Below are 115343 nucleotides of genomic sequence, written 5' to 3'. Positions count from 1 at the left end.
CCGCTTTTAAGCGGCGTTTTGTTATCAGAAAATTCTGAAATTTTCCGCTTGTCCCCTTACATTCTTTTTTTAATTAGCTGATCTAAAAAGAGTTACAGAATTGCTGTTTTGTAATAGTCACGTATTTTTAACTTTTTATTCTAAAGTGTAATTGTAATAGTGTTATTTTTAACCTGATTATGAGAAAATTGCGCGATTATCATCCAATGCGTAAATGGACTTTATAATAATGAAAAAGAAGCCTTCGCAGTTGTCTACTGAAGCTAATAAAAGCGAGCACCAGCGTGAAGCGTTTTATCGTGCGTGTATTGCTGAATTTCAACAATTGGGTTATCAAGATCAATATCTCGCAGAAATGACTGATGAGCTAATTCCTTTAACAGGCTTAGATATATTGACTAATAAGGAAAAACCAGCGAAAGACTGAGCAAAAAATTGTCTGTTTTTTGTTGTTATGACCATTCTGTGACCATCTACACTATTTTCCTTGAAAAGTGTTTGACATATTGCCTGAAATCTTTATTATACGCCCCACAAGATGGAGAGGTGGCCGAGTGGCCGAAGGCGCTCCCCTGCTAAGGGAGTATAGGGTTTGTAGCTCTATCGAGGGTTCGAATCCCTCCTTCTCCACCATTTTTTAAATGGTCTTCTTGTAAAGTAAAGAATGGGCGCATAGCTCAGCTGGATAGAGTACCTGGCTACGAACCAGGCGGTCGGAGGTTCGAATCCTCCTGCGCCCACCATCCTTTACTAAAATCAAAAAGTGGGCGCATAGCTCAGCTGGATAGAGTACCTGGCTACGAACCAGGCGGTCGGAGGTTCGAATCCTCCTGCGCCCACCAATTTTGAAAAATCACTGCAAGATTATAAAATGCAATTTGCGGACGCGTAGCTCAGCTGGATAGAGTACCTGGCTACGAACCAGGCGGTCGGAGGTTCGAATCCTCCCGCGTCCGCCACTTTCTCTTAGAAAGTGACATAAGCCGACAAGCAGTCGGTTTTTTTGTGTCTTTAAGATACAGTCAATGCAAGACTCAAACATGCATCACTACACTGCGGACGCGTAGCTCAGCTGGATAGAGTACCTGGCTACGAACCAGGCGGTCGGAGGTTCGAATCCTCCCGCGTCCGCCACTTTCTAATAGAAAGTGAACAAACCGACGAAAGTCGGTTTTTTTGTGTCTGCAATTCGCAAACCACACACTTTCCACACCACAAATTAAATTCCCAACTCAAAATACAAAAAATGTACCCCCGTAGGCGTGAAACTTGTTTCGCGCACATTAAGGATAGTTTCGCCATAAATGACGACCTCACACGGTAGGGCTCTATACGTAGGTTTTAAAACGTATAGAGCGATTATTAAAACAATAAACTTAGATTAAGTCTCACTGTACGAGGTTCAATAGGGTGAAAGTGGTTATCCTCTATGCCTTCTGCGGGCTCTCCCGCTAAGCGTGAAGCATAGTAATAATCGATATCATGGTCGTTACTATCGAACAGATTGAGTAGCTCTAAGCCTACTTTCCAATGAGTTTGTTGGTAGCTAACAAGACCATTTACGACTGTAAGCGGCTCTGAGTGCTTGTCGCCATCATCACTTAACATGCGTTTACCAATATGACGTAAGCGTAATGAGGTTTGCCATTTTTCAGTTATTTGCCAGTTTATACCGGCGCTTGCAACGATAGGAACCGCTCCTTCAATACGGTCATTGTTACTATCAATATCCAAACGAGAGTGAGTGAATGATGCCTCAGCATCTAGGCTTAGTGTATCGGCTAGCCAATAGTATGCACTGAGCTCTAAGCCGTAACGTTTTGAAGCATCACTGGCTTCTGTATTACCAGCATCGCCAACAAACAATAATTCAGAATCAAGCTCTAGCCACCAAAGTGCGGCAGAAAAGTTGAATTGCTTTTCATCAAAGTAGCGTATACCCACTTCTGCACCATTACTTTTAACAAGTAAGTCCACAGTGTCAGCAGCTTCAAGCGTGACGGGGTCTAGGCTAATTGTCGCGCCACGAGCATCATTTGAGTGGAAGGATTGCCCCCAGTTTGCATAACCTGCCAAGTTATCGCTGAATAAGTAGGTTAGGCTCGCTTTAAAACCAAGCAAGTCGTCATCAGCTTCTCCTGAGTTAGCCGTATTGTTGCTATCTACACTGGCATCTAAATAGTCATAACGAACACCGATAGTCGCCTCAAGCTGCTCGCTTAATGTTAATTGAGTTTGCCAAAATGCGGCATAACTTGTTTCATCTACACTGTCTTCACGAACAGTAGATAAAAACTTACGGGCCTTCGTATTATAAAGCCCCACATTATCGATATTATCATTACGAAGCTCTATACCAACACTATGATTTACAGGTATAGCGTTTAATTTATCGGAAAATTGATAGCTCAGAGCTCCGCCTGTAATTGTGCGCTTATCTTGTTGGTTGAATTGGTCACCATTAATAGGGTCATTTAGCAAATAAGAGAAGTTAGAAAATAAATTTAGCTCATAATCAACAATATAAGCGTTAGCTGCAAAGTGTTCGTTTTGCCAGTTCGTCGATAAACTATAACGACTCGATTCACCACCTAGCGTGGTGTCCAGCGACCCTAGTTCAGAGATAATACCTTGAGCAATAGCTCTTTGAGGGATTTGATCAGCAGAGTTCCAGCTGTTGTCGTAAGCCATAGCTGTAATTGATAAGTTGCCACTTTTTGATTCGTTCACATAGCGAAGTAGGGCGTTCTTTTTATTTACGTCTTCATCAATGTCTTGCCAAGGGCCATCATAACCTTGCCACTCTGTTGCAGCTATTAATTTTCCGTTGCCAACTTTTATATGGCCTATGGCAACTGCTCTTAAGTAGTTATCTTCACCAACAGTAAAGTCGAGTTGCTGGTGTTTTGGATTATCTGTAAGGTGAAAATAGGCACTGCCGGCTGTAGAAAAGTCACCTTGTCGAGCATCATAACTTCCTTTTTGGTAGCTAACGGTGGCAACCGTTTCAGGAATGATGAAGTTTAAATCTGTATAACCTTGACCATGGCCATGGCTACGCATATTAATGGGCATACCATCTATATTGGTCGCAAAATCAGTCCCATGATCTAAGTTAAAACCACGAATAAAGTATTGATTTGCTTTACCTGAGCCACTATGTTGCGTTACCGCCATACCTGGAATGAGTTCAAGCATTTCAGTACTTCTCAGCATGGGACGGTTTTCAATTTCACCTTGACCAATAACACCGCTAGAGGCACTAATTGATTCACCTATCAATCCCGTGCGATGCCCATACACAGTGATTTTTTCTATATTTGCTAACGCGTCTCCTGAGCAGCTAATGCAGCCCAGCAATAGGTATAACTTGTTCATTTTTATAAATTCCTTTTCAAGGGAGGTTTACACTATAAACGTAGTTGCTAACACCTTGGATGCAAATAAGTTAATAAGTATGAAAATTAAGTTACCTTGCTTCATAATAAATTTGTGGTAAATTTAATAAAATATTCCAAAAAAAATAATAATTGTGAATTTTATTTGTGCGGAACAGCTTATTGGCACTGCAAGTAAGGGGCAGCATGTATTTGCTAAATTATTAAATTCACGCATTTACTAAGAATTAAGGAACAGCTATGCGTCGTTCAATTATCGCTTTATCAATTACTTTAGGTGTTGCTTTTAGTGCACCTATGCATGCTGAGGGTTGGCAATCAGATGTTATCGGGGTTACGCAGTCACAGCTTTCACCAAGTTACTGGTTAGCGAAAGGTGCATCAGCAAAAATGATCATGACGGAGGCGCAAATTGCAGCCTTCAACGAGAAATTAATTAAAGATAATAAATACATTGTTGATCCACTGTCATTTCAAAAATCGCTCACTAAAGACGAGCTAACACGCGCCATTCATTCGGCAAGCTCAATTCCAAAAAGCCCGCGCTTTTTTACCGATGGCCGACAACTCACCGCGAAAGATTTTGCAAAATACCAGGCTAACTTAAACCTTAATAAGCTCGCAGATAGCAATGAGGTACGCTTTGCTGTGGTCGTTAAGCGCACTGCATTACGTACTTTTCCAACTTGGGATCGGGTTTTAAATAGCGGCCTTGATCAAGACTTAGATCGCTTTCAAGAAAGCGGTATGTTCCCAGGGGAAGCGGTTGCTGTATTGCATCAAAGCGCAGATAAAAAGTGGCTGTTAGTACGTGCTTACAACTACTTAGCGTGGACGCCTGCCGAAGATCTTGCCTTTGCTGATGTAGATAAAATAAAAGCTTATCGCGAACAAGATAACTTCTTGGTGGTAACTGGTGCAAAAGTAAATACTGCTTATGTGCCAAGCGATGAAAGCCTTTCAGAAGTACAGCTCGATATGGGAGTACGCTTACCTTTAGTTGATAATGAGCAAGTACCGTATTTGCTCAACGGCCAAAACAGCTATGCTAGCCATGTTGTACAGCTACCTACCCGCGATGAGCAAGGCAAACTTGTTATTAAAGCCGCGATGATCAGCAAAACTGCCGATGTAAATTTAGGCTACCTAGACTACAACGAGCAGAATCTGATTAAACAAGGCTTTAAGTTTTTAGGCGAGCGTTATGGTTGGGGGCACGATTACAATGGCCGCGACTGTACTGGGTTTGTTGGTGAGATTTATAAAAGCTTTGGTCTATTAATGCCACGTAATTCAGGCCAGCAAGGCAGCAGCGAATACGGACAAAATAGTCGTTTTGATAAAAATACCGCGGCGGATGCTAAGTTGCCGACGGTTAAAAACATGGCGATTGGCGATCTAATTTATATTCCGGGTCATGTGATGATGTACTTAGGGGAGCATCACGGCGAGCCTTATGTTATTCATGACGTTAAAGGCTTAGGCTATAACAAAGGCGATGGTAGCTTTTATAGTAGTGCCTTGAATGGGGTGTCGGTCACGCCCTTATTGCCACTTAGATTATCTCAAGAAACCAGCTATTTAGACCGTGTTTATAACATTAAGCGTATTCGCTAGAGGCCAATATGAAAATTAAAGCTGTTCGCTTTGCAAAGCTCAAAGTGCCATTAGTTACCCCATTTAAAACTGCACTGAGAGAAGTGAGTTTTATCGAAGATTTAGTGGTTTTAATCGACACCGAATGTGGCCAAATCGGCTATGGCTCTGCGGCCTCAACACCGGTTATTACAGGTGATACCCATCAAGGGATGATAGCGGTCATTCAGCAATTTATTGCCCCTAAACTAGTCGGGCAAGAAATCGAAAACATCAATCAGCTTACTCACATTATTCAATCAACGGTGATTGGTAACAACAGTGCAAAAGCGGCCTTAGAGCTGGCGGTTTATGACTTATGGGGTAAGCTCTACCAAGCGCCTTTATATAAGTTACTAGGTGGTGGTAAGTCAGCGCTGAAAACTGATATCACCATTAGTGTCGACAACATAGATAAAATGCTCAGTGACTGTCAGCGCGCGGTTGAGCAAGGCTTTGATGTATTAAAAATAAAAATCGGCAATAACCTTAATCAAGACATTGAACGTGTAAAAGCAATCCATGCAGGCTTTGCCGCTAAGGTGCAGTTACGTTTAGATGTAAACCAAGGCTGGGATGCCAAACAAACTGTGTTTGCACTGCTACAACTAGAGCAAGCAGGCGTGGTATTAGAGTTGGTTGAGCAGCCAGTAAAAAGCAGTGATATTCAAGGTCTCAAATATATTACTGAGCGAGTGAACACCCCGATTATGGCCGATGAAAGCGCCTTTTCACCTAAGCAAGTGATCCAACTTTTAGAACTTGGGGCAGTTGATATTATCAATATTAAATTAATGAAAACGGGCGGTTTAAGCCGAGCAATTGAGATTGCTAATATTACAGCCCAATACCAAGCGGAATGTATGATTGGCTGTATGCTAGAGGGCAGTATTGCCGTTGCTGGTGCTGCACATTTAGCCTCAGCCAAAGCGCAGCAAATCAGTAAAATCGATTTAGATGGCCCTGCCCTTGGTCAGTATGACCCTGTGCAAGGGGGCGTTGAATTTAGCGGCCCACAAATACGCTTATCCGATGCCCCAGGTCTTGGCATTGAATCAATAGCGGGACTTGAACCAATTACAAACGGAGTATGGCCAGCATGAAAAAACTAGTCAGTCTTATTGCAGCTATGAGTTTATCGGCTTGTGCCAGCAAAGAGTTACCTAAACCTGTTATTGATAACAGTCATCAGCAGCTCGTGGTGGTGGTCGCTAATGATAGTGATGCTATTGATGCCACACTGTATCGTTTTGAAAAAAGCGCCGGTAGCTGGCAACAACAAGGCGAGCAACATGCGGTGGTGCTTGGCCGTACAGGTCTTGCGTGGGGAGTGGGGCTGCATCCTGCACAACCTGGCCTGCAAAAACAAGAAGGGGATGGTAAAGCCCCAGCAGGTGTTTTTGAACTAGGTACTGCCTTTGGCTATTTAGATTCACTGCAAACGAACCTCAGTTATCAAGCAATGACCGCCAATGATTATTGTATTGATGTGAAAGGCTCACCGTTTTACAACCAATTGGTTGATAAAGCACAAGTAGGTGAAGATGCCGTAAAAGACTCTTCAGAATGGATGCGTCGTGATATTTACAGCCAAGATAACCTTTATAAAAAAGGCATTGTAGTTAAGCATAACCCAAGCAATATTAATGGTGCGGGCAGTTGTATCTTTATGCATTTATGGCGAGCGCCAAGTAAGCCTACAGCAGGTTGTACAGCAATGACAGAAAGCGATATGGATGCTCTACTTGCTTGGTTAGATGAGCGTAAAAAGCCGCTATTAGTCAGCTTGACCAAGGCGCAATATCAACAAAAGCAAAGTCAGTGGCAATTACCTAGCTTAGCTGAATAAAAATAATAAAATAAAACTATTTTAATTTTGTCATAATGATGGAATAATATATTCCAACAAGGTTTGAGTTAGGATAATAAATGAGTGCAAATTACGCTTTTCTCGATTGGCTCGTATTCGCAAGTTACGGTGCAATTTTATTGCTAAGTGGCTGGTGGTTTAATCGCAAACGCGCTAACTCAAGCCAAGATTTTTTTCTAGGCGGAAATAGTATGCCAACTTGGATGGTGGCTATTTCTGTTTTAGCTACCTCACAATCTGCAGCAACCTTTATCGGTGGGCCAGATCAAGGCTATCAAGGGGACTTCTCTTACATTGCAACCAATATAGGTGCGTTTATTGCCGCCTTTGTCGTATCGGCATTTTTAATTCCAAAGTTCTATCAGCAAAAAGTATTTACTGTTTATGAGCTACTAGAAAAACGCATCGGTCCAAAGGCAAAGCGTCGCAGTGGCTTGATGTATTTATTTGGCCGAGTGTTTGCCAGTGGTGCGCGTTTGTACATGGCGGCCATTGCCGTGGCGATGATTTTATACGGAAATATAGATGCAGACAGTGTGGTTATAGCTACTCTGGTGTTAGCACTTGCTGGCTTGCTTTATACCTTTTTGGGGGGGATTCGCAGTGTTATTTACTCAGACGTGTTGCAAAGTATTGTTTACGTGAGTGCGGCTATAGCGGTTATTTGGTGCCTGCTGAGTGTAATTCCGGCTGATTTTTCAACCATTATTGCAACGCTGAATGAGCCAAGCCCAGGTGCAGATTCAAAACTTGCGCTGTTTAAATTTGACTTAGATTTTGGCCCGTCAGGGGTGTTTAACATGGCCTCTGTATTAACAGGTTTTGTGCTTTTAAACATCGCGGCTTTTGGTTTAGACCAAGATATGACGCAGCGTTTATTAACCTGTAAAAGCCCAAAAGAAGGCAGTAAAGCATTATTACTATCGGTGGTGATGGTGATCCCAGTTATGGCTATTTTTATCTTTATTGGTTTGCTGCTTTATATTGTTTATCAGCAACCTGCATTAATGAATAGCGAGGCAGGGAAAACGGTTGTACAAGAATTTAATGGCGAAAAAATCACAATCTTTATGTACTACGTATTAAACGAAGTACCAGCTGGGGTTAAAGGTTTAGTCAGCGTTGGTATTATTGCTGCCGCTATTTCTACGTTGAACTCTGGGCTTAGTTCGATGTCTTCAGTCATCGTACAAGATATCTATCGCCCGTGCTTAGAAAAACAAAACAAACAAGTAAGCGACCATCACTTTGTAAAAGCGGGTCGTGTAGGGATGGCACTGGTGAGCCTTGCCCTAGCGCTAATGGCTATTCTTTGTTATTTCTGGCAGCAATACAGTGATATGCCATTATTAAAATTTGCGCTAAGTGTAATGGTGTTTTCGTACAGTGGCTTACTAGGTGTGTATTTTACGACCTTATTCACCAAACGAGGCAGTGAAGGTTCAGTGTTAGCAGCGCTAATAGCGGGCTTTATGGTGACCTTATTAATGCAGCCGTACATGATTGACTGGTTACTACCTGAGTCAATGCGTTTTTACTTAGGCTTTACTTGGCAGCTATGCATTGGCACTTTGCTTGCGACATTGGTGTGTTGCCTAGGTAAAGCGGCGCACGAGAAGAGCGCATAAATGGCCTTACGCTATATTTTAGCCATCGATGGTGGCGGCACTAAAGTGTTAGCTGAGCTAAAAGAGCAGGCAAGTGGTGCTACATTTCATGCTCAAGCTGGTTCAGCATCAATCTCGAATGATCTTGATTTAGCGTTAGAAAACATTGTTAAAGTGACCCGTGATGTTTGCCAGCAAAGTGGCGCAGAGCCAAGTGAAATCGTCACCGTTATGGGGGTTGCCGGTGGTTCATCGCAGAGCCTTGCTGAGCAATTTAAAGTGATGCTGAAACTGGTGTATGAAATAGAGTTTGCCAGTTTACAAATCACCAGCGATGCCATTACGTCATTATATGGTGCTAATCTTGGTGAGCCATGTGTGGTTATTGCCCTCGGCACCGGTGCTGTTGGGGCACGATTAAACGCGCAAAAGCAAACTAAGTTGGTGAGCGGCTGGGGTTTTACCGTTGATGATTTTGGCGGTGGTGCACGTATCGGCCTGATGGCTGTGCAGCAATTATTAAATGATATAGATATTTACAATTTACCAAAAAGCCGATTAACGATTCGTTTGAGTGAACAGCTAGGATGCACTCGTCAAACAATTAGTAGTTGGCTTAAACAAGCAAAACCCGCGGATTATGCAGCATTTAGTCCGTTGGTGTTTAGCTTACAAAACGACTGTGAGGCGGCAAAAACGGTATTAACAGAGCATACCCAATCGGTAGTTGGGTTAATCAATAAAAGCCGAGGCAACTCGCCATTACCGGTGATTTTAATTGGTGGTTTGGCGAAAGTTAGCCAGCCGTTATTGCCACTCGCTTTACAAAACGAATTATCTCCTTGTAAAGGAGATTCATTAACTGGTGCCGCCATTTTAGCGGTAAAGCATTACCATGACATTATTGAAAAAGGACAACCCAATGAGCCCTGAGCACGTCTTTAAGCAACAACGTGAGTTACTCGAAGAGTTAAACGGTATTGTCTCTGAAGGACAAAACCCAGACACTTTGGATATCGATCTGCTCAGCTCCACTGAGATCCTCACTAAAATCAATAATGAAGATCACAAAGTAGCGGGTGCCGTGAAACTAGTGATCCCGCAAATCAGTGAAGCTGTCGATCATGTAGTTGAAGCATTTCAACAAGGTGGCAGGTTAATCTACATTGGTGCTGGCACCAGTGGCCGCTTAGGTATTTTGGATGCGGTTGAATGTGCGCCTACTTATAGCGTGAGCGATCAGCAAGTGCTCGGCATTATTGCTGGTGGTGACACTGCGGTTAAAAAAGCCGTAGAAGGCGCTGAAGATAGTACAACACTTGCTATTGAAGACTTAAAAAATGCCAATTTAACCAGTAAAGATGTCGTGGTTGGTATTGCTGCCAGTGGCCGTACTCCTTATGTTTGCTCGGCAATTGAATACGCTAAATCACTTGGTTGTGTCACTGTGGGTGTCACTTGTAACCCTGATTCAGCAGTGATGCGTTTACCACAAATCGGCATTTGCCCCGTGGTGGGGGCAGAAGCTGTGACTGGTTCTACACGTATGAAATCGGGCACCGCGCAGAAGCTCGTACTTAACATGCTTAGTACAGCCAGCATGATCCGCACCGGTAAAGTCTATAAAAACCTCATGGTTGATGTGAATGCCAGTAACGAAAAGCTACATGCTCGTGCTATTCGTATTGTTATGCAAGCAACAGATTGCTCTCAGCAGCAAGCCGTGGATGCATTAAAGCAAGCTGAGCAAAGCGCAAAACTGGCTATTTTAATCGTATTAACCGGAAAACCTGCACCTGAAGCAAAACAACTACTTTCAAAAGCGGGTGGCTTTTTACGTAAGGCGGTTGAAGAATAATGCGTTTATTAGCTGCTTTACTCGTTAGTTTTTTTGCGCTTTTAGGTTGCCAAGAAACGCCTGTACAAGCGCCTAAAAATGCACTGCCTCTACAGGTGGGGGCAGCCAATTTTCAAGCCTATGTACCAGCATTAAAAGGAAAACGTGTTGGCTTAGTGGTTAACCAAACATCAGTGGTCAATGGCCAACATTTAGTTGATGCATTACTAGATAAAGGCGTTGTCGTTAGCAAAATATTTGCCCCAGAGCATGGTTTTCGCGGCGATCATGACGCTGGCGCTCACGTTAAAAGCACAGTAGATGCTAAAACAGGTATCGATGTTGTATCTATTTATGGCAGCAACAAGAAGCCAAGCCCTGAGATGCTCGCTGATTTAGACGTTATTATTTTTGATATTCAAGATGTTGGTGTGCGTTTTTATACCTATATAAGCTCAATGCATTACGTGATGGAAGCCGCCGCTGAAAATAATAAAGAGGTTGTGGTACTAGACAGGCCAAACCCGAATATTGCCTATGTTGATGGGCCTATCCTTGAAGCAAAATTTCGCTCGTTTGTTGGCATGCACGAAATTCCTGTTTTACACGGTATGACAGTGGCTGAACTTGCCCAAATGATCAAAGGTGAAGGTTGGATAAATGACGCAGGTAAGCTTGAGCTAAGCGTCGTGCATGTTGTGAATTATGATCGCACTATGGCTTATGAGTTACCAATAAAACCAAGCCCTAACTTGCCAAATGCCCAGTCAATTGCGCTTTACCCATCATTGTGCTTCTTTGAAGCAACCCCTGTGACTATTGGCCGTGGCACTGACTTTCCGTTTCAAGTTGTCGGTTACTCGCCAGTTAAACTCGGCGAGTTTAGTTTTACGCCAAGGGCGATTAAAGGTGCTTCAATGCACCCTAAATTCAAAGGAGTCGAAGTATTTGGTCAAGATTTACGTGACTCAACAATACATGGTCTAGATTTAAGTGTATTTATATCGGCCTACCACACGTTGCGAGAGACCAAACAGACTTTTTTTGAACGTCCTGACTTTATGGATAAGCTCGCAGGCACTGATAAATTACGTTTAGCCATTGAAGCAGGCCAAACTGAGCAGCAAATTAGGCAAAGCTGGCAGGAGGATTTAGCTACCTTTAAACGACAGCGACAACCTTATTTACTTTATCAGTAATAATTACTAAACGAGGCAGAGGCCTCGTTTTTAGTTTTAGCCAAACCTGACGATTCAATTAAATCTTAAAATAGATACACAACAGCTATGAAACGCCTTGGCTTTGGTTATATGTCTTGACAGGCATCAGAATACTCCTCGCTTAAAGCTACCTTTAGGGGCTGCTTTTCTGCTTTCTATAATTCTATCTCTACATTTTAATATGCAGGCTCTATCCGTTAAAAAATAGAGCAGCGAGAGCGTAATCAAGGTAGGTATGTTACTCAGTTTATTGAGTATAAAAAAGGGCCGCATATGCGGCCCCCAACAGGATTTAACTGGTTTTTAGAACTTAAAGTTAACTGATAACTGTAAGCTGCGAGGGTTATAGTAGCTGCGTGATTCACCGTAGTTTTCATCAAATACATATGGGTTTTTGTTATAGCCCGTTTGACGATTAAACACATTGAATAAGTCAGCACGCAATTGTAATTCCATATCACCTGAGAACTTAAAGTCTTGCGTGTAGTTTAAGTCAAGTTGCCAATGACTTGCTGTTCTGCGAGAACCAGCTGGTTCTGCATAGCGGCTAACGTGGCTAGATATTGTGGTTGATGAGTAACCATATCGAGTACCATCCCAGTTCTCCCATGCACTACCAGATTGGAATACGAAATAAGCACCTAAGTTGGCTTCCCAAGGCAATGTGTAATAACCATACACTTTTAATAGATGTGGTTTATCGCCTGAGAGCTTACCGTAGCGGTTATCCCATGAATAACGGCCGCGACCATCACCATAGTACGACGAGCCGATGAAGTTGTTGGCATCGTTGGTTGTGGTGGTGTTGTCTTGGTCAAAGTTGCCGTAGTAATGGCTCCATACATAAGAGGCATTGATATAGCTATTTTCACCCATGTACTCAGCTTCGATGCTTGCTTCCCAGTACTTGGTTTCACCACCATCAACCTCGGCGATTACATACGAAGAACCACCGATTTCATCGCGAATCGCATCTAGGTTATCAATATATAAACCTTTGTCTGCAATATGCTGTGGTACGCCGTCAGCATCAACGCCAGAGTAGTCTGTTAAGCGTGCTGTATTTGGCATATCTTCCCAAAAGTGCATACCTTTACGGTGACGTACGTGAGCACGCAATACCAAGTCTGAGCCAATATACTTGGTTGTACCCAATGTAAACTCGTTAATACGACGAGGTTTCATATCTTCTTGAAATGCTTTACCCGATGAACCACGGCGCGGAGATGCCGAAAGAATATTACCCGATTCATCTAAAAGCAGTTCGATTTCGGCGCGGGTATTACGGTCCCAAGATGCTGCCCGTGAAAGTGAGCTTGCTTCTGGGTTATAGATTGCAAAGTTGGCAAATATTGAGTCTTCACCTGAGTAGGTCCATGTTGCACCTAATCGCGGTTGCAGCATATCTTTCCAATCTGTTTGATACATTTCATATTTGTGGCCAGGAGCGACTTCGTAGCCAGAGATTGTGCCAGATTTCTTTTTCAAGCCTTGGCCATACCAAGTGTCTTGGCTAACAAGTAAACCTAAGTTATAGGTCCAATCCCCATGCTCAATGGTATCGTTAATTTCAAAGTTGAGGCTTCGCGTTTCTGATTTAATCCCCGAAACTGTTGTGCCGCCATCGGTTGCTAAGCTCATTTGCTGTACATGGGCACGGTAAACCGCATCAGCAGGGTCAAAGCCTTCAGTATCGGCATCAGGATCAACTAAGCCACCAATGTATGCAATACGTCCCCAACCATTTGATAAGCGTGTAAGTTGCTCTTCACCTTCTTCCCACTTCGCACCAAAATGAAGTGTGTGATATGTATCGCCCCAGTCAAATTCATGCTCTAGGTTTATTTCAAAAGAGTCACGATAGAAGTTTTGATTATCATAAGTTGCAAATGCACCTACACCGCCACTGCCTTTCATCACGCCATCTTCTAGATAACCATAGGTGTTGATGAGTGCTGAGGCTCCAGCGTTGTGTATCGCAATTTGCTCTTCGGTGAACCCGTCAGCGGGATCATAGTCTATTAAGCTAGGTACTGAAAAATAACCCATTTCCGTTAGATTATTGACATCAAGTTGGCCGTTTAATGAAGGAACAACACTAAGCGGGTTATCAGGCTGTGAACCCGTTTCTAAATCAAATTTACTGTACTGGAATGATAGGGTGGTTGCAGAGCCTAAAATCCATGAACCATCTAGTGTAAAGATATCTTGATCAGCTTTATCACCTGCAGAGACGCTATCTGTTTCGTAAGCACCAATTGAGCGACCTTTAAGTGTTTTATCCGAGGTTCGTTGTGAAATATTAATTAAAATATCGTCGGTCGGTGCCCAAGTTAATTTACCAAAGTATTCATCTCGAACACTTTCATAGTCTTTAACATCACCGTAGGCCGTGCCTTTATTAGAGCGTGTTTCTTCAGGGCGATAATATGAGGTATAAAAATAGAGGGTATCTTCGATAAGTGGGCCGCCTAAACTTGCTGTTAGCCAGCTTTTATCCATCTCATAGCTTTCTTCTCCCACTGGCGTTGCAACAAAGCTTTTTGGCTGTGCTTTGTATTCGATGTTACCGTGGAATTCATCAGTACCAGACTTAGACACGGTATTAACAGAAAAACCACCAGAGCGGTTAAAACCAACCGCTTTCGCGCCACCGCGGTCCATGGTTACATAAGCAACATCGTGGGTTGAAGGTTCAGACGCCAAGTTACCATACATAGGCAGCGATACATTTACCCCATCAAAGCCATACGAATTGTCTACACCAGAGCCACCTGCTGAGGGGCCTAATGTTGTATTTGCTGAAAGCTCTACCCCTGGCACAAGTTTTAATAAATCACGGTAATCTTGGCCTACAGGTACATTATTAATACCTTCTTGACCAAGAGAGTTTGTTAGTGCTGACTTACCTTGGCGGTATAATTTACTACCGGTTACGGTGATAACTTCAACATTTTCGTCTGCGCCACCTAACGTAATATTGAGGCTCGATGTTTGCTCAAGCAAAACATCAACCGTCATGGTTTGTGAAACGCCGTTTTTGTCGGTGAAGGTTAGTTCATAAGTACCAGGTTTTAACTGTGGTAAGTCGTAGCTGCCATCTTCACGTGTAGTAACGGTTCGTGCTTTAGGCATGACATTACTTTTGGCTGTAACTGTGATCCCTGCCAATGATTGTTGTGCCGCTGGTGTTGATACTTTACCTTTGATCCCACCCGTTAGATTAGCTAAGGCTGGTGCGCTTGTTAAAGCTGCGGCCATAACGACACCTGTTAAGGCTGTTTTTTTTGCGCGAAGTGCATGATTGGTCGCTTTTGCTATGTAGCTTAGCGCGAGAGAGGATGCATGTTGTTTCATTGTTTCCCGTCCTTATATTTATATGCTTTGGTGGACTACTTACCCAGTTGAGACATGAACTTTAAAATTATGTTGCCCACATATTAAACAGGTGTTATTAGTGTTGGTCAAGAATATTTTTTCATTTAAATGTTGTTTGTTGGGAATAAAATATATAAGTAGTTTTAGGTAAAAAATAGGCAGTTTGTATACTATGCAAAGGCGCTATGCTGTTTGTGCACTCTGTAATACATTCTCACTGCTTTATAGTGTATAAATTTGGGGCTTGGAGTTGTATGGGGGTGGGGAGCGTATTTAAAACAAAAATTATTAAAAAAGCAGCCTAAGCTGCTTTGTTATTCAAATAAGCGTAAAAAACTAAATTAGTTATTCTTAAACTCGCCAACAACTTCGTTAGAATGTTCCAGCAATTTACGGCCTTGGCGGCTCGATTGTGTAAGGGCGATAAAAAGAATATCAATTACAAAGTCCTGAGCTGTTCGCGCTAAAATAGATGATAAGCGAACAGATTCTCCTTCAGCGACAGAGTAGAGTTTTACATCTGCTGAGTCGGCGACTAGGCTGCTACCAAATTTTGTTACTGAGATCACTGAGCTTGCGTTTTTCTTGGCCTGTTTAACTACTTCGGCAATTTCGCGGGTCATGCCTGACTCACTAATAGCAATAACTAAGTCGCCCTTAGAAAAGGTGGCCACATAGGCAAGTTGCGCATGTCCATCTGGCTCAGCGATTGCTGGCATACCGAGCTTTTGTAATTTATATGAAAAGTCTTTTGCAACCAGTGCTGAACCACCCACGCCACAAATAAGAATGCGTTTTGCTGATTTTAATAGCTCGACAGCTTTTTCAATTGCAGCAGCTTCGTTAAGGTTTTTTGTTTCAGTTAAAACAGCAAGCTTGCTGCTCAGTAATTTTTCAGCGATTTGCTCAAGCGAATCATTTAAAGTAATTTTGCCATGGAGTTTGGGTTCGCTACTTTCATCATTAAGGGCATCAATCACTGCAAGTTTAAAAGCAGGAAAACCTTTATAACCTAATTTTTGTGAAAACTTCACCACGCTTGATTGACTCACACCAACCACTTTAGCTAATTCAACCGATGACAAATTACGAATAGCGTTAGCCGAATTTAATGTGAAATCAGCCAGCTTAGCTTCGCTGCTCGATAAAGATTGGCGTAAGGCTTTAATTTTTACAAAAGTAGACATAGGGCTCACTTTGTTTATTTAACTTAGTCTTGCTTATTGCATGCTTCAAATATGAATATGGCACATTGGCTGTTTAACATGACGACTTATTTTTGTTTTAGCTGACTTAAGTTTGGAATATTTTTCTTAATTTAGATGGAATAATATAGTTTTATTCCATAATAGATACAACACTAATTATTGAGTGTACTCAATATTTACCATGAGAAAGATAAAATATGCTTTTTATTCCATTTATGTAAAATAAAATATTTTACATGTTACATGGGTGTTGCTACTGTATTGCTGAGAATCGTCAACGCTTAAATCATCAGGTATGAATCGGTTATGAGTTTTATCTCTTTGAAAACATTACTTAAACAGCTGTGCTATCTTTGTAGTGCGGCATTATTAGTTAGCTGTGCCAGTAATCAATATACCTATACGCAATCAGCCAACTACAGTCATCGGGTAAAGTTTTTAGTGATGCATTACACCGCCATTGATTACGAAAAATCGATGCGTGCATTAGTCGATGAAGGAGGCCTAAGCTCTCATTACTTATTACCTGAGTCGGGCGATTCAAGTTACCCAAAAGACGATTTAGAAATTATTCAGCTCGTTGATGAAAAAGACAGAGCATGGCACGCAGGACGTAGTTTTTGGCAAGGCAGAGAAGACTTAAACGATCACTCAATTGGTATTGAAATCGTTAACGTACCTACCTGTCACACACCTGAACAAAGTAAACCTGCGATGCAAAATGATGCAAGTAAACTATGTATCTACCCTGATTACGATGCCAAGCAAATTGAGTTACTTATCAAATTAAGTAAAGATATTCTTGCTCGAAACCCTGATATTGGTCCAACTCAAGTGGTTGGTCATTCTGATATTGCCCCAAGCCGGAAGAACGACCCTGGCCCGCGCTTTCCTTGGTATCAACTTTATAAAGCGGGTATCGGTGCGTGGTACGACAGTGACACCGTTGATAAATATTGGCAGTTATTTAGTGCATCAAAGCCTTCAACAGAGCTTGTGCAAAAAGCGCTGCGCAGCTACGGCTATGAGGTGATTGCAACAGGGCAGCTAGATTTTCAAACCCTAGATGCTTTGAGTGCCTTTCAAATGCACTTTTTACCTTGGCATGTAAGTGGTAATAATGATGCTAGAACTGCATCCGTCCTTTTTGCATTATTAGAAAAGTACTTTCCTAAAAAACTTGAACGGTTATTTACAGAATATCAGCAGCAACAGCAAGCGGTTGAGCCAGAGCCAAAAACACTGGCTAATGCACAAGTGATAGCACGTATTCCTGCACTTGATCCGAGTAGTCGCGCGCTAGTAAACGACCGAGGCACATTTACAGCTTTTAAAGGTCGTGGTGAAATAATTATTGAAAATCACGATGCGATTAGCGCAGACATTTATATTAATGGTGAAAAAATTAATATTGCCTCGCCACTTACCGCAGAGCAAACCTACCAATACAGCTTGTATAAACGTACTCATGATGGCATCAATACGTTTAAAGTTGAAAATATCCAGCCTGCGGATGCAAGCTTAACCTTACGTTTCCCTTTTCCTAAACTTGTTAAGAGTAGCAGTCAACATAGCTTTAGCGCCGTTGATGAATTAATTAATCAAGAAATTAAAGAGGGCTTTCCAGGGGCTGTGCTTGCAATTGTTAAAGATGGCAAACTGATTAAATTAAGCCATTATGGCGCAGCTAAAAAGTACCATGCTGATGGCAGTGAGCTTAAAACCCCACAAGCCATGCAAAACGATACTTTGTTTGATATTGCCTCGAACTCAAAAATGTTTGCCACCAACTTTGCGCTGATGAAACTTGCCAGCGAAGGTAAACTCGACGTAGAAAAACCGCTGTTTTATTACCTACCAGAATTTAGGGGCAGCGGTCGTGAGCAGCGTTTAGTGAAAGACTTACTTACCCACAGCGCAGGTTACCCCGCTGTGGTTGATTTTCACCGTAAAGACAATAAATTTGGTGAGCGCTTTTTTTCACAGAATAGCCTGCGTACCAAAAACCTACTATTAACCGGTGTCCCCTTTGTGGCGGGTCGTAACGTAAAGCACTTATATTCTGATATCGACTATATGTTGTTAGGTGTGCTGGTTGAACGCATCAGCGGTATGCCCCTAGATGCTTATGTTGAAAGCCAAATTTATCAGCCACTTGGTTTAACGCACACGGTTTATAACCCATTACAAAAAGGCTTTTTAACCTCGCAAATTGCCGCCACTGAAATAAAGGGTAACACTCGCGGCGGACGTATTGAATTTGAAAATATTCGTACCGATGTACTGCAAGGTGAAGTACATGATGAAAAAGCGTTTTATGCCTTAGATGGCGTAGCCGGACATGCGGGGCTTTTTAGTACCGCAGGAGATTTATCTGTATTAATGCAAGTTTTGCTAAACGGCGGTGGCTACGATAATAAACAATTATTTACCCCACAAGTGCTTGCGCAGTTCACTCAGCCGCAAGCGAGTGATGAAACGTATGGCTTAGGGTGGCGAAGAGCAGGACACCAAGCGCGTAAATGGCATTTTGGCCCTTATGCCAGCCCCCGCGCCTTTGGTCATACAGGTTGGACTGGCACAGTAACTGTGATTGATCCCGAATATGACCTAGCAATTGTACTTTTAACCAATGCACGGCATACACCCATTGAAGGCTCACTAGAAAATTACGAATTTGTCGGAAAGCGTTTCGAAACAGGCAAGTATGGCTCTATTATCTCACTGATTTATGAGAGTATATTAAATCACTAGTCGATTTAAGTTGAGTTTAGCGGTAAAGCCATTAAGCTTAGCGGGTTTTAGCATAATAAAAATAAAATATTGATCTTAATTTAAAAGGGTTTTTATGTCTTGGTATTCAATTTTACCACCCTTGATTGCTATCTTAATTGTGTTTTGGCGCAAAGAAGTGATCATGGCGTTATTGGTCGCGGTTGCGTCGTCTGAGTTTTTACTTGCTCTGAATGGTGAAGGTAATACCTTGTTTTTCACCTTTATCAATACCATTGAGCGGGTTATTGAAGTTGCCAGTTCCCCAGGTAATAGCCGTATTCTTATTTTTAGTATTTTAATTGGTGCTTTACTTGCCTACATTCGTGAATCGGGTGGTGTGGCTGCAACGGTTAATTTATTAATGAATAAGGGCGTGGCAAAAAGTAAGCGCCAAGTGGGTTACTTAACCATGTTCTCGGGCATTGCGGTATTTATTGAATCGAACTTAAGTGTTCTAACTTCGGGTATTTTGTCTCGTGGCTTATTCGATAAATTTAAAATGAGCCGAGCGCGCCTTGCTTACATTATTGATAGTACCAGCGCACCTGTGTGTATCTTAATTTTACTCAATGGCTGGGGCGCATATGTGCTTGGTCTGCTGAGTAATTACGAAATGGAAGAGTCTGCGGTATCTGTGCTGTGGGGCAGCATTGGTTATAACTTCTACGCTATTATCGCGTTACTTATCGTGTTTTTTACGATTACCTTCGACAAAGTACATGGCCCTTTAAAGCAAGCAGAAGAGAATTTTGAACAGCAAGAAACGGAGCTTGCAGAAGAAGTAAAAGGCTCTAAAGCCCGTTACATGCTTATTCCACTTATTACCTTAATCGGTAGTATGGTTGGCTTTATGTTCTGGACTGGTGATGGCGATATTGCCAGTGGTAGTGGTTCTAAATCAGTGCTATATGCCACTATTTTAGCCTGTGTTGTGGCGTACTTTCTAATGATTAGCTCTCGTGAATTTACTCATCATAAGCTTGTTGATATTGGCTTTAAAGGCATGGGTGAGTTACTGCCATTAGTGTCTATTGTATTGCTATCGCTCACCTTAGGTGCAAGCTTAAAAGACTTAGGTACAGGTGTATTTGTGGCTGGCCTAGTAGGTGATTTTTTACCTATTTACTTGGTTGTGCCAGTGTTATTTTTAACCGGTGCGGTAATTTCATTTACCACAGGTACTTCATGGGGCACATTCGCGATTCTGATTCCAATCGGTGTACCGCTCATTCAAGCTTTGGGTTTACCACCTTCATTAGTGATTGCGGCTATTTTAGGTGGCGGTGTGTTTGGCGATCACTGCTCGCCAATTTCAGATACCAGCGCGGTATCGGCCATTGCATCAGGGTGTGATTTATTAACTCACGTGAAAACCCAAATGCCATACGCCTTATTCGGCGGCGCGTTAACCTTCATCGCTTACCTAGTGACAAGTATTATTGTTTTATAATTAATAGCTCGAAGTTAATCGCTGTAAGCTATACGTAAAAAACCACAGAACTTTCTCTGTGGTTTTTTATTGCTTGATATTGCCAAAACCATCGCGTGGAATAAATTTCACACCTACAATACGCGATAGTCCGCACGTTCACATCTTACAGTTATATCTTAGGTACAACCTTATAAACACCTACACCATCAACACCAAGATATAAATCACCATTAGGATGGGTGGCAAGGCTGCGTACGCGACCAACCCCTTCAAATACCTTACTGTGACCAGTTACTTTGTCACCATCAAGTTTCACCAAAACAAGGTGGCCAAACTTCATCGAACCCACGGCAATGTGACCTTGCCACTGTGGGTATTTGTCACTGGTGATAAATTCCATGCCAGAAGGGGCAATTGAAGGCACCCAATACCAATCAGGTTGTTCCATTCCTGCGCGGCTGGTCTCGTCGGTAATTGTTGTGCCAATGTAGTTGATCCCATAGGTGATCTCAGGCCAACCATAGTTTGCACCCGCTTTAACTATGTTAATTTCATCGCCGCCACGAGGGCCATGTTCATGGCTCCATATAACCCCCGTTTTAGGATGCATTGCCATACCTTGAGGGTTACGGTGTCCATACGAATAGATACTTTTGTGAGTCGTTTTATGGTTATAAAACGGGTTTGATTTAGGAATAGAGCCATCGCTATTGATACGGTGAATTTTACCCGCATCATAGTCTAGGCTTTGTGGGTGAACGTCTCTTTTACCACGGTCGCCAATAGAGAAGTACAAGTAACCTTCTTTGTCGAACTCAATACGCGAACCATAGTGTTTCGTTGTTTTAATATTTGGCTCGCCATCAAACAACAGTTGCTGGTCAACAAGTGTCATATCTTTAAAGCGGGCGCGCATAATCGAGGTATTGTAACCTTCACCATCGCCTTCATAGCCTGAGTACGAAAAGTAAATCCAACCATTGTCGGCAAAGTTCGGATCAAGCTCTATATCTAATAAGCCGCCTTGGCCTTCGTCATGTACTTTAGGTGTGCCTTTAACGACTTGCTCAACGAGTTTGCCATCACGAATTAACCTAAGCTCGCCACGTCTGTCGGTAACGAGTAAGTCACGCTCGTTAAGCCAAGCCATACCCCAAGGAATTTGAATTCCTTCGCTTACTAATTCTAGTTTGTAGTTATTCGCGCTGGCATCCAGAGGAATCTTTTGCTCCGGCTGGGCACAGGCTTGCAAACTCGGCAAGCTAATCAAGGCGATGATTAAACTGTTAAACAAAGACCTTTTCATGGTAACTCCATAATATTTAAACACGATGTTACTAGCCTAGCTGGTTCAGCATTAAAGTGTTATTAACATTAGAGCAATGTGCGATTATTGGTAGGAAAAGCGAGGTAAAGAGCGGAGGCTTAGCCGTCAGTCTGAAAGCTGATGGCTCGTTGAACCATCGCGCGAAATAAATTTCACGCCTACGGTACTCCTTTACTCTTTCCCCTTGTAACTCGCTAACTTGTTTTAAATCTGCTAGCTTAGCAAGTTCTTATTCTTAAAAGGATTTAACAAGTCGTATGAAGTCAGAAAAGTTTTTTAAATGGGTGTGGAATGTTAACGGCATAATTTTACTTTTAGGCTTAATCATTGGAGCAGCAGCAATAGGGTATAACTTTGTTGCTTACTTACTAAAGTCCGATAACTATGTACAGCAACAAACACTAAACTTAGCTGAAGATGAAAAGCAGCAAGAAAAGTGGAAACTGGGTTACCCCCGTAAGGTCGAGGGGAGTGATTTTTACTTTATCCCGTTGGAATCAGAAAAACTGGATATTGAGGTGAAAGCTGACGTAACAGTTTACAATAATTTTAGCGGTGGTTATAAATACAGACCTACGCGCTCAAAGAACATCTTGTTTCTTAATGACAAAACCAATCACGCTAAGTGGCTATTTAACACAACGGATCAGTTGATCATAGAGTTTGCTGCTTTAAGCCATTACAAAGAGTTTGATACTCGTCCTTACAAGGAGCAAAAAGTCTATGCTCCTAAGGCAGTTTCGTATGAAGTTATCAAAAACGATACCAACAACGACAAACTGCTCGATGGCAAAGATAAGCGCACCTTCGCGCTAAGCAAGGTTGATGGCTCAAACTACAGCGAAGTTATTTCAGGTTACAACCGCATTGTAGAGTCTAACCTCAATGCTGAAGGCAATTTATTCGTTGTATTTATTAACAACGATGAAGTTTACTCAATGCTGATAGACCTAGGTAAATTTGAAGTGATTAGTAAAAGCATTCTACCGAAGGTAGGGGAGTGAGATTGATATTAGGTATCAGATGTCAGAAGAATGATCTGACATCTGAAAACTAACTACGCGGGGTAAACCCGCTGCTACTTAAAAACTTGCGACTTTACTCTCGTAGCCCGCTAACTTGTTTTAAATCTGAGAGCTGACGGCTGAAAGCTGATGGCTCGTTGAACCATCGCGCGAAATAAATTTCACGCCTACGGCACTCCTTTACTCTTTCCCCTTGTAACTCGCTAACTTTGTTTTAAACCGGATAGCTGTTTTCAAGCTTCACATTTTTTCGCCTCTTGGGTTAGCTGTTTGAGTGCGATGATTTGGCCTTGTTTGTTTTGGTCTAGGGCGAGTAGGTCACCTTGGTGAATATGAGTATCTAGGGTGCCGTGTTTTTGTAGCTCTTCAAGGAGTGATTGTTTAATTTGTACTATGACATTTTGCTTGCAGTCGGCGATATACCAGTCGTCATCAACGCTTACTAAACGGCCGGTGAAGCGGGTGCGGGTTTGGTGATCAGCAAGTGCTTGTTGGTAGTTCGTATCTAGGTTTTGTTTTTGCTGTTTAAGATTAATCACATAGCTGCCTTTGGCGTCGAGTTCGTGTACCTCAAGCCATTGGTAATCAGATAAATCCACGGCATAAACATCGGTTAACTCGCGGTTGTTGTATTGCAGCATGACAAAACCAAGAATTACTAAAGCAGCAAAAACACCGGTCATTTGTAGGCCTAAAAAGCGCTGTGATCTTGGCGTTGCTGACAGTGGCTTTTGCATGCGTGAAAGCTCGTCGCTGCTTAAGCTATGCTCTGCCTTACGTTTTTGAAAATGTGCTTTTAAATCAGCATCGAGTTGCTCGTCGTTACGCTTCATGATGGCCTCCTAGTTGTTGTTTCAGGTTTTGACGGGCATATCGCAGCCGAGTTTTAATGGTCTCTGGGTTACTTTGCGTGATAGCAACAATATCTTCGAGACTAAAGCCTTCTTGTTGTAAGGTCAGCGCTTCTCGTTGTACAAAGCTAAGTGCCATGAGTGCTTTATCAAAGGCTTCGTAGTCGTAGTGATAACTTGCATCCTGCGCTTCAGCAAATAGTTGGTTGTCTTCTAACTCAACGAACTTTTGCTGCTTACGAAATTCATCAATTAACAAATTGCGTGCTAATCGAAAAAGCCACGCTTTTGGGTTGTTTTGAGCAGTGTAAAAGTCACGTTTATCAATGACTTTTAACCAGGTTTGCTGGCATATATCGAGGGCAAGATCTTTATCACTTTGTGTGACTAGGTAGTGATAAAGATCGTTCCCGTATTGAGCAACGAGTTGGTTAAGATAGCGGTTGTCGCCCGTTTTGGCATACTGCGCCAAACAATCTGTGTTTGGCTTGTCAAATAACCATATCTTGATGCTCATTAGCATAGGCAGTTATCCATCTATTTTAAAGTCAAGTTGAACGCTTTGGTTTGTTTGTAATTGTGCCACACCTTCAACAACTTTAGGGCGATATTTCCAACGTTTAATAGCGCGAATTGCTTCACGGTCAAATACCCGCTTAGGCTCAGCATCAATAATAACAGGGTCAATTACTTCGCCCGTTGGTGAAATGCTAAAGCTAATTTGCACCCAGCCTTCAATACCATCGCGGGCTGCGACCGGCGGATATTTCGGGTTTATACGCACGATAGGCGTTGCATCTCCCGTTGGTTGATTAATGGTTTTACTAAGTGTGTCGCCAATGCCATCAAAAGTCATTGTTGGTGTTGCATCGGCAATGACCATAGTATTTGGGGTTTCAGCCGCAGGGCGTGGTGGCGCTTTTGGCGGCATTTTAGCAACTGGCGGTGGCGGCAGTGTTTGTTTTACTTGTACTTTTGAGTCTTCAGGTACTTCATAAATTTCAACTGTGATATCTGGACCTAGCTTTACATCGGCTCTTTGCTCAGCAGAAATTAAGTACTGCATGAAGGCAAATGCTGCAAAGGTCATTACACCGCCGCCAATAATTGCTGCGCTTGTCTTTAAAGCAGTATTGCTGTTATTCAAGCTTGCTGAGTTTAGTGGTAAAGTATGCATAGCCGTTCCTCTTTGGATAATTGCTTTCATAGCTAAAACGGCTGGCAAATAAAAAAGGGGTGAAAATTTTTTTCATTTTTTATTTTTTCACTAATTTTAGTGTGACTTTTTAGGTTGTTATGAAACTTATTCAAATAGATAAAGCCCGTTACCGTAAACATTTAAATCACGTGATTATTGCCTGCGTAATTGCTTTAGCCGTTGGCAGTTTAGCCATTTCACAAACATTAATTGCGCTATTCCCTGACCCAAGCGGTAGCCATTTTCATTGGAACTTACTAGGTGTTGTTGTGTGTAGTGTGCTGGTGGGCTTTGTGCTTAATAAGTACCGTAATCATGATTACATGACTGAAATAGTGTATGTATGGGAGCTTAAAAAAGCCCTTAATAAAATCACCCGTAAAATGCCAAAGTTAAAAGCAGCAGGGCGTGAAGGCAATGCAGATGCTTTATTAGCCATTCATTACAGCTATGCTGGTTCGCGTTTGTTATGGCAGCTTGATGACAACACTATTACCATGGATGAGTTGGCAATTAAGCAGGCTGAGCTTGATAGTGTGGCAGATAAATACAATCTCTCGCTTGATGCAGAACGTTATGATGAGACAATCTTAAAGCAATTTTAAGGACGAATAATGAAAAAGGTGTTGATTGTTTGTTTAGGCAATATTTGCCGCTCACCTACTGCTGAAGCGGTTCTTCGTAGCCGTGCCAAGGCGCTGGGGGTCAATGTCAAAGTTGACTCTGCTGGCACCATTGGTTATCACCAAGGTAATCCCCCAGATCCACGCTCAAAAGCAGCAGCCGAAAAGCGCGGCTATAGTTTTAAAGGGATTTATTCACGACCAGTGACTCAAGCTGACTTTTATGAGTTTGATTTAATTCTTGCGGCCGACAAGCAAAACCTTGCTGATTTACAAGCTCAGTGCCCTGAGCACCTGCAATATAAGCTGTCGTTGTTTTTAAGTCATGGTGATGCAGGGGAGAGCGAGATCCCAGATCCCTATTACGGTGGCGATCAAGGTTTTGAAAAGGTACTCGATTTAATTGAAGACGCAGCAGATAACCTGCTTAATACGTTGTGATAGGGTCGCACTGCGACCCTTTTTATTTATTTGTTGATTTTAAAGTCTAATTGCACCTTAGAAATCGCTGCAACGGCTTGACCGTTTTCAAATTTAGGGGCATAACGCCATTGTTCTACAGCCCTTTTGGCTTCTGTCTCAAAAGCGCCCCCGCCTTTAGATTCAATAACCGTTATTTTATCAACAAAGCCTGATGGGGTTACTTCAAATTCCATGACAACACTGCCGCTTTGACCTCGTTGCGCTTTTATCAATGGGTATTTAGGGTTAACACGGTACAGGGGTTCTTGTTCTTGGCTGTCTTTCCATGGCACCATTTTGGCAATGGCAACACAATGCTTAGTGGCTTCCTCTCGTTTGCCCACTTTTTCGTAAAGATATACAAGTTTAGAGTGAGCATCCAGCTCTGCTTTATGATCAAAACTCAGTGCTTCATCAAAAACAGTGACGACATGGGTCAAACGCTCTATCGCTTGCTCGTAGTTCTTTTTATGTTCTGCAAACGCGGCAACTAAAAAGTCAGCTTCAATACGCTCAACAGAGTTTTCAGGGATATTATTTCTATAATATTCGTCGGCTTCCTCTAGGTAAGCTTTTGCTGTGAAGTAACGACCACCACTTGGTTTGTAAGCGAGAATACGCGCTGCTTTGAGTTTGCTATCAGCAACTAGTTTGTGATCTTTTTTTATCGTGGCGATTTCAATCGCGTCTTCAAGGTAGTCAAAAGCAAGTCTTGGCGATTTGGTTGAATGAGCTAAACCAAATAATGAGTCGTAAACCTCGTTGCTCAGCTTACCATGATTTTTTGCTAGAATATCGTAAGCATATTTGAATAGCTCAAAGCGCTCTTGTTGCTTGTTTTCAGGTAGAGTATTGGCATAGTTGATTGCTAAATTCGCTGTATTCTCAGCATCTTCACCATATACCTTTTGACCAAGCGCATAGGCTTTTTTGGCAAGCTCGGTGGCGTCTTCATGTTTCTCTATAGCGGCTAGGTAAGCACGATAAGTGTTATTAAATTCTGAGTTTATATCTTGGCTCGCCAAACTGGGTTGGCTCAATAGCAGGGTGGCACATAATGCGAGAGACATTTTTTTCATAATAATCCTTATTATTATTTTCCTGTGTAGGTGCGTGAATAAGATTGTTGGAAGTTGAGTAAATGAGAATTAATCTTATCCTCGGCGATGGTAGCAAACGGCGTGAGTGTTGTCACTTGTTTAGAAACTTTCCAACTAAAAGTTGCATGCCAGTATTTCAATTTTAGCCGCAATACACAGTGCAAAGCTCGTATCTTTAAGTGCTTTGAGTGTATAATACTTGAATTGCTGGTAACTGCCTCAATATTAGTTATCACTCGTCGTATGTTGCATTCTTACAACCTTCAAGCTGTTGTAATCACATTTGCAGTATCGCATTTATTTTTTAATTTGGATTTGTCGTGGCGCAAGTAAGAGCAAGAGTCCAGCTAAATGTTGGCAAAAACAGTGATATTCCTGCAGAAATCGTATCTTTTAGTGGCTTAAATGATGGCCAAGAGCATGTTGCTTTAGTGTTTAATCAAGCTGACACTGAGCAAGACGTACCTTTAATTCGTATGCATTCAGAGTGTTTAACTGGCGATGTATTTCATTCGTCACGTTGTGATTGTGGTGAGCAGTTAAATGAGTGCATTGAAATGATGCACGAGCAAGGTGGTATTTTACTGTATTTACGCCAAGAAGGGCGTGGCATTGGCTTATACAACAAGATTGATGCTTACGTATTGCAGTCGCAAGGTATGAATACTTACGAAGCGAATAACCATTTGGGGTTTGCTGATGATTTACGTGACTTTTCAGATGCAGTATTAATGCTCGAAGCACTTAATCAAAAGCATGTTAAGTTAATGACAAATAACCCGAATAAGCTTAAAGCATTGCGTGATGCTGGCATTGAGGTTGATTCAGTGGTTGGTACCCATGCACACATTAAAGCCGGTGTAGTGGGTAACCGCGCTTACCTTGAAACGAAAATCAAACATGGCTCGCACATGCTTGATATTAAGAAAATTAAAAAGCCTGAATAAATTTCACAACAGGTGACTATAAACCCGTGGCGCACCCAGTTATACTCGGTGCGTTTTGCCGTTATTGAATGAGAAACTATGTCGATCGAAGTTCGTGTTTTTAAAGCCGATGCAGGCGTAAAATGGTTTAAAGCAGGGTGGGAAATCTTCAAGCTGCAACCGGTTACGTTTATTTTAATGCACCTGTTAATAGGTGTTGTTGGCTTTTTATCGTTAGTGCTACCGCTATTACAAGTCGTCGGTGCATTTGTTGCGCCATTTTTAATGGCTGGTTTTTATCAAGCAGTGCTGACAAAACAACAAGGCGGTACGGTTAGCCAAGTTGATATTTTTAAACCCTTTAGTAATAAAGGTAATCGTATTGGTTTAGTGCGTGTTGCTGTGTACCAGATGGCGGCGGGTATTTTATTAGCCCTGTTATCGAATTTTATTTTTGCCGATGCTTATGCGGTTATTTCAAGCCAAACGTTTGACCCACAAAATCAAACACATATTGCTGATTTACTGGCCACTATTTCCATGGGGCAAGTGGCGGTATTTCTACTGGCAATCTGTGTGTATATGACTGCGTTTGCTTATGCTATTCCATTGGTTTATTTTCAAAAGCAAAGCAATATGTTGCAGGTTCTAAAAACCTCATTCATGGTGTTTTACCATAATATGGCGCCACTGAGTGTTTATGGCCTCATTTGCGCCGTTTTAATAGTGATCTGTATTCCTTTATCGTTTATTCCTCTATTGGTTTTAATGCCAATTTGTTACATTAGCTTCTTCGTGTCTTTTCAGGCTATTTTTATGCCGGTTGTACCAAAGGGTGATGACCAACCAAAAGCACCACAGACGCAGTCACAATCAGGGCGCTTTGACGCGTAATGGATGATAAAGAACAAAAGTTAAAGAATTACGTACTTTGGTTACTGTCTCGACAAGATTATTCGCGTCGCGATCTAACACGAAAGTTACAGCAAAAAGAGGCGACGCCCGAGTTTACAGAGCGTTTGTTAGATTGGTGTGAGTCACACAACTTTATTAACGAACAGCGCTACTGCGAAGGGTTTGTACGCCGCCATTTAGCAAAGTATCATGGTGCTAAACGCATTCAGAGCGAAGCAATGGCAAAAGGGATAGACCGAGCATTATTAGACAAAACGCTCGAGGAGTTCGAAATCGATTGGTTTGAACTCGCACAGGACGCATATTTAAAGAAGTTTTCAAATTCAGGTAAAGAACTCGACCAGAAAGAAAGAGCGAAACGTGTACGCTACTTGATGTATCGAGGCTTTAATTACGAACAAATTGATTTTGCAATGCAAGCACAGCAATAAACGGGTGAGATTTTCACATGCAGCATATGACTACCGCACAGATCAGGCAACAGTTCTTAGACTTTTTTGCCTCTAAACAACACCAAATTGTTCCTTCAAGCTCGCTGATCCCGGGTAACGATGCCACGTTATTATTCAATAACGCCGGTATGGTGCAATTTAAAGATGTATTTTTAGGTGCGGAAAGCCGCCCTTATTCGCGTGCAACCAGCTCACAACGTTGTGTGCGTGCAGGTGGTAAACATAACGACCTTGAAAACGTAGGTTACACAGCGCGTCACCATACATTTTTCGAAATGTTAGGTAACTTCAGCTTTGGCGATTACTTTAAGCAAGACGCAATCAAGTTTGCGTGGCAGTTTTTAACTGAAGTAGTGAAACTACCACAAGAAAAGCTACTTGTTACCATTTATCATGATGATGAAGAAGCGTTTAACATCTGGCATAAAGAAGTAGGCCTAAGTGAAGATCGCATTATTCGTATTGCAACCAGCGATAACTTCTGGTCAATGGGTGATACGGGTCCGTGTGGTCCATGTTCTGAAATCTTTTACGATCACGGTGAAGAAATTTGGGGTGGTCCTCCTGGTTCACCTGAAGAAGACGGTGACCGTTTCATCGAGATCTGGAACCTAGTATTCATGCAGTATAACCGCCATGCCGACGGTACAATGGAGCCGCTTCCTAAGCAGTCTGTTGATACAGGTATGGGTCTTGAGCGTATTTCTGCAATTTTACAAGGCGTTCACTCAAACTACGAAATCGATTTATTCCAAGCGCTTATTGCAGCGGCGGCTAAAGTAACCAACGCACAAGATTTAGGTGATAAATCGTTACGCGTTGTGGCTGACCATATTCGTTCGTGTGCGTTCTTAGTATCTGACGGTGTTATGCCATCAAACGAAGGCCGTGGTTATGTACTACGTCGTATTATTCGTCGTGCAGTTCGTCACGGTAACAAGCTAGGCGCCAAAGGTGCATTCTTCTACAAGCTAGTTGCTGCGCTCATTGAGCAAATGGGTCAAGCGTACCCTGAACTTGCTAAGCAACAAGAAATTATTGAAAAAGTACTGCGTATTGAAGAAGAGCAGTTTGGTAAAACACTTGAGCGTGGTCTGGCTATTTTAGAAGAAAGCCTAGCTGACATCGAAGGTGATGTGATCCCTGGTGACTTAGTATTCAAACTTTACGACACTTACGGTTTCCCAGCTGACTTAACGGCAGACGTGGCCCGTGAGCGTTTCATGACGATTGATGAGCACGGCTTCCAAGAATGTATGGCTGTTCAGCGCAAGCAAGCACAGCAAGCAGGTAAGTTTGGTGCTGATTACAACCAGCAACTTAAGTCTGAAAAACACACAGACTTTAAAGGTTATGATGCGGAGCATTACACAGGTACTGTGGTCGAACTTTTCTGTGAAGGTCAATCGGTTTCTGTACTTGAAGATGGTCAAGAAGGTATCGCAATCTTAGACCGCACACCGTTTTATGCTGAATCAGGTGGTCAGGTTGGTGACACCGGTGTGTTAAAAGTAGCGGGTGGTGAGTTTGTCGTTACTAACACTACGAAGCTTGGTAATGCATTTGCACATCATGGTCGTGTACAAGGTCGTATTGGTACAAACGATAAAGCAGAGGCGACGATTGATGCAGCACGTCGTGACAGCATCAAGAAAAACCACACTGCAACGCATATTCTGCATGAAACGTTACGTCAAATTTTAGGTGAGCACGTAAATCAAAAAGGTTCACTTGTTGACCCTGAGCGTTTACGTTTTGACTTCTCTCACTTTGAAGCAGTAACAAAAGACGAATTACGTCAAATCGAGCGTGCAGTGAACGATGAAATCCGTCGTAACTTTGCACTTGAAACTGAGCTAATGGCTATCGAAGATGCTAAAGCAAAAGGTGCAATGGCATTATTCGGTGAAAAATACGACGACGAAGTTCGCGTAGTAACCATTGGTGATTATTCAATTGAGCTATGTGGTGGTACTCACGTTAAGCGTGCAGGTGATATTGGTTTATTTAAAATCGTATCAGAAAGCGGTATTGCTGCCGGTATCCGCCGTATTGAAGCGGTAACGGGTGCTGAAGCAGTTGCTTATGTAAGTGAGCAAGAGCAACAGTTAAATGATGTTGCAGCACTAGTAAAAGGTGATAGCAGCACAGTACTTGAAAAAGTAACCGCATTACTTGAGAAATCAAAAGGCCTTGAGAAGCAAATTGCACAGCTTAACGACAAGCTTGCAAGTGCAGCAGGTGCATCGTTACTTGATTCTGTTGTTGAAGTGAACGGGATTAAGCTACTGGTTGCTGATGTTGCAGGTACTGAGTCTAAAGCACTACGCGGCATGGTTGATGACCTGAAAACGAAGATTGGTTCAGGTGTTATCGCCCTTGGCGTAGCCAATGGCGACAAAGTAAGCCTGATTGCCGGTGTTACTAAAGACCTAACAGGTAAAGTGAAAGCTGGTGAGCTGGTAAATCACATGGCTGCACAAGTAGGCGGTAAGGGCGGTGGTCGTCCTGATATGGCACAAGCTGGTGGTACTCAGCCAGAGAACCTTGCTACTGCCTTAGAAAGTGTAACTGGTTGGTTATCTGAGCGTTCTTAACTACTAGTGGCACTTATCGTCCAAAAATTCGGTGGCACCTCAGTTGGCTCAATAGAGCGAATTGAGGCCGTCGCCGACCTTGTTGTAAAAACCAAGCAACAGGGCCATCAAGTTGTGGTGGTGCTCTCGGCTATGTCGGGAGAAACTAACCGTCTTATTGAACTCGCTAAACAAATCGATTCTCGACCAAGTGCTCGTGAGCTTGATGTATTGCTAACCACCGGTGAGCAAGTGTCAGTCTCTTTACTCGCAATGGCGATTATTAAACGGGGCCATTCTGCGGTAAGCTTACTTGCCGATCAGGTCAATATTCGTACCGACAATATGTTTGGCAAAGCGCGCATTGAAGAAATTGCGGCGACTCGTCTTAAGCATGAACTTGAGCATAATCGGATTGCTATTATTGCGGGCTTTCAGGGTCGTGATATTGAAGGTAATATCACAACCCTTGGTCGTGGCGGTACTGATACCTCTGCGGTTGAGATTGCGGGTGCTATCAATGCCGACGAATGCCAAATTTACACTGATGTTGATGGGGTATACACCACCGACCCGCGCATTGAACCAAATGCGCGACGTATGAGCCATGTTACCTTTGAAGAAATGCTCGAAATGGCAAGCTTGGGCGCAAAAGTTTTACACATACGTAGTGTTGAAGCAGCCGGTAAATACAATATACCGCTTAGAGTATTATCGAGTTTTAACCCGGATCAAGGGACCTTGATCAGTTTTGAGGAGCCGGATGTGCAAACCAATATTGTGTCGGGTATTGCTTTTAATCGAGATGAAAGCTTAATTTATGTCAATGGTGTGCAGCAAGGGGTAGAAAACCTTGCAAAAATTTTGCAACTTTTTGCAGAATTCGGTATCGAAATAGATATGATTAATCAAGTTAATCATAACTTTGAAAAAATAGACTATGCTTTTACTGTGCACACAAATGATTTTGAGCAAGCACTTGAAATTCTAACTTTAAACCAAAGTAATATAAAAGCGGAGTCTGTTAAAGGAGTAAGCAATGTTGCCAAGGTGTCAGCTGTAGGTGTAGGAATGAAATCGCACTCAGGTGTAGCAAGTTTATTTTTTAATGCCCTTGCAGAGGAAAACATCAAAGTAGTGCTTGTGTCGACATCAGAAATAAAGATTTCAGTTTTAATTGACGAAAAATATTTAGAGCTGGCTGTGCGTGCACTTCATAAGGTTTTTTTAACTGAAAATGAATAAGATTTAGAGTTTTTACTTACTTTTAAGTCAAGTTTTCATTAAAATGTTTTTGACGCGGAATCTTTTAATTTTTTGGAACATGGGAGCAAGAGAATGCTAATACTAACTCGAAGAGTAGGTGAGACCCTGATGATCGGTGACGAAGTAACTGTTACTGTTCTTGGTGTTAAAGGAAATCAAGTTCGCATTGGTGTAAACGCACCGAAAGATGTATCAGTACATCGTGAAGAAATCTATATGCGAATCCAAGCAGAGAAATCTAACCCAAATCCGGGCAATGTTTAATCAGCGAAAAATTCTTAAGAGCCACTCATTGAGTGGCTCTTTTATTTAACTCAACAACTATTTCATCGCTAAGTGCTTGTTTAGAGATGTATTGCATACCGCGCTGTGCTTTTAATATATAACCTCGTTCAGTCTCAATAATCTCGCTTACCTGCTGCCAGCTTAATTGGTAACTCTTATAAGGGTTTTCAGCCTTAATCCCTTCATCGTCAAACAAAATGGTCACCTCGCTACCTGATGCACGGCTCATCATTTGTCTTGCTACCCACCACGGACGTTTGTAATAAAACGAAAGGCACTCAACGACAGCAAGCATAATCATAAAGCTGCCTAAATAATGATTATCTAATTGATAAAAAGCTAATAAGCCCAGAGTTATTAATAATGCCAGTAGCGGGTATTTAGGCTTGGCTTGTGATGAGTAGGGCAGTGACTCATCAAAGCATTCGTAGTAATACGGTTTATCTAGTGTGTAAGTTGTACTTAATGTCATTCGGGGGCCTACTTAATTTACTGGCAGCAGTTTAGCACCGATAGAAAAAATCTGCCGCAGTTGGTTTTCATTTTGTTGTCATTATGAGAACTTACTATGATTGTATTTTTAGGTGTAAATAGCATGTTTATTAGTTCAGCCTCATTCGCTCTCGCAATGGCTAGTAATACCTTTTTGGTTATGGGTGATATGCCATACACACCAATAGATGAAATTAATCTCGCTCAGCCAAACGGCAAGCTCGCACGTGCAGTCGCATCCACGCCTCATAGCTTTTTGATGCATTTAGGTGATATGAAATCAGGGTCTTTACCTTGTACAAACAAGTTACTGCAGGCAAATAAGCAGCTTTTAACAGCTATTACCGATAAGCCTTTTATCTATACTTTGGGAGATAATGAATGGACTGATTGCGATCGTGACAGCCTAAACCCTCAGTTTGACGAGCTTGAGCGATTAGAATATGTAAAAGGGTTAATGTATGACGATGATTACTATAAAAAAGCAAACTTATTACAAGGTTTTACTCATCAGCTCGATATGAACGAGAATGCGCGTTGGCAATTTAATAATATTGAGTTTATGACTCTGCATATAGCGGGCACGCATAATGGGCGCGCGCAAATACTGAAAAGTGATAAAAATGATGCTTTGGATGCAGCAGATAAACGCGACAGGCTAAACTTAGAGTGGTTGCAGCGGGGCTTAAATAACCAAAGCGTTAAAGCGTATGTCATTGGCTTTCAAGCTGATATTTACAATGCAACGAATAAATCAGCATGCACTGCGACACTGCGCTCAAACTGTGATGCATTTAAAGTCTACCGCGATGCTTTTTCCCAATTTGCTAAATTTGCAAAAAAACCTGTGCTCATTATGCATGGAGATACAGGGCCATTTTGTTATCAACAGCTCACAGAAAATTTAACGCGATTAAACGTGCCAGGTGATTATGTAGTTAGTGACATCGCAAGTGTGAAACTAGAAGATGGGGATTGGCAAATAACCAGTGTTGCAACGGGTAAAGCGTTAACAGCGACATGTAAATAAAATGAGCGGCCGTTAGGCCGCTCTTAGAAAGTTAAAATTTGAGTTTAATACCCATTTTAAATTGACGACCAAGTACGTCATAGTTACTTGGGAATGTGTTACCAGAGTTTGAACTAGTATCACCTGCTTCATTACCAACCACAGGTGGCTCTTTTTCAAACATGTTATCAATACCGAATGTAACATTCATGTAGTCAGTAACATGGTAGCTGGCGAATAAGTCAAAATAATCATAGCTTTCGATGCTTCTGAATTCTTCAAAAACATTTGGCGCTTCGATTGGCTCGATATCTACACCATCAATGTGACGCCATTGTAGTGACACGGTTAGATCTTCCCAAATCCAGCTAGTACGTTGTACCCAGCGTAATTCAGAGACAGGGTCGCAACTTGTGCTGTAAAAACCTTTACAGTCAATAATGCGTGCAGTATCAGAGCTTTGCGACTCTTGCGTTAGGTATTTATTAATATTACCTGAGAATTGCAACTCTCCCATGTCATCAAGCAAAATACCAAAGTTGAAACCAAGTTCGATACCTTCGGCACGTTGATTTTTTAAGTTGGTGGTAAATTGCTCAATACCCGCACCCGCGATAGTTAAGTCGCCACCGATACGGTTGATCTTCGCACACTCGTTAGCATCACCTAGTACGTAACAGGCATCAAGAATTTCTTGAGCTGAGAACTCACCAATGATGTCATCGATATCAATATCATAGTAATCCAGTGTAATTGTGAAGTTTTCAACAGCACTGAATTCAGGTGTCCAAACAATACCCGCAGTGAATGTTTCTGCTTCTTCAGCACCTGGTGGGTTAGCAGGATCACTACCACTAATGACTTGTACTTGGCCAGAGATTACATCTTGTACGTTACCAACTTGGGCGTCAGTCATACCTGTTGAGATACAAAGCTGTCTTAGCGAGGCATCAATGTTAGCGGCGTTAGCAACAGAACATGGATCTTGTAGCGCGTTGTCTAAGCCTGTTACAACAGGTGAAGCGATTTCACCAACGTTAGGTGCACGCGTTGCTTGTTGTTGCATAACACGGATAAGTACATCGCTAACTGGACGCCAGTTGAAGCCAAGTTTCCATGTTTCGTTGCTACCTACTGTATCGTAGTCAGCCCAGCGGAAACCAAACTCTACATCAAGAGTTTCAGCACCCGGTAGGCCGTCTAACACAGGTAAGTAACCTTCTAAGAAGAACTCATCTACTTTAAAGCCACCCGTGATAGGCAGTTGGTTACCACCTGCACCACCTTGACAACTAGCAGGGGCAAGTTTTAAACATTCATCAGGCTCAAATAAGCCTTTTTCGCGACGATTTTCATAACCAAAACTCATCGAAAGTGGCGCACCAGCACCTGGGATTTCGATAAACTCGATTGCACCATTAACGGTTGCGGTGAAAATTTCTTGGCTGTACTTTTGTTGTTGAAGGGCAATTGCTTGTGCATAGCCTGCCATTTCTTCAGTGATGGTACCAAAGCCACCAAATAGATTAATTGGCACACAGCTGGAATCACCATTTTTACAGGTTACACCATCCGTTGTGTCTAATGCGTTTTGAATATTGGTTAGGTTTGTATAACCACCACGTACAGTTGTTCGGTTAGATTCACCATACTGATAGCTAACATCATATTCCCAGTCATCTAGGAAGAAACCTGTTACACCAGTCACAATTTGGAACTGAGTACTGTCAAATCGTTCTGTACGAGCACCTAATTCTAATGTTCTACGACGTAATTGCACTTTTAGATAGTCTTCACTATCTACAATGCCGTTACCGTTAACATCTTGCCAGTTACTATCATTTAAGCTACCAGCAGCCAATGCTGCGGAAGCTCCATCGATCATAAATTGCCTCGCTTGATCACCAATTAACGGGTTTGCTAAAGGTAAATTAAAGCTTGAGCCAAATGTACCTGATGGTGCTACTTGTGTATCAACACTGGTATTGGTGTAGTTAAAGCTTGAGTATACTTTATGATCATCAGTTAAGTTATATTTAGCGATTGCGGTTGCTGAATAACGCTCTGAAGGTGTTTGATAAAAGTTATATGGATTGAAGTTAAATACACTACATGTATCTGGTTGCAATGTACCATCATTTCTAAACTGACCTGAGCCTGTTGTACCTGCGCCAACGATTGCAAATCGTGTAGGAAATGCGGTTGTTGAGCCACCACTTTCAACCGAGTTAGGGCCACTACAATCTGCTGGAGCTGGAACCGGTGGTTCACCGTTTAAGAATTGTTCATAGTTAGCACCGGTAGCCGTTTCAATACCAAGTAAACCTAAAGGACGGTCACCAAGTAGTATTTGGTCACGTTGACTCCAGCCAAGGGAGAGTACAACGTTACCTTTATCATCTTCTAGGTTAGAACCTATTGTTAAGGCTATACTGTTTTTGTCACCATCATTGTCACCGGTTTGAGAGTGTTTAAGATCTAAATCAACACCTTGAAAGTCTTCTTTTAATACAACATTCACCGCACCTGCAATCGCATCAGAACCATATACAGCTGACGCACCACCAGTGATAATATCAATTCGTTCAATCAGTGCTGTTGGAATTGTCGAACTGTCAACTGAGCCATTGTAGTTGTATGGGATCATCCGACGTCCATTCATTAGAACAAGTGAACGTTGCGATCCTAAACCTCTTAAGTTAATAGTGGCTGCACCGCCAGAGCCATTATTTACGTTACTACCATCGCCAGGTATTGTTGAAGGTAAAGTTCTTAGTATTTGTTCTACTTCAGGCTCTTGTTGGTAACCTAATTCTTTTTCTCCGATTGAGACAATTGGACTTGCAGAAACAGCGCCCGGTTGTCTAATACGACTACCCGTAATTGAAATTACTTCGAGATCTTTTTTTGCGTCGCTTGTCTCTTCTGCTGCACTTATTGGTGCGTATATAAGAGCTGTAGAAACAACCCCTGTACTAATCGCCAGCTTTACAGCATTTGATAGTTTGTTTTTTAACATTGTTATCTCCCAATATTTAATTATAGTTGGCTAGAAAACAATGGATTACTACTCGATATCCATTCTTAGCATGTTTAGATTAGTACACAACCTAGGTAAATGTGTAGTTTTTGATAAGAAAATGTATAAATATTGAAATTTTATTGTTTTTTGGTGAGGGGTAGAATGAAAATCATAAAAAAAAGCGGCTCTTAGGCCGCTTTTCTGGTTGGTAATGTGTATAGAAGGATTAGCAGTTAGTTTCTTTTGCGTTTACGCCTTCTTTAACTTCTTCACAAGCATCTTCTACAGCATTCTGTGTATCAGTAATTGCTTCATCAATGCGCTCGCCTGCATCTTCAGCTGTGTTATCCTCACAACCCATGATGAAAAGACCTGAAAATAGGGCGATAGTAGCGGCTTTTAAAGTTGAACTTTTCATAATTAAATTCCTTATAATAGTGTAAATTAATCTATAAACGTTGTTCGGTTGTTATCTGGGGGTGTTGCCTCTAAGCGCACCTGATACCAGCGAAATAACAAGTAGAACAAGAAATATAAAAAAGATAATTTTAGCAATTCCTGCTGCGGCTCCTGCAATACCGCCAAAACCTAACACTGCAGCGATTAACGCGATTACTAAAAAAGTGATTGTCCAGCGTAACATAGTGATCTCCTTGGCTAATAATTTTTCGTTTCGGTTGGTATGATTAAAGCTAGTTCTATGCCACTATTAAATGTTAAGTAATTTCAACGACTTACTGTTTTTTTGATGTTGTAGAATTTTTTCTTTTGGTAACTTTTACGAATTAGCCTGTAACTTATTCATAGTGATTATTTTTCAACTTAAATGAGTAAAATAACACCCCTTATAAATCTTTCTTTGGTAAGACCAATTTATCTTGTCGGTGTTTTTATACACCCAAGAGCCTGTGTTAGCGTGGTTTTATTTAAAATCGACCATATCACCTTTATAACTTATGACTATATCGAGTATTTTTATCATCTATATTCGGCTGTTAATGTGCTCCCTTTATGGTTGTTAATTTTGTGTTTTACATGTTATTTTAAATTAAATTGGTTTTACCAATTTACAAGATGCTATACAAATTGAATGTGTTTGTTATTATGTTGAATATTTATTTAACTATATTGATTTTTTATTTATAACAGTGCGAGGGGGCAGTATGGATATAGGTGGGTTACTCTCAACCGCGGCCAGCTTGATGATTACGGGCATGATCGGTGTATTTATATTTTTAACTATTTTGATTTCAGCCGTGACCTTAATGTCTAGGCTGATGAATCGTTTTGATGAACCTAACAGCAATGAGCCCGTGCGAGCTGCAAAAATACACTCACAGCAGGGGGTGCCGCAAGCACACATCGCAGCTATTAGCGCTGCAATCGCTCAATTCAGAAATAAACAAAAATAATGGGGCAGCTGAAAATGGCTAAATTAAAATTAACCGAACTAGTTTTACGTGATGCACATCAATCATTGTTAGCAACACGCATGCGCTTAGATGACATGTTACCTATGGCTGAGAAACTCGATAACGCGGGTTATTGGTCTATAGAGTCATGGGGGGGCGCAACGTTTGATTCTTGTATTCGCTATTTGGGCGAAGATCCTTGGCAGCGTATTCGTGAACTTAAAGCGGCGATGCCAAACACCAAGCAACAAATGCTGCTGCGTGGACAAAATTTATTAGGTTATCGCCACTACGCTGATGATGTAGTAGAAAAGTTTGTCGAGCGTGCACATAAAAATGGTGTTGATGTATTTCGTATTTTTGATGCAATGAATGATGTACGTAATCTTGAAACAGCCATAAAGGCTGCGGTTAGAGTGGGCGCACATGCGCAAGGAACGATCTCATATACGGTGAGCCCTGTGCATACTCTCGATATGTGGCTTAAGCTTGCTAAACAGCTTGAAGAGCTGGGTTGTCATTCTATTTGTATTAAAGATATGGCGGGATTATTAAAACCTTACGATTGTGAACAGCTGATCAAAGGTCTAAAAGAGACGGTGTCTATTCCTATCGCGATGCAATGTCATGCTACAACGGGTTTAAGTACAGCAACTTACCAAAAAGCGATTGATGCAGGCATTGATATGTTGGATACGGCTATCTCATCAATGAGTATGACCTATGGCCACAGTGCAACAGAAACAATAGTATCGATTGTTGAAGGAACCGAGCGAGATACTGGTCTTAACCTTAATCAGTTAGAAGAAATTGCCGCTTATTTTCGTGATGTGCGTAAAAAGTATGCCGCTTTCGAAGGCAGCCTAAAAGGGGTTGATGGCCGTATCTTATTAGCACAAGTACCAGGCGGCATGTTAACTAACATGGAAAACCAGCTGAAAGAACAAGGTGCTGCGGATAAACTCGATCAAGTGCTTTTAGAGATCCCGCGTGTACGTGAAGATTTAGGGTATATTCCACTGGTAACACCAACCTCACAAATAGTTGGTACGCAAGCCGTTCTAAATGTATTAACGGGTGAGCGTTATAAAACGATTACTAAAGAAACCGCAGGTGTACTTAAAGGTGAGTATGGTGCAACCCCAGCGCCGATGAATAAAGAACTTCAAGAGCGTGTTTTAGACGGAAGCGAAGCAATTACGTGTCGCCCTGCTGATAAACTTGAACCCGAACTCGAAAAACTTGAAGCTGAATTATTAAAAGAAGCTAAAGAGCAGGGTTTAGAGTTGGCTGATGACGTGATTGATGACGTGCTTACCTATGCTTTATTCCCACAAATAGGCTTGAAATTTCTTAAAAATCGTCATAATCCTGATGCCTTCGAACCTGTGCCGACTGGTGAAAAAGCTAAATCTGATCAATCAACAACACCTTCTTCAAATGGTGAGGTTCAAGCTGAGCAATACAGTGTGAAAGTAGATGGTAAAGTTTACGATGTTGTTGTTGCTAAAGGTGGCGAGCTTAAAGAGGTTGCACTTAAAGACAGTGAGTTAATACCACAATCTGCATCAGCGTCAGCTGGCGAAACACTCAATGCGCCACTGGCAGGTAATATTTTTAAAATCAAAGTAAAACCTGGGCAAACTGTAAATCAAGGTGATGTCGTTATCATTATGGAAGCAATGAAAATGGAAACCGAAGTACGTGCCGCTCATGACGGTACTGTGGCTGATATTTTAGTTGCGGAAGGTGACTCAGTTGCTACCGGCGACGCCATGATTGCACTTGCTTAGGAGGCTAGGGATGGATGGATTATTAAACCTCTGGCATGCAACGGGGATTGCAAACTTTACTTTCCCTGCACTGATCATGATTGCAGTTGGCTGCTTGCTACTGTATTTAGCGATTGCTCGTAGTTTTGAGCCATTGCTTTTACTGCCTATTGGCTTCGGCGCTATTTTAACAAACATTCCAGTGGCTGGTTTATCAGACCCCGGTGGCTTATTGTACTATGTGTATCACATAGGTATTGATTCTGGCGTGTTCCCATTGCTGATTTTTATGGGGGTGGGTGCACTAACGGATTTTAGCGCGCTTATTGCAAATCCACGTATGTTGTTACTGGGAGCAGCGGCACAATTTGGTATTTTTGCGACGTTATTTGGCGCCATTTTACTTAACTTTATTCCAGGCTTTGAATTTTCACTGCAAGATGCATCGGCGATTGCCATTATTGGTGGTGCTGATGGACCAACCGCTATTTTCTTAGCCTCGAAACTTGCGCCTGATTTACTGGGAGCAATCGCTGTTGCCGCGTATTCATATATGGCATTGGTGCCTATTATCCAACCGCCAATTATGCGCGCGTTAACAACAAAAGAAGAGCGTGAAATTCAAATGCCGCAGCTACGTGCTGTATCAAAAAAAGAAAAAATCATTTTTCCATTGATGGTACTCAGTCTGACGATTTTATTTTTACCTGCAGCGACGCCACTTGTTGGTATGTTTTGTTTAGGTAATTTAATGCGTGAATCCGGTGTAGTTGATCGTTTAAGTAATAGTGCACAAAACGAGATCATTAATATCACTACGATTTTCTTAGGTCTTGCTGTTGGTTCTAAACTTGCTGCAGATAAGTTCTTAACTGTAGAAACTATTGGTATCTTGGTATTAGGTGCTTTGGCCTTTGCTATTGGTACAGCATCAGGCGTGTTTATGGCAAAAGGTCTGAATAAGTTTTCTAAATCGCCGATTAACCCTCTGGTGGGGGCTGCGGGTGTATCCGCAGTGCCAATGGCTGCGCGGGTGGTAAATAAGGTAGGTCTTGAAAGCAATCCACATAACTTCTTGTTAATGCATGCAATGGGTCCGAATGTAGCGGGTGTATTAGGAAGTGCCGTAGCTGCAGGTATTTTGTTAGCGATTGTTGGCTAAGTCGTTTACTTCCAACCGACTGGCGCAGTATTTTACTGCGCTTTTTTTTGTCTATAGACTAGAGCCTGAACTTGTCTATTGTGTAAGGAAGCCACAATGAATGTATTTGTTATTTTATTATGCCTGTTTATCGCACTGGCTATTCTTATACCACTACTTGAAAAGTATCATTCAAAAATGGGACTAGATGGTGCAACCAAATATGCTAAGTATATATGGCCGTTAGTGATGATCTCGATGGTGATCCAGTTGATTTACTTATTACTGAGGTAACAATAAGGAGCTCGCCAAAATAAGTTGGCGAGCTTTTTGTTTTAGTGCGTTGCTAAAGGATAGTCGGTATAGCCTTTTGCACCGCCACCAAACAAGGTATCAGGGTCGTGCTGTGCAAGTGCAATCCCTTTTTCAATACGCTCAGGCAGATCTGGGTTTGCAACAAACGGACGACCAAAGCCAATTAAATCAGCCCAGCCTTCATTTAATGCTTGTTCTGCTTTATGGCCAGTGTACTTGCCTGCATAAATCATTAACCCAGAAAAGTTTTCACGTAGCGCTTGTTTAAAATTTTGCTCCATTAATGGCGCATCGTCCCAGTCAGCTTCGGCAATATGCAGGTAAGCAACGTTTAGATCATTAAGTACCTTCGCTGCACCAATATAGGTTTCAAACGGGTTATCATCAACCGTACCATTGAGTGTAGTGAGCGGAGCTAGGCGTACGCCTACACGGTTAGCGCCAATTTCATCACACACCGCTTTTGTCACTTGTTGTAAAAAACGTAAGCGGTTCTCTAAACAGCCGCCGTATTCATCAGTGCGTTGGTTTGACTCTGAATCAATAAATTGATTAATTAAGTAACCATTAGCAGCATGAATTTCAATACCATCAAACCCTGCATCAACTGCATTACGGGCAGCTTGACGGTATTCGTTTATAACGCGTATGATGTCATCAAGGCTCATTGCGCGGGGCAGGGCAGTGGCAACAAAATCGGGTTTATCATCTTCATCAATAAATACTTTAACGCCCTTGGCTGCAATAGCTGAGGGCGCAATTGGTTGCTTGCCACCTGTGTTACTAGGGTGAGACACTCTGCCAACATGCCAAAGCTGAGCGAACATGATGCCGCCTGCTTGATGAACTTTGTCGGTTACTTTCTTCCAGCCAGCGATTTGCTCGGGAGTATAAATACCCGGTGTCCAAGCATAGCCCTTACCTTGGGCTGATATTTGTGTGCCTTCGCTAATAATTAAGCCGGCACTGGCACGTTGTGCATAGTAGTCGGCCATTAACTGATGGGCGATATCACCTGGTTGTGATGAGCGAGAGCGGGTCATCGGTGGCATGACAATACGGTTTTTTAATGTGTGACCGGCAAGTTGTACGGTATCGAATAATTTGTTCATTACGGCTCCTTGAAAGCGACTATGCGTTTAGCATAACGAATATTATTTATGAAATTAATGCCAGTAATCACAAAATACTTTTGTTAAAAGTGCAAAAAACTACAGCGTTAACCTTGGTGCTATAAAGTCTAAAAATGCTAATACTCGTGATGACACTCCGCTGTTTTGATAATACACCGCATGCACTTTTTCACGGCGATTAGGACTTAGCACTTCGCCTTCAAGCACTTTCACTAAACGGCCTGCTTTTAAATCTTCGTTAATCATAAATTCCGACAACAAGGTAATGCCATGACCTTGAATACAAAGCTGGCGTACCGTTTCACCACTAGATGCACTGATTGAAAATTTAAGATCTAAAGGCGTGGTTAGCGGCCAGTGATTTAAATGCGGCGCATCGGTAAAACCAATAAGTTGTTGTGAGGCTAAGTCGGTTAGCTCATTTAATGGTGGGGCAGCTTGTAAATAATCAGGGCTTGCGACTAGCTGTAGTTTGCTGATGCCCAAAGTACGCGCATGTAAGTTTGAGTCAGCGAGTTCGCCAATCCGAATAGCAATATCGGTTTTATGTTCAAGCAAGTCGATAATGTTGTCGTGGCTGGTGATCTCGAGTTTTATATCAGGGTAAGCGTGGTTAAAGGCCTTTAAATGTGGCGCTAATTGGTGAAACACAAAGGGGCTTGCGGCATCGACTCTTAATTTTCCTGATGGGGCACAGTGTAGAAGTTTTAGGGCTTCTTCACCTTGTGCAAGCTGACTGAGTGCTTCTCTAGCATAGCCTAAAAATAACTGACCTTCTTCGGTCAGCTCAATGCGCCTTGTTGTGCGATTGAATAAGGTAACGTTTAAAGATTTTTCGAGCCGAGTTACCGCCCGTGATATTTTGGCTACTTGCTCATCTAAGGCATTGGCTGCACTTGAGAATCCGCCGGTATCAACCACGCTAATAAATGCTTCTAAATCTTGGCTGTTGGAGATCACGCTCATAGCTATACCTTTTCATTTTTGACAAAAGTATTTTGTCACTATCGCTATTTTTTGCAAATTCAATTTTAGTCACAATAGCCGCACTTTCAAAAATTAATAGAGGATATGTGATGCCAATTGCATTACTTGCATTAACTCTCAGTGCGTTTGCCATAGGCACCACTGAGTTCGTGATTGTCGGCTTAGTGCCAACTATCGCTGATGATTTGATGGTTTCGTTACCGAGTGCAGGGCTACTTGTTAGCTTGTATGCATTAGGGGTTGCGGTGGGGGCGCCAGTATTAACTGCGCTTACCGGACGCTGGAATCGAAAGCATGTATTACTTAGCTTAATGAGCCTGTTTGTTATCGGTAACTTACTGGCTTGGCAAGCACCTAGTTATGGTAGTTTGATCACCGCAAGGATTCTAACAGGCCTTGCTCATGGGGTGTTTTTCTCAATTGGTTCAACCATCGCAACAGGGCTTGTCAGTAAAGATAAAGAAGCCAGTGCTATCGCGATTATGTTTACGGGGTTGACGGTTGCATTAGTAACCGGTGTGCCATTAGGGACTTGGATTGGTCAACATTTTGGCTGGCGAGCGACCTTTTTAGTGGTGTCTTTATTGGGTTTAATCGCACATATTGGCAGCGCATTTTTAATTCCAAGCAACTTAAAGCAAAGTAAACCCGCCACGTTGGGTGAGCAATTAAAGGTAATGGTGCAACCTAGGCTTTTACTGGTGTATTTGATGACCATACTTGGTTATGGCGGCACATTTACAGCCTTCACTTATTTAGCGCCCATTTTAGAGCAGCAAACTGGTTTTGCATCAGCCACTATTAGCTTAATCATGCTGGTTTACGGGGTATCGGTTGCTGTTGGTAACATCTACGGCGGTAAGCTAGCCGATAAAAAAGGCCCCATTAATGCGCTTACTATTATCTTTAGTGCTTTGAGTATGGTGCTGTTGGTGTTGACCTTTACCATGCAATCTAAAGTCGCTGCGGTACTGACCGTACTTGTATGGGGGGCATTTGCATTTGGTAATGTGCCAGGGCTGCAAGTTTATGTGGTTAAACTTGCAGAAAAATTCACACCCAATGCCGTCGATGTGGCTTCAGGCTTAAACATTGCAGCGTTTAATATCGGTATTGCGCTAGGCTCAGTGTTAGGTGGCGTTGTCGTTGAAAACTGCTCATTGCAAGACACTGCATGGATAGGCGCTATCATCAGTTTAGCGGCGTTAATTGCAACAAGATACAGTGGTTATTTAGATAAGCGTGAAGCTGGTTTAGAACTGAAGCTAGAAAAATAACAACGCTGAAAGTTAGCTGTACCAACCTTTGCACACTTTTAGTCAAAGGTTGGTGAGCTGGGTAAAAATAAGTTGCAAATGGCTTAACTATTATTTTATCTCATCAACGAGCAAATTAATGATTAAGTTAATAACCTCTGTTTTTGGTAGCGGTAGTGCATTTGATGTAATGGAAAAACCTTCAATAAATGGAATAAGTAATGACACGACAACCTTACTTTTTTGTTCGCTAAAGCCTAACGAGATCAGCAGTAACTCAAGCTCCGTACCACATTTTTTATAGTAGTTTTCTAAACTGGAGAGTACTTTTTCTGAACGGCATGAAATAGCCCAAATTTCTCGAAAAACTTCACACCAATCTTGGATATCGTCAAGAGCAAGTAGGTTACTGATGTAGTTCTTAATGGCTTGAGGATTATTTTTTAGTTCAATATCACTCATCGAACTACGGATATGATCAAGGCAAACTTCTAAATAAGAATCAATTACTTGAACAATTAATCCGTCTCTGTCTCCAAAATGATATTGCACATTGCTGAGAGTAACACCACTTTTCTCAGCAACTTTTCTGAGAGTGAGCCCTTGATTGCCATTTTCACTGAGCATTTTAGTTGCTGTTTGAATGATAATCTCTTTATTTGATTCCATTTTCACCACACAGTTGTTGAATTTTATATTCCGACCATTCTAGCAAAGAATATTATTTTTTTGTCATACCGCAACTATTTATGTTCATAACCTATCTCGTAGAGAGTTTAAGGAAGTAATAAATTATTCTCTCGAAAAATCTTAAATATTAAATTTTTGTTAACTTTAAAATGTTTCAATTATCATTCTATTGACAATATTGGTCAGTTGACCTAGTGTGTGCGTGCTTTTATTTTTGTTTCTTACATAGGGAAAATTACAGTGGAAATTACAAAAGATGTTGTTGTGGATGTTATTGCAGAGGTATTAGAGCTTGATAAAGATGAAGTCACTTTAGACAGCTCTATCGTAGATGATTTGGGAGCGGATTCTTTAGATTTAGTTGATATTTCTTTTTCTTTAGGAAAAAAGCTGAAAATTAAAATGCCAACTAAAACAACATTAATTATTGCCAGTGAGCTTTGTGCAGATGAAAAGGCCTTTATACAAGGTGGCAAGCTTACTTCTGCAGGCGTTGATTTATTGATAAATAGTCCAAGTCATTATTCACAAAGTGAAATTGATGTGGGCATGGCTGTCAGTGATTTACTTAGTTTGACAACCGTTATGCACTGGTTCTATTTAGCTAAAGATGTGTGTGAACATGCTAGCCAAAATGGTGATGTGTTACTGCAAGAGTATGTCGAACAATTCTGTGTATCTAGAGATATTGAGCTGATAAACGTACCAGCATAATTTGTTAGGGAAAACTCATGCACAAGGTTGTTATTACAGGGATTGGCGTAACTGTTAAAAATCACCAAGACCCTCATACGTTGTTTGCAACTTTAGAGTCTGGTCAGTCTCTCATTGCAGATGACCATATTTTAAAAGAAATGGGGATCGAGGGCGTCGCCAGTAGTCGTATTAGCGATGAAGAAGTTATTCAGCTGCAAAGTCGGTACCCATCACTTGATCAAACTAGGGTAGCACCCTCTGGATTTGCTGGATTTGATGCGTTAACTAAATCAGTAAAAGATGCTGATTTAAACCCAGACCAACTTCGTCAAGCTGGTCTTTATTTTGGTACTAACAAAATACTGCCAACAGTTGATCTTGTACATCAGCTTGCTCAACAAAAAGCGGCAAGCGAAAAATTACCCTATCAATCGCCAGAGAGTGTGGATTATTACAATCCGCAAACGGTTGTCGCGGATATGGTTGAATACTTCGAAATTGGTGGGCCAGTGACATCTTGTGCCGATGCTTGTGCGGCCGGTGCATCAAGTTTGATCTCTGGTTTTAGGCAAGTCTCACGTGGTGCTTTAGATATCGCATTATGTGGCGCAGCCGATTTTGGAACACAACCTGTCATGCAGTTGCTCTTCAAAAACATAGGCGCGCTCAATCAAGCGCAATTATTTAATTGTGCGAGTGAAGTATCAAGACCTTTTGATAGCAATCGTGCAGGTGTCGTGCTTGCTGACGGAGCAGCCTTTGTTGTACTCGAGAGTGAAGCGTCGGCAAAGCAAAGAGGCGCGTCTATTTATGCATATGTTTGCGGGGCTCATCGATGTACCGAATCTTACAAAATGACCTCAACTGAACCTAGCGGTAAGTTTTATGCAGAATGCATGCAAGCAGCCCTTGAAAAAAGTTGCGTCAGTGCTGAGGACATTGACCACATTAGCGCACACGGTACCTCAACCAAGAGTAATGACAGTGCTGAAAGTCGTGCTATTGAACAGGTCTTTGGCAGCCATACGCCTGTTACTTCAACAAAGTCAGCGTTAGGGCATTCATTGGCAGGGAGTGGTGCAATTGAAGTGGTTTTATCTGCATTGAGTATAAAAAACCAAGTCATGCTGCCGACCTTAAACTTTGAATCCCTTGGTGATGATGATGCAAAGGTGAGTGTTGTGAAAAGTGCGACACCTAAAGCAATCAATTATTTGCTTAGTAACTCGTTTGGTTTTGGAGGAGTAAATACAAGCATCGTTTTAGCGAGGGATAGCGCATGTTAAAACCTGTGTACTTATTTCAAGGTGAGACACTGCTGGCGCACAGTACATCATTAGAATCACTACTCACTCATAAAGGCAGGTTAATGAGTACGCCTTTTGAAAGTGCTGACTTAATTAATCACTCCATTTTTATTTCTACGCTAGCAGACGAAAATCTCAAGGATGTTGGCGCTGAGCGCATGGTACGTAAAACCAGTGAGCGTCAAGCTCGTTGGCTTATTGCAAGTGGGGTAAGAACGTGGCGAACTTATTTTAATGAGCCACAGAATAAAGCGGGATTATTTATCGGTTTAGGAACCGTTGACTGCGATGAAGAGGATAATCCTGAGCTCGTTCAAGAACCGACTGCTGAGTGCTTAGCTACCGCGATGTTAGAAGAGAGGCGGCCGCTTGTTTGTTTAGCGTTACTCAACTCTAGTGCTACCAGCCATATTGCACAATTGGCTGGTATTACTGGTGAAAATATGAGTTTTTCGCCATTACTGAGCGCGGGCTTAAATGCCCTATGTGAGGGCTACTTTGCGATTGCTGAAGGGCGTTTGAAACATGCTTTATGTGGTGGCGGGAGTCAAAAAATAACGCCCTGGTCCTTACTTGCCTATGAGTCAATCTGGGCTAATCAAGACAATTACTGGCTAAGTGAAGCGGCGAGTTTTTTTATCGCCAGCGATGAACCTCGTTTAAATGAGCACGCTGCGATAGGTGTTATGCGTCAAGCATATCGAGCTCGCCTACAAAATAATGCACATGCACTCACTGCACAGATTAATCGCATAACGGGTTCACCTTTAATAGAAAATCAGCACGTTGTAAAAGTTATCCTCGTTGGAGCAAACCTTGAGCAACAAGATATTACGCTACATGCATTAGGTGGTGAGCTTAAAAGCAGGGCGGTTGTATTGGATAGTTACGTTGGCAACACCATGGCTGCGGCTACAGCAATAGCGTGCAATAGTGCATTGAGCTATTTGCAAGACGCCGAACAGGGCTTCGTTATTGTGATTGCGTTTGGTGATCATGGTGAATTTGGAATGTTTTTGATAGAGGCTAACAATGACTAATCGAGTAGTGGTCACTGGGCTGGGAGTACTTAGCCCATTTGGTGTAGGCGTTGATTCATTTTGGTCTGCTGTAAAGGCAGGTGAAAATGCCGTTGATGCTTGGCATCCTCCTGGAGCAGAAGGCTTTCCTGTTCAGCACGGTGCAACAATTAAGCAAGATACACAAGCGCTGGTGGCTGAGGAGCTGGTTGATTTTAAGTTACCAAAACACATCGAAAGACGTGCAATTTATGCACTTATTGCTGCTAAAGAAGCAATTAACGATGCACGTCTTGAAACTGAGTTGGGTCAAGCAGGGATTGCTGTGTGCAGTGGGGTACCTGAGCTTGATGACGCATCATTACTGGCCCTCGCTGAGCAGCCAAAGGCAAATATTATGAATTATGCATTGACTGAGCGAGAGCAGGCAATAAAGCGTTTTTCAGGAATTAGATGCAGCAATGATGTATTGGCAACCACGTTGGCTGAACAGTTGAATACGTCAGGATTTATTTGCAATGTAAGTGGCGCCTGTGCAGGGGCAACTCAAGCTATCGGTCTTGCATATCGAGCAATCAAACGAGGTGAAGCATCGGTCATGTTATGCGGAGGTGCTGATTCTGTATTGAGCATTCGTACTCTATCTGCATTACATCTATTAGGTGCCACAGCAGAAACACAGCGTTTTGCGAATCAACTTTGTCGGCCGTTCGATCAAGACCGTGCAGGGTTAGTAGCGGGTGAAGGCGGTGCTATGTTGGTACTTGAGAGTGAGCAGCATGCAAAGGCCCGTGGTGCCCATATTTATGCTGAAATTACCGGTTACGGCAGCTCTTTAGATGCTTACAAAGTCACAGCTCCTCACCCTGAAGGATTAGGAGCGATAAGTGCTATGGAAGGGGCGTTACAAAGTGCCGGTATTGGTGCTCAAAATGTTCAGTATATAAATGCTCATGGTACATCCACTCCTTTAAATGATGTTATTGAAACAAAAGCAATTAAATCGGTTTTCGGAAAGCATGCAACGTCATTAGGTGTATCGTCTACAAAATCAATGATAGGTCACTGGATTGCGGCCGCTGGTGCGCCAGAAGCAATTGCAACAGTTCTTGCCATTCGTGATCAGTTCATGCCAGCCACCATTAACCTAACACAACCCGATGAGGGACTCGATTTAGATTATGTGATGGGAAAAGGAAGAGAGGCCAGCATTAATCATGCGCTATCAAATTCATTTGGGTTTGGTGGAATTAACGCGTCGTTAGCTATTGCGAGGTACTATGAATAGTCATCTAAGTTCTGTTGCACTGGTTGGGGTAGCGAGTAGTTTTGCTGACAGTGAATTTTCTTTACTGTTTGATAACCAACCAGAACACATTGCTGTGCCTCGTAAGCTTAAGCGTTATATGGCACCTGCTGCAATTAATTCATTAACAGCCACTTCAGAGGCTTTGGCACATATCAGTTTGGCTGAGCGTGCTACAGAGGTTGGCATATACACGTCTCAAACGGGTTACGGTAGCCCATTTTATTCAGAGTTTAGTGCGGCATTACCTGAGAGCGCGGATTCAGCCGCCCAGACCTTTAAAGCATTATGGTCTAGTGAGCGAGTTAATCCATTTTTAATTACCAATGCCCTGAACAATAACTTGCTGGGTATTTCGGGGTTGAACTGGCAATTAAATGGAGATGCATGTGCGTTTATTCGAGATCAGCTTGGTGCATTTGGTGCATTACAAGAAGCGATAGTCGCCATTGACGCTGGTGAATGTCAGCTCGCTATTGTTGCAATTGCAGGAAATAGCAATGACCCATTGGCAAAGTGGCTGCAAGACTCTGAGTCTGAAATGGCAGAAAAGGTCACAAATGGCGCTACGACGTTAATTCTGGCAAGCGAAGAGTGGCTTTCAAAAACAGGTCACAAAGCCGTAGCAAGACTCAGCATTTTAGCAAGTGGCTATCATCTAAATACTGCGCAGTTAAATACACTCATAGCTGAATACGTTAAACCAAGCCATTTTTTAAGTTATTACATTGAGTCGGCTAAAGGTAAAAATCGTATTTTAGCTGATGCATTAGCCTCTTGTAATGTCGCAAACCATCACCTTAATAGTTACAGCGGCTCGGACATATGCCCAGGGGTTGTTACCTCAGTAGCCTGCAATTTATCAACACTTCGCAAACAAAATCACTCTACAGGCGTGTGTGTGAATTGCGACCAGGCTGGTTTTTACTCATTTGTTAGGATTGAAAATGAATCGTTATAGTCAATATTGTAAGCCATCACTAAACCACGGCATTTATGCGATGGGGTTGGATAGAGTTTTTCATCGTGCAGAAAAAGGCACCTTATTCTATTTAGATGAGCAAGGAAATGAGCAAGCTATTACTGATTTTCTTGGTGGTTATGGTGCTGCGTTAATTGGCCATAATCATCCTCGTATGATAGATGCTGCGATGAAAAACTTTCAGCACCAAGTTGCATTCCACAACCAGTTTTCTGTTCGCGATGCCGCGAGCAAACTCGCTGAACGATTAAATGCACTTTTAAAAGAAGAAAATAATCAACAGGAAGATTTTTATTTCTCTTTTACAAGTACTGGGGCTGAATCGATAGAGGTTGCCATTAAGCATGCCGAAATGGCACGCCGTAGTGAAACGCAGCAATTAATAGAAGAAATGCAATTTGCTCTGTCACAAATAAAACGGTTGCCAACAGAAGGTAAGTTAGAACTCAGTGTGGCGCAGCGAGAGCTGTTAAATTTGAGCGAAGACGCAACACTAAGTGATTTTGTTACTGCTGTGGGTGAATTTAATGAGCAACAGTTAAATATTCAGCCTTATTTTATTGTTCTTAAAAATGCATTTCACGGTAAATTGATGACGTCGATACAACTGACTCATGGGGAGATGTATCGGGCACCATTTGCACACCTTGGCGTACAAGCTGAGTTTTTACCATTAAACGAACTTGATTGTGCAGAAGCTATGCTTAATGACAAGCATAATGCCACTTTATTACTGCCTAAAATCAAAGGTCATACAGTAAAAGTTAGCATTGAGCCATTACGACTGGCTACCGCACTGCTTGTTGAACCCGTGCAAGGTGAAGGGGGGATTCATTGCTTAACAGCCGAACATAGTCTGTGTTTAAAAAAACTTAGCCAAACACTTGGCTGCCCTATTATAAGTGATGAAATTCAGTCAGGTTCAGGTCGCTGTGGGGCATTAACCGCAGGTAGCCAGATTGATTTAAAAGCGGATTATATTGTGCTTTCAAAAGCGCTTGCGGGCGGGGTTGCTAAAATAGGCCTTGTTGCGATATGCAAAAGCAAATATCAAGCGGGTTTTGATATCATTCAAAGTTCAACATTTGGCGAAGATGACCACAGTGCCAACATCGCGCTTGCATTTTTAGACGAGCTTTATGATCCAAACTTAAATTTATTGGCAGCCATTAAACAGCAAGGTGAGGCAATTAAAGCGCGCCTTGGTGAACTACAAAATATTTATCCTGATATTATTAAAGAGATACGTGGTAGAGGTTTACTCATCGGTATTGAGTTTAATGCCGACATGCCGCTTGATTCAATTTGGTTAAAATCAATCGTGTATCAGGGGTTCATGGGCTACATGATTACTGGGTATTTATTTAATAATTATAATATCCGTGTAGCGCCATCTTCTAGTGCGCCAAATGTTTTACGACTAGAACCAACAATCCATATAACAGAGCAAGAACTGAGTCAGCTTATTGCTGGCCTGCATGATGTATGTAAGGTATTAAAAAACCAAGATAGCTATCACTTCTTAAAGCATCTAACGACCGCGGCAGAGGTGCGTTCTTCGCGTACAGAGCTTGCTGATTACCGAGCTTTTTATGCCAATTTAGCTCAAAACCACACACCCGCTGACGTTAAAGTGGCTTTTGTAAACCACCTAATCTCTGCCGATTGGATTTGGCAAGTTGACCCTGCAATGGAAGGGGTGCCCGATGTAGAGGCAAAGCTACTTATTGAGCGTTTAGGTTTTGACTGGCGAGTCGTGCCGTTCCCACCTATGAGAATGACTTCGGTAACGGGTAAAACGGTGGATTTTATCCTGTATCCCTTATCCGTCACGTCAGAACAAATTAGTGTCATGTTAGAAAATAATGACCTTGATGCTATTCGACGTGCAGTGAGTGAGCGTGCGCAAACAGCACAACAAGATGGCTGTAGTGTGGCAGGTTTTGGGATGTTTACGTCTGTTGTGACCAATAATTGTAAGTCTATCCGTGCAACAGATATTGCCTTAACGTCGGGTAATGCACTGACGGTGGGGATGACGAAACTCGCCGTACTGGAGCATATTGAAAACCATGATATGCAGATTGATAAAGTTGCGGTGATAGGCTCAGCAGGAAATATTGGCTCAGTTTACGCCACAATTATGACTGAACACTGCCAGCAGTTAGTGTTGATAGGAAGCGCTCGAATGGGGTCGAAAAAGCGCCTACTAAAAGCGGCATATAAAATTTACAGCGATATTTGGCAGATGGTGACATCACATGCTCCGCTTACAGGAATCGTTAAAGTGGTTGCTGAACACCCAAAATGCCAACAATGGTTGGCTGATGAAGCAGCGGCACCTGTAGATTTACCCGCTGCGTTATTTGAATTATTTAGCCAAAGTAAAGAAGGCCTTGTTGTCATTGCCGATGACATCAGTGAGGCCTATGACTGCTCACTTATCATGTGTGCCACTAATGCATCTGAAGCCATTTTAGATGTGCAAAAGCTCCCTAAAAATGCCCTTATCTGTGATGTCTCTATTCCACATAACTTAAGTGAGAATGATTTGGCGTTACGCCCAGATATAACCTGTATTCGCGGTGGAATTGTTGGTACGCCAAATGGAGAGTCTCTCGATGGCAGAGCACGTGCTTATCTTAGCCAAGGGCAAATATATGCATGTATGGCTGAGTCTGTGATTCTAGGTTTAGAAGGTGTTCAGCAACATTACTCTTATGGTGATTTATGTAAATCGCAAGTCGATGAAATTTTAGCAATGGCTTCACGCCACGGATTTACCCTAGCCGGAAGTAAAAATGAGGGGTCAATGTAATGACTCAGCATTTAGCTAATTTTAAAGCGCGCCCTGTAGCCTGTGTTACAGGAGCAACTCGTGGTATTGGTCGTGACATAGCCCTACATCTAGCAGCGCAAGGGTATGACATTGCATTTGGCTTTCGGGATGAAATTTACGCGAGTAATTTACAAGAAGAACTTGTTGCTTTGGGCGCTAAGGTCTTTTGCCAACCATTAAATTTGTTTGATGCTAAAAACATAAACAGCTTTTTTGATAGCTTAAGCGCAGCACAGTTTGGTTTGGATTTACTTGTGAATAATGCCGGTATTACGAAAGACAACCTCCTTGCAATGATGAGCCAAGAAGAGCTTGAACAGGTCATTCACGTGAACCTTATTGCGCCTATTTTATGTGCGCAAGCGGCGCTCAAGATAATGCTGCCACAAAAGCAAGGTTGCATTATTAACATGTCATCGATTTCAGCAACGAAACCCAACCCAGGGCAAACAAATTACGCTGCAAGTAAAGCGGGTATTGAGGGTTTTACACGAGCCTTAGCGGTGGAAGTTGCCCGAAAAAATATACGGGTCAACTGTATTGCTCCTGGCATCATTGAAACAGATATGGTGTCTGATTTACTAAAAGGAAATGAGCAGCAAGCAAAGTCGAAACTGTTAAGTAAGCGACTTGGGAAGCCCCGAGATATCAGTGCGTTGGTTGCCTATTTGGCAAGCCAACAGGCTGAGTTTATTTCGGGGGAAGTATTTAATGTTAATGGCGGGATGTTGTTAAGGTAAGAAATGGAAAACGTAATTAATTCAGTACTTGTAACAGGAGCTGCTAACGGTATTGGCGCAGCGTGTGTGGATAAGTTTATAGAGCAGGGATGTCGCTATGTTATCGCACTTGATAAAGATGAAGTGAAGTTACATGAAATGCGACATAAATATCGTAATAAAGACATTATTTTTATTGCAATCATTGCCGATTTAACAAGCCAAGACTATTACTCGCAGCTAACTGATGCGCTGCAGCCTCTGGGTCAGTTAGAAGCCATTGTATTGAGCCATGGTATTGCCGATGAGAACGAAATTTCTGAACGGGATATTTTTGCCCGTGTAATGGATGTTAATGTCACTAGTTGCCAGTCAATTATTGCGCAATGTGAAAATAAGCTAGCAAAGGGAAGCGCGGTTTTATTTATCTCTTCAATCCTAGGAAAAATGGGCAACCTTCGAAATACAGCTTATTGTAGTTCAAAGCATGCGCAGTTAGGGATGATGAAAGGTTTGGCAATGGACTGGGCAAGGCATGGTATTCGTGTTAATGCTATTTTACCTTGCTATGTTGATACACCGCTTTTAAGAAGTGAGCTGCAAAAGCAGGCTGATATGGTTGGCTCGACCTTAGACCAAGTAATGCGAAAAGCGAAAAAACGTATTCCGATGCGTGCCTATGTGCAAAGTCGTGATATTGCCGACAGTGCTTACTTTTTATGTTCGCAGCAGGCGCGCATGATCACTGCACAATCTCTGATTATTGATGGAGGCAGTTCATGCGGTGGTTAGCATTAATCGTAATGGGCAGTGCTAGCACCAGTAGTTATGCAAACTTATATATTCAGCCTAATTTAACCACCAGCTTTGGCTATAACGTCTCAGAACATTATGCGACTGAGCAAAGAGTCGAGTTAGCAACAAAGCTGGAATTTAGCACCGAAAATATAGATTTCACTTTTGACGGAAGAGTCGAGCATGACTTTGTGTATAACAACAATGATCGCTTCAGTATTGACGCTCAAGACCAATATGAATCGCGCGCAATTATCGAAGAAGCGTATATTTCCGGTGAAATAAGTAATCGTTTTTGGTCGTTTGGTTATCAGAAAGTTGTATGGGGTGAAGCGGATGACTTACGGGTTGTCGATGTTATTAATCCATTAGATTATAAAGACTTTATCTTTTTCGATATAGATGATTACCGTTTAGCTGTGCCAATGTTCAAGCTTGATTATGAGTATGAAAATGGTGACACGCTAAACATTATCACCACGCTTCAACAGCTGAGTAATGAGTACCCTGCACCTAGAGCCGAGTTCGGTAATAATTATTACCCCAATAGTGAGCAGACACAGTGGGGTAAATATGAATTAGGCTTGCGTTACAGTACATTCGCGTTAGCTACAGATGTTAGCCTTTATGCTTTTCACGGGTATCAAGATGATCCTGTCGTCACTTTGTCGCCAAGCGAGCGCACGCTTTATTCATATGAAAAGTTCTCTATGCTTGGTACGAGTTTAAGCAAACCCATAGATGCATTTGTGCTGCGGAGTGAGTTTGCTTATTTTGATAATTACACAGTGAATGACAGTGACTTGTCTTTTAAAAACGTTAACAAGCTAGAAGCCTTAATAGGGCTTGATTACCGTTATAAAGACTGGACGACAACGCTACAGTTTACTGACCGCATCCTCAATGGATGGCAACCCTCTTATCTTATTCCAAAATCTGCACCCATATACACGGCTTCCGCAGAGAGAGGTTTTTTTGCCAATCAGCTCTATATTCGCGCAGCAGTGAGTTACCTCGACAATCATGGGGGCGGAGCCCTATCTCAACTTAAGTTAACTTATAAACCTAATCAACAGTGGGTTTTAAAGCTAAATCTCGATCTTATTGAAGGTGATCAAGAAAACTACTTAGGTGCCCAGCAGCAGCGTGATCGTATTTGGTTAGCTGCAACTTATTATTTTTAAGGAGAGAAAATGAAACTAACATGCTTTTTAGCCTCAATAAGTATTGTATTTAGTGCAGCAACGTATGCTGAAGATGCAGATAAAATTTTACAACAAGTGCGTGATCGTAATGATGGCAAGGACTATTTATCAACAGTGACGCTTCGCACTCTAAGTGAAGATAGCGTACTTAATCAGCGTCAGTTTTACATGTTGCAAAAGGATATCGAAAAAGACGAAGTAATGGTGCTCGCCATAAAAGCCCCTGCGGATGTGAGAGATATTAGCTTTTTGATGCGTAGCTTCGAAGAAGGAACAGCTCAAGAAGACGAGCAGTGGATGTACTTGCCTGCATTTAGAAAAGTAAGGCGTATTTCTGCCACTGACAAACGCGGTGCATTTATGGGCAGTGAATATTCTTATTACGACCTCGATAAGCTACGCGTAACAGATTTTGACTCAAAAGTTATAAAAACTGACATGCTAGATGGCGTTGAAACCTATGTTATCGAGCGCGAGCCGAAGTCTCAGGATGTGATTAATAAGTCTGGTTATTACAAACTGGTTACCTGGGTTGATAAACAAAGAAAGTTAATTCTTAAACAGCAGTACTATGATGCAAAAGGTATTCTTTTTAAGCAGTTAGATATCGATAAGGTTGAGAAAGTACAAGACATATGGACCATCACCGCATCTACGATGAGCAACTTTGTAGAGAATAAAAAGAGCACTTTTCTATTTCATGAAACCCTTTATAACCAAGGTGTTGATGATGCAATTTTTAGAAAATCAAAGCTTAAAAGAGGCATAAAAGACAGCGATGTCGCAGAGTTAACTAAAATCTCTGAGTTATAATAGGACACTGAAATGTTAGAGAAATACCTAGATTTTGTTTTTAAATATCCAAAATCGATACTGGCGATATTGTCGCTTATTACCGTTTATTTTTTTATCGCTTCGGCTAATCTAAGTGAGGACAACAACCCTTACTTTTTACCTAAAGATCACCCTGCACGCAGTACTATTTTTGATTTGCGCGATGAGTTTACCGGAACATATGACTCTGTCATGATCGCTTTGCATAACGAAGGTACGGTGTTTAATCAGGCATCAATTAACGCTATTTTTGACTTATCTCGTGCCGCAGAGCGAATGAACTATGTTGATGAGACAGATGCTCAAATGCTTCAAGATCTTAAAGCTGATCACCCTGAAAATAGCGAGTTAGTGGCAAGTATTGATGAAATTCTTGCAGATGGTATGACCCCAAGTGATGGCTTGATTGCGCGTGAATTGCTTAATCGCGCAGTTGAGTGGCAGTTAACAACTAAACAGCTGCGCAACTTAAGTGTGTTTGCCGAGCGAGTAGACCCTGTAAGAGAGATGGCAGGATTGTCGTCGACTGAAAATGTATTTTTAGACGAATACGGCACTATGTTCGCACAGGAAACGGTGAATAAGCGAAATCAAGATATTGAGTTTGTAAAAAATGCAGTCATAGATAATGAGTTAATTGAATATGGCCCAATCTCTCCAGATGGCAAAGTCGCGCTTATTGTTGTTGAGTTAAGTATTTTAGAGGACGATGCAACAGGGCAAGTGCGTGCCTACGAGGCATTCAAGCAACTGGTTGCAGATTATCAAATTGCTCACCCAGAGTTAAAAGACGATATTTACATTAGTGGTGTGCCAGTCTTTTTTGCAGCTCAAAAGCAGGTAATAGACCATGATTTTGCGACCTTGCTACCCATTGTTCTACTGTTGATCACCATTATTTTAGCTGTATTTTTCAAAACTATTTTAGGGGTTATTATCCCGTTAATTAATGTTGTGATGTGTACCATATGGACCATGGGAATGATGGCTGTGGTAAACGCACCATTAGATGTGATTACTGCTATCTTACCTGTTTTTCTGCTCACGATTTGTTTATCTGATGCCATTCATGTAATGGCTGAGTACTACCATCAGAAAAAAATTGTTAAATCACGCTTAGTTGCAATTCGCAGTGCAATGATACTCATGGCTTCTCCTGTTGTTTTAACTACTATCACAACATGTTTAACGTTTATTGTGTCAACTTCATCAAGTATCGAGAGCCTCAGAAACTTTGGGTTATTCATTTCATTTGGTATGTTTGTAGCCTTAATTATTTCACTTTTATTAATCCCTGCATTACTGGCTCTGTTTCCGAAAAAAGACATTTTTAAACAGCAACACGCGCAAAGTAGTAGTGACGTTAGTAAGAAGTACTTTATAAGTCGATTATTAGTCAGTGCACTCACCCCTGTAATGGCAAATAGAAAAATGTTTACAGTTATTTTCATTGGCTTATTTATAGGGTCTGGCTTTTTAGCGTCAAAGGTTCGCGTTGACGATATGGGTTCTGGTTATTTTCCAAAACAAAGTGATTTTCGTATCTCAGATGATTTTATAAATAATCATATAGCAGGTACGAGCCCAGGTTGGATCGAAGTAGATACCGGCAAAGATAATGGCGCATTAACGGTTGAAATCAGTCATTTCATTGACCGTTTAGAGCAGCATATCCATCAGCATGAAACAGTGAACTATAGTTATTCTCTGGCACGTTATGTGAGACGAATAAACTACACGCTTAATGATTTTAACCCTGAATATAACCGACTACCAGAGGATGTTGAACGCTTTATTGAGATTGATGAAGATACACAAGAGCCCTATGAGATCACCATTTCAGGAAGCGACATTATTAGGCAGTCTATTCTTATGTTTGAAAATAGTGGCGGTTCAGATGTAACGAATGTATTGAGTGAAGATTTTTCTAAAACAGTATTACTCTATACGCTAGGGACCACGGTGGCTAATGATTATCAAGCATTTTTAGATCATACCTTACCGTGGATCGAAGCAAATAAACCAGAGGGTGTCACCATTACCCACGCGGGTTCCCCCATTATTTGGACCGCGGTGTTAGATGCCTTGGTTAAGAGTCAAACGGTCAGTGCATCGATTGCATTATTAACGGTTTTACTTGTGATGATGGCTTGGTTTAGATCGATACGTCTTGGTTTAGCTGGAACACTACCGCTATTATCAACGGTGATGATCTACTTTGCGCTTATGACGCTGTTAAATATTGAGCTAAATATTGGTACTGCCATTATTTCATTCCTAGTACTGGGGATTGTTGATTATTCAGTGCACTATATATTAAGAATTCAGCATGAAATTAAGAATGGTTTTACAATTAACCATGCGCTGGTAAATGCAATGAGAGTAAGTGGTCGCGCAATTATTGCAAATGTCTTAGTGTTTAGTATTGGTTTTATCGCGTTATTATTTTCACAGCATCAAGCCCTTATCGACCTAGGTGCCTTAGTTGGTTTATCGCTGCTCATTAGTGGCTTAGTCACGCTGTTTGTTATTACTTTATTTGCGCCGTGGTTCTTTAAAGACCAGTTAAACACATCGCAATCGAGCAAGACCATGGCCGTAATGAATGAGGCCAGAACATAATTATTTAATCTACCCACGTACTTTGTCGTTGCGCTTTCGTTAAATAACAGCGAAAGCGCATCGATGGAGTGCTTTTTTGAGTGTACTTTGCATATCCCTCGCACAGCTGCGACTCACAAAATCAGTTTTAGTTAGCAACATACAAAGTGCTATCTCATTTTGTCTGCGCAAAAGAATAAAAATCTCGTTATTAACATGATTTAGCCATAATTCATGCTTTTTAATCTTGATTTTGAAAAAACTTAAAACTTTTTTATATCTCGAATAATAAACCTAATAACAATCGCTTAGCTTAAGTGAGTTATGTCATTTTGTTGTTGTTTACAATTTGTCAACCTTGAATTGCCAAGATGATTACCTTAACCTTTATTTTAATTGAACGTTCAATCAATAAAAAATTATGCCGAAAGTTGGAATGGAACCTGTTCGTCGTCAGCAGTTAATTGACGCCACAATAGAGTCGGTTGCAGAGCTTGGTTTGCAAGGCACCACCATAAATAGCATTAGTAAAAAGGCAGGCTTATCGTCTGGCATTATCAGTCATTATTTTGGTGGTAAGCAGGGCTTAATTGAAGCCACTGTGCGGTATTTATTGACGAGTTTAAAGCAAGCTCTGATGAATCAAGTAACGCCGCAGACCAGTCCAGAGCAACGATTAATGTTTATCGTTGAAGCAAACTTTTCGCGCATTCAGCAGCAAAGCAATAACACCAAAACCTGGTTGAGCTTTTGGGCGCATTCAATGCACGACGCCCAGTTGCATCGCTTACAAAACGTAAATAGTAAACGTTTATTTAGTAACTTATTAAGCTCATTCAAACAGTTAATGAGCGATAGCGATGCTAACCTAGCTGCTGAGCTAAGTGCAGCCATGATCGATGGTTTATGGCTAAGAGCCGTATTAAGTAAGTCAGACCAAGATCAATTCGAACATTGTGAGCGATTAGCCAAAGACTACATTCGTTCACTGATAAAACAGTACGGAGCCTAAAATGACCACACCTGTTTACGAAAATTTTATTAATGGCCATTTTTTAAAAAATCAAACTGGCGACACCTTTGCAGTAACGAATCCTGCAACGGATGAAGTGATTTATCACGTTGAAATCGCTGATGAGTTTATTCAAAACGCGGCAATCGAAAGCGCAAAACAAGGCTTTGCAGCGTGGTCTGCCATGACGCCAATTGAGCGTAGCCGTATTTTATTAAAAGCCGTGGCAATCTTACGCGAACGTAATGATGAACTGGCAAAAGTAGAAGTACTTGATACGGGTAAGCCTTGGCAAGAAGCTGAGTGTGTCGATGTTGAAACAGGCGCCGATGTAATTGAGTACTTTGCTGGTCTTGCTCCTGCGCAAGTGGGTCAGCAACAAATGGTTGGCAATGACTTTTACTACACACGTAAAGAGCCTTTAGGTATTTGTGCAGGTATTGGTGCATGGAACTACCCACTGCAAATTGCTTGTTGGAAATCAGGCCCAGCACTGGCTGCGGGTAATGCGGTTATTTTTAAACCTTCAGAAGAAACACCCCTTGGTGCAATTAAACTCGCAGAGATTTTTATCGAAGCGGGTGTACCTGCTGGTGTATTCAATGTCGTGCAGGGTGCTGCTGAAGTAGGGCAATGGTTAACAGCAAACCCAAATATTGAAAAAGTGTCGTTCACTGGTGAAGTGGGCACAGGCAAAAAAGTAATGGCAAGTGCTGCCGGCTCACTGAAAGATGTGACCATGGAGCTTGGCGGTAAGTCACCATTATTGGTGTTTGATGATGCCGATGTATCACAAGCTGTTAGTGCGGCAATGCTAGGTAATTTTTATACGCAAGGCGAAATCTGCACTAATTGTACGCGCATTTATGTGCACAAAAATGTTTATCAGCAGTTTATTGATGAGCTGAAAACACGCACTGAGCAAAATATTATTGCTGGCGACCCAATGGATCCTGAGGTGAATTTAGGGGCGCTTATCTCTAAAAAGCACCAAGAGCTTGTACTTGGTTATATTGATAAAGGCATTCAAGAAGGCGCAACCTTACTAACAGGCGGTAAGGCACTGTCACCTGCATCTGCACCAAATGGCTACTTTGTTGAGCCGACCGTTTTTGTCGACTGTAAAGATGACATGACCATAGTGAAAGAAGAGATCTTTGGCCCAGTGATGAGCGTGTTGGTGTTTGATGATGAAGATGACGTTATTCAGCGTGCAAACGATACGCACCTTGGTTTGGCCGCAGGCGTGTTTACGAAAGATATTCAGCGTGCACACCGCGTGATCCACCAATTACAAGCCGGTATTTGTTGGATAAATAGCTATGGTAATTCACCTGCAGAAATGCCAGTAGGTGGTTATAAGCAATCAGGTATCGGCCGTGAAAACGGTATCGAAACTTTAGATCACTATACCCAAACTAAATCGATTTATGTGGGTATGAGCAATATAGAGAGTCCATTTTAATGAGTACACAGAACTATGATTACATCATAGTCGGTGCTGGCTCAGCAGGCTGCGTGTTGGCAAACCGACTATCAGCAGACCCTTCCAATAAGGTGTTATTACTTGAAACGGGCGGTAGCGATAAAAGCATTTTTATAAAGATGCCTACTGCGCTATCAATCCCAATGAATACCGACAAATATGCATGGCAATTTCATACCGAGCCAGAGCCATATTTAGATAACCGTCAAATGCACTGCCCACGAGGCAAGGTATTAGGTGGCTCATCATCGATTAACGGCATGGTGTATGTACGTGGTCATGCCAAAGATTTTGATGAGTGGCAGCAACACGGTGCTAATGGTTGGGACTATCAAGCATGCTTACCGTATTTTAAACGTGCTGAATCATTCTATTTAGGTGGTAACAACTACCGTGGCGATAATGGCCCATTAGGGGTTAATAACGGTAATGAAATGGCTAACCCGCTTTATAAAGCCTTTATCAAAGCGGGCCAACAAGCAGGTTATGCGCAGACTGATGACTACAATGCAGCCCAGCAAGAAGGCTTTGGGCCAATGCATATGACTGTTAAAGATGGCGTAAGAAGCTCTGCTAGCCGTGAGTATCTAGACCCAGTTAAGTCACGTAAAAACTTAACGCTAGTCACTGGTGCTTTAGCTGAAAAAGTATTGTTAGAAGGCAAAAAAGCCGTAGGTGTAGAGTATTCAGTATCTGGTTCTAAGCAGCAAGCATTTGCAGCAAAAGACGTTATTTTAAGTGCGGGCCCAATTGGGTCACCGCATATTCTGCAATTATCAGGTATTGGTGATAAAGACATTCTGAGTGAAGCGGGTGTTGAGGCTAAACATCACTTACCAGGTGTTGGCCAAAACTTACAAGATCACTTGGAATTTTATTTCCAATATAAATGTAAGCAACCCATTACTTTAAACGGCAAGTTAGGTCTTGTTTCAAAAGGACTCATTGGTGCGCGTTGGTTATTAAACCGCTCAGGTTTAGGGGCAACGAATCACTTTGAATCATGTGCATTTATTCGCTCAAAACCGGGCGTTGAATGGCCTGATATTCAGTATCACTTTTTACCAGCAGCAATTCGTTATGACGGTAAAAGTGCCTTTGATGGCCATGGTTTCCAAGTGCATGTTGGGCATAACAAACCGAAAAGCCGTGGTGCCGTGACAATTAAGTCGGCGGATCCACTGGTTGCGCCTAAGATCCAATTTAACTACTTACAGCATCAAGATGATATTGAAGGCTTTAGAGCTTGCGTTCGCTTAACTCGTGAGATTATTGAACAAAGTGCGTTTGATGAGTATCGCGATGGTGAAATTCAACCAGGTAAAGATGTTCAAAGCGATGAAGAAATCGATGCCTTTGTTCGTCAAGCGGTTGAGAGTGCTTACCATCCGTCTTGTTCGTGCAAGATGGGTGAAGACGAGATGGCCGTGGTTAACTCGCAAACTCAAGTACACGGTATTGAGGGGTTACGGGTGGTGGATTCATCTATCTTCCCAACCGTTCCAAACGGTAATTTAAATGCGCCAACTATTATGGTGGCAGAAAAAGCGGCTGACCACATTTTAGGTAAGTCTGTGTTATCGGCATCAACTGCAGATGTTGCTATGGAAAAACAATGGCAATCAACGCAGCGTAGTTCGGAGATCTAATAAGGCCACCCGCAGTATCGGCTGTGGGGCTTGCAGTGGCGCGCATCACGAGTTGTTTGTGATGCGTTAATGCGAGGAATAAAACTGGAGAAACAATGAAGTATTACTACTTATTTTGGGGGGGTAACTATGACCTTTTGGCTTAGTGCTGGCATCATTTTTACCCTGTTAGCAATTGCGGTTATTTTATTTAAATGGGGTAGGGTAAGGTGTGTTGGCGTCACACCGGTTAGAACGTTTACGTTCATTGCAATTTTATTTACATCGGGCCTAGATGTTGGCTTGATTATGTTTCCACTGACAGAGTTTGCAGGTTATGCAGACATAAAAGCAAGCCCAGAGTATGCGTTTGCCAATCCATTAGCCATTGAGTTTGGTTATTGGGGCTTCTTGATCTGGGGATTTTATTTCCTTACGTGCTTTTATTTCTGTGTAATAGAACCCAAAGTAAAGTTCTTTGAAATTGCTTGGGTAAAACTAATTAATAACATTGTTATTATTGGTACATGCGCATTTACTGCATTTTTACTGCTGTCGAATTTACCTTGGTATTTACCGTCACTTGGTGATGGTGAGTCAATTATTCCGACATTCTACTTAATGGTGTTTGCAGCGATTTGTTTTGCTGTGTATTCGAGCACAGACATTAAATATGTGCGCTTTTTAAGTATCTCTACTACGTGGTTGTTTATCGCCTTAATCGCCTTTATGTGGTTTGGTGCCTTTGTTGGCTCTGATGCACAAACATCAGCATTTGTTGATAACCTTGCGCTGATTGGTGGTTATTTTGGTAATATTGATGAATTTGTATTACCGCTGAATGATTACCATGCCTTTTATCTATTTTGGTGGTTTGCTTGGAGTATTATGATTGGTCAATTTACCTCGCGTTTTGTGGGGGGCTTAAAGACTTACCAAGTACTGGCGGCTATGTTGATTTTCCCATCTATTCCAATCGCAATTTGGTTTAGCGTTTTATATCAATATCATGAAGCGGGTATTGCTACAGCAGGTTTGAAAAACATCGCTATGGTGTTTGTCGGTGTGGTGTTTGTGATCAATTCACTAGATTCTTTGATCCGTTTATACACAGATAACCTAAACTTAACGGTGAGACGTTTTGGTAAGTTTAATTATATTGCCCTAAATGTGGTGGCGCTTTCACTATTGACTCTGTTGTTTAAGTTCGACTTTTTACAGATCCAATGGGTTGGTGCGCTAGTGATTGCGTTATTTTTCGGCTGCGCAGTATTTATTGGCTACAGCAAGTTAAAAACGGTGAAAAACATCGAGGGCTCACCAAAAGACAACAAATTAGATTACACAAAAATAGAAACAGTTAGCTAAGGGGAAACCAACATGACAACAAGACAAACACTACTCGCAACAGTGTTGCCACTGGCACTACTATCGACATCAGCGATGGCTGATTTATCGACTACAGTTACTCTGGCATCAGATTACACTTTTAATGGTGTGAGCCAAACGCAAAATGATCCTGCTATTCAAGGTAGTCTAGACTATGCGTTTGCAGACTCTGGTATGTATGTGGGTACGTGGGCCTCAAATGTAGATTTTGGTGAGGGGACAGATATTGAATGGGATGCGTATTTCGGTAACTATGTTGAACTAAATAGTGCTCTTAGTGTTGATTATGGTATTGCTTACTATTCATATCATGGTGAAGGTCATTCAAGCGATGGTAATTACCCTGAGGTTTATACTAAATTTGGTTATGCCAGTAGCTTAGGACAAACGGAGCTTAACTTTTGGTATAGCTGGGACTACTTTGGTTCTGGCGCAGGGCATGTTATTTCTATGTTAGCGCATACCTTTGAAATTGCACCAAACCACGCAATCCGTGCCAGCTTTGATATTTCAAATTCACTGGATGGTGATAAGTACACATGGGATGGCAGTGATAAGTCATATAACCACTATCGTATTGCTTATCAAACAAGCTTTGCAGGTTTTGACTTTGAGCTTGCCGGTGAAAATACCAGCCTGGATTGGGATACCGCAGACGAGCGCATTGTTGCGTCTATCTCGCGTAGCTTTGATTTATAAATACAGTTTTATAAGTAAAGCTTTAATAACGAAATGGCTAACCTTGGTTAGCCGTTTTTCTACTTAATAACTAGATTTCTTCGCCTTCATGCTGCATCGCTAAATCATCAAGCTCAGCAAGGGTGTAATCAAAGCTACTATTATCGACTGCATAGCGTATTTTTACGCCGAAACCACCTTGGCAAAGACTTGCGGTGACTTTAGCCACTGACCAGTGTTTAAGCTTGTTTAAAAACCGATTAGCGGTTTGCTGTGAGTCAAAGCGGTAACTGATTTGCGATTCCATCTCTTTACTAGCCTACAAATTTTTCCGAGAGTGTATGAAATTGCCTCGATTAAATCAATTGCTCGTTAAAGAATGCAAGTGTACGTTGCCATGAAAGCTCAGCTTGTTTTTCATCATAACGCGATGTGGAATCATTATGAAAACCATGATTCGCCTTTTCATACATGTGCATAGTATAAGGCACTTGGTGGGCTTTTAAGTCACTTTCGTATTCTGGCCAAGTATCATTCACGCGTTTATCGAATTCAGCTAAGTGGACAAGTAATGGTGCTTTTATGTTTTCTCTAAGCTCTTTAACAGCAGGGGTGCCGTAATAGGGGACGCCAGCATTAATGAGTTGGCTCTCAACAGCTGCGAGGTAGTTAACCATATAACCGCCAAAGCAAAAGCCTACCGCACCTAGTTTGCCATTACTGTTTGGATGTTCTTTTAAGTACTTTGCGGCGGCCACGAAATCGTGTTGGATTTTTTCTCTGTCCATTGAGCGCTGCATAGCACGCCCTTCATCGTCATTACCTGGATAACCGCCAAGTGGGTGCAATGCATCTGGGGCAAAGGCAATAAAACCCGCTTTAGCAAGGCGGCGTGCAACATCTTTAATGTAAGGGTTTAAACCTCTATTCTCATGGATCACTAATACGATAGGATGCTTGTCAGATAAGTTGGCGGGCTCAACTAAATAGCCTTTACCTTCACCGTGACCTTTGAATGAATTGAAGGTTTTATAACTGGCTTTGATATCAGGATCATTAAAGGAGACTTGTTCAGCTAATGCATAGTTTGGCAACAAGGCACTACTGAGAACAGCCATTGAATAACCTAGTGCAACTAGGCCGCCTAGTTTTTTCATAAAGGTACGACGGTCTATCAAGCCATGGGCGTATTCATCGTACCAATCAAATGCTTCTTGAGGAATGTGACTACTATGTTGGTTACTCATTGTTAACTCCTTTATAATTGTGAGTATCAACATAGCTTAAAAAACAATCAATTAATAGCGCGGTTTTTTGTTTCAATTAATACATCAATGAAATGGCGATGCCAAATAGCTTTAAACGCTTTATTGAATAAATACAAAAAGATGAGTGGCATTAGCAATAGCTTGAGAATGAGTAATGATAATAGGTTAAGAAAGTCGATAAAAAGATCTTCAACGGCCGCAACCATATTTCCTATCCCTGTGGTAACGGTGTCGATAATTTTACTCACTTTACTCGCATCATTTGTGTTGAGTTGCTCATTTATTTCCACGAGTTGCTGGTTTAGCGCATCTTTTTCTTGATTAAGTGTCCCTTGTTGAGCGGATAAAGCGTGTAGCTTAGTTGTTATTTGCTGCTTTTTAGCGAGCAGCGGTTTCGCTTGTTCAAGTTCAGTAAACGTTAAACGCTCAGAAAGGCTGCGTGTTGACTGAATAGTGTCAATCTGGGAATCCAGTTCTGCCAGTTGCTGTTTTAACTCAGTCGCTTGCTGGTGGTTTGTTATCTGTTGTTGATTCAAGCCATCGAGTTTATCGAACACGGCTTGCTTTTGACTATCAACTTTAGCTTTGAGTTGTGCTGATAATGCTGAAGTTTGTGTAGCATTAGCGCTGACAGTATCAACTTTTTCACTGACCAGTTGGCTTTGTGAGTTAATTTGTTCATCTAAAAAAACTTGGCTGATAAGTCCTGTGCTTAGAACGATAGCGGGAACGAGAAAGCGAATTAAAATAAGGCTTGCTAGAAGTTTGTGGCGAAGATTTGGATAGATATTGCGCCATTCACAAAAAAGGTAAGCAATGACTGAAATAGTAAATACGCTATTAAAAATCACACCAGATGAGATCGTGTATAAAATTCGCTGTAAAAATAGTGAACCTATTGCAAGGCGCATAGCATCCGACATGTATTCAGCCAGATCATTAACAGGGTCAAGTAGTTGTGCTGGCTGAATACTCGCAATGCCAATGCCCACTTCGGCAGATTGTAATAACGAAATAGCGGCGTTAACTGTACGAGACGAGGCATACACCACGGTTGACTGCACTAAAGCGCTATCGATAAAACTCATGATATAATGTTGGAACTGCTCTAACCAGCACAGTAACAAGAGTACAAAAAGACCTAAATACTTTATAATGTGCTGTTTACTGAGCATACTACCCCCGAAGTTTAAATACCTGACTCACGCTACACCAATTATGACTAAGATTGAATTATTTTAGGTATTAACTGTCAATGAATAGCTATTAATCTTTGTTGAGAAAATATGAAAGAATCTGCATCAATTGGACAGTGCCGCGCTGAAGATTTAGACCCTGTCCAAGACTTAGGGCGTTTAGTGTCTTATTTACGCTCTAACTTAGTTACGCATCTTGATAACGCTCTTGAGGATAAAGAGCTAACATCAGCTCAATATATTGTGGTGGTATTACTTGCACGAGGTAAAGTAAACACCTTAGCTGAGCTATGTGAGCACATGGTATATGACCGTGGGGCCATGAGTCGTTTAATCACTCGCCTAGAAGATAAAGGGTTAGTCGCTAAGAAACAGTCAGTTGAAGATAGGCGTTCAACTCTTTTATGTCTTACAGAGAAAGGCCAACAGCTTTACCCTGAAATTTTACCCGCAGTTAATGAGATCTATCGAAAAGCGCTCGTTGGCTTCTCTGAACTAGAGCAAAACCAACTCGCCAGCTTGTTGTTTAGAGCAATTCATAATTTAAAAGCATAAATTTCTCTAAGCGGTACATTGTCGCCGCTGACGCGTTTTGATAATATAGTTGCCTAGGCATTTAATTTTAACAAGTGACAGGTTGCTATGTTCGAATCATCTTTGCTCGCGCAGCTTCGAGCCCAATTCCCAGCTCATCAATTTAGCCATGAAAGCTTGTCTATTGTTCATACCGGTCGGTTCGCTAATGCCATTGTTTATCGTTACAAAGACACGCAATTTGATCTTATTATCAAAGACTTTCAGCATAGTCCTTGGTGGATAAGAAAAACCATTGCGCCGCTTTTTATTAATCAAGAGTACAAGGGACTTGCACGGCTACAAGATGTCGATGGGGTGGTAGATAATTTTTGCCGATTATCGCCAATTGCTATTGCTTATGACTTCATTGAGGGCACACCACTTAGGCAGCTTGCTCAACAGCAAGAACATTTGCCAGCTAATTTTTTCAAAGACTTCGAACGTACGGTAGCGAAAATGCATCGTCGTGGTGTAGTACATCTTGATTTACGTAATCTGGGTAATGTGATTTGCTCAAAAGAGGGTAAGCCTTATATTATTGATTTTCAGTCGGCGATTCGTTTTTCACGCTTTCCGCGTTGGTTACAGCGTTTTATGCGTGGTGCTGATATGAGTGGGGTTTATAAAGCGTGGCAAAAATTGGCCGGTGACTCATTACCACAAGCGAAGGCTGATTATTTACATGACTTTAATCATGTGCGTAAACGTTGGATTTTTAAAGGCTACCCTTTGCATCGTGCGTATATATGGTGCAGTGGCGTGATGACACAAATATTAAATTCTGAGTTTATTCGCAGTATTTTAGAGCGATTTTAAAAAGCGCGTTTTCACGCGCTTAGTGGGGAGAACTAGTATTTAGGCCAGCCATTAGCATCCCAATTTAGGGTGCTGATGAGCAATTTGGGTGTGCCATTATCACCTGCATCATAGGCATGACGAACAATCACATCGGTATTTAGAATATCTTGTCCACCAGGACCCACCCATTGGTTATTCCCAGCATCAAGAATGCTACCACCACCCGCTAACATGTTATTACCATTTTTATCAAGGTACGGACCGCGAATATCGGTTGAGCGACCATATGCAATGCGGTATGTACTATTCGTGCCATCACAGCATTTGCCTACCGAAACAAACAAATAGTAGTAGCCTTGGCGATACACTATGGTAGGCGCTTCGATACCACCTGAGCGACTTGCTAATGAGTAGATTTGACCAAATGGTTTCATTGTCATTGGGTTAATACGGGTCAATTTAATACCCGTATTCCACGAGCCAAATGCGAGCCAAGGCGCACCATCTTTTGCCACCACCAGATCTGGGTCGATGGCATTGTAATTATTGCTATTGGTGGTGTTGATCACTAAGCCATCGTCACGCCAATTGCCTGTGGCAACACTGCTTGCTGAGGTAAGACCAATAGCACTGACACGAGATCCGAAGGTTGAAATAGCATAATACAGCCAGCTGCGACCATTGTAGCTTTTTAATTCAGGCGCCCAGACATCAATTCCGTCATGATCAGGCACATAGTTACTCCACCAACTTAAACCATTTGAAAAAATTGGCAGCGCATCATTCCAATCAACGCCATTGCTTGAGTATTTACCGTAAATGCCTGGGCCTGTTTGAAATATCCCCCAAGTGCCATTCTCATAGCCAATAGTTGGATCGTGGGTAACTAAATTGCCAGTGAGTGGCCAATGATCAGCAGCACCATTGGTGGTGGAGGGATCAAAGGGAGTGGATTCAACATTGGCAAGTTTGGTGAGTTGCCATTGCTGTGCATCGCTGCCGTTGTAGCTCCACTGACTAATGTTCGCGCCATCGTTACCATCGAACCCATATAAGTCGAGAGCCTTACCACTGTTTAAGTTAATAAAGCTGACATAACCGCTGCCTTCATCATTAATTTGCCAGTGTTGGCTAGCAATGTTTGCATATTCATACTGCACCACATTACCGCCATCGGCAGTTGAGAAATCAAACACCTCGAGTGCCTTACCACTGTTTAAGTTAATAACCGAATAGTTGCTGCCACCTATGTTGGTGATTAACCAGCGCTGGGTGTCGTGATTAGTGTCAGCCCACTGACTAACATTCGCACCATCATTGGTTTGCGCGCTAGCGACTTCTACAAACTTAGCGCTGTACTTTGATTTAATCGTGTATACACCATTATCAATCGCGTAGGCACTGGGAAGTACCAGTGTTGTTGCAAAGCTGAGCGCAGCAAGCGCTTTTTTTGAAAGTATCATTGTGTCTCCAAATCATTGTTATTGAGCTTTCCTTGTGTGTTTAGCTCCTTGGATGAGTTCTGATCAACATCAATTGAATGCATTGATGTTAATGAAAACTATTTATAATACTTTATTATATTATTACTTTTGTAAAGATGTTGAGTGAAAATAATTAACAAAAATTTTACTTTTGATTGTTTTGGAGGAGATAAAGATTTTTTCAGAGATACAAAAAAGCCACTGAGTGAGTGGCCTTTCAGATATTATTGAGTAATAAACTGGCTGGGGATATCCCATTTGAGGGTATGCAGTTGGCCTTGCCAAGTTTGTATGGTGATCCACAGTTTATCATCTGCTGAGATGGTTTTAGGAGCTATCGCGTGGGCATGCTGACCGTGATTGGTGCCATGCATTATGCCTTCTTCATCTTTTGCAAATTCTGTCAGCGGTAAAGGTGATTGACCAATATTTAAATATGCCTGACGAACATTGCTTATGTCACCTTGATTAAAAGCAATAAAGAAATCTTTAACATATTCATTGTGGTGTGAGTAAGGTGCATCTTCATTCAGTGGCATTGGCGCGATTTTAAATTCGCCTGCTTGTTGCTCTTGCCAAAGTGCAGGAAACTGAGGGTTCAATGATTGATAAATAAACCACACAGGCAAAGCCAGTATCACAGCATGCAAAATATACTTTTTACGTTGCCACCAAGTCGCTTGTAAACGAGCCATTAGTTTGCCTCCTGAACGTTATTTACTGGTGCAGCTTGGCGCGCTTTTACTGGTTTATTATTAACTAATTTAGCGGCATACATCATAAAGCCAGTGATCGACATACCACTTAAAATCAAACCAAAGATAAACCAAATAATCTTTGTCCACAGGCCGCCAATATTACCGTAGTGAAGTGGATCAGTAATATGCGACAGGGTTTGTAGTCCCGACATAGTCTCAGGGCTCTTACTTGCTGCAATTTCACCAGTCCAAGGATTGATTGACGTTGAGTAAGCGTAATTATCGTAGAAAATAGTATCGCCACTGCCCATGATGTTAAACATGCCACGGTTATGCTCTGGTAGCATCACATAGCTAGGTTTGAAATCAGGGTATTTCTCTTTGGTAATTGCCAGTGCCGCTTTTAAGTCAGTAGGCGGTGTTTGTTTATTCGCAGGTAAAGTTGACACCGCCACCAAAGGTGCATGCTCTTCTATGTCTATTTCGTTATGCCACATGATGGCTTGCACTAAATACCACAGGCCTGTGAGTGCCATTATTGCCATAAACCAAATTGACCAAACGCCACTAAGGGTATGTAAGTCTTTAAGGAAGGTTTTTTTACCTTGGTTAAAACGTAGCTTTGGCTGACTAAATGCGCGCCAAAAGTTTTTATAAATCACTAAGCCTGTAATCAATGCACCTAAAATGACAAACGCCATGGCGCTGACTAAGTAGTAACCTATGCTGTAGCCTTCTTGCCAAGGAAAGAATAACCAGCCGTGTAGGGTACGCATAAATTCGATGAAAGAAATACTGTCATTAACCGCTTGTACTTCACCTGTGTATTGATTGACGTAAGCCACTGCGTAAGGTTTGTCGGTATCTGTGAAAATAACTGCATTAACCAAGTAAGGCTCATAGGTGAGCACACTCATTACATCGGCGGTTGGGTAAGCTTTTTCTACGCTATTGATAACTTGATCAACCCCAAGAGTTGGTAAGTCATTTGGGTTGTTTGCGCGTGCTTCACTGTTAGAGAGCCAAGTAAGCTCATGGCTTATTACAGATACAGTGCCTGTGACACAGATAAAGCAAAATAGCACCCATACTGGGAGCGAAAACCAACCGTGTAGTTGGAACCAAAGACGTTTACTCATGGTAAAAATAGCCCGACCTTAATTGATGATAGTAATTGTTATCATTTAAATTGTACTACAATCTTTTGAACAAACACAATCTCTGTCGACGAGCTGTGAAAAAGGCGCCTTAAGCGCCTTTATCATTAGTTTGATTGAGGGTAACAATCCGTTGTGGGAAGGGTATTTCGATATCCGCCCCTTGGATTGCCTTAAATACATTGCGGTTCACTGCTAATTTGGTCTCAATAATTTTGGTGGTTGGCACCCAAAAGCGATAGCTTAAGGTGACACCACTTTCGGCAAATCGCTCAATACCGACTTGTGAGTGTGGTGTATCGGCAACCAGTTCATGATCGTTTAAAACGGTCTCGATCAGCTCAATAGCCAAGTCAGCATTTGCATCATAAGCTATATCAATTTCGCCTTTTACGAGTGAATAGCTGAACGAGTTATGCAGAATTTCACCAACAATATGTTTGTTAGGAATGGTGATTTCGACTTTTTCTTCGTTGATCAAAATAGTGTAGCCGAGCTCAATCGTTTTAACTTGCCCGCTCACCCCTTTTACTTCAATTGTATCACCTACTACAAAAGGCCGCGTTGCAATAATCGCAAGCCCTGCACCATAATTTGAAAGCATTCCTTGTAGTGCTAAACCTGCACCTAATGAAGCGGCACCTATTGCAGCCACAAAGGGAGTCACACTGATGCCTATTTTACCCAGTGCAATAATAAGAAACATGATGATCAGCAAGACTTTGATAACATTGCTGATAAAGTTTGTGAGGGTGATATCTATATTGTGGCGTTGCATTAAGGCTGCCACCATATTTGATACTTTTTGTGAAATCCACAAGCCAAATACCAAAATTAAGATCGCACCCACTATTTGCATGCTGTAGGTCACTAAATATTCGGTGATCAGGTTATAGTATTTTTCCACTTGTTGTAATTCTGCGTCAATCATGGCTTTTCCTAACAAGGTTTACTGCTGGTCATTACTATATCAGATGTTGAATGGCGGGGTAGAGTAAGGGGACGATTAAAGCGCTTAATAGCGCACTCAATGCCATAGCTACAGATGCAAAAGCGCCTGCCTTCGGTTGCTCTGTTATCAGAGAAGCAGTGCCAATAGCATGACAAGCAGTGCCAATTGCGACACCTTTAGCTTGTGCATTTTGTATATTTATTAGCGAGAAAATTAAATTACCGAAAATCGCCCCAAGTACCCCAATAAAAATCACCATTGCCGCTGCTAAAGAAGGAATACCGCCAAGTGCATTGGTGACCAGTAAAGTGATAGGAGTGGTTACTGACAAGCTAGCCAAGGATGCACTAAGTTCTGCAGGCGCGGCAAACAAAGCGCAAATAATCGACGCAACCAGCGTGGCATTGATTACCCCTAAACTGCAACTTATCAGAATTAACAGTAGATTCTTTTTAACATGTATAAATTGCTGATAAAGCGGTAGCGCTAAAGCCACAATCGCGGGTTCAAGTAACCAACTTAGCACTTTAGTGTGCTCAGCGAATGGCGCGTAGGGGAGTTTGAATATCATTAAACATGCCGCAATTAGCACAATTGCCCAGCAGACAGGGTTGGTGAGTGCTTTTGCAATAGCATGGTGTGTTTTAGCGTTTAAAAAACGCAGCGCTAGGAAAAGAGCAATAACTAATGGAACGCTTAACCACCAAAAGCTAGCTGTCATTTTCACGCCCCTTAAAGTAGGCGATAACAGAGCCGATCAATATAACGCTTGTCAGTGGCACAACAATAAAGATAGTCAGTAATAAAGGCCAGTGCTCAGCGATTAAACCTAAGTGTTCAATAATCCCGACCCCCGCAGGGATAAAAAATAATGGCATATAATTGAGTACAGGGCTGGCTGTGGGCTTTAAATGGTGCTCTTTAACTATACCTGTTAAAAGTAATACGAGTAACAAGACCATACCGAGTAATGGAGCTGGAAAACTGCTATCAAACAAAGCCGTTAAATACTTAGCAACGGCTAAACAAGCAAGAATAATGGCGCTACTGATTAGGTATTTCATGAGTCAGGATAATTGCGAATAAAGTACAACTACATCATACCCTTGTCTGCTGTACTATGCGACTTTAGCTTACCATGATTTAGCATTATTAAATTGAATATCTTCAGCGCCTTTGGCTTTCGCAATCGCCTTTTTGGTATTCGGATTCATTAGTAAGCGAATTTGGCTCCAGGTTTCTTTAGCAAGAATTTTACGTTGCTGTGAGCGATAGCTTTGCTGAGTAATGCGTTTAATTGCTGCTAGGGTATCCGGCGAGCGCGCCATCAATGTTTCAAGTACAGCATCGGTTTGTTTATCAACATCGTCAGTGAGTTGCGTAACCAAGCCATATTCTTTAGCGTCTGCAGCCGAAACAGGCCCTGCATGGCTTGCCAGCCAAAGTGCCTGGTCACGTTTCATTAAGCCAGCAAGCACAACGTTAGCCCCCATATCAGGGCACAAACCCCAGCGAGCCTCCATAATTGCTAACTTTGCGTTTTTATCGACAATACGATAGTCAGCCCCGAGCGCGATTTGCATACCGCCGCCAAAGCAATGCCCGGTAATTTTAGCTATCACTGGAATACTTAAGTCTTGCCAACCTAACACCACTTTTTGCGCGAGGTTTTGGTTTCCTGGTAACCATTTGAATAATAGTTTGATGATATTGCTCGGCTTTTTCATTACCGCAGCAACATCAAGTCCAGAGCAAAAGTGCTCGCCTTCGCCAGAGATAACCACAGCACGCAAACTGCGATCGTTTTTAATTTTTTTGATCACGTTTGAAAGCTCCACAAACATAGCAAAACTGAGTGCATTTTGTTTTTCGGGACGGGCAAGGCTAACCCAAGCGACCTGTTGTTTTATTTCTAGTTTTATCATGGTAACTCCTCTGACCTGTTTGCTAGAGCTTACGAACTAATCACATGTATGTAAAGAAATGCTGATGTGTGACAAAGAATTAGGTAATTTATTAAAAAAGAGTAACTTCGTCATATATTTGGTTACAAATTGATGTATATTTTTAAAACAAAGAGGCTGGTTTACAGCTAGTTCGGTTTTGCGATTAATAAGATACTGCTGCAAATTTTCGCAAAATCCCATGACACGACTAGACTTAGCTTTAAGTCGCGCTACAAGGAGTAAAAATATGCTGATGCGCAATACACAACGCATGCAAAAGCTATCAACTGAATCTATAACAACAACAGTATATGCATTGGCATTAAGTGTGGTACTTACAGGTTGTTCAGATGACAAGTCTCAGCAGCAAGCAACACCCCCCCCTGCTGTCTCTGTATACAATGTGAATACACAAGAGGTCGGTAACTACCGTGAATTTGTAGCACGAACCGAGGCATTTCAAGAGGTTAAAATTAGAGCGCGAGTTGAAGGCGAGCTTATTGAGCGTCACTTTGACGAAGGTTCGTCTGTTGAAAAAGATCAGTTATTACTTCGTATTGACCCTTCAGAGTATCGTTCAACGGTCACTGAAGTTGAAGCTGATTTAAAAAGCCGTATCGCAGCGGCCAGTGCAGCTGAGCGAGATTTAAAGCGCGGCAAAGATGTTGCGTCACAAGGGTTTATTTCACAATCTGACCTCGACAAATTAACGACCAATTTTGAGCAAGCAACTGCGGCGGTTAAAGCGGCAGAAGCAGAGCTTGAAAAAGCGAAGTTAAATTTAAGCTATACCGAAATTAAAGCGCCATTCAGTGGGCGCATTGGCAAAGTAAATTATGATGTTGGCAATATTGTGGGGCCATCATCAAATGAACTTGCAGAGCTGACTGATGTTAACCCTATCTATGTGAGTTTTCAGGTAGAAGAAGCAGACTACATTAGTTATCGTCAACAGCACCAGACACCGTCAGGTCGCGACCCGCGAGATGTACCAATAGATTTAACACTACGCTTACCCAATAATTCGACCTTTCCTGCAAAGGGGGTATTAGATTTTGCTGATACTAAAATTAACCGTAATACTGGTACGGTTGAACTTAGAGCCTCATTTGATAACCCCGATGGTATTGTGATGCCAGGGTTATTTGTCACTTTAATCGTAGAGAGTACCAATAAAAAAGAACTTGCACTGATCCCACAAGTCGCCGTACAAGAAAATCAACAGGGTAAATTTGTACTGGTTGTTGGTGATGATAACAAAGTCGCTATGCGTATTGTTGAACTTGGCCGCCGCATTAATGCCATGTGGGTGGTTGAATCAGGTCTTGAAGCTGGGGAAAAGGTGATTATTGAAGGCCTGCAAAAAGTACGGCAAGGTGCAGAAGTTAAGGCTGTGGAAAAGAAAGTAGATGCCACAACAGGCACTATTTCTAATAAAGCAAACTCTTAGGAGTATGAGATGATTAGTAAAACATTTATATCTCGCCCTAAGTTTGCACTGGTTATATCTATTGTTATTACGATTGCGGGCTTAATATCGATGGCTTTATTGCCGGTTAATATGTACCCGCAAATTACCCCGCCACAAGTACAAATCACGGCCAGTTACCCTGGTGCAAGTGCGCAAATAGTCGAAGAGTCTGTTATTAGGCCCATAGAAGAGCAGGTTAATGGTGTTGAAGATATGATGTATATCGAGTCAACTTCATCTAATAACGGCACGGCCAACATAACTGTTTACTTCAAGGTTGGCACTGATACGGACATAGCACAGGTCAATGTGCAAAACCGCGTTGCACTGGCTGAGTCAGGCTTGCCTGAAGAGGTGAAACGTCAAGGAGTGTCAGTAAAGAAAAAATCAAGCTCAATGCTTTTAGGTATTAACCTGTATTCAAGCAAAGATAATATTGATGCTATTTTTCTAAGTAACTACGCGACAAATTATTTAACTGAGCCTTTAGGGCGTATCAATGGTGTGGCCTCAGCGGAGGTGATGGGGGAGCAGACGTACTCGATGCGATTATGGCTGCGCCCAGATAGAATGGCTTCTTTAGAGTTGACGGTGGCGGAAGTACAGGCTGCGCTACAAGAGCAAAACACCATAGTGGCTGCGGGTAAGTTGGGGGCGGCACCAACAGGGCCTAGCCAGCAATTTGAATACTCAATTCAGGCGAAGGGGCGTTTAAAGACACCAGAAGAGTTTGGTCAAACCATTATTCGCGCAAATAAAGATGGTAATTTTGTGCGTTTAAATGATATCGCGCGCATTGAAATGGGTGCTGCAAGTTACAGTACGACCGCCAAATTAAACCAGCAAGATACTGCGTTTATTGTTATTTATCAGCTAACTGAGGCGAATGCGACACAAGTTGCCACCGATGTTAAAGCGCGTATGGAGGAACTAGCAAAGCAGCTACCTGATGGTATTGAGTACTCAATTCCCTATGATACGACTGAATTTATTAATCGTTCTATTGAAGAAGTAGTAATAACACTTGTACAAGCCGTTGGTTTGGTTATTTTAGTGGTGTTTTTGTTTTTACAAAATTGGCGCGCAACACTGATTCCTACCGTTGCGATTCCGGTGTCTTTGGTGGGTACCTTCGCATTTATGATGATGATGGGTTATTCCATCAACCTAATTACGCTATTTGGTTTGGTGCTGGCCATCGGGATTGTGGTTGATGATGCGATTATCGTTATCGAAAATGTTGAGCGGATCCTAAAAGAAGAAAAACTACCGATAAAAGAAGCCGTTACCAAAGCAATGGAGCAGGTATCAGGCCCCATTGTTGCAACCACCCTTGTGTTATTAGCGGTATTTGTGCCTGTTGGATTTATGCCAGGGATCACCGGAGAGCTTTATAAGCAATTCTCCGTAACGATTTCATTCGCTGTACTTATTTCATCTGTTAATGCACTTACTTTAAGTCCTGCGCTGTGTGCTTTGCTATTAAATGAAAAAGCCATGCAGCCAATAAAATGGCTAGCTCCTTTTGAAAATGTGATCACACGCTCAACCAGCGGATATAGCAAAGTAATTAATTTTATCTTAAAGCGTTCTGCGCGAATGGCACTTTTCGCTGTGGTAATTTTTGCTGCCGCAGGGTGGCTTGTAAAAACGGTTCCCACAGGGTTTGTACCCGCAGAAGATCAGGGCTTTTTGTTTGTTGATGTGCAGTTGCCAGATGCAGCAGCAAGTAATCGTACTCAAGAAGTGATGCATAAATTAGGGGATATTGTAAAAAATGAGCCCGCAGCGACTGATTTTATTGCTGTCTCTGGGTTTTCGTTGCTAGGGGGGGCAGGTTCAAATAATGCATTAGGCATTGTGATTTTGAAGGACTGGGAAGAGCGAACTAGTTCTGAGCTCGGCTTACGAGCTGTGTTGACTCGTTTAATGGGGCAATTTTGGGCGATGCCAGATGCGCAGATAATGGCATTTAATCCGCCATCAATTCCAGGTCTAGGTACTAGTGCAGGTTTTGAGTTTAGGTTACAAGATAGTGAAGGGCGTGAGCCTGCTGAGCTTGCTCAGGTATTAAATGGACTTATTTATGAGGCAAATCAGCGTCCGGAGCTTTCTAATGTTTACAGCACATTCAGAGCAAATGTACCGCAATACTTTTTAGAGGTTGACCGTAATAAGGCCAAGGCTCAAGGCGTGGCCCTTAGCGATATTTTCTTAACTTTACAGGCACAATTAGGATCATTGTATATTAATGACTTTAATCAATTTAGCCGCACATACAGAGTGATCATGCAGGCGGAAAGTCGTTTTCGTCAAAATCCAGCAGACTTACAATACTACTATGTGCGTAATGATGAAGGTGCGATGGTGCCGCTTACTACACTTGCTAAGCTTGAGCCAATCCTTGGCCCAACCAGCTTAACGCACTTTAACTTGTATCGCAGTGCGAGTATTAGCGGACAACCTGCAGCAGGTTACTCAAGTGGTGATGCGATAAAAGTCATGCAAGAATTAGCTGAGCAGTTGCCAACGGGTTATGTTTATGAATGGGCAGGGCAATCTAAACAAGAAATAGAAGCCGGTAATGTTGCACCGATTCTATTTGGTTTAGCGGTTGTTTTTGTTTACTTATTCTTAGTCGCACAATACGAAAGTTGGACGATTCCATTTTCGGTCATTGCCGCCGTACCACTGGCGTTATTTGGTGCAATGCTTGCGTTGTATATAATTGGTATGGAAAATAATATTTATGCACAAGTAGGCCTTGTGTTGTTAATTGGCCTATCAACTAAAACTGCGATTCTGATCGTTGAGTTTGCTATGGAAGAACGCTCAGCGGGTAAAGGGATCCTCGAAGCAGCATTAAATGCGGCTAAAATGCGTTTTAGAGCGGTGTTAATGACAGCCCTCTCGTTTGTGCTTGGCGTATTACCTTTGGTATTTGCAAGCGGCGCAGGCGCTGGAAGTCGAATATCACTGGGTGTAACAGTGCTGTTTGGTATGTTAGCTGCTACGATATTTGGTACATTGTTGGTGCCACTATTTTATACCCTTGTGCAAGGGATGCGTGAAAAAATAAAAGGGCAGGCATCTTCATAGCCTAATCAGTGAAAATAAAAAAAGTCAGGGTAACCTGGCTTTTTTTTTGGTAAAACTCAAAAGAGGTTTGTTATCATAGCTTAATTCAAATATCAGAGGGTTTTGGTCATGGCTGGTCCACGCTTATACAGTGAAGAAGAAGTAACACATCAGGCGTATGATATATTTTTAGAATTGGCACCTGACAACTTAAGCGAGCAAGATATTGCTGACTTTAACGAGCACCGCGAAGAGCTCGGTTTTATTGAAGAAGGTGAACCGGATAGTCAATGGCACGATTTTGTTGCATTAGAAATTGAACCTGAGCTGTTTGTGCAAGTCTTAGTAGGACTTGAATTTGATAATCAAGATATTCTGTTTGCCAAAATTTTAATTAGCCGAGATAAAGATGCGCCTTTTTGTCATATTCTTTGGAAAGATAGCGAATAAATTTTCCGCCGATGTTTGATTTAACCCCGAGTTGCTTTTATACACTAAAACGTGCACTTTTAGTCGCTTTTATGCTGGCTAGCTGGCAGGTTGCTGCCGTTGATCCATTTGAAGATTTTCATGAGTATGGTCAGCTATCCGAAGAAGAAATCCATAAAATTCATAAGGGCGAGATGCTTTATGGAGATATGGAATTTGGTTTTATGATTAGTAGTGGTAATACAGATTCAACTAGCTTTAAATATAAAGGTAATCTGTATCAGGATTTTGAGAAATGGCGTAATCAATTCAAAATAGACACCCTATATAAACGAGACCGTAATGACGAAACTGGCGATGATGAAGTCTCGGCTGATCGAATCTTTATATCAGCACAAGGTAACTACAAGCTAAACGTTAAAAATGAATCGTTCTTTATTTATGCGGATTATGAAGAAGATGAATTTAGTGGCTTAGAGTTTAAAAGCACTGTGGCTACAGGCTATGGCAATCGAATATACCAAGGCAGTAAGAACAAGGTTGATATTGATGTTGGGCCTGGCCTTTACCGCTCCGTTGCCGATGAAGATATGGCAACTGAAGAGGATGAAACTAAAACCGGCTACTTATTACGCTTAGCTTTGCAGTGGGAGCGCACGGTATCTGCACGCACACGTTTTAATCAAGATGTGAGTTATGAGCAATCCATGTCAGGGTTAAATTCGCGACTAAAATCAGAAACCTCGCTGATCAGCAAAATCATGGGTGATGTATCGCTTAAATTTACCTATATGTACCGTTACAATTCAAAACCAGAGGAAGACAAGCTTAAGTATGATTCAGAGCTCAGTGCCACCTTTGTTTATAGCTTTTAATTAGAGAGTTCTTTATGTATCAACATAAGCAATACGCACTATTTATCTTTATTGTTTTAGGCTGGATAGGTGGTTTTCTTGCCTTGGCATGGAACTTAATAGGTGCAGATGTGCCATTAATGGGATTTAGTGCGATTTTAGTGTTAGTGGCTTTTTTATTTCATAGCTTAACCATCAAGGTAACGGATAAAACAGTGAGCTGGGCATTTGGGCCAGGTGTGTTTGGTAAAACAGTGAGCTTTGACGACATTGAGTCAGTTAGAGCTGTTAGCAATTCATTTCGTCATGGAATTGGCTTACGTATAACTCACGATGGCTGGGTGTACAGTGTATCTGGTTTTAGTGCGGTAGAACTGGCAATGAAAGATGGTACACATTACCGTTTAGGCACCAATGATCAAGCTGGTTTACTTGCTGCGCTTAATGCGCATATAACTCAACCTGAAGCTATGCCAGAAGCAAAGGAAGAAGTGAGCGCAGAACCTGAGTAAGTGATACCCTTTTGTAGGGCATGCTATAGCTATAAAAAAAGCGCCATTGGCGCTTTTTTAGTGTTTCGTTTAGTGGCTGTGACCGCAACCACCTTCACCGTGCACATGACCATGTGCTAATTCTTCTTCTGTGGCATCGCGTACTTCAAGTACTTCAACATCAAAGTGAAGTGTAATACCTGAAAGAGGATGATTACCATCTACAATCACGTCTTCATCTTGGATTTCAATGATCATGACTGATTGATCGCCTGCATCAGTTGTTGCTCTAAATTGCATACCGACTTCAATTTCCATGCCTTCGAACATTGACTTCGGCACTGCTTGCATTAGGTCGTCGTGACGTTCACCATAGCCTTGTTCTGGCTCTACAGTCACACTGAATGTATCACCGGCTTCTTTACCGAGTAGCGCGTTTTCAAGACCTGGGATTAAAAATCCTGTGCCCACGATAAACACCAGTGGTTCACCATCGAAAGAATTGTCGATGGTATTTTTGTTATTATCCAATACTGAATAATGCATTTTTACCACTTTGTTTGCTGCTACGATCATAGTCATTCCTATTTATTCATCTTCGAGAGAGTAAGGCAGAGCTTGAATTGATAGCTCAACCTGAGGGAGGTGTTTTGCACGTAATACGTGGCCTGTTTCATTGTCATTTGGTAAGACCACAAGGCCCATAAGGGTGTGCGTTTGTTGATTATAACTTTGGCTGATAAGCTTACCTGCACGGCGCCAGTTTTCGCCCATTTGTGTTTCAAGCTCTAGTTCATCGAGTAAACCATCGGCTTTCCCTGCGACGATATACATGGCACGTTTATTTTTTCCGAGATACTTCATGCGGGCGACGGTTTCTTGCCCCGTATAACAGCCTTTTCTGAAGCTAATGCCCCCTATGGCCTGTAAATTAACCATTTGCGGTACATATTCGCCAATAGCATCTTTATTTAAAGAGGGTTCAGCGGCAGCGATTACTGCTTCTTGCCACATGCTGTCATTATCAAGTGCGGTAATATCGTCAGGTAAGCTAAAGTCATTATTTACCATCAATAATACGCGGTTATCTGCAAGCTTCAGTGCTTTGCCTCCTGCAAAATCAACAGCAGTCTGCGTATCATTAAAGTGGATATTCAATAACGTGAGGGTTGAGGTAAGATCTTCACCGATTAAGCCAATAAGCGACTTATCAGATTGCTCAATCTCAACTTGAGAGAATACAGCATACTTTTTTAATTCGCCCAAAGATTGTGCTACCTCAGGTTTAGAGCCAACTAGGTAGTAGTTATCTTGGTATGTAAATAACTTGAACACACCCCAAAGTTTACCTTTGGCATTACAGTGACCTGCCCATAAGAAGTTATCGTTACTTAGCTTATTGATATCTTGAGTAACTTGCCCGTGAAGGTATGACAGCTTATCTTTACCAGAAAGGCTAATAAGCGTATGAGATAATGGGCATGCGTAAACAGTCGACATAAAAACCTTCTTTACGATATAAGTGAGCCCTAATGATAACTTAGTTAGGGTGGCAATTTAAATAGCTGTTTATTCGATTGCAATTTGTTAAACTGCAGACAAATAAGTACGAGGTTTAAAATGACTGAAATTCACAGTAAAGAACGCATTCGTTGGGCGTGCCGCCGTGGTATGCTCGAACTTGATGTTTTATTCATGCCATTCGTTGAGCAAGCGTTTGACTCACTATCTAAAGAGCAGCAAGCTGTATTTCAACGCTTACTTGAGTGCGATGATCCTGATTTATTTGCATGGTTCATGGGACATGAAGAATGCAAAGATGCAGAGCTCAAGGGCATGGTGACGCTTATTTTAGATCGAGTTCGTGTATAGGTTTACCGTCAAAAATAACTTCTCAGACCACAAACCCTTTGTGGTCTTCTTTTGTTTTCTAGCCCTATTATTATACTTTTCTTATAGTCATATCTTATCAGAGCTTTTAGCCTGTTTTGCTTGCCTTGTTATTGGTATTGCTTGTTTCAAAAAAGTACAACAAGCACAACCTAGTGATGGAGTGATAATTTTGCAGCAATCACAGCTAGGCTTTTTTAATGAACAGTTACAACTGCAAGGTGAGATAAGTCCCAAGAGCTATGTATTTGCGAATCATGTAGTTATAAGATTAATTGGCTTTTATCAATCACACTGGCTGATTATTTCGTCAGCCAGTGTTGATGCGCTAAGTTTTTCTCGTTTGCGACGAGCGGTTATTGCAGTGCAGCAACCAGCTTAGGAGTTAAAATAGTGGGGGTTGGGTTTTCAGTTTGATTTGGGTAGTCGATTGTATAATGAAGCCCACGGCTCTCTTTTCGCTCAAGGGCGCTACGAATAATAAGCTCTGCAACTTGTACCAAGTTACGAAGTTCTAGTAAGTTATTTGTAACCCTGAAGTTTGCATAGTAATCATGGATTTCTTGTTGCAGTAATTCAACGCGATGCAGTGCGCGTTCTAAGCGCTTGGTAGAGCGCACAATGCCCACGTAATCCCACATAAATAACCTTAGCTCATGCCAGTTGTGGGTTATAACGATTTCTTCATCTGAGTTAGTGACACGACTTTCATCCCATAAAGGTAATGCTTCTGGCGCAGGAGAGGTGTCAATTTTGCTTAAAATGTCTTTTGCCGCAGCATGGGCAAACACAATACACTCAAGTAATGAGTTACTCGCCATTCGGTTTGCACCGTGAAGACCTGTATAAGCCACTTCACCCACGGCATATAAATTATCGAGATCTGTACGACCATTAAAGTCAGTCATGACACCACCGCACGTATAATGCGCGGCAGGGACGACTGGGATCGCCTCTTTCGTTATATCAAGGCCAACACTTAAGCACTTTGCGTAGATAGTTGGGAAGTGCTCAATAATAAAATCTTTGTCTTTGTGGCTGATATCTAAATAGACACAATTTGCACCAAGGCGTTTCATTTCAAAGTCGATAGCGCGGGCGACAATATCACGAGGCGCAAGCTCTTCGCGCTCGTCAAAATCTTTCATAAAGCGTGTGCCATCAGGGCGCTTTAAATAAGCACCTTCTCCACGCATCGCTTCAGTAATTAAAAAATTTTGTAATTCAGGGTGGTACAAACTTGTAGGGTGGAACTGGTTAAATTCCATATTCGCCACTCGACAACCAGAGCGCCACGCCATCGCAATACCATCACCGCTCGATACATCAGGGTTTGAGGTATATAAGTACACCTTGCTTGCACCGCCAGTTGCAAGCGCGACGAACTTAGCTGCAATCGTTTCTACTTTTTTATCTTCACAATTCCAGACATATAAGCCATGGATATGCTTTCCTTTTCTGCCAAGGCTCTTATCACCAATTAAATCAATCGCATTGTAGTTTTCTAATAACGTGATGTTAGGGTGTGCTTGTACTTGGCTGATAAGAGTTGTTTGTACAGCACGACCCGTTGCATCTGCGGCATGCAGAATACGGCGATGACTATGGCCGCCTTCACGGGTTAGGTGAAAACGTTCTTTGCCCTTTGAGTCAAACTCCATGTCAAAAGGCACACCTTGCTCAATAAGCCACTTTAAACACTTTTTAGCGTTGCTTGCAGTGTAGTGAACCGCATCACGGTCACACAGGCCACCACCTGCATCCAGTGTGTCTTCAACATGAGATTCAATGCTGTCATTTTTCTTATCAAAAACCGCCGCAATACCGCCTTGTGCATACAAAGTAGAGCCTTCTGTAAGTGCCCCTTTACTTAATACGGTTACTTTACAGTGATTAGCGAGTGATAAGGCAAGGGAAAGGCCTGCGGCGCCGCTGCCAATGATAGCGACATCAGTAATGTGATGTTTATTTTGGTTCATGTCTGTGGTCTTAGCGGTTACAATGCTCAGCTGATAGTGCAAAAGTTTGAGCAAAAAAGTTTTGATATGATATATGTATATGTACCATATTTGCTGTAGCACTATTAGTTATTTTAAATGTTATACCAATCTTATTAGATTTTTTGTCATATAAACAGTGTACTATCAACTGTTTTGCACAAATGTAGAATAGCTTTGAATTAGAATAGCTGTTGATTTTAAAGCTATTTTTGAAGTTTTACGCAAATAAGAACGGTATAACTCAATATATTTGCATGCTATCTTATAAAAAAAACATTTTAAACTGAACTTTTATATTCATCGTGCAGTCAGAGTTTGTGTAAACAATGGCGAGTATATGAATAGCAAGCAAGAATCAAACAGAGGAGTACCGGCTCGAATGAGCGAGCAGGATTTGGATTTAGCGCTAGTTAAAAGGGTCCAGCAAGGAGATAAAAACGCCTTCAACCTATTAGTTAGAAAATATCAGAATAAAATCGCAGGCTTGATCTCACGTTATGTGTCGAATCAAGGTGATGTTGCTGATGTCGCTCAGGAAGCTTTTATTAAAGCTTACCGTGCGTTACCTAACTTTAGAGGAGACAGCGCCTTTTATACTTGGTTATACCGTATCGCCGTAAATTGTGCTAAAAATTACTTAGTTGCTCAGGGCCGAAAGCCCCCAGCGAACGATGTTGATGCAGAAGAAGCTGAGTTTTATGACAGTGCAGATGCAATGCGTTCTAACGCATCGCCAGAAAATCTGTTACTCAGTGACGAAGTACGTGCTGTAATTTTTAATACAATTGATAGTTTGCCTGAAGATCTGAAAACTGCGATTACCCTTCGAGAGATAGAAGGGATGAGCTATGAAGAAATAGCCGTGGTTATGGATTGCCCCGTGGGGACTGTACGTTCACGTATATTCCGTGCCCGCGAAGCGATTGATAATAAATTAAATCCATTAATAGGTGAGTCTTAGTATGACAAAAGCAGACGTTAACAAGTTGGATAACGAACAGCTATCCGCATTACTTGACGGCGAACAGCAACTAACCGATGAAGCGATAACAAAAGATGATGTCGCGACATTTGGTCGTTATGCGATGATCGGTGATGCAATGCGTGCTGAGGCAAACAACAGCGCTTTTAACTTTGATATTGCCGACGCCGTTGCAGATGCACTTGAACACGAACCTGTCTATGCCGATTTCGCAAATAAAACAAATGCACCAAAAAGCGAAGAAATTGTGGCAGCAACAGGTACTGACAATGTTGTCGCATTTAACTGGCGCCGCCCATTTGCACAAGTTGCTATCGCAGCAAGCGTTGCAATGTTCGCGATAGTGGGCGTACAAACATTGCCGCAAAACAGTGAGTCACCTGAAAGTGACATTCCATTGCTACAAACAACCCCATTGACTGGCGTGGCATCACCGGTGAGCTACTCATCTGAACAGCCAGCGCTTGAAAATGCACAGCAAGGTTTGCGTGAGTTACAGCAGCAGCGAATTGGTGCACTTGTTCTAGAGCACCATAGACAAGCACGTGTTGCTTATTCATTAGAAAAGTCGCAAACTGAGGCCAAAGCCGAAGAGGAAAATCACTAATTTAATGAAAGTTATTACTTTTATTTTATCGCTGGTAATAAGTGCATCCGCTTTTGCCAGCGACGAAAACCCCGCCAAAGCATTATTATTAGATATGGCTAAAGCCGTTCATACCCGTAATTTTGATGCATCCTTTGTGGTCGTTAAAGGTCAAGCAATGGAGCCTTATCGCTGGTTACACGCAAAACAAGGTGATATTGAGCTTGAGCATTTAAGTTTATTGAATGGTGCTGGTCTTGAGATGGCGCGTGTGAACGATCACGTTACTTATTTTGAGCCACACTCAGAGCCTTACTCTGTCAAAACTGACTCAATTGCAGGACCAATTCCAGAGGTTTTGTTTAAAGATATTGAGCGTTTAAGTGCTCATTATGATTTCGTTCTTGGCGGAAAAGGCCGTATAGCTGGGCGTTCAGCGCAATTGGTTCGTATAGAATCAAAAGACGAGTTTAAGTTTAATTACTGGATTTGGCTTGATACTGAGTCATCATTGTTACTTAAATCTGCTTATGTTAACCACAAAGGCGAAATGCTGGAACAATTACAGCTTACTCATATCAGTGTGACGGAGCAGCCAGCTCCCTTATTGCTTGAGATGCAGAACCGTGACTTTCCAACTCCCTTACCAGTGAGTGAAATTGACAATGAAAGTACAGGTACGGCAGTTAATAACTGGAAGATTGGCTGGTTACCTGATGGATTTAAACTGTTAAAATCTGATCGCCATAAGCTTGATTTAAACAATGAGCTAACAGATTATTACTTGTATTCAGATGGCTTTGTTGAAGTCTCTGTATTTGTTCAAAGACCATTGCCAGGCAAACGTCCCAGTGGTGCGCTTTCATCGGGCGCTACCACAATCTATGTGCATAACAGTGGTAGCTTTGATGTGTCAGTTGTTGGTAATATTCCCGCTATGACAGCTAAAGCCATTGCAGAGTCGGTAGCACGACCTCTTTAAACCATGATTGAACAAACACTCACTGTCGTGTCAGTAAAAGGCACGACAGCAAATTTAGAAGCAGAGCAAAAACAAGCCTGTGCAGGGTGCAATGGCCGTTGTGGCTCACAAGTCTTTGCCAAGTTATTTGGTACCGCTAAAAAAACATTCCCATACACATTCGATAATGAGCTAAAAGTAGGGCAAAAAGTAACCTTAGCGTTGGATGATAGTCATTTAGTAAAACACGCGATGGCTGTGTATATGCTGCCTCTCTTACTTAGTTTAGGGTTCGCTTTAGCTGCTTTTGCAGTATTTTCGCTTGCTGAAGGGTGGCAAATTTTAGCAGCCTTGTTGGGAGGCTTAATTGGCTATGCGATAGCTAAATCAAGGGTTAAGAGCCTAAAACATGATATAAAAGTAATAAAAATTCATCCAATTACTATTCCTTTCACTCAAATAGATGGTGATTAAAGCCAATTAAATGTAAAATTGTCGCTTTATACACTTAGTCCATTTTATATAGAAGTTTAGAATCCAGTTTATGAAGCATATCCGTAATTTTTCGATCATCGCCCATATCGACCATGGTAAATCGACTCTCTCTGACCGTCTTATCCAAGTTTGTGGTGGTTTAACAGACCGTGAAATGCAGCAGCAGGTGTTAGACTCAATGGACATTGAGCGTGAGCGTGGTATCACCATTAAAGCGCAAAGTGTAACGCTAAATTATACAGCCAAAGATGGCGAGACCTATCAATTAAACTTCATCGATACCCCAGGGCACGTTGACTTCACTTACGAAGTATCACGTTCGCTTGCAGCCTGTGAAGGTGCGCTTTTAGTTGTTGATGCGGGTCAAGGTGTAGAAGCACAAACTTTGGCTAACTGCTATACAGCGATTGAAATGGACTTAGAAGTTATTCCTGTTCTAAACAAAATCGACTTACCGCAAGCCGATCCACTTCGCGTTGCTGAAGAAATCGAAGACATCATTGGTATCGACGCCTTAGAGGCTGTTCGTTGTAGTGCAAAAACAGGTATCGGTATTGAAGAAGTGTTAGAGGTTATCGTTAAAGATATTCCGCCACCAGAAGGTGACAAAGACAAGCCTCTACAAGCATTAATTATCGATTCATGGTTTGACCCATACCAAGGCGTTGTATCATTAGTACGTATCAAGCACGGTGAGCTACGCGCGGGCGATAAAATTAAGATCATGTCGAATGACCAAGTTCACATTGCTGATAAAGTGGGTATTTTCACACCAAAGCAAACTAACACGGGCATCTTAAAAACCGGTGAAGTGGGCTTTGTAATTGCGGGTATTAAAGAAATCCATGGTGCACCAGTAGGTGATACCATTACTTTACAACGTAATTCTGCTCCAGAACGCTTACCAGGTTTCCAACGCATTAAACCACAGGTTTATGCGGGTATGTTCCCAATTTCATCAGATGATTATGAATCATTCCGTGATGCGCTTGATAAACTGAGCTTGAACGATGCATCGTTATTCTTCGAGCCAGAAAATTCAACAGCACTAGGTTTTGGTTTCCGTTGTGGCTTCTTAGGTATGCTACACATGGAAATCATCCAAGAGCGTCTTGAACGTGAATACGATATTGATCTTATTACCACGGCTCCTACGGTAATCTATGAAGTTGAAACTAAAGACGGCGTTAAGCAGATTGATAATCCATCTGATCTTCCACCGGTCAATAATATTCTTGAGATTCGTGAGCCAATTGTTGAAGCTAACATATTAGTTCCACAAGAATTTTTAGGTAACGTAATTACGCTTTGTGTTGAAAAGCGCGGCGTACAAACTAAAATGAACTACCACGGTAAGCAAGTGGCGGTAACATACGAATTACCAATGGCTGAGGTCGTGATGGACTTCTTCGATAAGTTAAAATCAACAAGCCGTGGTTTTGCGTCACTTGATTATAACTTTAAGCACTTCCAAGCGTCAGACATGGTACGCGTGGACGTACTAATCAATGGTGAACGTGTCGATGCATTAGCCATCATTGTACACCGTGATATCGCGCAATCACGTGGTCGTCTATTAGCTGAGGCACTGAAAGATCTGATTCCACGCCAACAGTTTGATATTGCAATTCAAGCGGCAATTGGTCAGCATGTTATTGCGCGTACAACTGTCAAACAGTTACGTAAAAACGTAATTGCAAAGTGTTACGGTGGTGACGTAAGCCGTAAGAAAAAGCTTCTACAGAAGCAAAAAGAAGGTAAAAAGCGAATGAAGCAACTAGGTAACGTTGAAGTGCCGCAAGATGCGTTCTTAGCTATCCTTAAAGTTGGTAAATAATAGAAGTTAATAAAGGAATTAATGCATGGCGGGTTATTTTTCGATTTTTTTAGTGTTGTTAACGCTTGGCTCAGGGCTAATCTGGTTAATTGACCATTTTATGTTTGCACCAAAGCGTCAACAACGCATCGCCCTTGCTCAAAATGCGTCGGGCGGTGAGCTAGACGAAGAAACTGCCGCATTAATTGCGCCAGAACCAAGTATTACTGAAACGGCAAAATCAATCTTCCCGATGATCGCCGCAATTACAATTTTTCGTTCATTTATTTTTGAGCCGTTTCAGATACCATCAGGTTCGATGATGCCAACGCTATTGGTTGGTGACTTTATATTGGTTCAGAAGTACTCATATGGTATTAAAGATCCAGTATGGCGTACTCAACTTGTTGATGTTGATGAGCCAGAGCGTGGTGATATAGTTGTATTTAAATACCCTTTGGATGAGCGCGTGGATTACATTAAACGTGCTGTCGGTTTACCAGGGGATAAAATAGTTTATCGTAATAAGCATCTTTATATCCAACCTAAGTGTGAGGATGGAGCAACGCAGCAAGGTGAGTTGTTGTGTAATGAATACAATAAAATTGATATGGAAATTCTCAATAGTGACGAATTCAAGCAAGGGTCTATGAATTTAGTACGCTTAGATGAAAATCTAGGCACAGTGAATCATAACATCTTGATTAACCCTGAAGCGCTTGAAATGAAGGGCCGTTATTATCAACAACCAGGTACACGCTCAGATGAGTGGGTTGTTCCTGCTGATCATTATTTTATGATGGGTGATAATCGTGATAACAGCCAAGACAGTCGCTTTTGGGGCTTTGTGCCAAAAGAAAACCTGGTAGGTAAAGCCGTCTTTATATGGATGAGTTTTGAATTTGAAAATGGCCCAGATGACTTCTTACCAAGCTGGGTTCCAACTGGTGTTCGTTTTGAACGCCTAGGTAATATTCAGTAACGATGAAAAAAAACGTAACAGAGTTATACAAAAAAATAGGTTATACATTCACTGATCAAGCTTTGCTTGAACAGGCAATGACGCACCGCAGCCATAAAGGTCAACATAATGAGCGCTTAGAGTTTTTAGGTGATTCTATATTGAGCTTTGTGATTGCGAATGCGCTTTACAGCAAATTTCCTAAAGCGCGAGAAGGTGACTTAAGTCGCATGCGCTCAACCTTAGTGCGTGGTCAAACACTGGCTGAATTTGGTCTTGAGTTTGGCTTAGGCGATTACTTACGCTTGGGTCCTGGTGAGCTTAAAAGCGGCGGTTTTCGTCGTGAATCGACCTTAGCCGACGCAGTTGAAGCCATTATTGGTGCCGTATTCCTTGATTCAAACATTGAACAATGTGGTGAGTTAATTTTAAGCTGGTATGAATCGCGACTTGATGCAATTTCACCGGGTTTAAATCAGAAAGATCCAAAGACATTACTTCAAGAATACTTACAAGCGCGCAAGTTATCGTTACCAGGCTACACTGTTATTGATACAAAAGGTCAAGCGCACAATCAAACATTCACGGTTGAATGTATTGTTGAAGGGATGGATAGTATTATCTCAGTCGGTAGCTCGCGTCGTAAAGCGGAGCAAAAAGCTGCTGAAAAAGCCTTAAAGATACTTAAAAATGAATCTTGATGATTTAATTAGCAAAGAGCCAGCAGAGCTTGATACGCACTGCGGGATGATTGCCATTGTTGGCCGTCCAAATGTGGGTAAATCAACTTTACTTAACTACATTGTTGAGCAAAAGGTGAGTATTACCTCCCGTAAACCACAAACCACACGTCATCGTATTATGGGTATTCATACAGAAGGCAAATATCAAGCCGTGTACGTAGATACGCCAGGCTTACACGTTGACGAAAAACGTGCCATTAACCGCTTAATGAATCGTGCAGCATCAAGCTCAATTGGTGATGTGGAGCTGATCATTTTTGTGGTTGAAGGTACGCATTGGAATGACGACGATGAGATGGTACTTAATAAAGTACGTCAAAGCGGTCGCCCAGTGCTATTGGTTATCAATAAAATTGACCAAGTTAAAGACCGTGACTTAGTACTGCCGCACATGCAGTTTTTGGGCGGTAAATTTGATTTCGTTGGTATCATGCCTGTTTCGGCAAAGCAGGGAAAAAATATTGAACTCATTAAAGATGAAGTGAAAAAGCGCTTACCGCTTTGTGAATTTTATTTCCCTGAAGACTATGTGACAGACCGTTCAATGCGCTTTATGGCGGCAGAGGTGATCCGTGAAAAGCTAATGCGCTTTATGGGTGATGAATTACCGTATTCTGTTACCGTTGAAATCGAGCAATTTAAATGGCTTGATAACGGTGTATGGCAAATTAATGGTCTGATCCTCGTTGAGCGTGAAACGCAAAAGCGCATGGTCATTGGCAATAAAGGCGAAAAGCTGAAAGTGATTGGCCGTGAAGCTCGTAAGGACCTTGAAGACATGCTTGATAATAAAGTGTTCTTAGAGCTTTGGGTAAAAGTGAAATCAGGCTGGGCTGACGATGAGCGTGCACTACGTAGCCTTGGCTATGGTGAAGACTAAGTAAAGCCTACACGCCATGGATAGCGAATTCTACACAGCATACTTGCTGCATCGACGTCCCTTTAGTGACTCGCAAGTCATGCTAGATATGCTGATAGAAGGCGTTGGTCAGCTCAGAATGCTGGCTCGTATTAGTGGCCGCCAGGCCACTAAACATAAAGCACAACTGCAACCCTTCCAATCACTGCTGGTCAAGTACAGCGGCAAATCAGATTTAAAATACATTAATCACTTTGAACCCCATGATGGCCAAACTATGCTTACTGGCACCGAGCTCTATTGCGGTTTCTATTTGAACGAATTAACTAATCGTATCGTACCAATCAATGAGCCGATGGAAAGTGTTTATCATCTTTATAAGCAGCATTTAGACGAGTTATCAACCACTAAAAACCTACAAGCTGTGCTGCGCTCATACGAGTTTCAGTTACTTGAAATGCTTGGTTATGGCGTTGATTTTAGTGTGGATGCACAAGGAGATGAAATTAACGATGCAGCAAATTACCAGTACTTTGCTGAATACGGCTTTTTGTTGCATGACGACCCCCTCAGTGGCTTTTCTGGAAAGCAGTTAAATGCTATTGCTGCTCATGACTTTAGCGCACCAGATGTGTTATATATGGCAAAGCAATTAAGCCGATATCTACTTAAGCCTTTACTTGGCAAAAAGCCATTAAAAAGCCGTGAGTTATTTATTAAGTAGGCTGAAACTCAGCCATTAATCGTTGTTTTAAACAGGTAAAAAAATGAAAGATATTCTTCTTGGTGTAAACGTTGATCATATTGCCACTTTACGCCAAGCGCGTGGCACAAGTTACCCAGATCCAGCCCATGCGGCCGCGGTTGCTGAACATGCTGGTGCAGATGGTATTACTATTCATTTGCGTGAAGATCGGCGTCATATTCAAGACCGTGACGTGTATGTAATGGCAAAAACAATTCAAACACGTATGAATCTTGAAATTGCCGTAACTGATGAAATGATTGATATTGCCCTTGAAGTGAAACCGGCTTATGTGTGTTTGGTGCCGGAAAAGCGTGAGGAGCTAACGACCGAAGGCGGCCTTGACGTAGTGGGTAACTTTGAAAAAGTAAAAACAGCGACAGAAAAACTAACAGCAGCGGGTATTAAGGTGTCGTTATTCATCGATGCCGACAACGCGCAACTTGACGCTGCAAAAGCCTGTAATGCCCCTTATGTTGAAATTCATACCGGCGCCTATGCTGATGCAGAAAATGACCAAGCGCTTCACACAGAGCTTGAGCGCATTCGCAGTGGCGTACAATATGCCGATAGCCTTGGCTTAATCGTCAATGCGGGTCATGGCCTTCATTACCACAACGTAAAACCGATTGCAGCAATGCCAGAAATCTACGAGTTGAACATTGGTCATGCGATTATTGCCCGTGCAGCAATTGATGGTTTAGAAAAAGCAGTGAGCGATATGAAGCGTTTGATGATTGAGGCGCGTTTATAATTGAGCTTTAGTCACTGAGTTTTAAAACTGCTCCGCGTTTTTATTTGCTCAAATAAATGATCAACTGTGCAAGCTCTGATGATAACAAGGGAGAAAGACATAGCAGGGCGATTAAATACTGGTGCTTTTTCTTATAGTTCTGCAATACTTCGTCACCCAGTGTCGATAGCTCTCCCTTTTTAATTGAATGAAAAATAACGGAGTTTGGTTTCTCCTTCATTAACTTTGCTTTCTTGTTATATTCGTGCCATTGCTGTGTGTAGTTAGTCTTTACGTAATTATTAGCGACTTTACTTAGCTTAGTATAAAGATGAAAAAACCAAGCGAGCGAAACCGCACTAAAGACGATAAGTAAAACAAAATACATAACAGTTTCCTTATGAAATTCACATTTAGAGCATGCAGTCGAATGCTGTTATCCTTGCTGCTCAGTCATTCCCGCATCATTTAACAAGTTATTTAGCTCATCAATCAACTCAAATAACTCAGGCTCAATGTAATTTAGGTCACAATCACTTTTCAGTGAGGTTTCTAGCGTTTCAGCAAGTGATTTTAGCTTAGGTACACCGGTGTAGCAGCATGCACCATGGAACTTATGAACAATGCTAAGTACATGTTCACAGTCTTCTTTTTCAATTGCTACATTAAGAAGGCGCAGAGTTTCCGGCACACTTAGTAGCAGCATATTAAGCATTTCGAGTGCGAGCTCTTCTTTGCCTCCTGCACGTTGTAGCGCGAGCTGCCAATCTAGGCGTGTACTTTCAAACGGAGGCTCCGATTGAGCTGTAACTGTTTTGCTCCGTTCTCTATTAATAGGCGACTGCGGACTGTGATCGCTGATTATTTGTTTTAACATGTCTTCATCAATTGGCTTGGTTAAATAACCCTTAAAGCCATCTTTGAGAAGTTGTTCTTTTTCACCGCTCAAAGCATGCGCTGTGACAGCAATGATTGGGGTATCTTCATTGAGTGAAGATTCACGAATAAGTTTGCATGCTGTAATGCCATCCATAATAGGCATTTGGATGTCCATAAATATTAAGTCGTACTTATGGCTTTTACTCAAGCTATAAGCTTGCGAACCGTTATGTGCTGTATCTATAAGTTCTATTTGCTCTTCAAGTAGGGTGCAAATAAGTTTTAAGTTAGCGTCGTTATCGTCAACAACCAGTACTTTTAGCGGCAATAACTTTTCATCGCCTTGTTCGATATTATGCACAGGGTGATCAAGCCGGTAAGGTGCAGCAAGCACTTCACATAGCTTACGGTGATTAAGCGGCTTACTTAAACAGGCGTCAGCACCACTACCAACAAAAGCTTCACGCATATTGTGAGATACAGTGTTGAGCATAATGTATAAGTAGTCGGTTACAGGGCGTACAGCCTTTACATAACTCTTAAGTTGCTGCATATCGTCAATTGTTGCTGTGTGGCCGATGATACAAATGTCGTAGCTAAAGTCCTTGTTGATTTCATTGAGAAAGCTTTCTTCATCGGTACAAGGCGTGACCTGTGTTTGCCATTCATTTAACAATGATAATGTTGCTTGGTGAGTATGCTCATGAGGTTCTAAATAAAGAATACGCTTATTGATTAACGACTGTGTCGGTAAATCACTGGTAATTGAATTGCTCGGTGTTCTAAATACAGCATTAAAGGTAAAACAGGTACCATTTCCGGGTGCTGAGTTTAAGGTTATTCGACCATTCATGGCTTCAACAATGTGTTTAGTAATAATTAAACCAAGGCCTGTGCCGCCAAACTTACGCGTAATACTTGAATCAGCTTGGCCAAATGGGGTGAATAGGGCGTCTTGTTTATCCATTGGAATGCCCACCCCTGTATCGGTGACTGATACCAAGATAGATGCGCGTTCTTCATCTAATAAACGATGACCAACATCCACTTTTATAGACCCTTTTTCGGTGAATTTTATGGCGTTGCTTAAAAGATTAATCAAAACTTGTTTAAAGCGGGTTGGGTCGCCGGTGAGGTTATCAGGCACATGCGGATGGATAAATATTGATAACTCTAGCTGCTTTTCATGTGCACTAGGCGCAAGTAAGGTCAGCACCTCATTAATTGTATCGCGAAGTTGAAACTGCATTGACTCCAACTCCATCGCACCCGCTTCTAACTTAGAGAAATCTAAAATATCACTGATAATCGTCATTAAGCTATTTGCAGAAAGCTCTATGGTATCTAAGTAATCTTTTTGATGCTTATTAAGCGGTGTTTTATATAACTGGCGAGTAAAGCCAATTACCCCATTTAGAGGCGTTCTGAGTTCATGACTCATTTTTGCTAAGAAGTCAGACTTAACACGGTTAGCATCTTGTGCGTCTTTTTTAGCAATACTTAACTGAATATTTTGTGTTTCATATTGTTCAAGGGTTTCGCGGTAATCAGAGGTTGCCTGGTCAATATGCTTTTGCATTTCGTCTCGTTGCATCACCATGGTGTGCGAAATTGTATTGAGCCCTTCTCGAAGTAGTTCAAATTCGCCAAACATTTTCTTGTCGAGGCCGGTATCAACTTTACCTTCAATTAACTTATCGGTAGCGAGTACTAACTTATTAAGAGGCTGAACAAACATGCGAGTGAGCCTAAATGCTAAAATTGTGGCAAGTACCAAGGCTAAAATAATTACAATTCCACTTACAAGTAGTGCGCGTTGCTGGCCGATAATTGCTTGTTGCTTGTTAAGCATAATGACGACAGTGCCAAGTGATGCTTGGTAACTATGATGATTCCAAATCATATCTTGGCGACTATGATTAATAATAGCCGTTGAAAAGGTTAAATAATGTTTAGAGTTTTTGACATTGATACCCTCAAGTGCTGCCGAGTTATTAGTAACGATATCTTTAAATTCACTTTGATACTTACTAAAAATGACCAGCTCGTTATTTTCATCGAATATGGCGATCGACTGTATAGCAGGGGCGTGTTTATTATGGGTATGGCTTACCAAACGTGTTAGTAAAGTTTTATTCCGCTTTAGCAGAGGTTGCTCTACAGCAATGGCAAGTGGCTCGATAATTGTTACGCCTTGTTGATATAAAATTTCATCGAGCTCAATGTAACGATTTATTGTAAAATAACCGCCCAGCAACAAGCCTATGATTACAGTCGGTATCAAAGTTAGGGTTAAGACTGAATCACGTAAGCCAAATTTCGTCATAAGATAGGTTGTTGTCATTATTATCGTTGTTTAAGAGTATATACTTACTCCCGCTTTATCAATAATTAAGGTGTTGTCCGATGGCACAGATTTTCAAAGCCAAGAAGAAATCCGTTTCACAAAAAATGATCACGTTATCGGTTACAGCAATGGATCATCAAGGGCGTGGGGTTGCAAAACATAATAATAAAGTGTGTTTTGTAAATGGTGCGCTGCCAGGTGAAGAAGTTAAAGCGCAACTTGTTGAAGACAAAGCTCGTTTTGCTAGCGCCGATTGTAAAAAAGTGCTTCATGGATCTGAATATCGAGTTAAGCCATTTTGTGAACATTATCAGGTGTGTGGAGGATGTCAGTTACAGCACTTAGATGCTTCTCAACAATTAGTTGAGAAGCAAGCTGCAGTGAGTCAGCTGTTTGCGAAGTTTGCTAAGGTCACTAGCTTAAACTGGGAAGAACCACTGACCAGTGATATGCAGCATTACAGGCGTTCGGCTCGCATTGCTGTAATGCATGATAAAGCAGCTAAAAAAATGCGTGTTGGTTACCGTGCGCAAGGCTCGAAGCAACTGGTGAGTATTAATCAATGTGATGTGTTAACTAGCACATTCAGTGAACTTTTTACTCTTTTTGATTTACTTATTAATACACATAAAGGCTTACATAGTATAACCCATTTACAATTGTGTGAGGCTGATAATGCTGCGTTTGTGGTTATCCGACATACGAAACCAATAAGTGAAGAGCTTAAGTCATTAGTTGCTCAAGCTTGCCAAGAACAACAATGGTTAATTGTTTGGCAATCAGAAAGTGGGCAGATTGATCAGTCACACTATCCGATGCCGTACTACACTATACCTAAATATGATTTAACCTTTGAATTTGGCCTTGAAAATTTTATTCAAGTTAATCCGCAAGTGAATCAAGCTATGCTCAATCAAGCAAAAGAGTGGTTAGATTTACAAGGTCATGAACAAGTGTTGGATTTGTTTTGTGGAATTGGTAATTTTTCATTGCTGCTTGCAAAGTATGCAAAACACGTAATTGGTGTCGAAGGAGTGGATTCTGCGGTTGCATTAGCGAAACAAAATGCGCACACTAACTCATTATCGAATACTGATTTTTACTGCTTTGATTTAACTCAATCGATGCAATCCGCTGCGTGGTTTAGTGCTGAACTTGATGTGTTAGTACTTGACCCATCACGCACAGGTGCGATGGCTATTTTAGAGCAATTACCGCTTACCCAGTTTAAAACGATTTTATATGTCTCTTGTGATCCTGTTACTTTAGCCCGTGACAGTGCAATTATTTTACAAGCAGGCTTTAGCATTAAAAAAATTGGGCTTATGAATATGTTTCCACATACGGGGCATATCGAAACAATGGCGTTATTTCACAGGAGGTAAAGCGCACTATGGTAGCTACTAGACAATCACATCAGCTTACAAAGCAGAGTGATTTTGCCAGCCGTATCGAGCTGTTAGCGCTAACAGAAGACAAAACTACCTTATTAGAGCAGGCGCATGAGCTGTGCCTACATTGTGACGATGCGAAACGTCAGAATACCGCCATTGAAATGGTGGAGATTTTAGCTGAACTGAATTTAGATGCGGACTCACTGGCTACGGCATTTTTAACGCCTTATTTCTTAGCTGAAAAAATTTCGCTTGAGACAGTCACAGAAAAGTTAGGTAATCACGTTGCGTTATTACTTACAGGCGTAAGCCAAATGGCGACGATCAGTACCTTGGCCCACCAAGGTAAGGGCACAGTGCAAATCGACAATATCCGCCGTATGTTGTTAGCCATGGTTGAAGATGTGCGTGCCGTGGTGATTAAATTAGCGGAACAAGTATGCCACTTACGTGATGTGAAAGACGCCAGTGAAGAAGAGCGTGTCATTGCCGCTAAGGAAACACGCGATATCTTTGCGCCCCTTGCTAACCGTTTAGGAATTGGTCAGCTTAAATGGGAGCTTGAAGATCTTTCGTTCCGTTACCTGCACCCAGACACCTATAAGAACATCGCAAAACAGCTTGATGATAAGCGCCTTGCTCGCGAAGCTTACATGGAAAACATGGTTGCTTTAGTAAAATCACGCTTGGCTGAAGCGGGTATTGAAGGTGAAGTATATGGCCGACCTAAACATATCTACAGTATTTACAAAAAAATGGCGCAAAAGAACTACGAGTTTGATCAGCTGTTTGATATTCGCGCTATGCGCATTGTGGTAGAGCGCCTGCAAGATTGTTACGCAGCATTAGGTATCGTGCATACTAATTGGCGCCATTTAAATAAAGAATTTGACGATTATATTGCAACGCCAAAACAAAATGGCTATCAGTCAATCCATACCGTGGTATTTGGCCCTGAAGGTAAAACCGTTGAAATTCAAATTCGCACAAGCGAAATGCACCAAGATGCCGAGTTGGGTGTGGCTGCACACTGGATGTATAAAGAAGGGGCATTGCCAGGGCGTGGTTCGGGCTATGAGCAAAAAATTAGTTGGTTACGTAAATTACTACAATGGCAAGAAGAGGTTGTTGATGGTAGTGATTTAGCTGAAGAGCTTAAAAACCAAGTAGTTGAAGACCGTGTTTATGTGTTCACGCCAAAAGGCGATATTTTCGATTTACCACTGGGTGCAACACCGCTTGATTTTGCTTATTACATTCATTCAAATGTCGGACATCGCTGCATAGGTGCGAAAATTTTCGGCAAAATAGTGCCGTTTACCCATCAACTTAGCACCGGCGATCAAGTTGAAATCTTAACGCAAAAACAAGCTAATCCAAGTCGAGACTGGTTAAATCCATCCCTAGGTTATATCAAGTCGTCACGCGCTCGCTCAAAAATACATCATTGGTTTAAACAACTTGATCGCGATAAAAACTTAAGTGCAGGTAAAGAGATTCTTGAAACTGAGCTGCAAAAACTGGAGCTGACAACAAAAGATTTAACCCCTGCAATTGAGCGTTTTAACTTACGTGGGTTAGAGGACTTAATGGTGGCTGTTGGCGCTGGGGATGTGCGTCTTAATCAACTTCTCAACTTTATCAGTGATCGTGATGACGATGAGCCACAAATAAAACTCAAAAAGCCAAAAAATGTCAATGGCGATAAAAACGGCATTGTGGTGGATGGCGTCGGTAGTTTAATGAGTCACGTTGCTAAGTGCTGCCGACCAGTGCCTGGCGATGAAATCATCGGTTACATTACCCAAGGCCGTGGTATTGCCGTGCACCGTGAAGACTGTGATTCATTTAATAAACTAAAAGAGAAACACCCAGAGCGAGTGATTTCTGTGAGTTGGTCTGATGATGTTAACGGCTCCTATGCGTTGACGATTAAAGTTGAAGCAACCGATAGATCAGGACTTATTAGAGACATTAGTTCCGTGCTTGCGAATGAAAAAGTGAATGTGCTCAATATGAATGTCAACACCGTTGAAGATAAGCAATTAGCGTTATTCTCAATGCAAGTTGAAGTGCACGACTTATCGAGCACAAACCGCTTATTGTCTAAATTACATCAAATAGAAGGTGTGCATGATGCAAAGCGTGGGCACGCATAATGTCAGATAAGCAGGTTATTGAACAGTCATTAGCGATTATGGCAAAACTACGGGACCCAGAATCTGGGTGCCCGTGGGATTTAAAACAAGACTTTAAATCAATAGTGCCGCACACCCTTGAAGAGGCTTACGAAGTAGCAGACTGCATTGAAAAAGGTGAACTTACAGAGCTTAAAAGTGAGCTTGGTGATTTACTGTTTCAAGTTATTTTTTATGCTCAACTTGCTAAAGAGCAGGGCTTATTTGATTTTGCCGACGTGGCCAATACGCTTAATGAAAAACTAGTCCGTCGTCATCCCCACGTCTTTGCAGAGCAAAGTGAACTGTCGGATGCAGAGCTTTCAGCGCAGTGGCAGGCTATTAAAGCTCAGGAGCGAGCAGAAAAAACAGCTTCACCGCAAATGAGTCTTTGGCAAGATATTCCAGATGCCATACCTGGACTTTCTAAAGCAAAAAAAATTCAACAACGCGTGGCGAGCTTAGGATTTGATTGGCCAAGTTATCATGGTGCGTTAGATAAAGTGGCTGAAGAAATTGATGAGGTCAAAGAAGCCCTTCAACAGGATCCATATTCTGAGCACAGCGCAGAAGAGTTAGGTGATTTATTATTTGCGACGGTCAATGTTGCCCGTCATCTAAAACGCGATCCTGAGCAACTGCTTCGAAATGCCAATAGAAAGTTTACATCACGTTTTGAAAAAGTTGAGGCTTATTTAAGTACGCGAGGGCAAAGCCTAGAAACAGCAACACTAGAGCAAATGGATGAGGCGTGGGAAGCAATTAAACTGCCTACGAAGTAACATGCTTCGAAGCGGTTTTCCCCGCGCTCGTTTTTTGTGCACTAATTTGCTAATTTTATCTGGATTGATAGCAGTCCCTTTGCTATAATATCGCCCCGTCTTGATTCTATATTATTCCTTTTAATTCCTGATATTCTAGGGTTCGCATGAGTACAAAATTTATCTTCGTTACTGGCGGGGTTGTTTCTTCGTTGGGTAAAGGTATTGCAGCAGCGTCATTAGCCGCTATTTTAGAAGCACGTGGTCTAAACGTGACAATTTTAAAGCTGGATCCTTATATCAACGTTGACCCAGGCACTATGAGCCCAATTCAGCACGGTGAAGTATATGTTACTGAAGACGGTGCAGAAACTGACCTTGATTTAGGTCACTATGAGCGTTTCATCCGTACCAAGATGACTAGCCGCAACAACTTCACACAAGGTCGTGTTTATGAAGATGTGCTACGACGTGAGCGTCGTGGTGAGTACCTTGGTGCAACTATTCAGGTTATCCCACACATCACAAACGATATTAAGCAACGTGTATACGACGGTGCAGAAGGTAGCGATGTCGCTATCGTTGAAATCGGTGGTACAGTGGGTGACATTGAGTCACAACCGTTCTTAGAAGCAATTCGTCAGCTTGGCACTGAAATCGGCCGTGAGCGCGCATTGTTTATCCACCTGACGCTTGTGCCATTCTTAGGCCCTGCAGGTGAAGTGAAAACGAAACCAACGCAACATTCAGTTAAAGAGTTGCGTTCGATTGGTATTCAACCAGATATCTTAATCTGTCGTTCTGATCGTAAATTACCGAATAACGAGCGTGCAAAAATCGCACTTTTCACTAACGTTGAAGAGAAAGCGGTTATTTCATTACCTGACGTAGAAAGCATCTATAAGATCCCTGCGTTACTTAAGTCACAAGAACTTGATAACTTCGTATGTCGTCGTTTCTACCTTGAGTGCCCTGAAGCAGACTTATCTGAGTGGGAGCAAGTGTTATATCAAGAGTCTAACCCAACAGGTGAAGTGACAATTGGTATGGTAGGTAAATACATCGAACTACCAGATGCGTATAAATCAGTAAACGAAGCATTAAAGCATGCGGGTCTTAAAAATCGCCTAACGGTGAACATTGAGTACGTTGATTCACAAGACTTAGAAAGCAAAGGGACTGAGTTACTGTCTCACCTTGACGCTATCTTAGTACCAGGTGGCTTCGGCGGCCGTGGTGTTGAAGGTAAGATTTTAGCGGCTAAATATGCACGTGAAAACAAAGTTCCTTATTTAGGCATTTGTTTAGGTATGCAAGTGGCGCTTATTGAATATGCGCGTAACGTTGCTGGCCTTGAGGGTGCAAACTCAACCGAGTTCAATGCTAAATCAGCACACCCTGTGGTTGGTTTAATCACTGAGTGGCAAGATGCTGACGGTAACGTTGAAATTCGTGATGAGCAATCTGACTTAGGTGGCACTATGCGTTTAGGTGCACAGAAGTGTCATTTAATCGCTGGTTCTAAAGTAAGCGAAGTATATGGTAGTGACGAAATTGTAGAACGTCACCGTCACCGTTACGAAGTAAACAACCACTATGTAGAGCAGCTTGAGAAAGCTGGCTTGAGTTTCACTGGTTTATCTGAAGATAAGAAACTAGTCGAAATCATCGAGAATAAAGATCACCCTTGGTTTATTGCCGCGCAATTCCACCCGGAATTCACGTCAACACCACGTGATGGTCACCCGCTATTTGAAGGGTTTGTTGCAGCTGCACACACTCACCAAAAAGCGTCATCGTAATTTAAATAGGCCGTGCTATATGCACGGCTTATTTGTTTTAAAAAGCCAGCAAGAATAAGCTGGCACAAACTCACCATTTTCGGGAAAAGAGGAATCAAGATGTCAGAAATCGTAAAAGTGATTGGTCGCGAAATCATGGACTCGCGTGGTAACCCAACTGTTGAAGCTGATGTACATTTAGCTGATGGTTCATGGGGCCGTGCTGCAGCACCCTCTGGTGCATCAACAGGTACTCGCGAAGCGCTTGAATTACGTGATGGTGATAAAGCACGTTACCTAGGTAAAGGTGTTTTAAAAGCGGTAGGCTATATCAATAACGAAATCGCTGAAGCGCTTAAAGGTCAAAACGCAGTTGATCAACAAGCTGTTGACCAAGTAATGTTAGATTTAGATGGCACTGAAAACAAAGAAAAATTAGGTGCGAATGCTATCTTAGCAGTATCTTTAGCAACGGCTAAAGCAGCTGCAAACTCTAAAGGCGTAGAGCTTTATGAGCACATTGCAGACCTTAACGGCACACCAGGTGTTTACTCTATGCCATTACCTATGATGAACATCATCAACGGTGGTGAGCACGCAGATAACTCTGTTGATATTCAAGAGTTTATGATTCAGCCAGTGGGCGCGACAAACTTCCGCGAAGCGTTACGCATGGGCGCTGAAGTATTCCACAGCTTAGCTAAAGTGCTAAAAGCTGAAGGTCATTCTACATCAGTAGGTGATGAAGGTGGTTTTGCACCAAACCTTGAATCAAACGAAGCGGCACTTGCTGCAATCAAGGTGGCTGTTGCAAATGCAGGTTATGAGCTTGGTAAAGATATCACACTAGCGCTAGACTGCGCGGCATCTGAGTTCTACGACAAAGAAGCAAATATCTACGACCTTAAAGGCGAAGGTAAAAAATTCACGTCTGAAGAATTTAACCACTTCCTTAAAGGCCTTACTGAGCAATACCCAATTGTATCAATTGAAGACGGCTTAGATGAGTCTGATTGGGATGGTTTCGCACACCAAACACAACTAATTGGCGACAAAGTACAATTAGTAGGTGACGACCTTTTCGTAACTAACACGAAGATCTTAAAGCGTGGTATTGATAACGGTATTGCTAACTCAATCCTAATCAAGTTCAACCAAATCGGTTCATTAACTGAAACGCTTGCTGCTATCAAAATGGCTAAAGACGCAGGCTTTACAGCTGTTATCTCACACCGTTCAGGTGAAACAGAAGATGCAACAATTGCTGATTTAGCAGTAGGTACTGCGGCAGGTCAAATCAAAACGGGTTCATTAAGCCGTTCTGACCGTATTGCTAAGTACAACCAATTACTTCGCATTGAAGAAGTATTAGGTGAAAAAGCACCTTACAACGGTCTTAAAGAGGTTAAAGGTCAGTAATCTGGCTTAGCTTATCAAGACTTTAAAAACCTCCTTCGGGAGGTTTTTTTATAGCTGAAATTGCTGTTTTAGGATCTCGCCGGTGAAGCTGGTTTTTAAGTAAAAACCACGGGGTAAGGTTTGTATTATCTGGCCATTCGGGCCAATTGCATCGGTCAGTGCTTTGCTATTAGCAGCTTTTGGTCTTATTTGCATAACATCGCCCAAATGACCCGAAATTTCATCCACGCGACCCAAGGCGATTAGCTCCATTTGTTCTTCCCAATCACGTTGTAAAAGGGCATCTTGCTCTGCGCTTGGCTGCCATAAAAAGCCACTGCCAATAGTACGGTGAAAAGGCAGTATTTCGCGCTCGCCTAAAATCGGTAGCCACAAAACATGATTGAGCTTTTTACGTACCGTACTTTGCTGCCAAGTCATGCCTGTTACATTCAGTAGCGGTGTTACAGAAACAAAGGTTGTTTCGAGTGGCTTTCCTTTAAATGAGATTGGCAGAGTTTTAAGCTCAATGCCGAGATCTTCAAAATCAGGTGTTGGTTTAGAGCCCGCCGTTGCGCCAAGTACATATTCGATTAGTTGGCCGGTCCAGCCTTTTTCACGTAGTAAATCGTCAGGGGTTTTGAACTGGTACTGCTCAGCTAATTGCCCTAGTGTGAGGCCAGCTATGGCATCAACTCGTTGCATTAATTCGTTTATAGAGGCAGGTTTTATTGGTCGCATAAGGCGTTTATTTGGTTGTCTAATTAACCATATCATGATAGCAAATGCGCGCCTTAGTGGATATCTTTGTGTTTGGGTGTTTTTTGCTCATGGTTGAAGTGAGCTAAAAACCAACACTAAGAAAAATACTTCTTAACTTTTAACCCATTGAAATTTATATGCTTTAGTTTGTTGAAGTCTCATGTGGGATTAAGAAATGAATAAGTTGTTTGTATAAATACAGATATATAAACACGTTTATCCACAGTTTCTGTGGAGAAACTGCATTTTAGAATGCCCTATTGTGGATTTGTTTGCAAAATAGCCATGTTTTATAAAAGTTATGCACAAGCTGTGGGTAAGGTGGTTGAAATGCTGTTGTAAATAGCTATTTTGTGTAAAAGACCTATTTTTATAAGAATAGAATTGTAAGGTATTGATTATGTGGATTTGTTAAAAACATTATTTTATATCTTGCAGGATGTTAGATGTAATAGTGTTTGCTGTATCGCAGGTTATGTGGAACAATCAATAAAAATCGACTTACAAATGAGGCACTAAGGTGATTGATGCCGAAGGTTTTCGTGCCAATGTCGGAATTGTGATTTGCAATAATCAGGGACAAGTATTTTGGGCTCGTCGTTACGGTCAGCACTCTTGGCAATTTCCCCAAGGTGGTGTGGACGATGGTGAAACGGCTGAGCAAACCATGTACAGAGAATTACACGAAGAAGTAGGCTTGCTTCCTGAAGATGTTGAAATCGTTGCAAGTTCAAAACATTGGTTACGTTATAAATTACCCAAACGTTTAATTCGCAGAGACTCAAGTCCTGTGTGTATTGGACAAAAGCAAAAATGGTTTTTACTCAAACTACGCTGTAAAGACGAAGATGTAGACTTACTTAAAACCCATCACCCCGAGTTTGATGATTGGCGTTGGGTGAGTTATTGGTATCCTGTGCGACAAGTTGTATCATTTAAGCGCGATGTTTATCGCCGTGTAATGAAAGAGTTTGCACCATTAGCTATGCCATTTAACAAACGAGAACAACATAAAGAGAATTGGCGACAGAGACGATAAAGGTCACTTTATTTAAATACAAGGAGCAGCATCATGTTAGCCACGCTCAGATCCATTGCTGAGGCTGTGTCGCAACAAGCGGACTTAGACAGTGCGCTGGCGTGTTTTGTGAAAATGGTAAAAGAAGCCATGCAAACACAGTGCTGCTCAATTTATTTTGCTGATTATAGCCAAGACAACTTTGTATTAATGGCCACGCAAGGTCTCAACCCTGATGCAGTCGGTAAGTTTCGTATCGGTTTTACAGAAGGGCTCGTTGGCCTTGTTGCTCAGCGTGAAGAGCCTATAAATATTGCTTTTGCAAAGTCTCACCCGCGTTTTAAACTCTCTCCAGAGGTCAATGAAGAAGGTTACAATGCTTTCTTGTCAGTGCCTGTTGTACATCAAAAAAAGGTCTTGGGTGTCATTGTTGTACAGCAAAAGCTTGCCCGTGTATTTAGTCCAGATGAAGAGTCCTTTTTAATTACTTTGTCTGCACAACTTGCCTCACAACTTGCTCATGCTGAAATTAAAGAAGTGCTTAGGCTCGATGAGTTTTCACATCAAACCTCGGTATTAAAAGGCGTTTCGAGCGCCCCAGGGATTGCTATAGGCCAAGCATTTGTTGTACTACCTAAGCTTGATTTTAGCTCAATAGAGTTACAAAAAGATGAGGATGTAAGCACACAACGTAAACTTTTCACGCAAGCTGTTGCAGCAACCCGCAATGAATTTAATACGCTGTCTATGACGTTAAGCGATTCAATTCCTAAAGAAGCGTTAGCAGTCTTTGATGTTTACCAACAATTACTTGATGCCAAAAGCTTAGGGCAGAATGTTGAAGCTCAGTTACAACAGGGCTGGAGCGCAAAAAGCGCGTTGAAAATTGTGATTGAAAAATTAGTTGCACAGTTTAATGCCATGCAAGACCCTTACATCAAAGAACGGGCCGTTGACGTAAAAGACATAGGTTTACGCGTGTTGCATCATCTAGTCAACACTGAATATGCAGCTAAACCATACCCCCAAGATACGATTTTAATTGCCAGTACGTTAACACCCGCTATGCTTGCCGAAGTACCCAAAGGGCATTTAGCAGGGGTTGTGAGTGTTAATGGGGCTGCAAATAGTCATGCCTCTATTTTGACTCGTGCAATGGGGATCCCTGCTATTTGGGGCATTGAAGATCTACCATTATTGCAGTTCGATGGAAAACCGATGATTTTAGATGCTTACGCAGGGCGTTTGTATATTTCTCCATCACAATCACTGCACGATAAATACAGTCAGCTTAAATACCAAGAAGCCCTTTTAAATGATCGCTTTTTAGCTGAGCAAGATCTTGAGGCCATTACCTTAGACGGTGAACATATCAGCTTGCTTTTAAACGCCGGCCTTGAGATGAATACCGAGCATGATAATAAACGCTTGTGTGACGGTGTTGGTTTATATCGAACTGAAGCTTGGTTTATGCAAAAAGGCCAATTCCCGTCTCAATCAGATCAAGAACATTGGTATCGAGAGGTGCTAACATGTTATCACCCCAATCCTGTGGTGATGCGCACGTTAGATATTGGTGGCGATAAAGTTTTAGACTACTTCAATATCAGTGAAGAAAACCCATTTTTAGGTTGGCGTGGTATTCGCGTGACGCTTGATCATCCTGAGCTCTTTTTAGATCAACTCAAAGCTATGCTTAAAGCGAATATAGGCTTGGGTAATTTAAAAATAATGTTGCCTATGATTAGCGGAACAGAAGAGGTTGAAGAGTCACTTAAGCTTTTAGAGCAGGCTTATTTTGAGCTTGAAGAGCAATTTCCAGAGCAAGCAATTGAGCGCCCAGAAATAGGCGTGATGTTAGAAGTACCCTCTAGCGTCTTTATGCTTGAAGAATGGTCGCAAAAAGTCGATTTTTGCTCTGTGGGCAGCAACGACTTAACGCAATATATGCTCGCAGTTGATCGTTCAAATGCACGTGTTGCAGAGTTATTTAACCCGTATCATCCAAGTGTGCTCAGAGTATTGCTTAAAGTAGCGCAAGAGTGTCAAAACCATGAATTGCCATTTAGTTTGTGTGGTGAGCTTGGGGGAGACCCCGAAGGCGCCTTATTACTTATAGCAATGGGCTATCGTCGTTTAAGTATGAACTATGCATCGATTAGTAAAATTAAGTTTGTATTACGGCGTCTTAAAGTCAGTGATATGGAACACTTACTTCAGCAGTGTCTTATTCAACCTACCGCCAAGCACGTATTACGCTTGACCCGAAATTTTATGATTGAACATCAACTCGGTGAGTTATTTTACACACCTAGCCAAGAGCATACATGATCGGAAATTGTGCTGTGAAGCACCTATACCCAAGCCACCTCAAGATGTAGAATTCAGCGTTTCACAGGTGCTTAATATCAAGGCGTTACTTTGCAACAATGGCAGTCCCTTTTAAGAAGTAACAACGATGAGAGTAAGTGCCTGTGAAATGCCCAAAGGGTTGGTTTAAAAGCGATTTATACTGCGTTATTGATTTTAACAATAGAACCACTATTACTTGCAATCAATGCCTTGCCTAAATCGCTTTTAATTCCAACTGAAACTCGCATCTTGAGGTGGTTTGGGTATATATATTAGTTTAATATATGTATATAACAAAGTGAATATATGAGTGTTTTATGCATGATGTAATACTTTTGATGGCTTATTGCGCAATTTTAGGCAGTGTTGTTGGCTTTTTAGCAGGACTGCTTGGTATCGGCGGTGGTTTAATTATTGTGCCTGCGCTGAGCGCATTACTAGTGGCTTTTAATGTGGCTGATTCTGAGCATGTATTAGTGATTGCCATTGCTACATCGCTTGCTTCTATTATTTTTACATCAACTTCTTCAGCGTTTGCTCATCATCGCAATGCTAACGTCCCTTGGGAAATAGCGCCTTGGGTTATGACTGGGGTGGGCATTGGTGCCCTTATCAGTGGGTTTGCAGCGAGTTTAATTCCCGAACAATTATTACGTTTTGTGTTTGCAGGAAGTGTTGTGTTTATTGCACTGCGTATGGTGTTATCAACACGAAAAAAAGCGGCAAGTGAAAAACCTTTACCACAGGGTCCTATTCTTGGTTTTTTATGTGCCATAATGGGCGCGCTATCGGGTTTAATCGGTATTGGTGGTGGCGCACTCATTGTGCCGTTACTGCATTATTTCTCTGTAGATATAAAAAAGGCCATCGGTTGTGCTGCGGCTTGTGGTATTGTCATTGCGTTATTTGGCTCAGTTGGTTATGTATCAGCAGGTTGGCAGGTGACTTCTTTGAGTGATGGTTTTGCGGGATTTGTATATCTGCCTGCGTTACTAGGCATCGTGGTTACTTCGTCGCTAATAGCGCCTATAGGTGCTAAAGCCACTCATTACCTGCCGGTGACAACAATAAAAAAAGTATTCGCGTTATTACTTGTAATAATTGCACTTAAAATGGTGTTTAGTTAAAGGTTTTTATTTTTATGGCTCTTCAATTTCCAGATATTGATCCGGTTATTTTTTCAGTAGGACCCCTCAGCGTGCGTTGGTACGGCTTAATGTACTTAATTGGTTTTGCGTTAGCGATGTGGCTTGCTAACCGTCAAGCTGCAAAACCAAACTCAGGGTGGACTAAAGAACAGGTTAGCGACTTACTTTTTTACGGGATGTTAGGGGTTATTCTTGGTGGCCGAATAGGCTATGTATTGTTTTATCAGTTTAGCTACTTCATTGAAAATCCTCTTTATTTATTCAGAATCGACCAAGGAGGCATGTCTTTTCACGGTGGAACCCTTGGTGTTATCACTGCAATAGCAATATTTGCATGGACGCGTAAAAAGTCACTTTTCGAGGTAGGTGATTTTGTCGTACCACTGGTACCGTTAGGCTTATTAGCAGGGCGCATTGGTAACTTTATAAATGGTGAGCTTTGGGGCCGAGTGACTGACGTACCTTGGGCATTTGTATTCCCAACGGGTGGGCCAGAGCCGCGTCATCCGTCACAACTTTACGAAGCATTTTTAGAAGGCTTGGTGTTATTTTTAATCCTGCAGTGGTTTATTAAAAAGCCACGTCCAGCGGGTAGTGTTGCTGGTGTTTTCTTATTGGGTTACGGCACGTTTAGGTTCATTGTTGAATATTTCCGTGAGCCAGACGCTCACTTAGGTTTATTTGCCGGTGTGATTTCGATGGGTCAAATACTCTCGCTACCAATGGTAATTGGTGGTCTAGGTTTGATAATATGGGCCTATAAAAAGCCGCAGCAACGCGTCCCTAGCAAAGCATAACAAGAGCATAGCAATGAAACAGTATTTAGATTTATGTCAACGCATCGTTGATGAAGGTGTGTGGGTAGAAAATAAGCGCACAGGCACTAAGTGTTTAACCGTAATTAATGCCGACCTTGAATATGATGTGGCAAATAATAAGTTTCCGCTCATCACAACGCGTAAAAGTTTTTATAAAGCGGCTATTGCTGAGCTTTTAGGTTATTTACGCGGTTATGACAGTGCTAAGCAGTTTCGTGACATTGGCTGCATGACATGGAACGCGAATGCGAACGAAAACAAAGCGTGGCTTGATAACCCACATCGTCGTGGCGAAGACGACATGGGGCGTGTTTACGGTGTTCAAGGCCGCAGTTGGCAACGCCCTGATGGTAGCCATCTTGATCAGCTTAAAAAGGTCATCGATAACTTATCAAAAGGCATTGACGACCGTGGTGAAATTATCACTTTTTATAACCCAGGTGAGTTTGAACTTGGTTGCTTACGTCCTTGCATGCATACCCACACCTTTTCTTTGTTAGGTGATACCCTATACTTAACCTCATACCAACGCAGCTGTGATGTGCCGCTTGGATTGAATTTTAATCAAATTCAATGCTTTGTATTGTTAGCTTTGGTTGCGCAAATTACCGGTCATAAAGCTGGTAAGGCGTATCATAAAATTGCCAATGCGCACATCTATGAGAACCAGTTAGAGTTGATGCGTGATGTACAGCTTAAGCGTGAGCCATTTGCATCGCCAGAACTGAAGATTAACCCAATGATAAAATCGCTGGACGATATAGAAACATGGGTTACTAAAGATGATTTTGAAGTCGTTGGCTATCAATGCCATGATGCGATTAAATATCCGTTTTCAGTTTAAGAATAATAAATTTAAGGAGAAATCATGAAAGCAGTGATCCCAGTTGCTGGACTTGGTACGCGCATGTTACCGGCAACAAAAGCCATACCGAAAGAAATGTTGCCTATTGTTGATCGTCCTTTGATTCAATACGTTGTAAATGAAGCGATTTCAGCAGGGATTACAGAAATTGTTCTTGTTACGCATTCGAGTAAAAACTCGATCGAGAACCATTTTGACACTAGCTTTGAATTAGAGGCAACCCTTGAAAAACGTGTAAAACGTCAGCTACTTGCTGAGGTACAGTCTATTTGCCCAAAAGGCGTTACGATTATCCAAGTACGTCAAGGGGAAGCAAAGGGGTTGGGACACGCAATTAACTGTGCTGCACCGATTATTGGTGACGAGCCATTTGTTGTTATATTACCTGATGTCATTATTGACGATGTGGCGAGCGACCTTAAAAAAGACAACTTAGCTGAAATGATCGCCCGCTTTGAAAATACCGGTGAAAGCCAAATAATGGTTGAGCCAGTACCGCATAATGAAGTTGATAAATTTGGTGTTGTTGACTTAGGTGATACCAAAATTAAGCAAGGTGAAAGTGCTGCAATTTTAAATATGGTTGAAAAGCCGCCTGTCGATCAAGCACCATCAAATTTAGCTGTGGTTGGTCGTTATGTGTTAAGCAAGAATATTTGGCCATTGCTTGCTAAAACGCCAGCAGGGGCAGGCGATGAAATCCAGCTAACGGATGCCATTGCTATGCTTATGGAAAAAGAAACCGTGGATGCGTATTCAATGAAAGGCAAAAGCCATGATTGCGGCAGCAAAATTGGTTATTTGAAAGCGATTGTTGAATTTGCCTTACGCCGTGATGAATTTAAAGGCGAGTTGACAGAGTTTATAAAGTCGCTAGCTAAATAACTGTTTAGTATAAGTAATCAAAGTTAATAAAAAGTGCCTATATGGCACTTTTTTATTATTTACATAACAGATGTAATTGTTGATTATTACTCAATTGAGGACTTTTCTGATATATCTTTATCTTAACGTGTTGTTAATATGAAAGTTAAGTAAAGCACTTACCAAGCAGCAAAGGGTAGCTAAATTAAGCTATACTTTGTAAAAATACCTTTAACGAAATTAATTTTTATTGCTTTAGGTCATCTAATATGAAAACTTAAGCAATAAGTTTTTGTTATGGCTAATAAAGTACGGTACTAAAATATAACAAAAATAGTACGCGAGATTCTTTAAATTAAGTTTAACTTTTAGTGCACTTAAAGGTGAAAAACACATGCGCGCAGTCAGCCCTGTGAACAAGCAAATTGACAATGGTATATTTTAGAATCATGTTTATTAAACATTGCATAAAGCCTTTGCAACATAGTGTGTGTTTGTTGGTATTACTATTTGTGTCTG

Annotated in this window: 102 protein-coding genes and 5 tRNA genes; 76 read left to right on the top strand and 31 right to left on the bottom strand. The window is 41.8% G+C overall.

Translation table 11 applies throughout. The annotated features are described in order from the left end of the window. The first annotated feature begins 229 nt into the window (after positions 1-229). From L3Q70_RS12590 to L3Q70_RS12565, 6 genes are all read left to right on the top strand, one after another. Positions 230-427, top strand: a complete 198-nt coding sequence (locus L3Q70_RS12590; protein WP_062569582.1) for a hypothetical protein — start codon at positions 230-232, stop codon at positions 425-427. A 113-nt stretch (positions 428-540) separates the two neighbouring features. After that, positions 541-633, top strand: a tRNA-Ser gene (locus L3Q70_RS12585). A 33-nt stretch (positions 634-666) separates the two neighbouring features. Further along, a tRNA-Arg gene (locus tag L3Q70_RS12580) sits at positions 667-743 on the top strand. Positions 744-765: 22 nt separating this feature from the next. Further along, positions 766-842 (top strand) — tRNA-Arg (locus L3Q70_RS12575). A 40-nt stretch (positions 843-882) separates the two neighbouring features. Continuing rightward, a tRNA-Arg gene (locus tag L3Q70_RS12570) sits at positions 883-959 on the top strand. A 98-nt stretch (positions 960-1057) separates the two neighbouring features. Continuing rightward, positions 1058-1134, top strand: a tRNA-Arg gene (locus L3Q70_RS12565). Between the two features lie 228 nt (positions 1135-1362). Here L3Q70_RS12565 and L3Q70_RS12560 read toward each other — a convergent pair. Then, on the bottom strand, positions 1363-3378 hold the full coding sequence (locus L3Q70_RS12560; protein WP_237114361.1) for a TonB-dependent receptor: 2016 nt from the start codon (positions 3376-3378) through the stop codon (positions 1363-1365). A 260-nt stretch (positions 3379-3638) separates the two neighbouring features. On the opposite strand from L3Q70_RS12560, the gene L3Q70_RS12555 reads away from it, so the two are divergent. The 7 genes from L3Q70_RS12555 (at position 3639) to L3Q70_RS12525 (ending at position 11546) form a co-directional block, all read left to right on the top strand. Further along, positions 3639-5015 carry an SH3 domain-containing protein gene (locus tag L3Q70_RS12555; protein ID WP_237114360.1) on the top strand — a complete coding sequence of 459 codons (1377 nt, stop codon included), beginning with the start codon at positions 3639-3641 and terminating at the stop codon, positions 5013-5015. Positions 5016-5023: 8 nt separating this feature from the next. Further along, positions 5024-6136, top strand: coding sequence for a dipeptide epimerase (locus L3Q70_RS12550; RefSeq protein WP_237114359.1), 1113 nt, complete (start codon positions 5024-5026; stop codon positions 6134-6136). Then, the gene (locus L3Q70_RS12545) at positions 6133-6882 is read left to right on the top strand and encodes a L,D-transpeptidase family protein (protein ID WP_083515321.1); all 750 of its coding nucleotides are present in this window, start codon (positions 6133-6135) and stop codon (positions 6880-6882) included. The genes L3Q70_RS12550 and L3Q70_RS12545 overlap by 4 nt, the downstream gene beginning before the upstream one ends. Positions 6883-6962: 80 nt before the next feature. Further along, on the top strand, positions 6963-8531 hold the full coding sequence (locus tag L3Q70_RS12540; protein ID WP_237114358.1) for a sodium:solute symporter: 1569 nt from the start codon (positions 6963-6965) through the stop codon (positions 8529-8531). Further along, positions 8532-9443 (top strand): BadF/BadG/BcrA/BcrD ATPase family protein, encoded by a 912-nt coding sequence (locus L3Q70_RS12535; protein ID WP_237114357.1) that lies wholly within the window; start codon positions 8532-8534, stop codon positions 9441-9443. It abuts the gene before it with no gap. Then, on the top strand, positions 9433-10368 hold the full coding sequence (murQ, locus tag L3Q70_RS12530) for an N-acetylmuramic acid 6-phosphate etherase (protein ID WP_237114356.1): 936 nt from the start codon (positions 9433-9435) through the stop codon (positions 10366-10368). The genes L3Q70_RS12535 and murQ overlap by 11 nt, the downstream gene beginning before the upstream one ends. Further along, positions 10368-11546: a DUF1343 domain-containing protein gene (locus L3Q70_RS12525; RefSeq protein ID WP_237114355.1), complete on the top strand. Its 1179-nt coding sequence runs from the start codon at positions 10368-10370 to the stop codon at positions 11544-11546. The genes murQ and L3Q70_RS12525 overlap by 1 nt, the downstream gene beginning before the upstream one ends. 324 nt (positions 11547-11870) lie before the next feature. On the opposite strand, the gene L3Q70_RS12520 is transcribed toward L3Q70_RS12525, so the two are convergent. Together L3Q70_RS12520 and L3Q70_RS12515 are read right to left on the bottom strand one after the other, a co-directional pair. Further along, positions 11871-14924, bottom strand: coding sequence for a carboxypeptidase regulatory-like domain-containing protein (locus L3Q70_RS12520; RefSeq protein ID WP_237114354.1), 3054 nt, complete (start codon positions 14922-14924; stop codon positions 11871-11873). 362 nt (positions 14925-15286) lie between these two features. Next, positions 15287-16132, bottom strand: coding sequence for a MurR/RpiR family transcriptional regulator (locus tag L3Q70_RS12515; RefSeq protein WP_062569591.1), 846 nt, complete (start codon positions 16130-16132; stop codon positions 15287-15289). A gap of 327 nt (positions 16133-16459) precedes the next feature. Here L3Q70_RS12515 and pbp4b point away from each other — a divergent pair, with 327 nt between their 5' ends. Next, positions 16460-18907: a penicillin binding protein PBP4B gene (gene pbp4b / locus L3Q70_RS12510; RefSeq protein ID WP_237114353.1), complete on the top strand. Its 2448-nt coding sequence runs from the start codon at positions 16460-16462 to the stop codon at positions 18905-18907. 94 nt (positions 18908-19001) lie between these two features. Then, positions 19002-20378, top strand: coding sequence for a Na+/H+ antiporter NhaC family protein (locus L3Q70_RS12505; RefSeq protein WP_237114352.1), 1377 nt, complete (start codon positions 19002-19004; stop codon positions 20376-20378). A gap of 151 nt (positions 20379-20529) precedes the next feature. Here the strand turns inward: L3Q70_RS12505 and L3Q70_RS12500 are convergent, their stop codons facing one another. Continuing rightward, complete coding sequence (locus L3Q70_RS12500; RefSeq protein ID WP_237114351.1) at positions 20530-21666, bottom strand: PQQ-dependent sugar dehydrogenase; 1137 nt, start codon at positions 21664-21666, stop codon at positions 20530-20532. A gap of 278 nt (positions 21667-21944) precedes the next feature. Between L3Q70_RS12500 and L3Q70_RS12495 the strand changes: the two genes are divergently transcribed. After that, positions 21945-22691, top strand: coding sequence for a hypothetical protein (locus L3Q70_RS12495; RefSeq protein WP_237114350.1), 747 nt, complete (start codon positions 21945-21947; stop codon positions 22689-22691). 254 nt (positions 22692-22945) lie between these two features. On the opposite strand, the gene L3Q70_RS12490 is transcribed toward L3Q70_RS12495, so the two are convergent. The 3 genes from L3Q70_RS12490 to L3Q70_RS12480 are packed head-to-tail and all read right to left on the bottom strand — an operon-like array spanning position 22946 to position 24740. Beyond that, positions 22946-23545 carry a hypothetical protein gene (locus L3Q70_RS12490; RefSeq protein ID WP_237114349.1) on the bottom strand — a complete coding sequence of 200 codons (600 nt, stop codon included), beginning with the start codon at positions 23543-23545 and terminating at the stop codon, positions 22946-22948. After that, positions 23535-24086, bottom strand: coding sequence for a sigma-70 family RNA polymerase sigma factor (locus L3Q70_RS12485; RefSeq protein WP_237114348.1), 552 nt, complete (start codon positions 24084-24086; stop codon positions 23535-23537). Before L3Q70_RS12485 ends, L3Q70_RS12490 begins: the two co-directional genes overlap by 11 nt. 6 nt (positions 24087-24092) lie before the next feature. Beyond that, positions 24093-24740 carry an energy transducer TonB gene (locus tag L3Q70_RS12480; protein ID WP_237114347.1) on the bottom strand — a complete coding sequence of 216 codons (648 nt, stop codon included), beginning with the start codon at positions 24738-24740 and terminating at the stop codon, positions 24093-24095. 119 nt (positions 24741-24859) lie between these two features. Here L3Q70_RS12480 and L3Q70_RS12475 point away from each other — a divergent pair, with 119 nt between their 5' ends. Further along, a complete protein-coding gene (locus L3Q70_RS12475) occupies positions 24860-25366 on the top strand; it encodes a DUF3087 domain-containing protein (RefSeq protein WP_062569600.1) in 507 nt (168 codons plus the stop codon). Positions 25367-25375: 9 nt separating this feature from the next. Continuing rightward, positions 25376-25825, top strand: coding sequence for a low molecular weight protein-tyrosine-phosphatase (locus L3Q70_RS12470; RefSeq protein ID WP_062569601.1), 450 nt, complete (start codon positions 25376-25378; stop codon positions 25823-25825). Between the two features lie 26 nt (positions 25826-25851). Here L3Q70_RS12470 and L3Q70_RS12465 read toward each other — a convergent pair whose 3' ends face one another. Beyond that, positions 25852-26925, bottom strand: a complete 1074-nt coding sequence (locus L3Q70_RS12465; RefSeq protein ID WP_237114346.1) for an energy transducer TonB — start codon at positions 26923-26925, stop codon at positions 25852-25854. A gap of 341 nt (positions 26926-27266) precedes the next feature. On the opposite strand from L3Q70_RS12465, the gene ribA reads away from it, so the two are divergent. From ribA to csrA, 6 genes are all read left to right on the top strand, one after another. After that, entirely contained in the window at positions 27267-27893 is a 627-nt protein-coding gene (ribA, locus tag L3Q70_RS12460) for a GTP cyclohydrolase II (RefSeq protein ID WP_062569603.1), read from the top strand. A gap of 78 nt (positions 27894-27971) precedes the next feature. Further along, positions 27972-28766 carry a BPSS1780 family membrane protein gene (locus L3Q70_RS12455; RefSeq protein WP_193987694.1) on the top strand — a complete coding sequence of 265 codons (795 nt, stop codon included), beginning with the start codon at positions 27972-27974 and terminating at the stop codon, positions 28764-28766. Further along, positions 28766-29218, top strand: coding sequence for a regulatory protein RecX (locus tag L3Q70_RS12450; RefSeq protein WP_062569605.1), 453 nt, complete (start codon positions 28766-28768; stop codon positions 29216-29218). Before L3Q70_RS12455 ends, L3Q70_RS12450 begins: the two co-directional genes overlap by 1 nt. Before the next feature lie 17 nt (positions 29219-29235). Next, positions 29236-31836 (top strand): alanine--tRNA ligase, encoded by a 2601-nt coding sequence (alaS, locus tag L3Q70_RS12445; RefSeq protein ID WP_062569606.1) that lies wholly within the window; start codon positions 29236-29238, stop codon positions 31834-31836. Between the two features lie 6 nt (positions 31837-31842). Beyond that, complete coding sequence (locus tag L3Q70_RS12440; RefSeq protein WP_062569607.1) at positions 31843-33060, top strand: aspartate kinase; 1218 nt, start codon at positions 31843-31845, stop codon at positions 33058-33060. Positions 33061-33153: 93 nt separating this feature from the next. Beyond that, a complete protein-coding gene (gene csrA / locus L3Q70_RS12435; RefSeq protein WP_036970495.1) occupies positions 33154-33345 on the top strand; it encodes a carbon storage regulator CsrA in 192 nt (63 codons plus the stop codon). A gap of 25 nt (positions 33346-33370) precedes the next feature. On the opposite strand, the gene L3Q70_RS12430 is transcribed toward csrA, so the two are convergent. Then, a complete protein-coding gene (locus L3Q70_RS12430; RefSeq protein WP_062569608.1) occupies positions 33371-33838 on the bottom strand; it encodes a YcxB family protein in 468 nt (155 codons plus the stop codon). A gap of 123 nt (positions 33839-33961) precedes the next feature. Between L3Q70_RS12430 and L3Q70_RS12425 the strand changes: the two genes are divergently transcribed. After that, the gene (locus L3Q70_RS12425) at positions 33962-34888 is read left to right on the top strand and encodes a hypothetical protein (RefSeq protein ID WP_193987692.1); all 927 of its coding nucleotides are present in this window, start codon (positions 33962-33964) and stop codon (positions 34886-34888) included. Between the two features lie 31 nt (positions 34889-34919). On the opposite strand, the gene L3Q70_RS12420 is transcribed toward L3Q70_RS12425, so the two are convergent. The 3 genes from L3Q70_RS12420 to L3Q70_RS12410 all read right to left on the bottom strand — a co-directional run bounded on the left by L3Q70_RS12420 (position 34920) and on the right by L3Q70_RS12410 (position 38532). After that, on the bottom strand, positions 34920-37886 hold the full coding sequence (locus L3Q70_RS12420) for a TonB-dependent receptor (RefSeq protein ID WP_237114345.1): 2967 nt from the start codon (positions 37884-37886) through the stop codon (positions 34920-34922). Positions 37887-38115: 229 nt separating this feature from the next. Further along, complete coding sequence (locus L3Q70_RS12415) at positions 38116-38307, bottom strand: hypothetical protein (protein WP_062569611.1); 192 nt, start codon at positions 38305-38307, stop codon at positions 38116-38118. A gap of 51 nt (positions 38308-38358) precedes the next feature. Then, positions 38359-38532 carry a DUF1328 family protein gene (locus tag L3Q70_RS12410; RefSeq protein WP_083515324.1) on the bottom strand — a complete coding sequence of 58 codons (174 nt, stop codon included), beginning with the start codon at positions 38530-38532 and terminating at the stop codon, positions 38359-38361. Positions 38533-39052: 520 nt separating this feature from the next. Here L3Q70_RS12410 and L3Q70_RS12405 point away from each other — a divergent pair. The 4 genes from L3Q70_RS12405 (at position 39053) to L3Q70_RS12390 (ending at position 42508) form a co-directional block, all read left to right on the top strand. Beyond that, the gene (locus L3Q70_RS12405) at positions 39053-39301 is read left to right on the top strand and encodes an OadG family transporter subunit (RefSeq protein WP_062569612.1); all 249 of its coding nucleotides are present in this window, start codon (positions 39053-39055) and stop codon (positions 39299-39301) included. A gap of 14 nt (positions 39302-39315) precedes the next feature. Continuing rightward, positions 39316-41094 carry a sodium-extruding oxaloacetate decarboxylase subunit alpha gene (oadA, locus tag L3Q70_RS12400; RefSeq protein WP_237114344.1) on the top strand — a complete coding sequence of 593 codons (1779 nt, stop codon included), beginning with the start codon at positions 39316-39318 and terminating at the stop codon, positions 41092-41094. Positions 41095-41104: 10 nt separating this feature from the next. After that, positions 41105-42235: a sodium ion-translocating decarboxylase subunit beta gene (locus L3Q70_RS12395; RefSeq protein WP_062569613.1), complete on the top strand. Its 1131-nt coding sequence runs from the start codon at positions 41105-41107 to the stop codon at positions 42233-42235. 96 nt (positions 42236-42331) lie between these two features. After that, entirely contained in the window at positions 42332-42508 is a 177-nt protein-coding gene (locus L3Q70_RS12390; RefSeq protein ID WP_167346344.1) for a hypothetical protein, read from the top strand. Between the two features lie 41 nt (positions 42509-42549). Here the strand turns inward: L3Q70_RS12390 and L3Q70_RS12385 are convergent, their stop codons facing one another. Beyond that, positions 42550-43641 (bottom strand): alkene reductase, encoded by a 1092-nt coding sequence (locus L3Q70_RS12385; RefSeq protein WP_237114343.1) that lies wholly within the window; start codon positions 43639-43641, stop codon positions 42550-42552. 99 nt (positions 43642-43740) lie between these two features. Then, a complete protein-coding gene (locus L3Q70_RS12380) occupies positions 43741-44628 on the bottom strand; it encodes a LysR substrate-binding domain-containing protein (RefSeq protein ID WP_237114342.1) in 888 nt (295 codons plus the stop codon). Between the two features lie 110 nt (positions 44629-44738). Between L3Q70_RS12380 and L3Q70_RS12375 the strand changes: the two genes are divergently transcribed. After that, on the top strand, positions 44739-45926 hold the full coding sequence (locus tag L3Q70_RS12375; RefSeq protein WP_237114341.1) for an MFS transporter: 1188 nt from the start codon (positions 44739-44741) through the stop codon (positions 45924-45926). Positions 45927-46016: 90 nt separating this feature from the next. On the opposite strand, the gene L3Q70_RS12370 is transcribed toward L3Q70_RS12375, so the two are convergent. After that, entirely contained in the window at positions 46017-46574 is a 558-nt protein-coding gene (locus L3Q70_RS12370; RefSeq protein WP_062569617.1) for a TetR/AcrR family transcriptional regulator, read from the bottom strand. 261 nt (positions 46575-46835) lie between these two features. Here L3Q70_RS12370 and L3Q70_RS12365 point away from each other — a divergent pair, with 261 nt between their 5' ends. The 16 genes from L3Q70_RS12365 (at position 46836) to L3Q70_RS12290 (ending at position 67112) form a co-directional block, all read left to right on the top strand. Further along, positions 46836-47309 (top strand): phosphopantetheine-binding protein, encoded by a 474-nt coding sequence (locus tag L3Q70_RS12365; RefSeq protein WP_062569618.1) that lies wholly within the window; start codon positions 46836-46838, stop codon positions 47307-47309. 17 nt (positions 47310-47326) lie between these two features. Next, positions 47327-48577 (top strand): beta-ketoacyl-[acyl-carrier-protein] synthase family protein, encoded by a 1251-nt coding sequence (locus L3Q70_RS12360; protein WP_062569619.1) that lies wholly within the window; start codon positions 47327-47329, stop codon positions 48575-48577. Next, entirely contained in the window at positions 48571-49638 is a 1068-nt protein-coding gene (locus L3Q70_RS12355) for a beta-ketoacyl synthase N-terminal-like domain-containing protein (RefSeq protein ID WP_237114340.1), read from the top strand. The genes L3Q70_RS12360 and L3Q70_RS12355 overlap by 7 nt, the downstream gene beginning before the upstream one ends. Beyond that, complete coding sequence (locus L3Q70_RS12350) at positions 49631-50905, top strand: beta-ketoacyl-[acyl-carrier-protein] synthase family protein (protein ID WP_237114339.1); 1275 nt, start codon at positions 49631-49633, stop codon at positions 50903-50905. The genes L3Q70_RS12355 and L3Q70_RS12350 overlap by 8 nt, the downstream gene beginning before the upstream one ends. Further along, the gene (locus tag L3Q70_RS12345) at positions 50898-51884 is read left to right on the top strand and encodes a hypothetical protein (protein WP_237114338.1); all 987 of its coding nucleotides are present in this window, start codon (positions 50898-50900) and stop codon (positions 51882-51884) included. Before L3Q70_RS12350 ends, L3Q70_RS12345 begins: the two co-directional genes overlap by 8 nt. Next, positions 51871-54723 carry an aminotransferase class III-fold pyridoxal phosphate-dependent enzyme gene (locus L3Q70_RS12340; protein WP_237114337.1) on the top strand — a complete coding sequence of 951 codons (2853 nt, stop codon included), beginning with the start codon at positions 51871-51873 and terminating at the stop codon, positions 54721-54723. Before L3Q70_RS12345 ends, L3Q70_RS12340 begins: the two co-directional genes overlap by 14 nt. After that, positions 54723-55484, top strand: a complete 762-nt coding sequence (fabG, locus tag L3Q70_RS12335) for a 3-oxoacyl-ACP reductase FabG (RefSeq protein WP_237114336.1) — start codon at positions 54723-54725, stop codon at positions 55482-55484. The genes L3Q70_RS12340 and fabG overlap by 1 nt, the downstream gene beginning before the upstream one ends. A gap of 3 nt (positions 55485-55487) precedes the next feature. Next, positions 55488-56255 carry an SDR family oxidoreductase gene (locus tag L3Q70_RS12330; protein ID WP_237114335.1) on the top strand — a complete coding sequence of 256 codons (768 nt, stop codon included), beginning with the start codon at positions 55488-55490 and terminating at the stop codon, positions 56253-56255. Continuing rightward, positions 56243-57442, top strand: a complete 1200-nt coding sequence (locus tag L3Q70_RS12325) for a DUF1302 family protein (RefSeq protein ID WP_193987678.1) — start codon at positions 56243-56245, stop codon at positions 57440-57442. The genes L3Q70_RS12330 and L3Q70_RS12325 overlap by 13 nt, the downstream gene beginning before the upstream one ends. Positions 57443-57451: 9 nt before the next feature. Further along, entirely contained in the window at positions 57452-58276 is an 825-nt protein-coding gene (locus L3Q70_RS12320) for an outer membrane lipoprotein-sorting protein (RefSeq protein ID WP_237114334.1), read from the top strand. A 12-nt stretch (positions 58277-58288) separates the two neighbouring features. Then, on the top strand, positions 58289-60919 hold the full coding sequence (locus L3Q70_RS12315; protein ID WP_237114333.1) for an MMPL family transporter: 2631 nt from the start codon (positions 58289-58291) through the stop codon (positions 60917-60919). Between the two features lie 400 nt (positions 60920-61319). Beyond that, positions 61320-61910 (top strand): transcriptional regulator BetI, encoded by a 591-nt coding sequence (betI, locus tag L3Q70_RS12310; protein WP_237114332.1) that lies wholly within the window; start codon positions 61320-61322, stop codon positions 61908-61910. Between the two features lies 1 nt (position 61911). Further along, positions 61912-63375: a betaine-aldehyde dehydrogenase gene (gene betB, locus L3Q70_RS12305; protein WP_062569630.1), complete on the top strand. Its 1464-nt coding sequence runs from the start codon at positions 61912-61914 to the stop codon at positions 63373-63375. After that, the gene (gene betA / locus L3Q70_RS12300) at positions 63375-65045 is read left to right on the top strand and encodes a choline dehydrogenase (RefSeq protein ID WP_237114331.1); all 1671 of its coding nucleotides are present in this window, start codon (positions 63375-63377) and stop codon (positions 65043-65045) included. The genes betB and betA overlap by 1 nt, the downstream gene beginning before the upstream one ends. A gap of 129 nt (positions 65046-65174) precedes the next feature. Continuing rightward, a complete protein-coding gene (locus L3Q70_RS12295) occupies positions 65175-66392 on the top strand; it encodes a BCCT family transporter (RefSeq protein ID WP_237114330.1) in 1218 nt (405 codons plus the stop codon). Positions 66393-66404: 12 nt separating this feature from the next. Next, complete coding sequence (locus tag L3Q70_RS12290; protein WP_062569633.1) at positions 66405-67112, top strand: TorF family putative porin; 708 nt, start codon at positions 66405-66407, stop codon at positions 67110-67112. Positions 67113-67182: 70 nt separating this feature from the next. Here the strand turns inward: L3Q70_RS12290 and L3Q70_RS12285 are convergent, their stop codons facing one another. From L3Q70_RS12285 to L3Q70_RS12275, 3 genes are read right to left on the bottom strand one after another with little or no spacing between them, the layout of a single operon-like run. Next, on the bottom strand, positions 67183-67398 hold the full coding sequence (locus L3Q70_RS12285) for a hypothetical protein (RefSeq protein ID WP_193987673.1): 216 nt from the start codon (positions 67396-67398) through the stop codon (positions 67183-67185). Between the two features lie 49 nt (positions 67399-67447). Continuing rightward, a complete protein-coding gene (locus L3Q70_RS12280; protein ID WP_237114329.1) occupies positions 67448-68338 on the bottom strand; it encodes a dienelactone hydrolase family protein in 891 nt (296 codons plus the stop codon). 47 nt (positions 68339-68385) lie between these two features. Continuing rightward, entirely contained in the window at positions 68386-69534 is a 1149-nt protein-coding gene (locus L3Q70_RS12275) for a hypothetical protein (RefSeq protein ID WP_062569636.1), read from the bottom strand. A 111-nt stretch (positions 69535-69645) separates the two neighbouring features. Here L3Q70_RS12275 and L3Q70_RS12270 point away from each other — a divergent pair, with 111 nt between their 5' ends. Next, positions 69646-70110 carry a MarR family transcriptional regulator gene (locus L3Q70_RS12270; RefSeq protein WP_193987671.1) on the top strand — a complete coding sequence of 155 codons (465 nt, stop codon included), beginning with the start codon at positions 69646-69648 and terminating at the stop codon, positions 70108-70110. 87 nt (positions 70111-70197) lie between these two features. Next, positions 70198-70947, top strand: coding sequence for an RIO1 family regulatory kinase/ATPase (locus L3Q70_RS12265; RefSeq protein ID WP_237114328.1), 750 nt, complete (start codon positions 70198-70200; stop codon positions 70945-70947). 32 nt (positions 70948-70979) lie between these two features. On the opposite strand, the gene L3Q70_RS20385 is transcribed toward L3Q70_RS12265, so the two are convergent. The 7 genes from L3Q70_RS20385 to L3Q70_RS12225 form a co-directional block, all read right to left on the bottom strand. Next, on the bottom strand, positions 70980-72392 hold the full coding sequence (locus L3Q70_RS20385) for a family 43 glycosylhydrolase (RefSeq protein ID WP_276574949.1): 1413 nt from the start codon (positions 72390-72392) through the stop codon (positions 70980-70982). Between the two features lie 245 nt (positions 72393-72637). Next, complete coding sequence (locus L3Q70_RS12250) at positions 72638-73108, bottom strand: hypothetical protein (RefSeq protein WP_193987669.1); 471 nt, start codon at positions 73106-73108, stop codon at positions 72638-72640. Further along, on the bottom strand, positions 73108-74259 hold the full coding sequence (locus L3Q70_RS12245; protein WP_237115270.1) for a PepSY-associated TM helix domain-containing protein: 1152 nt from the start codon (positions 74257-74259) through the stop codon (positions 73108-73110). The genes L3Q70_RS12250 and L3Q70_RS12245 overlap by 1 nt, the downstream gene beginning before the upstream one ends. Positions 74260-74359: 100 nt before the next feature. Then, entirely contained in the window at positions 74360-75199 is an 840-nt protein-coding gene (locus tag L3Q70_RS12240) for a mechanosensitive ion channel domain-containing protein (RefSeq protein WP_193987668.1), read from the bottom strand. Between the two features lie 34 nt (positions 75200-75233). Further along, positions 75234-75941, bottom strand: coding sequence for an LrgB family protein (locus L3Q70_RS12235; protein ID WP_237114327.1), 708 nt, complete (start codon positions 75939-75941; stop codon positions 75234-75236). Next, the gene (locus tag L3Q70_RS12230; protein ID WP_193987666.1) at positions 75931-76284 is read right to left on the bottom strand and encodes a CidA/LrgA family protein; all 354 of its coding nucleotides are present in this window, start codon (positions 76282-76284) and stop codon (positions 75931-75933) included. Before L3Q70_RS12230 ends, L3Q70_RS12235 begins: the two co-directional genes overlap by 11 nt. A 69-nt stretch (positions 76285-76353) precedes the next feature. Then, positions 76354-77145 (bottom strand): crotonase/enoyl-CoA hydratase family protein, encoded by a 792-nt coding sequence (locus tag L3Q70_RS12225; RefSeq protein WP_237114326.1) that lies wholly within the window; start codon positions 77143-77145, stop codon positions 76354-76356. A 268-nt stretch (positions 77146-77413) separates the two neighbouring features. Between L3Q70_RS12225 and L3Q70_RS12220 the strand changes: the two genes are divergently transcribed. From L3Q70_RS12220 to L3Q70_RS12200, 5 genes are all read left to right on the top strand, one after another. Continuing rightward, on the top strand, positions 77414-78616 hold the full coding sequence (locus tag L3Q70_RS12220) for an efflux RND transporter periplasmic adaptor subunit (protein WP_062569646.1): 1203 nt from the start codon (positions 77414-77416) through the stop codon (positions 78614-78616). Positions 78617-78625: 9 nt separating this feature from the next. Beyond that, complete coding sequence (locus tag L3Q70_RS12215; RefSeq protein ID WP_062569647.1) at positions 78626-81736, top strand: multidrug efflux RND transporter permease subunit; 3111 nt, start codon at positions 78626-78628, stop codon at positions 81734-81736. Positions 81737-81844: 108 nt separating this feature from the next. After that, positions 81845-82165 carry an HI1450 family dsDNA-mimic protein gene (locus L3Q70_RS12210; protein WP_062569648.1) on the top strand — a complete coding sequence of 107 codons (321 nt, stop codon included), beginning with the start codon at positions 81845-81847 and terminating at the stop codon, positions 82163-82165. 71 nt (positions 82166-82236) lie between these two features. Then, the gene (locus L3Q70_RS12205; RefSeq protein ID WP_228074502.1) at positions 82237-83019 is read left to right on the top strand and encodes a DUF481 domain-containing protein; all 783 of its coding nucleotides are present in this window, start codon (positions 82237-82239) and stop codon (positions 83017-83019) included. 14 nt (positions 83020-83033) lie between these two features. Further along, the gene (locus L3Q70_RS12200) at positions 83034-83510 is read left to right on the top strand and encodes a hypothetical protein (RefSeq protein ID WP_062569650.1); all 477 of its coding nucleotides are present in this window, start codon (positions 83034-83036) and stop codon (positions 83508-83510) included. A gap of 69 nt (positions 83511-83579) precedes the next feature. Here L3Q70_RS12200 and L3Q70_RS12195 read toward each other — a convergent pair whose 3' ends face one another. Then, the gene (locus tag L3Q70_RS12195; protein WP_054554327.1) at positions 83580-84065 is read right to left on the bottom strand and encodes a peptidylprolyl isomerase; all 486 of its coding nucleotides are present in this window, start codon (positions 84063-84065) and stop codon (positions 83580-83582) included. Positions 84066-84077: 12 nt separating this feature from the next. Next, positions 84078-84989: a tRNA-modifying protein YgfZ gene (gene ygfZ, locus L3Q70_RS12190; RefSeq protein WP_237114325.1), complete on the bottom strand. Its 912-nt coding sequence runs from the start codon at positions 84987-84989 to the stop codon at positions 84078-84080. A 120-nt stretch (positions 84990-85109) separates the two neighbouring features. Between ygfZ and L3Q70_RS12185 the strand changes: the two genes are divergently transcribed. Then, on the top strand, positions 85110-85361 hold the full coding sequence (locus L3Q70_RS12185; RefSeq protein WP_062569652.1) for a succinate dehydrogenase assembly factor 2: 252 nt from the start codon (positions 85110-85112) through the stop codon (positions 85359-85361). A 190-nt stretch (positions 85362-85551) separates the two neighbouring features. After that, positions 85552-85761: a hypothetical protein gene (locus L3Q70_RS12180; RefSeq protein WP_157066210.1), complete on the top strand. Its 210-nt coding sequence runs from the start codon at positions 85552-85554 to the stop codon at positions 85759-85761. Here the strand turns inward: L3Q70_RS12180 and nadB are convergent. Further along, the gene (gene nadB / locus L3Q70_RS12175) at positions 85736-87358 is read right to left on the bottom strand and encodes an L-aspartate oxidase (protein WP_062569654.1); all 1623 of its coding nucleotides are present in this window, start codon (positions 87356-87358) and stop codon (positions 85736-85738) included. The two genes, L3Q70_RS12180 and nadB, sit on opposite strands and share 26 nt — an antisense overlap. A 400-nt stretch (positions 87359-87758) precedes the next feature. Between nadB and rpoE the strand changes: the two genes are divergently transcribed. From rpoE to pdxJ, 10 genes are all read left to right on the top strand, one after another. Continuing rightward, positions 87759-88340 carry an RNA polymerase sigma factor RpoE gene (rpoE, locus tag L3Q70_RS12170; protein ID WP_036969086.1) on the top strand — a complete coding sequence of 194 codons (582 nt, stop codon included), beginning with the start codon at positions 87759-87761 and terminating at the stop codon, positions 88338-88340. 1 nt (position 88341) lies between these two features. Further along, on the top strand, positions 88342-88968 hold the full coding sequence (locus tag L3Q70_RS12165) for an RseA family anti-sigma factor (RefSeq protein WP_062569655.1): 627 nt from the start codon (positions 88342-88344) through the stop codon (positions 88966-88968). A 4-nt stretch (positions 88969-88972) separates the two neighbouring features. Further along, the gene (locus L3Q70_RS12160) at positions 88973-89929 is read left to right on the top strand and encodes a MucB/RseB C-terminal domain-containing protein (RefSeq protein WP_193987663.1); all 957 of its coding nucleotides are present in this window, start codon (positions 88973-88975) and stop codon (positions 89927-89929) included. A gap of 3 nt (positions 89930-89932) precedes the next feature. Further along, positions 89933-90382 (top strand): SoxR reducing system RseC family protein, encoded by a 450-nt coding sequence (locus L3Q70_RS12155; protein ID WP_130150422.1) that lies wholly within the window; start codon positions 89933-89935, stop codon positions 90380-90382. Positions 90383-90452: 70 nt separating this feature from the next. Beyond that, a complete protein-coding gene (lepA, locus tag L3Q70_RS12150) occupies positions 90453-92240 on the top strand; it encodes a translation elongation factor 4 (RefSeq protein ID WP_062569658.1) in 1788 nt (595 codons plus the stop codon). A gap of 25 nt (positions 92241-92265) precedes the next feature. Next, a complete protein-coding gene (lepB, locus tag L3Q70_RS12145; protein WP_062569659.1) occupies positions 92266-93201 on the top strand; it encodes a signal peptidase I in 936 nt (311 codons plus the stop codon). Between the two features lie 2 nt (positions 93202-93203). Then, on the top strand, positions 93204-93881 hold the full coding sequence (gene rnc, locus L3Q70_RS12140) for a ribonuclease III (RefSeq protein ID WP_062569660.1): 678 nt from the start codon (positions 93204-93206) through the stop codon (positions 93879-93881). After that, positions 93871-94803 (top strand): GTPase Era, encoded by a 933-nt coding sequence (gene era / locus L3Q70_RS12135; RefSeq protein ID WP_193987662.1) that lies wholly within the window; start codon positions 93871-93873, stop codon positions 94801-94803. The genes rnc and era overlap by 11 nt, the downstream gene beginning before the upstream one ends. Positions 94804-94819: 16 nt before the next feature. After that, positions 94820-95506 carry a DNA repair protein RecO gene (recO, locus tag L3Q70_RS12130; protein ID WP_193987661.1) on the top strand — a complete coding sequence of 229 codons (687 nt, stop codon included), beginning with the start codon at positions 94820-94822 and terminating at the stop codon, positions 95504-95506. A 43-nt stretch (positions 95507-95549) separates the two neighbouring features. After that, positions 95550-96281 (top strand): pyridoxine 5'-phosphate synthase, encoded by a 732-nt coding sequence (pdxJ, locus tag L3Q70_RS12125; RefSeq protein ID WP_062569663.1) that lies wholly within the window; start codon positions 95550-95552, stop codon positions 96279-96281. Positions 96282-96321: 40 nt separating this feature from the next. Here the strand turns inward: pdxJ and L3Q70_RS12120 are convergent, their stop codons facing one another. Continuing rightward, positions 96322-96648, bottom strand: a complete 327-nt coding sequence (locus L3Q70_RS12120; protein WP_062569664.1) for a hypothetical protein — start codon at positions 96646-96648, stop codon at positions 96322-96324. 48 nt (positions 96649-96696) lie between these two features. Then, positions 96697-99465, bottom strand: coding sequence for a two-component sensor histidine kinase BarA (gene barA, locus L3Q70_RS12115; protein WP_237115269.1), 2769 nt, complete (start codon positions 99463-99465; stop codon positions 96697-96699). An 80-nt stretch (positions 99466-99545) separates the two neighbouring features. Here barA and rlmD point away from each other — a divergent pair, with 80 nt between their 5' ends. From rlmD to eno, 5 genes are all read left to right on the top strand, one after another. Next, complete coding sequence (gene rlmD, locus L3Q70_RS12110; protein ID WP_237114324.1) at positions 99546-100871, top strand: 23S rRNA (uracil(1939)-C(5))-methyltransferase RlmD; 1326 nt, start codon at positions 99546-99548, stop codon at positions 100869-100871. A gap of 8 nt (positions 100872-100879) precedes the next feature. After that, complete coding sequence (gene relA / locus L3Q70_RS12105) at positions 100880-103039, top strand: GTP diphosphokinase (RefSeq protein ID WP_193987659.1); 2160 nt, start codon at positions 100880-100882, stop codon at positions 103037-103039. Beyond that, positions 103039-103839: a nucleoside triphosphate pyrophosphohydrolase gene (mazG, locus tag L3Q70_RS12100; RefSeq protein WP_237114323.1), complete on the top strand. Its 801-nt coding sequence runs from the start codon at positions 103039-103041 to the stop codon at positions 103837-103839. Before relA ends, mazG begins: the two co-directional genes overlap by 1 nt. Positions 103840-103985: 146 nt before the next feature. Then, positions 103986-105620 (top strand): CTP synthase, encoded by a 1635-nt coding sequence (locus L3Q70_RS12095; protein ID WP_062569668.1) that lies wholly within the window; start codon positions 103986-103988, stop codon positions 105618-105620. 99 nt (positions 105621-105719) lie between these two features. Continuing rightward, on the top strand, positions 105720-107018 hold the full coding sequence (eno, locus tag L3Q70_RS12090; protein ID WP_062569669.1) for a phosphopyruvate hydratase: 1299 nt from the start codon (positions 105720-105722) through the stop codon (positions 107016-107018). A gap of 48 nt (positions 107019-107066) precedes the next feature. Here eno and mutH read toward each other — a convergent pair whose 3' ends face one another. Then, positions 107067-107738 carry a DNA mismatch repair endonuclease MutH gene (gene mutH / locus L3Q70_RS12085; RefSeq protein ID WP_237114322.1) on the bottom strand — a complete coding sequence of 224 codons (672 nt, stop codon included), beginning with the start codon at positions 107736-107738 and terminating at the stop codon, positions 107067-107069. 541 nt (positions 107739-108279) lie between these two features. Between mutH and rppH the strand changes: the two genes are divergently transcribed. The 6 genes from rppH to galU all read left to right on the top strand — a co-directional run bounded on the left by rppH (position 108280) and on the right by galU (position 114845). Next, positions 108280-108798 carry an RNA pyrophosphohydrolase gene (gene rppH, locus L3Q70_RS12080; RefSeq protein WP_062569670.1) on the top strand — a complete coding sequence of 173 codons (519 nt, stop codon included), beginning with the start codon at positions 108280-108282 and terminating at the stop codon, positions 108796-108798. A 33-nt stretch (positions 108799-108831) separates the two neighbouring features. Next, positions 108832-111108: a phosphoenolpyruvate--protein phosphotransferase gene (gene ptsP, locus L3Q70_RS12075; protein ID WP_062569671.1), complete on the top strand. Its 2277-nt coding sequence runs from the start codon at positions 108832-108834 to the stop codon at positions 111106-111108. Positions 111109-111446: 338 nt separating this feature from the next. After that, positions 111447-112256 (top strand): sulfite exporter TauE/SafE family protein, encoded by an 810-nt coding sequence (locus tag L3Q70_RS12070; RefSeq protein ID WP_193987656.1) that lies wholly within the window; start codon positions 111447-111449, stop codon positions 112254-112256. A gap of 14 nt (positions 112257-112270) precedes the next feature. Next, a complete protein-coding gene (gene lgt / locus L3Q70_RS12065; protein WP_062569673.1) occupies positions 112271-113074 on the top strand; it encodes a prolipoprotein diacylglyceryl transferase in 804 nt (267 codons plus the stop codon). A gap of 13 nt (positions 113075-113087) precedes the next feature. Further along, a complete protein-coding gene (locus L3Q70_RS12060) occupies positions 113088-113939 on the top strand; it encodes a thymidylate synthase (RefSeq protein ID WP_237114321.1) in 852 nt (283 codons plus the stop codon). Positions 113940-113963: 24 nt separating this feature from the next. Then, positions 113964-114845 (top strand): UTP--glucose-1-phosphate uridylyltransferase GalU, encoded by an 882-nt coding sequence (galU, locus tag L3Q70_RS12055; RefSeq protein ID WP_193987655.1) that lies wholly within the window; start codon positions 113964-113966, stop codon positions 114843-114845. Positions 114846-115343 lie beyond the last annotated feature (498 nt).

This window comes from Pseudoalteromonas sp. CF6-2, assembly GCF_021729425.1.
Lineage (GTDB): Bacteria > Pseudomonadota > Gammaproteobacteria > Enterobacterales > Alteromonadaceae > Pseudoalteromonas > Pseudoalteromonas arabiensis.
The sequence above is the reverse complement of the archived record's forward strand: the minus strand, read 5'-3'. Positions and strand labels throughout refer to the sequence as shown.

What these genes read in the sequence shown, in the direction of transcription:
- L3Q70_RS12590 (WP_062569582.1), top strand. Translation starts at nt 230, where the DNA reads ATGAAAAAGAAGCCTTCGCAGTTGTCTACTGAAGCTAATAAAAGCGAG.
- L3Q70_RS12560 (WP_237114361.1), bottom strand. Translation starts at nt 3,378, where the DNA reads ATGAACAAGTTATACCTATTGCTGGGCTGCATTAGCTGCTCAGGAGAC.
- L3Q70_RS12555 (WP_237114360.1), top strand. Translation starts at nt 3,639, where the DNA reads ATGCGTCGTTCAATTATCGCTTTATCAATTACTTTAGGTGTTGCTTTT.
- L3Q70_RS12550 (WP_237114359.1), top strand. Translation starts at nt 5,024, where the DNA reads ATGAAAATTAAAGCTGTTCGCTTTGCAAAGCTCAAAGTGCCATTAGTT.
- L3Q70_RS12545 (WP_083515321.1), top strand. Translation starts at nt 6,133, where the DNA reads ATGAAAAAACTAGTCAGTCTTATTGCAGCTATGAGTTTATCGGCTTGT.
- L3Q70_RS12540 (WP_237114358.1), top strand. Translation starts at nt 6,963, where the DNA reads ATGAGTGCAAATTACGCTTTTCTCGATTGGCTCGTATTCGCAAGTTAC.
- L3Q70_RS12535 (WP_237114357.1), top strand. Translation starts at nt 8,532, where the DNA reads ATGGCCTTACGCTATATTTTAGCCATCGATGGTGGCGGCACTAAAGTG.
- murQ (WP_237114356.1), top strand. Translation starts at nt 9,433, where the DNA reads ATGAGCCCTGAGCACGTCTTTAAGCAACAACGTGAGTTACTCGAAGAG.
- L3Q70_RS12525 (WP_237114355.1), top strand. Translation starts at nt 10,368, where the DNA reads ATGCGTTTATTAGCTGCTTTACTCGTTAGTTTTTTTGCGCTTTTAGGT.
- L3Q70_RS12520 (WP_237114354.1), bottom strand. Translation starts at nt 14,924, where the DNA reads ATGAAACAACATGCATCCTCTCTCGCGCTAAGCTACATAGCAAAAGCG.
- L3Q70_RS12515 (WP_062569591.1), bottom strand. Translation starts at nt 16,132, where the DNA reads ATGTCTACTTTTGTAAAAATTAAAGCCTTACGCCAATCTTTATCGAGC.
- pbp4b (WP_237114353.1), top strand. Translation starts at nt 16,460, where the DNA reads ATGAGTTTTATCTCTTTGAAAACATTACTTAAACAGCTGTGCTATCTT.
- L3Q70_RS12505 (WP_237114352.1), top strand. Translation starts at nt 19,002, where the DNA reads ATGTCTTGGTATTCAATTTTACCACCCTTGATTGCTATCTTAATTGTG.
- L3Q70_RS12500 (WP_237114351.1), bottom strand. Translation starts at nt 21,666, where the DNA reads ATGAAAAGGTCTTTGTTTAACAGTTTAATCATCGCCTTGATTAGCTTG.
- L3Q70_RS12495 (WP_237114350.1), top strand. Translation starts at nt 21,945, where the DNA reads ATGAAGTCAGAAAAGTTTTTTAAATGGGTGTGGAATGTTAACGGCATA.
- L3Q70_RS12490 (WP_237114349.1), bottom strand. Translation starts at nt 23,545, where the DNA reads ATGAAGCGTAACGACGAGCAACTCGATGCTGATTTAAAAGCACATTTT.
- L3Q70_RS12485 (WP_237114348.1), bottom strand. Translation starts at nt 24,086, where the DNA reads ATGCTAATGAGCATCAAGATATGGTTATTTGACAAGCCAAACACAGAT.
- L3Q70_RS12480 (WP_237114347.1), bottom strand. Translation starts at nt 24,740, where the DNA reads ATGCATACTTTACCACTAAACTCAGCAAGCTTGAATAACAGCAATACT.
- L3Q70_RS12475 (WP_062569600.1), top strand. Translation starts at nt 24,860, where the DNA reads ATGAAACTTATTCAAATAGATAAAGCCCGTTACCGTAAACATTTAAAT.
- L3Q70_RS12470 (WP_062569601.1), top strand. Translation starts at nt 25,376, where the DNA reads ATGAAAAAGGTGTTGATTGTTTGTTTAGGCAATATTTGCCGCTCACCT.
- L3Q70_RS12465 (WP_237114346.1), bottom strand. Translation starts at nt 26,925, where the DNA reads ATGAAAAAAATGTCTCTCGCATTATGTGCCACCCTGCTATTGAGCCAA.
- L3Q70_RS12455 (WP_193987694.1), top strand. Translation starts at nt 27,972, where the DNA reads ATGTCGATCGAAGTTCGTGTTTTTAAAGCCGATGCAGGCGTAAAATGG.
- L3Q70_RS12450 (WP_062569605.1), top strand. Translation starts at nt 28,766, where the DNA reads ATGGATGATAAAGAACAAAAGTTAAAGAATTACGTACTTTGGTTACTG.
- alaS (WP_062569606.1), top strand. Translation starts at nt 29,236, where the DNA reads ATGCAGCATATGACTACCGCACAGATCAGGCAACAGTTCTTAGACTTT.
- csrA (WP_036970495.1), top strand. Translation starts at nt 33,154, where the DNA reads ATGCTAATACTAACTCGAAGAGTAGGTGAGACCCTGATGATCGGTGAC.
- L3Q70_RS12430 (WP_062569608.1), bottom strand. Translation starts at nt 33,838, where the DNA reads ATGACATTAAGTACAACTTACACACTAGATAAACCGTATTACTACGAA.
- L3Q70_RS12425 (WP_193987692.1), top strand. Translation starts at nt 33,962, where the DNA reads ATGTTTATTAGTTCAGCCTCATTCGCTCTCGCAATGGCTAGTAATACC.
- L3Q70_RS12420 (WP_237114345.1), bottom strand. Translation starts at nt 37,886, where the DNA reads ATGTTAAAAAACAAACTATCAAATGCTGTAAAGCTGGCGATTAGTACA.
- L3Q70_RS12415 (WP_062569611.1), bottom strand. Translation starts at nt 38,307, where the DNA reads ATGAAAAGTTCAACTTTAAAAGCCGCTACTATCGCCCTATTTTCAGGT.
- L3Q70_RS12410 (WP_083515324.1), bottom strand. Translation starts at nt 38,532, where the DNA reads ATGTTACGCTGGACAATCACTTTTTTAGTAATCGCGTTAATCGCTGCA.
- L3Q70_RS12405 (WP_062569612.1), top strand. Translation starts at nt 39,053, where the DNA reads ATGGATATAGGTGGGTTACTCTCAACCGCGGCCAGCTTGATGATTACG.
- oadA (WP_237114344.1), top strand. Translation starts at nt 39,316, where the DNA reads ATGGCTAAATTAAAATTAACCGAACTAGTTTTACGTGATGCACATCAA.
- L3Q70_RS12395 (WP_062569613.1), top strand. Translation starts at nt 41,105, where the DNA reads ATGGATGGATTATTAAACCTCTGGCATGCAACGGGGATTGCAAACTTT.
- L3Q70_RS12390 (WP_167346344.1), top strand. Translation starts at nt 42,332, where the DNA reads ATGAATGTATTTGTTATTTTATTATGCCTGTTTATCGCACTGGCTATT.
- L3Q70_RS12385 (WP_237114343.1), bottom strand. Translation starts at nt 43,641, where the DNA reads ATGAACAAATTATTCGATACCGTACAACTTGCCGGTCACACATTAAAA.
- L3Q70_RS12380 (WP_237114342.1), bottom strand. Translation starts at nt 44,628, where the DNA reads ATGAGCGTGATCTCCAACAGCCAAGATTTAGAAGCATTTATTAGCGTG.
- L3Q70_RS12375 (WP_237114341.1), top strand. Translation starts at nt 44,739, where the DNA reads ATGCCAATTGCATTACTTGCATTAACTCTCAGTGCGTTTGCCATAGGC.
- L3Q70_RS12370 (WP_062569617.1), bottom strand. Translation starts at nt 46,574, where the DNA reads ATGGAATCAAATAAAGAGATTATCATTCAAACAGCAACTAAAATGCTC.
- L3Q70_RS12360 (WP_062569619.1), top strand. Translation starts at nt 47,327, where the DNA reads ATGCACAAGGTTGTTATTACAGGGATTGGCGTAACTGTTAAAAATCAC.
- L3Q70_RS12355 (WP_237114340.1), top strand. Translation starts at nt 48,571, where the DNA reads ATGTTAAAACCTGTGTACTTATTTCAAGGTGAGACACTGCTGGCGCAC.
- L3Q70_RS12350 (WP_237114339.1), top strand. Translation starts at nt 49,631, where the DNA reads ATGACTAATCGAGTAGTGGTCACTGGGCTGGGAGTACTTAGCCCATTT.
- L3Q70_RS12345 (WP_237114338.1), top strand. Translation starts at nt 50,898, where the DNA reads ATGAATAGTCATCTAAGTTCTGTTGCACTGGTTGGGGTAGCGAGTAGT.
- L3Q70_RS12340 (WP_237114337.1), top strand. Translation starts at nt 51,871, where the DNA reads ATGAATCGTTATAGTCAATATTGTAAGCCATCACTAAACCACGGCATT.
- fabG (WP_237114336.1), top strand. Translation starts at nt 54,723, where the DNA reads ATGACTCAGCATTTAGCTAATTTTAAAGCGCGCCCTGTAGCCTGTGTT.
- L3Q70_RS12330 (WP_237114335.1), top strand. Translation starts at nt 55,488, where the DNA reads ATGGAAAACGTAATTAATTCAGTACTTGTAACAGGAGCTGCTAACGGT.
- L3Q70_RS12325 (WP_193987678.1), top strand. Translation starts at nt 56,243, where the DNA reads ATGCGGTGGTTAGCATTAATCGTAATGGGCAGTGCTAGCACCAGTAGT.
- L3Q70_RS12320 (WP_237114334.1), top strand. Translation starts at nt 57,452, where the DNA reads ATGAAACTAACATGCTTTTTAGCCTCAATAAGTATTGTATTTAGTGCA.
- L3Q70_RS12315 (WP_237114333.1), top strand. Translation starts at nt 58,289, where the DNA reads ATGTTAGAGAAATACCTAGATTTTGTTTTTAAATATCCAAAATCGATA.
- betI (WP_237114332.1), top strand. Translation starts at nt 61,320, where the DNA reads ATGCCGAAAGTTGGAATGGAACCTGTTCGTCGTCAGCAGTTAATTGAC.
- betB (WP_062569630.1), top strand. Translation starts at nt 61,912, where the DNA reads ATGACCACACCTGTTTACGAAAATTTTATTAATGGCCATTTTTTAAAA.
- betA (WP_237114331.1), top strand. Translation starts at nt 63,375, where the DNA reads ATGAGTACACAGAACTATGATTACATCATAGTCGGTGCTGGCTCAGCA.
- L3Q70_RS12295 (WP_237114330.1), top strand. Translation starts at nt 65,175, where the DNA reads ATGACCTTTTGGCTTAGTGCTGGCATCATTTTTACCCTGTTAGCAATT.
- L3Q70_RS12290 (WP_062569633.1), top strand. Translation starts at nt 66,405, where the DNA reads ATGACAACAAGACAAACACTACTCGCAACAGTGTTGCCACTGGCACTA.
- L3Q70_RS12285 (WP_193987673.1), bottom strand. Translation starts at nt 67,398, where the DNA reads ATGGAATCGCAAATCAGTTACCGCTTTGACTCACAGCAAACCGCTAAT.
- L3Q70_RS12280 (WP_237114329.1), bottom strand. Translation starts at nt 68,338, where the DNA reads ATGAGTAACCAACATAGTAGTCACATTCCTCAAGAAGCATTTGATTGG.
- L3Q70_RS12275 (WP_062569636.1), bottom strand. Translation starts at nt 69,534, where the DNA reads ATGCTCAGTAAACAGCACATTATAAAGTATTTAGGTCTTTTTGTACTC.
- L3Q70_RS12270 (WP_193987671.1), top strand. Translation starts at nt 69,646, where the DNA reads ATGAAAGAATCTGCATCAATTGGACAGTGCCGCGCTGAAGATTTAGAC.
- L3Q70_RS12265 (WP_237114328.1), top strand. Translation starts at nt 70,198, where the DNA reads ATGTTCGAATCATCTTTGCTCGCGCAGCTTCGAGCCCAATTCCCAGCT.
- L3Q70_RS20385 (WP_276574949.1), bottom strand. Translation starts at nt 72,392, where the DNA reads ATGATACTTTCAAAAAAAGCGCTTGCTGCGCTCAGCTTTGCAACAACA.
- L3Q70_RS12250 (WP_193987669.1), bottom strand. Translation starts at nt 73,108, where the DNA reads ATGGCTCGTTTACAAGCGACTTGGTGGCAACGTAAAAAGTATATTTTG.
- L3Q70_RS12240 (WP_193987668.1), bottom strand. Translation starts at nt 75,199, where the DNA reads ATGATTGACGCAGAATTACAACAAGTGGAAAAATACTATAACCTGATC.
- L3Q70_RS12235 (WP_237114327.1), bottom strand. Translation starts at nt 75,941, where the DNA reads ATGACAGCTAGCTTTTGGTGGTTAAGCGTTCCATTAGTTATTGCTCTT.
- L3Q70_RS12230 (WP_193987666.1), bottom strand. Translation starts at nt 76,284, where the DNA reads ATGAAATACCTAATCAGTAGCGCCATTATTCTTGCTTGTTTAGCCGTT.
- L3Q70_RS12225 (WP_237114326.1), bottom strand. Translation starts at nt 77,145, where the DNA reads ATGATAAAACTAGAAATAAAACAACAGGTCGCTTGGGTTAGCCTTGCC.
- L3Q70_RS12220 (WP_062569646.1), top strand. Translation starts at nt 77,414, where the DNA reads ATGCTGATGCGCAATACACAACGCATGCAAAAGCTATCAACTGAATCT.
- L3Q70_RS12215 (WP_062569647.1), top strand. Translation starts at nt 78,626, where the DNA reads ATGATTAGTAAAACATTTATATCTCGCCCTAAGTTTGCACTGGTTATA.
- L3Q70_RS12210 (WP_062569648.1), top strand. Translation starts at nt 81,845, where the DNA reads ATGGCTGGTCCACGCTTATACAGTGAAGAAGAAGTAACACATCAGGCG.
- L3Q70_RS12205 (WP_228074502.1), top strand. Translation starts at nt 82,237, where the DNA reads ATGCTGGCTAGCTGGCAGGTTGCTGCCGTTGATCCATTTGAAGATTTT.
- L3Q70_RS12200 (WP_062569650.1), top strand. Translation starts at nt 83,034, where the DNA reads ATGTATCAACATAAGCAATACGCACTATTTATCTTTATTGTTTTAGGC.
- L3Q70_RS12195 (WP_054554327.1), bottom strand. Translation starts at nt 84,065, where the DNA reads ATGATCGTAGCAGCAAACAAAGTGGTAAAAATGCATTATTCAGTATTG.
- ygfZ (WP_237114325.1), bottom strand. Translation starts at nt 84,989, where the DNA reads ATGTCGACTGTTTACGCATGCCCATTATCTCATACGCTTATTAGCCTT.
- L3Q70_RS12185 (WP_062569652.1), top strand. Translation starts at nt 85,110, where the DNA reads ATGACTGAAATTCACAGTAAAGAACGCATTCGTTGGGCGTGCCGCCGT.
- nadB (WP_062569654.1), bottom strand. Translation starts at nt 87,358, where the DNA reads ATGAACCAAAATAAACATCACATTACTGATGTCGCTATCATTGGCAGC.
- rpoE (WP_036969086.1), top strand. Translation starts at nt 87,759, where the DNA reads ATGAGCGAGCAGGATTTGGATTTAGCGCTAGTTAAAAGGGTCCAGCAA.
- L3Q70_RS12165 (WP_062569655.1), top strand. Translation starts at nt 88,342, where the DNA reads ATGACAAAAGCAGACGTTAACAAGTTGGATAACGAACAGCTATCCGCA.
- L3Q70_RS12160 (WP_193987663.1), top strand. Translation starts at nt 88,973, where the DNA reads ATGAAAGTTATTACTTTTATTTTATCGCTGGTAATAAGTGCATCCGCT.
- L3Q70_RS12155 (WP_130150422.1), top strand. Translation starts at nt 89,933, where the DNA reads ATGATTGAACAAACACTCACTGTCGTGTCAGTAAAAGGCACGACAGCA.
- lepA (WP_062569658.1), top strand. Translation starts at nt 90,453, where the DNA reads ATGAAGCATATCCGTAATTTTTCGATCATCGCCCATATCGACCATGGT.
- lepB (WP_062569659.1), top strand. Translation starts at nt 92,266, where the DNA reads ATGGCGGGTTATTTTTCGATTTTTTTAGTGTTGTTAACGCTTGGCTCA.
- rnc (WP_062569660.1), top strand. Translation starts at nt 93,204, where the DNA reads ATGAAAAAAAACGTAACAGAGTTATACAAAAAAATAGGTTATACATTC.
- era (WP_193987662.1), top strand. Translation starts at nt 93,871, where the DNA reads ATGAATCTTGATGATTTAATTAGCAAAGAGCCAGCAGAGCTTGATACG.
- recO (WP_193987661.1), top strand. Translation starts at nt 94,820, where the DNA reads ATGGATAGCGAATTCTACACAGCATACTTGCTGCATCGACGTCCCTTT.
- pdxJ (WP_062569663.1), top strand. Translation starts at nt 95,550, where the DNA reads ATGAAAGATATTCTTCTTGGTGTAAACGTTGATCATATTGCCACTTTA.
- L3Q70_RS12120 (WP_062569664.1), bottom strand. Translation starts at nt 96,648, where the DNA reads ATGTATTTTGTTTTACTTATCGTCTTTAGTGCGGTTTCGCTCGCTTGG.
- barA (WP_237115269.1), bottom strand. Translation starts at nt 99,465, where the DNA reads ATGACGAAATTTGGCTTACGTGATTCAGTCTTAACCCTAACTTTGATA.
- rlmD (WP_237114324.1), top strand. Translation starts at nt 99,546, where the DNA reads ATGGCACAGATTTTCAAAGCCAAGAAGAAATCCGTTTCACAAAAAATG.
- relA (WP_193987659.1), top strand. Translation starts at nt 100,880, where the DNA reads ATGGTAGCTACTAGACAATCACATCAGCTTACAAAGCAGAGTGATTTT.
- mazG (WP_237114323.1), top strand. Translation starts at nt 103,039, where the DNA reads ATGTCAGATAAGCAGGTTATTGAACAGTCATTAGCGATTATGGCAAAA.
- L3Q70_RS12095 (WP_062569668.1), top strand. Translation starts at nt 103,986, where the DNA reads ATGAGTACAAAATTTATCTTCGTTACTGGCGGGGTTGTTTCTTCGTTG.
- eno (WP_062569669.1), top strand. Translation starts at nt 105,720, where the DNA reads ATGTCAGAAATCGTAAAAGTGATTGGTCGCGAAATCATGGACTCGCGT.
- mutH (WP_237114322.1), bottom strand. Translation starts at nt 107,738, where the DNA reads ATGCGACCAATAAAACCTGCCTCTATAAACGAATTAATGCAACGAGTT.
- ptsP (WP_062569671.1), top strand. Translation starts at nt 108,832, where the DNA reads ATGTTAGCCACGCTCAGATCCATTGCTGAGGCTGTGTCGCAACAAGCG.
- L3Q70_RS12070 (WP_193987656.1), top strand. Translation starts at nt 111,447, where the DNA reads ATGCATGATGTAATACTTTTGATGGCTTATTGCGCAATTTTAGGCAGT.
- lgt (WP_062569673.1), top strand. Translation starts at nt 112,271, where the DNA reads ATGGCTCTTCAATTTCCAGATATTGATCCGGTTATTTTTTCAGTAGGA.
- L3Q70_RS12060 (WP_237114321.1), top strand. Translation starts at nt 113,088, where the DNA reads ATGAAACAGTATTTAGATTTATGTCAACGCATCGTTGATGAAGGTGTG.
- galU (WP_193987655.1), top strand. Translation starts at nt 113,964, where the DNA reads ATGAAAGCAGTGATCCCAGTTGCTGGACTTGGTACGCGCATGTTACCG.